The following is a 114,890-nucleotide window of genomic DNA, read 5'->3' on the forward strand; positions in this document are numbered from 1 at the left end:
AGGAAGACGGCCATGCCGACCAGCAGCGGGTCGCTGCCGTCCGGCCCGCCGATGAACACCGGCAGCGCATGCGGGGCAGCCGGATGGATGGTCGTCGACACGATCGCCTCTCCGGTGAATGTCTTCCCAATCACCTCAGAGGGTGCCACCGCGATTGCAGCGGGCGCAACAACCCGGGCCGCACTTGCTGTAAGTTACACCGTCGGAACGGCATTGCCCCTGGGCGAGAGCGCCGAAGCGGACTGGGGCCTTCCCATGCCCGCAGGATGCCGTGAACGGGGGGCAATCGTCTGCCCGGGATGCCGGCATTCGACAGCTCAACGCGTCTCGACGTAGTTCGCGAGCGCCGTCGACGAGACGCGCTGGACGATCGCCTTGATGCGCTCCAGGTCGAGCGGCGGGATGTTGCGGATGCTGGTCTGCGTGTTCAGGTCGTTGATGAAACCGGGGGCTCGCTGCCTGAGGGTGGCGAGCGCTTCGCGGGCGGTGCGCATGTCGCCAGTCTCCGCACTGACCAGCATGCGAACGAACAGGACCGACGGGTGCGGTTCGAGGTTCATCCTCTGAAGATGAGCCGCGGCCTTGTCCGGCCGGCCCTCCATCAGCGTCACGAAGGCCGCGTGACCCCGCAGGAGGCCCGCATTCGGCGGGTTCTGCTCCAGGGCCGCTTCGAGCATCCGCGCACCCCGCGACCAATCGCCGATCTGCGCCAGGCGCGTTCCGTACTCGCTCAGGACCTCGCTGTCCGCGGGGTTGATGTCCAGCGCCCGGTCCCCGGCCGCCCGGCCGCCCTGGATGTCGCCCGCAAAGAACCTCGCCAGCATGGCGGCCTGCAGGGCGCGGATGTTGTCGGGCTCGAGAGCGAGGGCTTCTTCCGCAGCCATGGAAGCCTTCCTGACGATCGTCGCGTAAGGCTCGGACGCGTTGAGGCTGAACCTGATCTTGTCCAGCTGGACCATGGCCAGCATGGCCCGTGCCGTTGCTTCACCCGGTGAGCGGCTGACAACCTCTTCGAGGCACGCGAGAACGGCCCGATGGGCGTCGGGGGAGATCGCCGTGCGATACTGGTAGTAGCGCAACTGGCAGTTGGCTGCCTCCGCAGTCGTTGCGGGACTGCGACCGGCTCTCACCGCTTCCATCTGGTACAGCGTACCGTAGGGCTGCGCGAGAATGCGGGCGACGGCAGTGGCCACCTGCTCCCGTGCCTTGCCGACATCCTGGGGTAACGTCAGCGGGATACGGGCCGACCAGACGACCCGTCTCTGGTCGAACGCGACCAGGCGCACTCCCACCGTCGCACGCGTCTCCGCCGTCGTCACGCTGCCTTCCAGGAGGTAGCGGACGTTCAGGCTTTCGGCGAGGACGCCGGTATCGCGAAGCTGATCGACGAGCTGCGACGTCGACCGGCCGAGCACACGGACGTCTCCGAGCTTCGCCAGCTCGTCGATCAGGTATTCGTCCAGCCCATCGGCGATCTTCTGCCCCAACTCATCCGCGTTGCCCGACCGGAACGCCAGGACGGCCAAGGCGGGTGGTTGCTGGTGCGCCCCGTCGGCCCCGCTGCCCCATCCGCCGCGAAGGATTGCGCCAGCGACCAGCGTCGCCGCAAGCCCCGCGAGGGCGAACAAGGTCGGCATTCCCAGTCGGACGGACCTGAACCACCGCGACGAAACGGCGGACGGAACAACCGGCGACGGCTCGGGCTGCGGCTTCGGCGAGGGGGACGCCTCCTCCGGCTCATCGTGCCTTGATGAGATCTGGGGCACGTAGGCGCCCTTCGGCACCCCAATGACCAACGGGTCCGCGCCACCCTCCGTCAGGTAGTAGTGCTCCAGAGCCCGCCGAAGACGGGTCGCTTCGATGCGCACGAGGGGATCTGTCTGGGGATCGAAGGAGGCGGGCCGGTCGAAGACCGAAAGGGCGATCGTGTAGGCCTTCAGCCGGTCCGCTCGGCCGGCGAGGGCCTCTTCGACGATGAAGCGAAGGAACTTCGACAGCCGCTCGGAGCGCCGGAAATCGGCGCCTCCCAGAATTCGATCGAGCTGCTGGCGGATGGCGATCTCGGTCGCCTTGCCGTTAGCCAACGAAGTCAACAGCCCCTCCCGCCGCTGAACTCACGATTGCAAAACTAAGTTCGGAGGCACTCCGCGTAAATAGGGGCTAACGCCTACGATATGATAAATGTCAAACGAAGGATGGGGATTCCGTATAGCTCAGCTCTCGCCTCCATGTTCTTGCGGCGCGTCAATCCATTCGGCCAATTCAGCCGTCAATTCTTGGAGCAACTGCCCGTACTCGGCTTTGTCTCCGTCCTGGACACGGGTCATCAGGAACTCTCGAACGTCGTTGAGATCGCCGCACAGGGCCCGGAAGACGCAGCTCCGCTCGGCAAGACGGACGATCAGCGTGCTCCGCTCGGGAAACAGACTGATCGCCGCGTGGAGCTTCTGGTCGGGCATCCGGCTCTCCGAGGATCGCTTTCCGGCCCGTGAATGGTGCGGCGGATAGCGCCTCCCAAGAAGCAAGTAACCGTTGCGCGGAGCAGCCGCGGCACGCCCGGAGCCATCCGGACATGAACTCCAACATGCTGATATCTTGAGATTTCTTGCGGCCGGTAACTGTAACTTACCCTTTCGCCATCGCGCAAACGGGACCTGCGCCGATAGCCTTCAACCGACCGTGGAACGACGTCGCAAAGGGCGTCGGCGATGGGAGGCGGGCATGGCTGACACCGACAGACTGGATCGGTTCTTTCTTCTGCAGGCCGGACGCGCCGACCGCTGGCGGAACGCCTCGGATGCCGCCCAGGCGTGGGTCGCGGGCACCAGGACGCGGGCGGACGTCGTCGCCGCGCTGACCGAGATCGGGGTGCTGGAGGAGTTCCATGCCTTCCCGGGGCTCGCGGGCATCCAGGCGTTGCGGCAGTGCATGGAGCGCGACGATGCGGCGGCGACCGCGGCACTGGTCCGCCGGATCGCCGACGCGATCCTGATCGGCCGTCACGACGCCACGCTCGAGGCTGGCGATGATGCCAGCGACACCGCCAACTTCCTGCCGAGCGTGGTCCAGCCCCGCGACGGCGACCGGCCGTACTTCGAGACGCTGTTCGTCACCGCGCAGCCGCCGGCCCGCTGGCCTGCGCTGGTGGCGGACATCCGGCGCCTGCGCCGCCGGGAAGACCAGTTCGTCTATGAGTCCGTCTTCGTCGGCTCCTTCGAGGACGCCGTCGCGGCCGTCATGATGAACCCGCTCATCGCGGCGGTGGTCACCGCCGACGACATGCCGTTCCGCTCGCGCCATGACGCGCCCATCCTGCGGTCGGTGCTCGACCCCATCGTTCCGCGGATCGGGGAACTCGCGTCCGGAATCGACCTCGCCCGCGCCGTGAAGGCGCTGCGGCCGGAACTCGACATCTACCTGCTGTCCGACCGGGACGTGGAGGCGCTCGCCGGCGACGCCAAGGCGGACTGCCTGCGGCGGGTCTTCTACTCGGTCGAGGAGCCGCTCGAACTGCATCTGTCGCTGCTGGAAGGGATCGCCGCGCGGTTCGAGACGCCGTTCTTCGACAACCTGAAGCGCTATGCGCAGCGGCCGATCGGCACCTTCCATGCCCTGCCGATCGCGCGCGGCAAGTCCGTGTTCCGCTCGCCTTGGATCCGCGACATGGGCGAATTCTATGGCATCAACCTCTTCCTCGCCGAAAGCAGCGCGACCACGGGCGGCCTCGACAGCCTTCTGGAGCCGACGGGCAACATCAAGAAGGCACAGGAGGCAGCGGCGCGGGCCTTCGGGGCCAAGCACGTCTTCTTCGTCACCAACGGCACGTCCACCAGCAACAAGATGGTCGTGCAGGCGCTGGTGAAGCCCGGCGACGTCGTCGTCGTCGACCGCAACTGCCACAAGTCCCACCATTACGGCATGGTGCTCGGCGGCGGGCAGCCGCTCTACGTCGAGGCCTTCCCGCTGACGCAGTACTCGATGTATGGCGCCGTCCCTCTGCGGACCATCAAGAGGGCGCTGCTCGACCTCAGGCGCGAGGGACGCCTCGACCGGGTGCGAATGCTTGACCTGACGAACTGCACGTTCGACGGCCACATGTACAACACGCGCCGGGTGATGGAGGAATGCCTCGCCATCAAGCCCGACCTCATCTTCCTGTGGGACGAGGCGTGGTCGGGGTTCGCGCACTGGTCGCCCTTCCTGCGACCGCGCACCGCCATGGGCGCGGCGGCGGCGATCGAGGCCTCGCTGCGCGATCCTGCCGCGCTCGATGCCTACGAGCAGCAGCAGCGTGCGCTCGGCGAGAACCCGTCCGACGATGTCCTGCTCGACACGCGGCTGGTCCCGGATCCGCGCGCGGTGCGGCTGCGGGTGTACCAGACCAACTCGACCCACAAGTCGATGTCGGCCATCCGGCAGGGGTCGATGGTCCTCGTCCACGACGTCGACTTCCCCCACGTGGAGAGCCAGTTCCACGAGGCGGTCTTCACCCACGCGTCGACCAGTCCCAACCAGCAGCTCATCGCCAGCCTCGAGGTCGCGCGGCGCCAGATGGAGCTGGAGGGCTACGGGCTGGTGATGAACGCCATCACCATCGCGATCAAGATCCGCGCGGCGATCAACTCTCATCCGCTGATCTCCCGCTACTTCCGCGTGCTGGGCGCGGACGAGATGATCCCCGCGGAGTTCCGGCAGTCGGGCTTCAAGGACTACCTCGCCGACGACGTGTCGTGGGCGACGGTGCTCCAGGCCGTCCGCGAGGACGAGTTCCTGCTCGACCCCACGCGCATGACCCTCGTGTGCGGGACCGCCGGGTTCGACGGCACGCAGTTCAAGGGGCTGCTCGCCAGCCAGTACGACATCCAGCTCAACAAGACGTCGCGCAACTCCGTCCTGCTCCAGTCCAACATCAACAACACCCGCAGCGACGCCGCCCACCTCATACGCGTGCTGGTCGAGATCTGCCGCCAGATCGAGGCAGACCTCGCCTCCGGCGGCGAGAGCGCCCGCGCCGCCTTCAAGGCGCGGGTGAAGAGCCTGATGGAGGACGTGCCGGACCTGCCGAACTTCAGCGCCTTCCATGACGCGTTCCGAAAGGACGCGGGCGAGTTGACGCAGGAGGGCGACATCCGCACCGCCTTCTACGGCGCCTACAGCGAGGACCGCTGCGAGTACGTGAAGCTGAACGGGCGGGAGATTGACGAGCGTCTCGCCAAGGGACCGGCGCTGGTCTCCGCCAACTTCGTCATCCCGTACCCGCCGGGCTTCCCGATCATGGTGCCGGGACAGGTGCTGACCCCCGAGATCATCGACTTCATGCGCAAGCTCGATGTGAAGGAGATCCACGGCTACGAGGCCGCCAAGGGCCTCAAGCTCCTCAGGCCCGACCGCCTCGAGTCCTGACGGCCGACCGACCTCCCCATCCAGACGAAGGACAGCCAGACCATGTCGGCCTTCTTCCAGTTCCTCAGCGCCAATCCCTTCATCCTGCTGTTCATGACGGTGGGCCTCGCCGTGTGGCTGGGTCGGCAGAGCATCGGCGGGTACGGGCTGGGCATGGTCGCCGCTGCCATCATCGTCGGTTGCGGGCTGTCTGTCTGGGGATCGGCCTACGGCGTCACGCTTCAGCTCGATAACTTCACGAAGTCCATGTTCTACTACCTGTTCATGTACGGGGTCGGCTTGCGTGTAGGACCGTCGTTCGTGAACAGCCTCGGCGGTGATGGGCTGAAGTTCACCGGCCTGGCGTTCGTGAGCTGCCTCGTCGGCCTCTTCCTCGTTGTGGCCGGCGCCAAGCTCTTCGCCCTTCCGCCCGGCGCGGCCGGCGGGATGCTCGCCGGATCGCAGACCATGTCGGCGGCCATCGGGTCGGCCGAGGAAGCCGTCAATGCCGGCGTCGTGGCGCTGCCGGCCGGGACGACCGCGGCGGATGTGTCCTCGATGATCGCCTTGTCGTACGGGCTCACCTACATCTGGGGCACCGTCGGGATCATCCTGATCACCAAGTACCTGCCGCGCTGGTGGGGCATCGACGCGAGGGCGGCTGCCCGTTCCTACGAGGCGGAGAACGGCGTCGCCAGCGGCGACAGCAAGACGCTGACCGGGTGGCTGCCCGCCGGCATGCGCGCCTACCGCCTGAAGAACGCCACCTGGAACGGCAAGACGGTCTCCGCGCTGCTGCGGGAGAACCCTGAGTACCGTGTCATGAACGTGGTTCGCGACGGGCAGCGCCTCGGCACAGCCGACGACCTCCAGCTTCGCCTCGGGGACGTCATTGCCTTGGCCGGCCGGCGCGAGACCATGACGGAGAAGATGGGGCTGATCGGCCCCGAGGTGTCCGACCGGCAGGCGCTCGACATCGAGCTCGACCGCGCCGACATCGTCGTCACCAACGCGGAAGCGCTCAAGCTGACGCAGCAGCAGATGCGGGCGCTGCCCGACGTCAACCAGGTGCAGGTCGTCGGCCTCGAACGTTCCGGCGTGCCGATCCCGCTGGGGCGCGACACGAAGCTGCAGCGCATGGACATCGTCACCATCGTCGGCCTGAAGGATGCCGTCACGAAGGTGGGCTCGTTCTTCGGAAAGGTCGTGCGACCGAGCACCGCGACGGACCTGCTGACCCTATCGGTGGGCATGGTCCTCGGGTTCCTGATCGGCGCGATCCAGTTCCCGGCGTTCGGCGCGTCGGTAGGCCTCGGCAACGCAGGCGGCCTCCTCGTGTCCGGCGTCATCGTCTCGTCGCTCGTCTCGCGCGTCCGCTTCTTCGGCAACACGCCGAACGAGGCGCGCAACATCCTCGAGGACCTCGGTCTCGTGGTCTTCGTCGCCATCGTCGGCATCAACGCCGGCAACTCGCTGCTGACGCAGCTCACGGGCGCGCTGGCGGTGAAGATCCTGCTCGTCGGCTTCGTCGCCTGCTCTGTCCCGCCGGTGATCGTGTGGGCGATCGGCTACCACGTGTTCAAGATGAACCCGGCCGTGCTGATGGGCGGCGTCGCGGGTGCGCGCAGCCACTCGGGGCCGTGCCGCGAGGCAGCGGTGGAGATCCAGAGCAACGTGCCCTGGATCGGCTTCCCCGTCGCCTACGCCGTGTCGGGCGTGCTGCTCACCGTGTTCGGCTACTTCGCCATGGTGCTTGCACAGTGACCGGCGTGCAGGGGATGACGATGAAGGGAGACGAGATGGCGCGGCAATTCGACCAACTGTTCGCGGACTTCCTTGAGGCTGCCAGGGCGCGCGCGGCCCTGGGGCTGCCCCTACCCAAGGGTGCTGGGAAGAACGGTGAAACCGGCACCCTCGCGCCCTGGTTCGCCTCGAAGGAAGGCCGCTCCCGGGTGAAGCAGACCATGGCGGCCATGAAGGCGGAGCGGCGTGCGCTCAAGGCCTTGGCGAAGTTCGGGCGCAAGATGATCGACGCGAAGGCGGAAAAGGTGCCCGAACCGGTGCCGAACCAGCCGACGGTGGAACCGCCTTCGCCCCCCTCCTCCAGGACGGCATCCCCGTCGGTCGCGGCGAAGCCGGCCCGGGGCCGCAGCAAGCGGAACCCGGTTGGTCGGGGCCGCGTGAATGCGTCGTCGTCGGCGCGACAGGGACATTCGCGCGGCACGCGATGAGGATGGTGGCGACTGGATCTGCGCGGATCCGGGCAGTTGCGACCGGTTTGTGTTCTGCAGGCGAACCCGTGGACAGACTTGCGAACAGGATGCGTCGGCTTGGGGGCATTGGAGTGGAGCAGATGAAGAGCGTTCTCCGTGTTTGCGGCTTCCTGGCGGGCGTTGCCTTGGTCGTGCCTGCGCAAGCGGCCGACCTCCCGGTGCGCAAGGCAGCCCCGGTCGAGTACGTCCGGGTCTGCAGCCAGTTCGGCGCGGGGTTCTTCTACATTCCGGGCAGCGACACCTGCCTGAAGATCGCCGGTCGTGTGCGGGCGGACTACTTCTTCAATCAGCCCTTTAGCCGCAACGACAACACCACCTCGATGCGGGGGCGCGGCTACCTCACGCTCGACTCCTACACGGGGACGGACTGGGGGCCGGTGCGGGCGACCACCCGGGTCTACGTCACCAAGAACACCGGCAGCAGCGCGAGCACGACGCTGGACTGGGCCTACATCCAGTTCGCGGGCATCACCGCGGGCCGGCTCGAGTACTCGTTCTTCGACTTCTCGCCGATCGGCGACTTCGGCTTCCTGGACGCGACGGTCGTGGGCCGCGGCGCCTACCACCAGTCGATCAACGCGCTCGCCTACACCGCCAGCTTCGGCGGGGGCTGGTCGGCGACGGTCTCGCTGGAGGACCGGACCGAACGGCAGGTCGGCATCGGCACCTACACGCCCTATACCCCCGGCTTCGCGGGCTTCGCGCCGACGACGCTGGACTACGCCGGGCAGAGCCTTCCCGACGTCGTCGCTCGGCTCGAATGGACCCAGGACTGGGGCACGGCGGTGCTGATCGGCGCGCTGCACCAGGTGCGGCCGGGCGGCCCCTATGCGGGCACCTTCAACGGACTTCCGGCGACCGATGGCTTCGTGGTCGACGCCAGGTACGGCTACGCCGTCAACGCCGGCGTCAAGGTGAAGCTGCCGATGCTGGCGGACGGCGACGTCCTCATGGTCTCCGGCGTCTGGGCTTACGGCGCGAGCAACTATTCCGGGTGGACGACCGCAGGAACCGCGGGGTCGCAGTCCCCCCTCATCGCCGACGCCGTCATGGTGCCGGGCACGCTGGAGATGAAGCTGTCGACGAGCTACAGCCTCTCGGCGGGCCTGCTGCACTACTGGACACCGTCGGTCCGGCAGTCGGTCTTCGCGTCCTACGGCGGGATCGACCAGCAGGGCCCGTTCGACGCGCGGGCCGTGACGGTGGGCAGCAACGTCATCTGGTCGCCCGTCAAGGCGCTGAACATCGGCGCCGAGGTCTACTACAGCCGCTACGTGGACGAGCCGCTCTCGGCCTATCCCTACGTCGCCGCCACCAACAGCTTCGACAAGGCCGGCACGTCGCCGGACAACTGGGGCGGACGCATCCGCTTCCAGCGCGACTTCTGATCCGCGGGGGCGCGACGCCGTCGTCACGGCAGGGCACGAGGGAGGGTATGCATGACGGCGGCAGCGACGTTCCTGCAGGACGTCCTCGTGCGGTATCCCGAACTCGCCCTGTTCCTGGTGATCGGCGTCGGCTACTGGATCGGCGGCTTCAAGGTCGCCGGCTTCGGGCTGGGTCCCGTCACCGGGTCCCTGTTCGCCGGTATCCTCGTGGGGCAATTCGCGCATGTCCCGGTCGCGGGAATGACGAAGTCGTTCCTGTTCCTGCTCTTCCTCTTCGGAATCGGCTACTCGGTCGGCCCGCAGTTCATGCAGGCCCTCAAGCGCGACGGCCTGAAGCCGATGCTGCTCGCCATCGTGTGCGCCGTCACGGGCCTCGCAAGCGTCGTCGTCGTCGCCCGTGTCCTCGGACTGGACCCCGGATTCGCGGCCGGGCTCCTGTCGGGTTCCCTGACCGAGAGCCCGGCGATGGGGACGGCGACGGAGGCGATCAACGCTCTCCCGCTTCCGGAGGCGGAACGCGCCCGGCTGGTCGCTCACGTCGCTGTCGCGGACGCCGTCTGCTACATCTTCGGAACCGTCGGGGTCATCATCTTCTGCAGCATCGTGGCGCCCGCGCTGATGCGGATCGATCTGCGCGCCGAAGCGCTCAACCTCGAACGCGAACTGGGCATCAAGCGCAGCAAGCCGGGTGTATCATCGGGGTGGCGCAAGTTCGAGCTGCGAGCCTATCGGGTCCGCGAGGACATGCCGATCGCCGGCGTGACGGTCGGCGAGGCGGAGGCCCGCGGAAGCAAACACAGGCTCTTCGTCCATCGGATCCGCCGCGGCGCGGACGTGATCGAAGCAGGCCGGGACGAGCGCATCCTTCCCGGTGACGTCGTTGCGGTTTCGGGTCCGCGCGGCATCATCGTGGAGACGATCGATCCCCGCGCTGAGGAGGTCGAGGACCGCGACCTTCTGGACGTTCCGGTCGCGATGACGGACGTCCTCGTGATCAATCCCGAACTCGCCGGAAAGAGCCTTGCCGCGGTCGGCCAGGAGGCCTGGACACGGGGTCTGTACGTGCGCGCCATCCTGCGCGGCGGCGAGGAGGTTCCGCTCGCTCCCGGCATCGCGGCGCAGCGCGGCGACGTCGTGCGGCTCGTCGGACCCGAGAGCCTCATCGGGGTCGCCGCCAAGCGGATCGGCGTGATCGTCGCTCCCACGACGACGACCGACTTCGTCGTGCTCGGGCTGGCCATCTTCCTCGGGGGGCTGGTGGGCGTCCTCGTGACGTTCCCGATCGGCGACATGCGGATCTCGCTGAGCACGAGCGTCGGCACCCTGCTGGCTGGCTTGCTTGTCGGCCATCTGCGCACGCGGTTCCCCCTCTTCGGGCGCATCCCGGACGGCGCGGTGAGCCTCATGACGTCCCTCGGTCTGGCCGCGTTCGTCGGGATGACGGGGCTCCATGCCGGTCCCGTCTTCCTGTCGTCGATCGCCGAAGCCGGCGTGGGCCTCCTGTTCGGCGGAATGGTCGTGACCCTCAGCCCCCTCATCGTGGGGCTGGCCTTCGGCCGTCTCGTGCTGCGGATGAACCCGGTCCTGGTGCTGGGGGCGCTCGCCGGCGCCCAGACCATGACGGCGGCCATGGCGGCGGTGCAGGAACGCTCCGGCAGCCCTGTGGCGGTCCTGGGATACACGCCGGCCGTTCCCATCGGCCACATCCTGCTGACGACCTGGGGATCGGTCATCGTCGGCCTGGTGGCGGGCTAGCGGATGGCCTCTGGCCGGACCGTGCCGTCCTGCATGCCCCGAGGCGAGGCCGACCCATGACGGGGCAGTTCCTCTTCGAGTTTGGAACGCTGTTCGCCATCATCAATCCCTATGGCCTTGCGTTCGTGTTCCTGAACAGGACCCTGGACCTCAACGACGACGACCGCCTCGTCATTGCCCGCTCCGTCGCCGTCTACGCGTTCTGCGTCCTCGTCGTGTCCTTCCTGGCGGGGACGGTCATCCTCGGGTTCTTCGGGGTCTCCGTGGCCGCCCTGCGGATCGCCGGAGGCCTTGTCGTCATCTCGGCGGGATGGACGATGCTGCACGAGGAGCGGCCCAGCGGAGCCAGCGAAGAGCGCTCGACCAAGGGAATGGCGGCGATCCGCCAGGAGACCTTCTTTCCGCTGACGGTGCCGATCACGACCGGCCCAGGCACCATCGCCACGGCCATCACGCTCGCCGCCAGCCACGATACTGCGGACGGCCTCCTCATCAGCCACGGCGTCTCGGTCGCGGTCGCCGCCGTGATCGCCCTCACCATCGTCCACGCCTACGGGCGCGTCTCCAGGATGGCGCGCTTCGTGGGTCGGGAAGGCACGATGGTGATCATGAGGCTGTCGGCCTTCCTGCTTCTCTGCGTGGGCGTCCAGATCATCCTCACCGGTGTCGGCGAAGTGCTGCCGGGGCTTCTCCAGAAGCCTTGAGCCGCGCGCCGCCACTCGGGACGGTTCACGGGCCGAGGGCCTTCGCCATAGCCTCGTCGCCCTCTTGGGCCACGGCGAGGCATGCGCGGCCTGAAAGCCGCGGAGAGCTCCGTCCGAGCCGGACTTAGGGGAACCCTTCAACCAGAATCGCCCGGTCCAGCGGCACGCCACTGCGCAGCCTTTCGGTCCCCACGATCAACGGCGGAATCGGACGCGCGGGGTCCGCGGCGATCCAGACCTCCCCGTCCAACGTCGCAGGGCCCACTCTCCGTGCGTTGGGACCAGCTACGGACGGACGGCGCGTGTCGAACCAAACGCGGAACCCGGAAATCACGGATCCGAGATGGTTGAAAGACGATGGACGAAGCTAGGGGGATGGTGCCCAGGGGCGGAATCGAACCACCGACACTGCGATTTTCAGTCGCATGCTCTACCAACTGAGCTACCTGGGCGTGCCCGGTTCCGCGGGCGGGCCGCGGCGGACGGGGGGCTTATAGAGGGTCGCGCGGGGGCTGTCCAGCCTCACCCTGAGCCTCTTCGCAACAGCCTGCTCCGACCCTTCCCGCGCCGGCACACTCCCGTGGCCCAATCGCCTCGACCAGCCGGTGTCCTTCCCTCGCCTGCCGGCCGGCGGCCCTCCGCGCGGGATCGATTCACGACGACGGCCGGCGATTCCCGACGGACGGTCGCCGGACGGACAGGGCCGCGCCGCCACGACACGTCGCGCTCGCTAATGGGATCGTCCTGCCGCAAGGGCCGGCGTGTCGGCAGCCATCGATTCGGACGGGGGAGCCGGCGGCACGCGACGGTCGACTTGCCGCCTGCGGCCGCGGGTGCGACGGTGGTCGGGCGGCACGGTGGAGGCGGGGGCGTCGATGGCGTGGCTGAAGCGGCTCGGCCAGCGGTTGCTGGTGGCGATGCTCGGCGTCGCCACGGTCTGGCTCATCGCCGTCCTGTTCTTCGACGTGGCCGACCGGCGGCTGCCGCTTATCCTGGCTCTGGCCGTGTCCTACGGGGTCGCGGCGTACCTCATCCTGCCGCGGGTGGTGCGGATCTCCGCGCGCATCCTGCACCGCGGCAAGGTCCCCTCCTATACCCTGACGGGCGACGGCCTGCCCGGCGACCCGGTCAACGTGGCGCTGCTGGGATCGCTCGGCGACCTGAAGCGGGCCTTCGCCGCCATGGGCTGGACGCAGGCCGACCCGCTCGGCATCGGGTCGTCGTGGCGGATGGCCGAGGCCTTCGTGTTCAACCGGCCCTACCCCGCCGCGCCGTTCAGCACGCTCTACCTGTTCGACCGCGGGCAGGACATCGGCTTCCAGCTGCCGGTCGGCGGCAGCCCCAGAAAGCGCCACCACGTGAGGTTCTGGGGAATACCCTCCGCGCGGGTGGAGGAGACGCTCGACACGACGGCCTTCTGGCTCGGCTCGGAGCCGCCGGCGGCGGACGAGCACGCGGTTTGGGTCGGCGCCGTGACGCGCGACACGGGCTTCTCACTCACCCGGTTCAGCTTCCAGATCACCCACGCCACCGATGCCGACACCAATGCCGAGCGGGACTACCTGATGGCCGAACTCGCGAAGTCCGGCGTGATCGGGCCCGCGCGGTCCTACGTGCCCGGCGAGCGGCTGACGATCGGGAAGGTCAATCGCTACATCAGCGACGGCACCATCGCCGTGGCCGACCTTCGGCCCCCTCCCCCGCCTCCGGGCGCCTGACACCCCGCCGGCAGCGCCGGAAGCTTGGCACCCGCGGCCGGCACAACCCATACTGCCGCGAGGGAATCAGGCGGGGGAGCGCGGCCGTGAAGATCCTCTACGTGTCCGGCGGTTCCTACCCCGACTACCAGTGCGACATGCTCTTCCACGGGCTGCGCGGCCTGCTGGGCCCCGACGTGGTCGACGTGCAGCGCGTCGGGTTCATGTACGCCGCGACCTACGCGAACGACCCGGAGGCGAAGGGCCGCCTCTACGGGCGCGGCTTCACCCTGTTCGGCCTGCTGGGTCCCGACGACGACGTCGACCGCGACGACATCGCCGCCAAGATCCGGGCGCATCACTTCGACCTCGTCGTCTATGGCAGCGTGTTCCGCTGCCGCGACCACCTGCCGGAGGTGCTGCGCCACTACGACCCGCGCGACATCGTCTTCGTCGACGGCGAGGACTTCGCCGAGGCGCTGTACTGGCCGCTCGTCGGCCGTGGCCTCTACTTCAAGCGGGAGATGCTGGTCGCCCACGGCCGGCAGGTCGAGCCGATCTTCTTCTCCATCCCGAAGGAGAAGATCTGCGAGAGCGCTGAGAAGACCCGGGTCATGGCCTACATCGACCCGCGCGACCGCGGCACCTACATCTACGACACGGAGGAGGCCTACTACGCCGACTACCGGACGTCGCTGTTCGGCGTGACGATGAAGAAGGCCGGCTGGGACTGCTTGCGACACTACGAGATCATGGCCAACCGGTGCGTGCCCTTCTTCCTCAACCTCGACGCCTGCCCGCTGGGGACGATGGCGCGCTTCCCGCGCTACGAGATCCACGAGCTCAACGCGGCGCTGCAGAACGGCGGCGAGGACTACTTCCGGACCGTGGAAGGCTTCGATCTCTGGAACGAGCACGCCGAGTCGATGGTCGCCTACCTCAAGGCCCACCTGACCACCGAGGCGCTGGCGCGCTACGTGCTCGACACCTGGACGCGCCTGCGCGCCTGACCGTCCTCAGCTGGCGAGCAGCAGCGGCATCCGCGTGCCGGTGATGACCTTGCCGGTCGCACCGCCGAGGCCGAGGAAGCTCAGGAAGCCCTGGTCGCCGTAGGCCCCCATGACGGTCAGGCCCACGCCGAGGCTGTGGGCGTAGTTGACGATGGCGCGGCCGCGCCCGCGGGACGTCACGAGGCCGGGATCGAGGCCGTGGGTCGACGAGCGGATGCCATGGCGCGCCAGGTAGGACGCCACCGGCTCGGTCGACGGGCGCTCCCGCTCCGAGCCCACCGACACCACGGTCACCGTGCGGGCGAGCGAGAGCATCGGCATCGCCGCGGAGAGGGCCCGGGCGGCCTGCGGGCTGTCGTTCCAGACCACCAGCGCGTGTTCGAGCCAGTTGTCCGGGCTCGCGGGCGGCACCACGAGCACCGGGCGGCCCGAGGTAAAGATGAGACCTTTCACGTAGGCCGGGGCCTCGCGCAGCGGGTCGCTGCCCGGCCGGCCGACGATGGAAATGTCGCTGACGCGGGCGGTGGCGACATAGATGTCCGTCTCGTCGCCGTCCGCCTCGGTGTAGGACGCCTGCCCGGCGACCATCGGGGCCGTTCCCCAGGCCCGTGCCGCGGCGGACGACCGCGCGCCGACCTGGACCTGCATGACGCCGCCGGCGTCCACGGGAACATCGCCCCGGGCGAGCGCCGGAAGATCCATCGACGACGGATCGCGGACGTGAACCGCCCGGACGAAGCCTCGCGTGGCGTCGCGGAGCTGGAACGCCGTCTGGACCACGCGGGCCGAAAGCGGGCCGCCGTCGACGGCCGCCAGGATGACATGCTGCATGTGCCCCACCCCCCTGCATTGGCTCGCCGGGGGCCCCGTCCCGGCTCAGCTACTATGGGATGCGGAAACGACAATCTGCAATCTCGGCGCGCAGCCAGACGCAGCGGCCGCAAGCTTCGCTCCTTGGAAGCGACTGGATGACGTCAGCGCGGAACCGTCACGGGCGGGGCGGGAGGCGGAAGGCCCTGCTCGAAACCCTGCAGCGTCCATTCGTAGACGTGGGCGGCGGTGCGGATGTCCCCCAGCCGCGCGGAGGCGAGGTCGAGGATGTCGGTGATGACCAGCGTCCACATACCGGTCAGCAGGATCGAGAGCAGGCGAAGCGGCGTGCCGCGGATGCCGAGCTGGTAGCCGAGCGCCGCCATGCTGATGATGGCCATGCCGATCAGGAGCCAGAACAGGGGTAACGGCAGGCGCTTCTCGAAGGCGAAGCGTTCACCGGTGCTCGCGTCGAACGTGTCGTTGAGCGCGGCGATGAGCAGGGCGGTGACGGGATCGGGCTTTTCCCGCGCCAGGGCGCTGGCGTGGCTCCAGAGCCGCGTCTGGAGCTGTCCGGTGCGGTCGGAGAGGACGTCGAGCGTCGGCCGATGCGCAGGAGCCTGCACGAACTCGGTCCGCAGCTTCGTGTATTCGACGAGCAGGACGGCGATCTCCTTCGCATGGGGAGAGTCGATGGTGCCGGCCCTCAGCCATGCCGTGCCGATGGCGTTCGCCTCCTTCAGGGTCCCCGACTGGCGCTCGTCGTAGCGGCTCGTCGCGAAGGACAGCGTCAGGGCGAGGACGAAGGCCAGGAGGCCCAGCATCGATCCCACGAGGACCCCGACCCCTTCCGGTTCGGCCTTCGTCCGGGACCGGTGGTCCTGGCCGATCCGGTAGCCGATCTCCCGGGCTGCGATCTGGACAAGAAAGAGCATCAGGGCGAAGGCCGGGAAGCTCCACGCCGCGAGCTCGAGGATCCAGTTGATGGGTGACATCGGCACCGCCCCGCCCGCTCCGGGGGGAATCGCCCCGGCGGGATGCCACGACTGTCGCATGGCTGCAGGTACCGGCAAGGCCCCCGCTTCGCAGGCCGTCAGGCCCCCGCGGCGCGGCGCTCCGGCGCGGCAGGCACGGGATCGGTGACGGCCCAGGGCCCTTCCGCTTCGTGGACGAACCGGGCGATCGCGCTTTCCAGGGGCGGCAGGAGGCGCCCGCGCACGGTGTCGAGGGCCGTCTGCCGCGCCGGGCCTGCCCGGGTCCGCAGACCGGCCGCATCGATCCCCGCCAGGCGCGCCGCTTCCCGCACGACGTCTTCCCAGCTGGCGCGGCCCCCATTGGCGAGGTGCCAGAGCCCGGAGGCCCCGTCGATCAGCAGGTTGAGGCTTTCATGGACGAGATCGGGCACATAGGTCGGCGAGACGATCGCCGGCGGAAGCTCCACCGGCTGGCCGGCCGCCAGGTCGCGCAGGGCCATCCCGAGAAGGTTGTAGCGATCCCACGGACCGAAGAAGGCGCTCGTCCGGATCACCAGCGCATCGGGGTGGGCCGCGGCGACGAGGCGCTCGGCGTCCGCCTTGCTGCGGCCGTAGACCGTGGCCGGCGAGACGGCGTCGTCCTCCGTGTAGGGCGTGTCCCGGGTGCCGTCGAAGACGAGATCGGAGGAGAAGGTGAGGAGCGGCAGGCCCTCCCGCGCGCAGGCCTCGGCGACGATCGCGGCGCCATCCGTGTTGGCGCGGCGGCAGGCGGCTTCCTCGTCGGCGGTCGCGTCGGCGCGAACGTAGCCGGTGGCGTTGACGACGGCCCACGGGCGGACGCGCCGCAGGACAAGGTCGACGCTTGCACGGTCGGCGACGTCGACGTCGGGCCGGCCGACCAGGGCGTGGTCCAGTCCCCGCGCGTTGCAAATCCGAGAGAAGGCCTGGCCGAGCGTGCCGCCAGCCCCGACGACGAGGATTTCGCGAGGGGAGCCGACCAGACGGCAGGTGCTGGGCCCCCGGTGCACGTTCCGGTAGAAGCGCTCCTGACGCTTCCACCAACCCGCGCGGTCCAGCACGGGGTGATCGAAGGTCGCCCCGGTGGCGAGGGAGCGGGTCGCGTGCGCCAGCACCGTGGGCCTCGGCGCCGCTCCGCGCACGTCGAACGGTCCCGGTTCATAGAACCCGTCGCGACGCGTGAGCAGGGAGTTCCAGTCCAGCGTGCCGAACAGGGCCCAGACGGTCACCGCCCGGACGTCGGCCCCCTCCGCGGCCACCGTCCGGGCGGCGTTCCAGACCTCCATCAGCCAGCGCAACTGGTCGTCGCGGCTGCAGCCATGGTGCACCTCGGTGACCGCGACGGGCAGCCGGTAGCGCTGCCACGCCTCGCGCAGGCGCGCCGCCGGGCCGAGGTCCGCGTGCGGGATCGGCATCCGCACGGCCTCCGCGTCGGCGTAGGAGTGCCGGCCATTGCCGCCCCTAAGCGCCTCGGGGTAGCGGTGCGCGGCCTCGTCGAGATAGCGCTCGCTCGTGAGGTAGTGGTTGATGCCGAGGACGTCCGGCCGCCCTTCCCCCTCCAGCAGCAGGTCGAGGTCGGCTTCTTCGACGCCATGCCTGACGAGGATGGGCCACCACGGGTGGTCGCGGTCGACCTGTCCGCACAGCAGGTCGAAGGACAGCCACCGGCGCTGGTTCTCGTGGTTCGCCTGGTAGGCGAGCAGCGGGGTCGAGAACGTCTTGCCGAGGTCGTCGGTCTGCACGAGCCGGGCCTCCGGGCGCACGCGCCGGATCTCGCGCATCGCCAGGACCGTGGCCTTGCACTGGTGGACGAGCGCCCGCAGGAACGCCCGGTAGCTCCGCTCGTGCGGATACCAGTGGCCGTAGAGCCCGGAAAAGCGGGCCGTGGTGAGAGGCTCGTTGACCGGCGTATAGGCCTCCACGTGCGGGTATCGTTCCGCCACCCGGCGGGCGTGGGCGGCGAGGAGGTACGGCCATGCGGGATCGAGAAGGTCGGTGCCGGCGGGACCCGAGCCGTGGTGGCACAGGCCGGCGATGACGCCGATCCCGAGGTCGCGCAGCCGCGCCAGCCGCTCGTCGCACCACGTGAAGTCGGCCTCGCGCGGATCGCCGGGCGAGACCGTCTCCCAGAGGACGGGGTAGCGGACCGTGCGGATGCCCAGGGCGGCGATCCGGTGGAGATCATCGAGGCGAACCGCGTGGCCGGTGTCCTCGAGCTGGTTGCGGTAAGCGCCGCCGATGCGCGCGACGGTGCACTCGACGCCGCCCCAGACCTCGATCATGCCGGACTCCGGTGCTCGACCGGACCCGACGTCCGGCGCCCGACAACGGATGCGGAGGCCCCGGTGTTCCATGCGCAGGCCCGCAAGCGTGGGCCGCGGGCGCATGCCGGGGACGCCGCCTGAAGGGAAGCTCAGTTTCCGGCGAGGATCGCCCGGAGCCGGCGTAGCAGCTGGCCGTGATCGTAGGGCTTCGGCACCAGCGACTCGTCGCACAGGTCCGTCGCCACCGCGGCGGCGCGGGCGAGGCCGGACGTCAGCAGGACCCTGATCTGCGGCTTGTTGCGCCGGACCCATCGGGCGAGGCCGAAGCCATCCATGTCGCCCGGCATCTGGACGTCCGTGAAGAGGATGTCGATCGGGATTTCGCTGTCGAGGATGCGAATCGCTTCGCCGGCGTGGGCCGCCTCGAAGACCTGGAACCCGCATTCCCTCAGGAAATCCGCGACGGTCAGCCGGATGAGGACCTCATCCTCGACGACGAGGATGCTTCCGTCGGTCCGGCTCTCGGAGGGCATGGGCCCCAACGACGTCTGTGCCATGCCGCGTCAATGCGGAACCGGAATGCGGGTTCCGGCTTCCCGGCTCGCGGAACGATTATTTTGGTGTTTCAATCGTTAAAGATCGTCTTGATCGCCCCGGCGCGGCGTGCTTCCGCCGATTCCATCGCCGGCAGTTGCATGATGACGACACCTTTCACGAAAACGTGCTCAATTGCCTTGGGCCTCTTTCACGGGAGGTTGACAAACATTCACCACGCTCTGGCTGCGTGAATGATTCTGAGCTAGTCTGACGTTGGCCTTCGTTTCGGCCCAACGTGCGTAAAGAAGTAACCTGGTGGGGGTTGCGCAAACAGGGAGAGCGCGGCCATGCAGACCATTCGGGACCCGGGCCTCGATGACATCCTGTCCGAGCCCATGATCGTGCGCCTCATGGCCAGCGATCGCATCCGTGCGGAGGACGCACGGGCCCTCTACGCGGAAGTATCTGTCAGGATCCGCGAACGCGCCAAAAGCGACACCCCTGCCGACCATCCGGCGGTGCGTCGCGAGAAGGGCATCGTCTACGCCTGACGGCAGAGTTCGCGGCCCCAGCCTGACCGGTTGCGTCGGGGTCGCGCCGTCACCTCGTCCTGCGTGACACTTTCGGGCCGCCTCGCGCGTTGACGCCAACGCGTGAGGGGCCGCCATCCATGACCTTGTCCCAGGGCCTGGCCTTCGCCGTTCTGGGCGGCGTGATGCTGCTCTTCCTGTGGGGGCGGCTGCGCTATGACATCGTCGCCGCCCTCGGCCTCGCCGCGGGCGTCGCGACGGGCGTCGTGCCCGCCAAGGATGCGTTCTCGGGCTTCAGCGACGATATCGTCATCATCGTCGGCAGCGCACTCGTCGTCAGCGCCGCCATCGCCAGGACGGGAGCGCTGGAGGCGGCGTTCCAGGCCGTGTCGCCGTGGCTTCGCAGCCAGCGGCTGCAGGTCTTCGCGCTCGTTGCCTGCGTCACCGCGCTCTCCGGGTTCGTGAAGAATATCGGCGCCCTCGCGATGCTCATGCCGCTCGCGCTGCAGATGGCCCGCAAGGGCGGCTACCCGCCCTCCGTTTCGCTGATGCCGATGGCATTCGGCGCGTTGCTGGGCGGCCTCGTCACGCTGGTCGGCACGTCGCCCAACATCATCGTCTCCCGCCTGCGGGGCGAGATGTCCGGCGAGCCGTTCGGCATGTTCGACTTCGCGCCGGTCGGCGCGCTCCTCTCCGTGATTGGCGTTGCGTTCCTGACGATAGGCTACCGACTCCTGCCCAGGCGAGAGGGCGGGGCAGCCGGTCTGGAGGCCGCGCTCGACATCCAGGACTACACGACGGAGGCGCTGGTCACGGCCGACAGCGCCGTGCTCGGCGAAACCATGGCGGAGGCCAAGCGCCTTGCCGGATCCGACGTCACCGTCACCGCCCTCATCCGCGCCAGCGACCGGCGCACGAGCCCCCTCCCCGACACCGTCCTGCGCGACAACGACGCCCTCGTGCTGGTGGGCGATCCCGCCGCTCTGGAGAGGGCCGTGACGAAGCTGGGCCTGCGCCTCACCCGCGAGGACAAGGTCCCCGACACCGGAGAGACCGAGGAGATCGGGGTGGTGGAGGCCATCGTCGGCCCGGACGCCCCGCTGGCCGGGCAGTCCGCCCAGCGGGCCGCGCTGTTCCGCCACCATGGTGTCAACCTCATCGCGGTGAGCCGCAGCGGGGAACGGTTCACCGAACGCCTGCGCGACATCGTGCTGCGCCCGGGCGACGTGCTGGCGCTGCAGGGCGGGCTCGACGCCATGCCCGAGACGCTGCGGGCATTGCGGCTCATGCCGCTCGCGCCCCGCCCCCTGCGCCTGGGAAGCGTGCGGCGCGGCGTCGTCGCCCTCACGATCCTGGCGACCGCGATGCTGGCCACCGCCGTCGGCGTGGTGCCGGTCACCATCGCCTTCGCCGGGGCGGCGCTGGGGTTGGTGCTCTCCGGCGCCCTTCCCGTTCGCGAGGCCTATGACGGCATCGAGTGGCCGATCCTCGTCATGCTGGCGGCGCTGATCCCGGTGTCGGACGCCATCCGGACGACCGGCGGGACCGACCTCGTGGCGGGCCTGCTGGCACAGACGGCGGCAACCCTGCCTCCGTGGGGGGCGCTGGCACTGGTCATGGTCGCGGCCATGGCGGTGACGCCATTCCTCAACAACGCCGCCACCGTGCTGGTGATGGCGCCGATCGCGGCCCGCTTCGCGCAGGACCTCGGGTTGCGGCCGGACGGGTTCCTCATGGCGGTCGCCGTGGGCGCGGCGTGCGACTTCCTCACGCCCATCGGGCACCAGTGCAACACGCTGGTCATGGGGCCGGGCGGATACCGGTTTGGCGACTACTGGCGTCTCGGCCTTCCCCTGAGCGTGATCGTCGTGGGCGTCGGCGTCCCCGCGATCCTGCTGGTCTGGCCCCTGCGCTGACGTCTGGCCGAGCGCCGAGGAGTTGCATTACGATCCCGCCCGACCCGAGCCAGGGAGGGCCCGCCCATGACGAGAACCATCGACCGCCGCACCTTCATCGCCGCCGCCGGCGCCACGCTCGCCGCCCCCGCCGTGGTGAGGGCGCAGGCCGCCACGCTGAAGGTCGGCGTCATGCTGCCGCGATCGGGCTTCTTCGCGCAGGCCGGCCAGAGCTGCTACCGCGGCGCGCTCGCCGCGCCGAAGGTGCTCGCCGACCTCGGCTACAAGGTGGAGCTCGTCCACATCGACACGGAGAGCTCGGCCGACATCGCCCGCACGCAGGCCGAGCGGGCCGTCAACGAAGGCGTCAACTGCCTCGTCGGAGCGTTCGATTCGGGCCACAGCCTCGCCATCGCGCAGGTCGCCGAGCAGCGGCAGGTGCCCTTCGTCATCAACATCGCGGCGGCGCCCCAGATCACGGAGCAGGGCTACAAGTACCTCGTCCGCAACTTCCAGAGCGGCGGGCAACTCGTCGTCAACGGCCTGCGGCTGATCCGGACGATCTCGGACGCCACCAAGGTCGACTTCAAGACCGCCGTCTTCCTGCACGCCAACGACACCTTCGGCACGGCGCAGCGGCAGGCCATGGACGCGATCTTCCCGAAGCAGGACATGCCCTTCAAGCTGGTGGAGAGCATCGCCTACGACCCCAAGGCGCAGGACCTCTCGGTCGAGGTGACGCGCATGCGCTCGCTCAACCCCGACCTCGTGATGGTGGTGACCCGCGCCGGCGACGCCATCAAGCTGGTGCGCGACATGGTGCGCCAGCGCTTCGAGCCGAAAGCCATCATCTCCCCCGGGTCGCCGGGCCTCTACGACGAGGAGTTCTACCAGGCGCTCGGGCCGCTGGCCGACTTCCTCATGTTCAACCTGCCGTGGGCGAACCCGAAGTCGGAGATGACGCAGGCGCTGGAGGCCTCGTTCAAGGCGGCGAACCCGCAGAACCGCTTTGCGGTCGACTGCTTCAACGCCGGCTTCACCTTCGAGGCGATCCTGATCGCCGCCGACGCCTTCAAGCGGGCCGGCACGACCAACGGGCCGCAGCTGATGGAGGCGGTGCGCCAGACGAAGATCGAGAAGCACGTCATGATCGGCGGGCCGATCGAGTTCGACGCCAAGGGCCAGAACCCGAACATCGGGTCCGCGGCCGTGCAGAACCGCAACCGCACGCCGACCGTGGTGCTGCCGGCAGACGTCGCCGCCGCCGCGCCGGTGCTGCCCATGCCGTCGTGGCAGGGCCGCACCTGACGATGCGCAACCTCATCACCGACGTCGCGGGGCTGAAGGTCGGCAACGCGCACGACGCGGCGCGGGCGACGGGGACCACGGTGGTCGTCTTCGACAGTCCCGCCGCGGCATCCGTCGCGGTGCTCGGCGGCGGGCCGGGGACGCGGGACACCACGCTGCTCGAGCCCGAGATGACGGTCGAGGCGGTCGACGCGCTGGTGCTGTCGGGCGGCTCGGCCTTCGGGCTCGACGCCGCGGGCGGCGCCATGGCCTGGCTCGCGGGACATGGCCGCGGCTTCCGCATCGGCGACGTCACGGTGCCGATCGTGCCGCAGGCGATCCTGTTCGACCTGCTGAACGGCGGTGACAAGGCCTGGGGCCGCAAGCCGCCCTATTTCGACCTCGGCTACGACGCCTGCGAGGCGGCCGGACTCGACTTCGCCCTCGGCACGGCGGGGGCCGGCTACGGCGCCACCACGTCCACGGTCAAGGGCGGGCTGGGCTCTGCCAGCACGGTCACGCCGTCCGGCTACACGGTCGGCGCCCTTGTGGCGGTGAACGCCGTCGGGACGCCTCTGATCGGCGACGGGCCCCACTTCTGGGCGGCCAACTACGAGCAGGACGGCGAGTTCGGCGGGCTCGGCCATGCTCATCCCATGCCCGGCAACGCGCTGGAGCCGCGCCTGAAGGGCCGCGCGCCCGGCCAGAACACCACCATCGCCATCGTCGCGACCGACGCGGCCCTGACGAAGGCCCAGTGCAAGCGCGTGGCGAACGCGTCCCATGGCGGGCTGGCCCGGGCGCTGCGCCCGTCCCACACGCCGCTCGACGGCGACCTCGTCTTCGCTGCCGCCACCGCCGTCCGGCCGCTGCACGACCCGGTCTACGGCGTGGCCGAGATCGCCATGGCGGCCACCGACTGCCTCGCCCGCGCCGTGGCGCGCGGTGTCTACGAGGCGACGGCGCTGCCCTTCCCCGGCGCCCTCCCCGCGTGGCGCGATCGTTTCGGGCGCTGAACCGGGACCTTCGGCCGTTCCCTGCGCATTGGTTCAGCTGTAAACTGAACCTGCTGCGGAGATCGTGCATGGGATCGATGACGGCGGTCTGCCCTTCGGGGCGAGTGGATGGTACGGACGGACGCCCCGCGTCGGCCGGCCGGGTGCCCGATCGTGCCGAGCGCCGGGCCGACGCCGTGGTCCACCGGATCGGGCTCGCCGCGGGCGTCGCCGGCGCCGTCGGCCTCCTCGCGGCGCAGGAGGGCGGACTGGTCGAGACCGGCGCTGTCGCGATCTATGCCGTCGGCCTCCTCGCGATGCTGGGCAGTTCGGCAGCGTACAACATGGCCCGCCCCTCCCGGATCAAGTGGCTGCTGCGCCGGGCGGACCACGCCGCGATCTTCCTGATGATCGCAGCGACCTACACGCCCTTCCTCGCGCGGCTGCGCGACGTCGGCTTTGCCGGCGGCATGGCCGCCTTCGTCTGGGCCGGCGCCATCGGCGGAATGATCCTGAAGCTCGGCTGGCCGGGGCGCTTCGATCGCCTCTCGGTCGCCCTCTACCTAGGCCTCGGCTGGGCCATCGTGGCGGTGGCCGGGCCGCTCGCGGGGTCGCTGGCCACCAGCACGCTCGTGCTGCTCGCGGCCGGCGGCCTGCTCTACACGCTGGGCGTGCCCTTCCACCTGTGGGAGCGCCTGCGCTTCCAGACCGCGATCTGGCACGGCTTCGTCCTGGCCGCGGCGGGGTGCCACTACGCCGCCGTCTTCGATCTCATGGTTCTGTCGGCCTGAGGCCGCTCAGCGGCCGTAGACGTCCTCGATGCGGATGATGTCGTCCTCGCCGGTGTAGCTGCCCACCTGCACCTCGATGATCTCGAGGGGGATGCGGCCGGGATTGGCGAGGCGGTGGACGGAGCCGAGCGGCAGGTAGGCCGCCTCGTTCTCCTGCATCAGCCAGGTGCGCTCGTCGACCGTCACCTCCGCCGTGCCCCGCACCACGACCCAGTGCTCGGCGCGGTGCATGTGCTTCTGCAGCGAGAGCCGCGCGCCGGGCAGCACCTGGATGCGCTTCACCTGGAAGCGCGGGCCGATCTCGATGCGCTGGTACCAGCCCCAGGGCCGGTGCACGCGCAGGTGCGACTCCGCCTCGGGCGCGCCGGCCGCCTTGAGGTCGGCGACCAGCGTCTTGACGTCGCCGGAGCGGGCCCGGTCGGTGACGAGCACCGCGTCGCGGGTCGCCACGACGACGATGTCCTCGAGCCCGACGACCCCGGTCAGCACGTCCTCGCTGTGCACGAGGCTGTTGCGGGTGTCGACCAGCGCCGCCTGGCCGCGCACGACGTTGCCGTCGGCATCCTGGGCGCTCACCTCCCACAGGGCGCCCCACGTGCCGACGTCGGACCAGCCGCAGGAGGCGGGCATCACGCCGGCGCGCTGCGTCTTCTCCATGACCGCGTAGTCGATGGAGGTCTTCGGCGCGCGGGAGAACGCCTCCTCGTCGAGCCGCTGGAAGTCGAGGTCGGTCTTGGCCCTGGCGAGGGCGTCGCGCGCGGCGGCCAGGATATCCGGTGCGAAGGCGTCGAGTTCTTCGCGCATGACACGGGCCTGGAACAGGAAGTTGCCGCTGTTCCACAGGTAGCCGTCGGCGACGTAGCCCTTCGCCGTCTCCTCGTCGGGCTTCTCGACGAAACGGGCGACCTTGAAGCACGGCGTCCCGGGGATCGGGTCGCCCGGCCGGATGTAGCCATAGGCCGAGGACGGCGCGGTCGGCGCGAAGCCCAGCGTCATGATGAAGCCCTGCGCCGCGCCCTCGGCCGCCTTTCGGCAGGCCTCGACGAACGCCGCCGGGTCCTGGATGACGTGGTCGGCCGCCAGGACGAGCGCGACCGCCGACGGCGCCCGGGCCGCCACGATCTCGGTCGCGACCGCGACGGCCGCGGCGGAATCCCGGCGGGCGGGCTCCAGGATGATGTCGGCCTCGACGCCGATCTGCTGCAGCTGCTCGGCGACGATGAAGCGGACGTCGTTGCCGGCGATCACGACGGGACGGGCAAAGACCTTCGGGTCGCGGACCCGCTCGAGGGTCGCCTGGAAGGTGGAGGACTGGCCGAGGAGCTGGATGAACTGCTTCGGCATCGTCTCGCGCGAGGCCGGCCAGAGCCGCGTGCCGGCTCCTCCGCACATCACGACCGGCACGATGAGGGACGGGTCCGATGCCATTTCCGCGTGTCCTTCCGTTGCGCCGGGCCGCCCTTGCGCCCGTGCCAGGTGGCGCGGACGGAGGACGGGTCCAGTCTGTCGGCCGTGTCTAGCCCCGACCACCGCGGAAGGTCATGTGCTTTTTATGGACAGCGTTAGCGTTGACGGGTCCGTCCGCGTCATGCCCTCGCTTCGGGATGCTCGGCCATGAAGTGGCGCAGCGCCGCCATGAGGTCGCCCGCGTGGGCGGTGCGACCGTCCCGGAGGGCCGACCGGATGTCGTCGACGATCATGGCGCGGATGCGCTCTGCCCCGTGCTCCATGTGCAGGAGGTAGTCGGCCAGCGCCGAAGCCGCCACTTCGCCCAAATGCTCGTGCTCCGCGATGGCGTCCACCTCCTCGGCCGTCAGCCCGCAAAAGGCGATGCAATCTTCCTTCGAGATCATGGGATGCCTCCCTCGCGGCCGCTCCACGGCCTTGGCGCACATTGTAACGCCGGGGGGAGCCGGCGCGTTGACCTTCGTCACGCCACAGGACGCGCCCCGCCTATTGTGGCCTCCGGTCCTTCACACTATCAGGGGCGCAACGCCCACGCGGAGGTGCCCCGTTGTCGAATTCCGTCGAAGCTCCGATCCTCGTCACCGGGGCCGCCGGCTTCATCGGCTACCATGTCTGCGAGCGGCTTCTGGCCGCCGGCCATGGCGTCGTCGGGTTCGACAACGTCAACGACTACTACGACCCCGCCCTGAAGCGGGCTCGCCTGGCGCGGCTCGTCCGCCATCCCGGCTTCACGTTCATCGAAGCCTCGCTCCACGACCGCGGCGCTGTCGATGCCGCGTTTGCCGAGCATGGCTTCACGCACGTGGTGAACCTCGCCGCGCAGGCGGGCGTGCGATACTCGACCGTCAATCCCTACGCGTACGGCGAGGCGAACCTCACCGGGTTCCTCAACGTCCTCGAGGCCTGCCGGCGCGCCGGCGTCCGGCACCTGCTCTACGCCTCGTCCTCGTCGGTCTACGGCGCCAACACGCAGATGCCGTTCTCGGTCCACCAGAACGTCGACCATCCGCTGTCGCTCTATGCCGCGACGAAGAAGGCAAACGAGCTCCTCGCCCATTCCTACGCGCACACCTACGGCCTTCCCTGCACCGGCCTGCGCTTCTTCACGGTCTATGGGCCGTGGGGCCGGCCGGACATGGCCATGTGGATCTTCACCAAGGCGATCCTCGCGGGGGAGCCCATCACGCTCTTCAACGACGGGCAGATGCGCCGCGACTTCACCTATGTCGACGACATCGTCGAGGCGGTGGTGCGGCTCGTGCCCCTCGCCGCCACGGGCAACCCGCACTGGTCCGGCGCCGCGCCGGACCCGGCGACGAGCCGGGCGCCCTGGCGGGTGTTCAACATCGGCAACAACGCGCCGGTGGAGCTGATGGACCTGGTCGCCACGCTGGAGAGGGCTCTCGGCCGCGCGGCCGTCAAGCAGTTCGCACCCTTGCAGGTCGGCGACGTGCCCGCGACCTACGCCGACGTGGACGCCCTGACCGAGGCGGTCGGCTTCAGGCCTTCGACCCCGATCGACGTCGGTGTGAAGCGCTTCGTGGACTGGTATCGCGCCTACCACGGCGCGTGAACCGCGCAGCCCTCCGGCGCGTTTTCCTCGACCTTGCGCGTACTTGGCCGATGCTGCACCTTCAGGTTGGCAGCGCACGAGCGCCGGAGAGAGTGGAGACGTCACACATGAAGGCCCTGAGCGCTGGCATCGCGGTCGCGCTGCTCGCCGCCCTGGCGGGTCCCGCCGCCGCCCAGTACTACGACCCGTATGCACGGCCCTACTACCGGCCCCCGCCGCCGCCCCCGCCCTACTACGGCGGCGGTGGCGGCTATTACGGGTATCCGCCGCGCGAGAGCTACTACTACCGTCCGCGCCCGGCCCTGCGGTCGGTGTGCGTGACGTCGCGGGGCAGCTGCTCGACCGGATATCCGATGCCGTCCGGCGCGCCCTGCCGGTGCTTCATCCCCGGCTTCGGCGAGAAGCGCGGCGCCGTCCCGTAGAACGACCCGGCAAATCTGCCGGGCGGGCCGCGTCAGGCGCGGGCGGGAGTTCCAGGGATCGCGAGCCACTCGCGGTCCCTTTTCGTTTTCAGCGATTTTTCAAAGACTTTCGCCCAATCATTAAAATTGGAGCGTTTCCGTTAACCATTTCTTCAGGATCAGCTTTGCCACCGCAATTCGGTCATCCAAGATGATTAACAGATCGTTAGCGGCGGACGGTCAATAGAGGTCATTCATCATGGTTCAGATCAAGAGCGCGTTTCCAGCCCGGATCGCGCGTGTCGGTTTCGTGGCGTCCGGTGGCCACCTCATCTCCACCAGCACGCTCACGCCCGACGACGTGGACGCCCTGTGCGAACTGGCGTCCGACTTCGCGACGGGGCGCGCCAATGCCACCCGCAATGCCGGCCACACCATTGCCCTGTTGTTCTTCCAGGCGAGCACGCGCACGCGGCTCGGGTTCGAGGTCGCGACCTTCTCGCTCGGCTGCCAGGCCATCGGCATGGACGACATGGGCATGTCCCGGTCGAACGACCGGACCGGGGAATCGCTCGAGGATTGCGCGGCCGTGGTCTCGCGGCTTTGTGATGCCATCGTCGTGCGTCATCATGCCTCCGGCTCCGCGGCGCGGATGGCTGCGAAGTCACGCAAGCCGGTGATCAACGCCGGCGACGGCTGGAACGAGCACCCCACCCAGGCGCTGATCGACATCTTCGCGATGCGCAAGGGACTGAGGTCCCTGCGGGGCCGCAGCCTGGCCTTCGGCGGCGACCCGCGCGGCCGCACCGTCCGGTCGCTCGTCCAGCTCCTGCGCCACGAAATGCCGTCCGAGATCGTGTTCTGCCCGCCTGCGCACGTCCCGGTGCCCGAGGACGTCGTCGCGGCGGTGGCGGAGCACCAGATCCGGCTGCGCGTCATCCACGATCTCGACGACGCGCTGCGCAACAGCGACGCGATCATGATGACGCCCTATGACATGTCGGACATCGGCGAGGCGCCGGGGACGGACTACAAGTCCCCGCGGGTCACCCCCGCCTCGCACCGCGTCACGGCGGAGAGGATCGCGCGAACGAATTCGAAAGCTTTCCTGTACCATCCTCTCCCGCGTCAGGACGAGATCGACCCTGACTGCGACGACTTGCCGAACGCCATGTACTTCGAACAGGTGCGCCTCTCGAAGTTCATGCGAATGGCGGTGCTCGATCGCGCCTTGGCCACCGACTGAACGGGTACCAGCGCATGCAACGTCGCAACATGGATACGAGCACGCCCGTGCTTGTCTTCATGTGGATGACGGGAGCGCTGGTGAGCTTCGTGTTCGCGGCCATCGCCATCCGAACGCTGACGGCCCGCTTCAACGTCTTCGAGATCGGCATCGTCCGCACGGCGGGCGGCCTCGCGCTCGTCGCCGCCGCGGCGATGCTGAGGCCGGCGCTGATGCGGGAGATCCTGACGTCGGACCCCACCGTCCACGCAAGCCGCAACATCGTGCATGCGATCGGCGGCATCCTGTGGACGATGGCGATCGGCCTGCTGCCGCTGGCGACGGTGTTCTCGCTGGAGTTCACCGCGCCGGCCTGGGTCGCCATCCTCGCCTATCCCATGCTCGGGGAGCGGATCGGCAAGCGGGCGGTCGTCGGCATCGCCGCCGGCCTCGTCGGCGTGCTCATCATCCTGCGGCCGGCGCCCGGCAGCGTGAACCTCGCTGCGCTGCTGCCGCTCGCGGCCGCCTTCTGCTTCGGGCTGTCGGTGCTCCTGACCCGGCGGCTCACGCTCACCCAGCCTCTCGTGGTCATCATCTTCTGGATGATGGCGCTCCAGCTCGCCTTCTACGGCGCCGGCGCCTTCGCCATCGGCGGGCACCTCCCCTTCGCCGGTGACTGGCCCCCCGGCACGGTCGTCGCCATGGTGGCCCTGGCCTGCGCCGGCCTCGGCTCGCAGGTGTGCCTGTCACGGGCGCTGCAGATCGGCGAGGCCACGATGGTCGTGCCGCTCGACTTCCTGCGGGTGCCGCTCATCGCCCTCATCGGCTGGATGCTCTACGGCGAGCCGCTGAGCGTTTGGATCTTCCTCGGCGCCGCCTGCATCCTCGCGGGCATCACCTACGGCCTGATGCCCGACCGCCAGACGGTCGCCGTTCGCCGCCCCCGCTCAGCGCCCGCCGAATAGGCTCCCGGACCGCTCCGGGCGACCTGCCGGAGCCTCCGGGGCTCACCGGCCTGCGCGTCCTTTTCGTTGCAAAAACTGGAACTTGGCGCCCTTTACGCAACCTCTGCATGCAGCGGCCTGCCGACATTCGTCAAATCCCGGCCGCCATCCCAAGACCCGGTTTACCATGGGCCGAGAATGCCATTCGATGCATGAGCGGGATTCGGAAAATGCCGCTCTTTCTTAGGACTCGGCGGTAGACGCTGCGGACATATGCAACGGCTAGCCAGGCGATGTCCGAACTGCAACTCGAGGCTCCGGCTGTGACGAAGGCTCCGCAAGGCGGACCCGGGATCGACGGCAAGCTCTACGCGGAACTGGTTCGCGCGCTCTACAGCACGCCGAAGTCGGTGTTCTCCGCGTCGCTGGTGGCCATGAGCGTCATGGCCGTCGCCGCCGTCCTCAGCGAGGACTGGCGGGCCTATGGCATCTTCATGGCGCTTTTCGGCGTCATCGGCCTCGCCCGAAGCGTCGTCATCTCCCGCTTCCGCGCCGCCAACGTCGACTTCATGGACATGGCGACGCTGGGTCACTGGGAGCGCCTGTTCCTGGCCGGCGCCTGGATGTTCGCGGGCCTCACCGGCATCGTCGGCGCCTACTCCATGCTCGCCCACCCCAGCGAGGAGGTGGAGATCCTCACGAGTTGCGCCGCCATCGGCTACATGGCCGGCATCTCGTCGCGCAATGCCAGCCGCCCCACCATCACCGTCGGCCAGATCAGCGCCATCTGCCTGCCCTTCCTGGCCGGGCTCGTGCTGCGGGCCGACCTGCTGCACCTGACGCTCGCGGCGTTCATCCTCTCGCTCTACATCTCGACGATCTACATGTCCCGGTCGATCCACGAGAACATCGTGATGCGCCACCGGGCCCATGCCGAGCTCGAGCGGGCGGCGCTCTACGACGCGCTGACCGGGCTGAAGAACCGCACCGCCTTCATCAAGCACATCAACGAGCAGCTTTCGGGCGACGGCAACCGCACCGTGGCGCTCGTCGCGGTCGACCTCGACCGCTTCAAGGACGTCAACGACCGGCTCGGCCACCCGGCCGGCGACGCGGTGCTCAAGGAGACGGCGCGGCGCATCTCGAAGGCGGTCGGCCTTCCCCACGAAATCTCGCGCATCGGCGGCGACGAGTTCCTCATCGCGCTGCGTGGCGCGGGCCCGGACCAGGCGCACGAGACGACGCGCAAGCTCATCCAAGCGCTGTCGGAGACCTACCACGTGGGCCCGACGGAAATCACCTGCGGCGCCAGCATCGGCTTCGCCATCGGGCCGCAGCACGGCACCAACTTCGACGAGCTGATGCGCAACGCCGACCTCGCCCTCTACTCCGCAAAGAGCAGCGGGCGCGGGCAGGCCGTGGCCTATTCCGAGGTGCTGTCGGAGATCTACCACGACCGCGTCGAGCTCGAGTACGACATGCGCTCGGCGATCACGCACTCGGAGCTGGAGCTCGTCTACCAGCCGATCGTCGACCCGCGCTCGGGCCGGACCATCTGCTGCGAGGCATTGCTGCGCTGGAACCATCCCACCCGCGGCCGCATCTCGCCCGGCGACTTCATCCCGATCGCCGAGGCCACCGGCCTGATCGTGCCGATCGGCGCCTGGGCCATGCGCGCGGCCTGCGCCGAGGCGGCGACCTGGCCCTCCGACATCCGCGTCGCGGTCAACCTGTCGCCGCTGCAGTTCAAGAAGGGCCGCGAGATCGTCGACGTGGTGAAGCAGGCGCTGGCCGAGACGGGCCTGCCGCCGCACCGCCTCGACCTCGAGATCACCGAGTCCGTCCTCATCGAGGACACCGAGGTCGTGCTGGCGGTCATCGAGGAGTTCCGCTCCGAAGGCATCGGCGTGTCGCTCGACGACTTCGGCACCGGCTTCTCGTCGCTCGGCTACCTCAGCGACTTCCCCTTCTCGAAGGTGAAGGTGGACCGCAAGTTCTGTCACCGCGTGGTGGACTCCACCCGCACGCGCAGCATCATCAAGGGCATCTCGCAGCTGACGCGGGACCTCGGCATGGAGCTCGTGGCGGAAGGCATCGAGAACCACGCCCAGCTCGACGTCATGCGCGACCTCGGCATCAACGCCGTGCAGGGCTACCTCTTCTCGCGCCCGCTCTCGGTGCCGCAGCTGCGCCTCGCCATCCGCGAGCCGATCGTGCCCGTCGAGGCGCCCAAGGGCGACGACCGCAAGCCCGCCGCCGCCTGAACGTTCGTCCCGGCCTGTCCTGGCCGAACGACTCGTCTAGGCTGGCGGCATGACCACCTTCGGAAACCTCGCCTCCGACGACCTCCCCGCCGTCATCGACCTGTGGGTCGAGAGCTGGACCGGCGTCGTCCCGGGCATCGACTTCCCGGCGCGCCGTGAGTGGTTCCGCGGCCATGTCGGGGGCTGGATGGCCGCAGGAGGCCTTGCCCGGGTCGCCCGCGACGACGAAGGCGCGCTCGCCGGCTTCATCCTGATCGACCCGCGCTCCGGGCTCCTCGACCAGATCTGCGTCGCAGCGGCGCGCAAGGGCGAAGGCACGGCGCTGCTGCTGCTCGGCGAGGCGCGCCGCCTGTCGCCAGGCGGCATCGACCTCCGCGTCAACGTCCACAATGCCCGCGCCGTCCGCTTCTACGAGCGGGAGGGCTTCGTGCGCGAGGGAGAGGGCGTCAGCCCCAACTCCGGCCTTCCGATCTACCACTACCGCTGGCGGCCCTGACGGCGTGCCTGCCAGCGGCCGACGAGCCGGGACAACGCCGGCCGGACCGGCAGCAGCAGGCGGTAGCCGACCTCCAGCACCGCGGTCACGGGCGGCCACCCGGCGACCCGGCCCAGCACCGGCCACGGGCCCGGCAGGTTCCGCCAAAGCGCGGCGAAGGCGGCGGCGCCCGAGAGCAGCCTCCCGTCCGGCGTGCGCACGTGGAACCGCGCCATCGCGGTCTCGCGGTCGAGGTCGGAGGCGGGCCTGGCCTCTCCGGGCGACACGTCCTCGAAGGTGATCGCGCCGTCCCTGTCGGCGCGGCGGTAATGGCCGATCTCGGCCCGGCACAGCGGACACGAGCCATCGTAGTAGACCGTCAGGCCGCCGCCGCAGGCGGGTGCGCGCTCGTCACCGGCACGGCTCACGCCAGCGTCTCCAGCACCGACCCGCCGGCCGCGTGGCCGCTGTCGAAGGCCGCCTCGACGCGTCCGCCGAGACACCAGTCGCCGCAGGCCCACAGTCCGGCGGGGTCATGGAGAAACGGCACGCCCGCCGCCCGCTCGACGAGGGCGTAGCGCCAGCGATGGGCCGCGACGTGGACGGCGCCCGCCACGTCGATGCCGACGGCGGCCAGCGCCGGCGCCAGAAGGGCGGGAATCTCCTCCGGGCGCCGCTCGAGGTGGGCGCGCGACCATGCGGGCGAGGCATGGACCACGACGGCCTCGGCCTCGCCCCGGCCGGGCTTGCTGGCGTTGCGGGCCACCCAGCCGATCGCCTCGTGGGGCGCCTCCAGATGGTCCGCCAACCCCTGGACCCGGGCGAGGAAGCCCAGCATCAGGGCCCAGCACGGCGCGTAAACCGCTGCCGCCATCGCCGGCAGGGCGATCCCCGCGCTCGCGGCCAGCGTCACGCCCTGCGGCGCCGGCACGGCGAGCACGACGGCACCGAAGCGCCCGTTGGCGGGATGGTCCAGCGGGCCCTCGGCCGTGGCGACGCGCCACCCCTCGTCCCCGCGCGAGAGGGCGGAGACGGTGACGCCGGTGCGCACGTCGAGCCCCGCGGCCATGGCCCGGGCTGGTGCCGTCATGCCCGGCAGGCCGACCATGGCGTCGTCGAACCACGGCGCCGCCGCGCCCGTCGCGCTCCACGACGCCAGCGCCGCGCCCATGGCCGGGCCGCGGACCCGGAAGAACTGGGCGCCATGGTCGAAGGCGAAGCCCTCGACACGCCGCGTCGCCATGCGGCCCCCGAGCCCGCGCCCCTTGTCGACGACCACGACGGGCCGACCAGCGTCGGCGAGGCGGCGGGCCGCGGCAAGGCCGGCGATGCCGGCCCCGACCACGGCGACCGGAAGGGAAGAAAGGCTCATGAACGACGCTCCACGCAGTGACCCTGCTCCTACGCACGAGACCGCCCGTCGGACGACCCGGCGGGGCGGAAACCTGCGGTCGCGACGTCGCAGCCGCCTCGCCGCAGGTGGTCCGACGGGCGCGGGGCAGTCCTTCCCTCCTCCCCGCCGTCGGCCTCCTTCCCCTCTCCCCGCATCGCGGGGAGAAGGTGCCCCGAAGGGGCGGATGAGGGGCGGCGCGGGCCGCGTTCCCGATGACGGGGCGAGAGCACTCCCCCCGCACCCTGCGATTGCGAACACAACGCGAACCGTGGTTGCCTGCGGCGATGAACGCCATCGATTCGCGGCTCGCCGGCGCCCGTCCCCATCTCGCCGCGCTCAACCCGCAGCAGCGGCATGCCGCCGAGCGCGCGGCCTCCGGCGGCGGGCCCCTGCTGGTCATCGCCGGCGCCGGCTCGGGCAAGACCAACACGCTCGCCCACATGGTCGCCACCCTCATCGTCGAGGGGGCGGACCCGCGGCGCATGTTGCTCCTCACCTTCTCGCGCCGCGCGGCGGCGGAGATGACGCGGCGGATCGAGCGCATCGCGGGCGAGGCCATGGGCCCGGCCGCCAGGGTGATGACCGACGCCCTCACCTGGGCGGGCACGTTCCACGCCGTCGGGGCCCGGCTGCTGCGCGAGCACGCCGGCAGCATCGGTCTCGATCCCGCCTTCACGATCCACGACCGGGAGGATTCGGCCGACCTGATGAACATGGTCCGGCACGAGCTCGGCCTGTCGGGCACCGAGAGCCGCTTCCCGACCAAGGGCACCTGCCTCGCGATCTATTCCCGCGCCGTCAACGCGGAAATGCCGCTCGGCGAGGTGCTGGGCACCGCGTTCCCGTGGTGCGCCGGCTGGGAGGCGGAGCTGCGGCAGCTCTTCGCCGCCTATGTCGTGGCCAAGCAGCGGCAGGCCGTGCTCGACTACGACGACCTGCTGCTCTACTGGGCCGAGATGATGGCCGAGCCCTCGCTGGCGGCGGAGGTGGGCGCGGCGTTCGACCACGTCCTCGTCGACGAGTACCAGGATACCAACCGCCTGCAGGAGCGCATCCTGCTGGCGCTCAAGCCGGACGGACGCGGGCTGACGGTGGTCGGCGACGACGCGCAGTCGATCTACTCGTTCCGCGCCGCGACCGTCCGCAACATCCTCGACTTCCCGGGCCGCTTCCCGCAGCCCGCCGAAGTTGTGACGCTCGAGCAGAACTACCGCTCGACGCAGCCCATCCTCGCCGCGGCCAACGCCGTCATCGGGCTCGCGCGGGAGCGCTTCACCAAGAACCTGTGGTCGGACCGCGAGGGCACGGACCGCCCGCGGCTCGTCACGGTGGCGGACGAGACGGCGCAGGCGAACTACATCGCCGACATGATCCTGCAGAACCGCGAGGCCGGGCTTGCCCTCAAGCAGCAGGCGGTCCTGTTCCGCACGTCGCACCACAGCGGACCGCTGGAGGTGGAGCTCACGCGCCGCAACATCCCCTTCGTGAAGTTCGGCGGCCTGAAGTTCCTCGACTCAGCGCACGTGAAGGACGTGCTCGCAGTGCTGCGCTTCGCCGAGAACCCGCGTGACCGCGTCGCCGGTTTCCGGCTGCTGCAGCTCGTGCCCGGCATCGGGCCGACGACGGCGGGCAAGGTGGTCGACGCCGTCGACGCGGCCGGCGGCAGCCTCGACGCGCTGGCCGGCTTCAGCCCGCCCGCCCGCGCGGCCGAGGCGTGGCCCGCCACGGTAGAGCTCGTCGCGGCGCTGCGGGCGCAGGCCTCCGACTGGCCGGCCGAGTTCGAGCGCGTGCGCCTGTGGTACGAGCCCCACCTCGAGCGGCTGCACGACGATGCGCGGCTGCGCCTGCCCGACCTCCTGCAACTGGAGCAGATCGCGGCCGGCTACCCGTCGCGGCAACGCTTCCTCACCGAACTCACGCTCGACCCGCCCGACGCCACCAGCGACGAGGCTGGCGTGCCGCTGAAGGACGAGGACTACCTCATCCTCTCCACCATTCACTCCGCCAAGGGGCAGGAGTGGAAGGCCGTGTTCCTCCTCAACGCGGTCGACGGCTGCATGCCCTCCGACCTCGCCACGGGGTCGGACGCCGAGATCGAGGAAGAGCGGCGCCTGCTCTACGTCGCCATGACCCGGGCCCGCGACCAGCTGCATCTGATGACGCCGCAGCGCTTCTACGTGCACGGGCAGGCAGCGCGCGGCGACCGGCACGTCTACGCCTCGCGCACGCGCTTCATCCCGCACGCCCTGCTCGACCGGTTCGAGCCGCAGTCGTGGCCGGCCGCGCGTCCCCGGACCGGCACGCCCTGCCCCGGCCCCGCCCCGGCCGTGCGCGTCGACGTCGCCGCCCGCATGCGCGGGCTGTGGTCGTCGGGGTCCTGAGCCGGCGTTCGGCGGGCCGCGCCGGCCCCTCACCACCGTCATCCCGGCCCGAGCGGCTGAACCACCTCTGCCGGCCGGCTGCGCCGGCCGGCAGAGGTGGCGCGGGGGGCAGGCGCGAGGGTGCGCCCCTCCGAGCGCGCGCCGGCGCCTTGGCGGTCGCCACCGCTCGAACGAGCGTGCACGACAAATCATTCAACTCGCAATTGAATCGACGTCTATCAGGACGATAGTCCTTGACATCGCCTCCCGTGCAGCCAACGCTGCCCGTGCCTCGCATCGACGGGGACGCGTCCGAACTGGCACGTCGGGCGCCTCACCGTGGGGCTCCGGTCCTCGTCAGGCCGGAGGATGCGGGGGCAAGGGCTGGCGGACGACGGATGACACACCGGCGCCGCACGCCGCGACTGCGCGGATCGGCGGCGAGCGAGACGTCGCCGGATTGAATACCCCCTTCAACCCGGCACCGCCGGGGACGCCGACCTCCCGCCGATCCGCGCCACCCCGCGGTCTGCCCAACCCAGAAAAGCCCGAGCATCGACGAACCCGCCCCGCCGCTCCCGCGCCGGGGCCGAAAGCACTTCGCGCCAATCCTTCGGCTAAGGGCTGGATCCCCTTCCCGGCCGGCCCTGCCGGCCGCCGGGGATGACGCTCCTGGAAGACCGCACGCGCCGTCCCGATGGTCCCGTGGAGCCCCTCCCGCATCATCCCCGACCGGCGCGCGGCGGAAGGGAGGGCACCCCCCCACGCGTCATCGCCAACCGAAGCTGCGGAAGGAAAGGCGCCTGCCAATCCCCCGCCGTCATCCCCGGCGGTCCGCGCAGCGGACCGGGAAGGGGATCCAGGTGAGGACAGGACGACGCGAGAAGGCCGGATCCCCCTGCGCTCCGCGGCTTCGCCGCTCCGGTCGGGGATGACGGGAGAGAGCCGGGGCGTCGCACCGCGTCCTCGGGCGACGCCGCCCCCTCCTCATCCTGAGGAGCGGGCGCAGCCCGCGTCTCGACGGACGCACGGTGGTTGGGCAGGCGCAGCACTCACCGCGTCAGACCACCGCCTCGATCAGGAACGGCCCGCGCCGGCCCATCGCGCCGCGCAGGAGATCGGCAAGGTCCTCCGCGGTCGTCGCCCGGGCCGCCTCGACGCCGAGGCCGCGGGCGATGCCGACGAAGTCGAGCACGGGATCGTCGAGGTTGAGCATGCGGCGCGCGTTGACGCCGACCTCGTTGACGCCGACGCCCCGCATCTCGCCGTTGAGAATGGCGTAGGTGCGGTTGGCGACGATCACGGTGACGATGTCGAGGTTCTCGCGCGCCTGCGTCCACAAGCCCTGGATCGTGTACATGGCGCTGCCGTCCGCCTGCACGGCGACGACCTTGCGCTCCGGGCAGGCGACGGCCGCCCCCGCCGCCAACGGGATGCCGATGCCGATCGAACCACCCGTGATCTGCAGGTAGTCGTGCTGCGGGGCGGCGCGCGTCGCGGCGAAGACGTGGCCGCTCGCCGTGATCGACTCGTCGACGAGGATCGCCCCCTCCGGCAGCAGCGCCCCCACCACGGCGGCGAGGCGCTCGGGCGTCAGCGCGCCGCTCGGCACGCCGGGACGTTCGGCCGCCGCGACGGCGGGAAGCGACGCCGCGCCAGCCGGCACGCCGAGCGCCTCGGCCAGCGCGGCCACGGCCGCCGGGGCATCCTGCGTCGGCTCGGCCAGGGTGACGACCTCGCAGTCGTCGCGAACCAGCCGGCCAGGCTTGCCCGGATAGCCGAAGAAGGCCACCGGCACGGGTGCGCCGGCGAGGACGAGGAGGTCGATGTCGGCGAGCTGCGGCAGGGACTGGTCGACCGGGTACGGCACCTTCGCCAGCGCGATGCGGCCGGCGCCCCGCTCGATCCGTGGGCTCGACATGGGGGAGAGCAGCCGCACGCCCGTGGCGGCGGCGATGCGGCCGGCGACGGTCACGGTGGCGGCGCGCAGCGCCTTGCCCGCCAGCAGCAGCGTGACCTTCCGCCCGGCGGCCAGCGCGTCGCGGATGACGCGCGCGGCGGACTCGACCGCGCCGGGCAACACGAGGTCGGGCCCGAGGGCCGCGATCGGCGCGGGCGTCGTGGGGTCGACGGCGCCCCACGCGGCGTCGGCGGGCAGGATCAGGGTGGTGATTCCCGGCGCGTGGAGGGACGCGGCGATGCACTCCTCCGTCGCCCGCTGCACGTCCTGCGACCCCGCGATGCGGCGCACGAAGTGGGACATCGGCCGGGCCAGCCCCTCGATGTCGCTCGTCAGCGGCGCGTCGTTGACGAGGTGCCAGGAGGCGTGGTCGCCGACGACGTTGACCATCGGCGTGCGGGCGCGGCGGGCGTTGTGCAGGTTGGCGAGCCCGTTGGCGAGGCCGGGGCCGGTGTGGAGCAGCGTGGCGGCGGGACGGTCGGTCATGCGGCCGTAGCCGTCGGCGGCGCCGGTGACGACGCCCTCGAAGAGGCCGAGCACGCAGCGCATGCGCGGCTTGCGGTCGAGCGCCGCGACGAAGTGCATCTCGGAGGTTCCGGGGTTGGCGAAGCAGACGTCCACGCCGTTGGCGAGCAGCGTGTCGCAGAGGAGGTCGGCACCGTTCATGAAGAGGAGGTCCACGCAAGGCAGGGGCCGGGATGAGACGGGTTGCGGGCCCCTCTGTCAAACACCGGCGCGACTAGGCGGCGGACGCGGAAAGTGTCAAACTCACTTGACATTCGCCGTGGCGCATCGCCGCGCGGACGGGGAGCGCCATGGGTCTCGATACGCCTCAGGAACCGGCCGGGCCCATCACCCCGCTGCTGCGCGAACCGGCGGAACGGGGCCTATGCACCGACTGCGGCGTGTCGCGGATGCAGGACCCCCGCGCCTGCGGGCGGGCCTGCCAGTTCATCCAGCCGCGCTACGACCGGCTCGAGCGGGAGGTCCATGGCCGCAGCCGCGATCCGGCGCGGCCGGACGAGTTGCACTTCGGCCCCTTCCGGCGCATGGCGCGGGCCAGGCTGCGCCGCCCCAGTCCCGGCGCCCAGTGGACCGGCCTCACCTCCCGCATCGCCGAGCGGCTGCTGGAGACCGGCACGGTGACCGCCGTGCTGACCATGCGGCCGGACGAGACCGACCCGTGGAAGCCGGTGCCCGTCCTGGTGACGCGGGCGGCCGACATGGCGGCCTGCCGCGGCATGCGGATGGGGTTCGCGCCGCTGCTCGCCCTGCTGGAGCCGGCGCGGGCGGCGGGGCACACGCGCATCGCCGTCATCGGCATCCCGTGCCAGGTCCACGCGCTGCGGGTGCTGGAGCGGGACCTCGGCTTCGAGCGCATCCTCGTCATCGGCACGCCGTGCTCCGACAACACGACGACCGAGCGGTTCCACGACTTCCTCGCCCTGCTGGCCCCGGACCCGAAGAGCATCACCTACCTTGAGTTCCGGGCGGACTACCGGGTCGAGCTGCGCTTCGCCGACGGCCGGCACAAGCTCGTGCCCTTCCTGCAGCTGCCGATCTCCAAGCTGCCGGCGGACTTCTTCCCCCTCACCTGCCGCACCTGCGTCGACTACACGAATGTTCTGGCAGACGTGACGGTCGGCTACATGGGCGGCTCCGGCGACCAGTGGATCCTCGTGCGCAACGAGCGCGGCGAGGAGGTGGTGTCTCTGCTGGGCGACGAGCTCGTCGAGGCGCCGCTGCGGAGCGCCGGCAACCGCAACGGGCCCGTGAAGGGCTTCCTCGCCAACACCGAGCGCGCCGCGGGCGGCCTGCCCCTGCGCTCCATGCCGGACTGGCTGCGCCCGCTGGTGGGCTGGCTGATGCCCCGCATCGGGCCGCGGGGCCTCGAGTTCGCCCGCGCCCGCGTCGAGATGAAAGCGGTCGAGACCGTGCTGCACCTGCGCCGCTCGCTGCCGCGCCGCATGAAGACGATGGTCCCGGATCACGTCTGGGCGCTGGTGGCACGCTACGGCGTGGCGCCGCAGGACGGCGAACGGCCGCCGGCCGCTTGAGCCGGCCGCCTCCCCTGCTCACGTTCGGAAGGGGGACCGGTCCGGGTCGGGGTCCGGCATCGCGCCGATGAGCATGCGGGCGTAGTCGGACGCCGGGCGCTCGAACACCTGCTCCGTCGCCCCCTCCTCCACGATCCGCCCGCGATGGATGAGGGCGACCCGGTCGCAGACGGCGCGGATGACGCCGAGGTCGTGCGAGATGAACAGGTAGGTCAGCGAGAGACGCTCCTGCAGGTCGTGCAGGAGGTTCAGCACCTGCGCCTGCACCGAGACGTCGAGCGCGGAGGTCGGCTCGTCGAGGACGAGGAACTCCGGGTTCACGGCGAGCGCGCGGGCGATGCCGATGCGCTGGCGCTGGCCGCCGGAGAACTCGTGCGGGAAGCGGTGGAGGTGCCGCTCGCCGAGGCCGACGAGGTGGAACAGTTCCGCCACCCGCTCGCTCCGCCGCCGCCCGTCGAGCCTGAGGAGGTCGCGGTGGACGATCATCGGCTCGGCGACGATGTCATGCGCCGTCATCCGCGGATTGAGCGAGGCGTAGGGGTCCTGGAAGACGATCTGGATGCGCGCCCGCAGGGCCCGCATCGCCGCCGGCGACAGGGTGGCGATGTCGACGCCGTCGAAGACGATCCGGCCCGCCGTCGGCGCCTCGAGGCCCAGCACGCAGCGCGTCAGCGTGGTCTTTCCCGACCCGCTCTCCCCCACGAGGCCGAAGCTCTCCCGCCGGGCGACGGAGAGGCTGACGTCCTTCAGCGCGTCGACGCCGGGCGTGCCCCGGCGGCCGGGGTAATGCTTGGAGACGTTCCTGATCTCCAGCATCACGGCGCCTCCGCGGGCCGGACGCAGGCGACGCGGTGGCCGGCCCCGAGGTCGAGGGCCGGCGGCGGGGCGAGGCGGCAGTCGTCCCCCGCGGCGGCGCAGCGGGAAGCGAAGCGGCAGCCCTGCGGCGGGCGGATGAGGTCCGGCACGGCGCCTGCGAGGCCGCGCAGCCGGCCGCGCGCCACGGAGGGCGACGGCACGGCCGCGAGCAGCGCGCGGGTGTAGGGGTGGCGCGGCGTTTTCAGCACCGCCCGGGCCGGCCCGGACTCGACGATCGTGCCCGCGTACATCACCGCCACATGGCTGCACAGCTGCGCCACCACGCCGAGGTTGTGGGTGATCATCAGAACCGTGAGCCCGTCCTCGCGCACGAGGTCGAACAGCAGGCGCAGAATCTGCGCCTGCACGGAGACGTCCAGCGCCGTCGTCGGCTCGTCGGCGATGAGCAGGTCCGGCCGGCCGATCAGCGCCATGGCGATGAGCACGCGCTGGCGCATGCCGCCGGAGAACTGGTGCGGGTAGTCGTCGATGCGCCGCGCCGCCTCGGGGATCCCCACCCGCTCCAGCATGGCGACGGCGAGCCGCCGGGCGGCCGCCTTCCGGTCGGAGCGCCCCGCACCAGCGGGCAGGCCGAGGATCGACGGGTCCTCGGTCGCGGCATGCAGGGCGACGTCGACCATCTGGTCGGCGATGCGGAAGACCGGGTTCAGGTTCGTCGTAGGGTCCTGGAAGATCATGCCGATGCGCCGGCCGCGCAGGCGGCGCATCGCGGGCTCGTCCGCCTTCAGCAGGTCCTGCCCGTCGAAGCGGATGGCGCCGGCGAGGTAGCGCCCCGGCGGCGACGGCACGAGGCGGGAGATGGAGAGCCCGGTCAGCGACTTGCCGCAGCCGGTCTCGCCGACGATGCCCCAGATCTGCCCGCGCTCGACGAGGAGGTCGATGCCCGCCAGCACGTGCGCCTCGCCCTCGAAGGAGCGCATGGCGAGGTGCAGGTTCTCGATCTCGAGCAGCGCCACGGTCAGCGCCTCGCCCGGGGATCGAGGACGTCGCGAAGGCCGTCGCCGAGCAGGTTGAAGCCGAACACGGCGAGGAAGATCGCCATTCCCGGGAAGATCGCCGTCCACCAGTAGTCCGGCAGGTAGCCGCGGGCGAGCGACAGCAGCGAGCCCCATTCCGGCGTCGGCGGCTTCACGCCGATGCCGACGAAGCCCAGCGAGGCGACCGTGAGGATGGCGAAGCCCATGTCGAGCGACATCTTCACGATCACCGGCGAGACGATGTTGGGCAGGATGTGGCGCACCACGATGCGGGTCGTGCCGGCGCCGATGGCGCGGGCCGCCTGCACGTAGACCTCCTCCTTGCGGGCCATCACCTCGCCGCGCACGAGGCGCGCGAAGCCCGGCCACCACGACATGGAGATGGCGAACACCATGTTGGGAATGCCCGGCCCCAGCGCCGCCGCGATGGCCATGGCGAGGATCAGCGAGGGCAGCGTCAGCATGAGGTCGGTGAAGCGCATCAGCACCTCGTCGACCCAGCCGCCCCGGTATCCGGCGACCGCGCCGATGGCGGTGCCGATGAGGGCTGCGATCACGACCACGGCGAGGCCGGCGAGCAGCGAGACGCGGCTCCCCGCGACGACGAGCGAGAACACGTCCTGCCCGAGCTCGTTGGTGCCGAACCACCACTGCGCCGACGGCGGCTTGAAGCGCGCCGCCGTGTTGACGCTCCCGGCGACGTGCTCGGGATGGGGCACGATGGACGGGCCGAGCACCGCCGCGACGAGCAGCACGAGGACCATCGCCAGCCCGATGGTGGAGAGCCAGCTCTGGCGGAAGCGGTAGAGGCCGCGCCGCCAGTTGGTCCAGCGCGAGCCGAGCTTGCTCGCGGGCCCCCGCTCCGCCGCCGCGCTCATGCGTAGCGGACCTTCGGGTTGATGAGCCCGTAGAGCAGGTCCACCACGAGGTTGGCGAGGATGAAGATGGTGCCGATGGCGAGCGTCACGCCCATCACGGGCATGAAGTCCTGCGTGACGATGGCCTTGGTGGCGTAGAGGCCGATCCCGGGCCAGTCGAAGATCGTCTCGACCAGCACCGTCCCGCCGAGCAGCCAGCCGACATAGAGGCCGATCACCGTCAGGCTCGCGGAGAGCGCGTTCTTCAGCACGTACTTGAAGACGATGAGGCGCTGCGAAAGGCCGAGCGCCCGCTCGGTCAGCACGTAGTCCTGCTGCAGCACCTCCAGCGTGCTCGCCCGCATCATCCGGGTGATCGTCGCCAGCGGCGACAGGCTCATCGCGAAGGCGGGCAGGAGCAGGTGCTGCAGGGCGATGAGGAAGGCCGTCATGTTGCCGGCGACGAGGGCATCGACGGTGAGGAAGCCGGTCACGGCGGGTGGCGGCTCCTCGATGATGGGGAAGCGCCCGCCGAGCGGCAGCCAGCCGAGCCACATGGCGAAGACGAGCTGCAGGATGAGCCCCAGGAAGAACCGGGGCATCGAGATCGCGCCCAGCGACACAACGCGCGACAGGTAGTCCGGCCAGCGGTTCGCGTAGACGGCCGACAGCAGGCCGGCGGGGATGCCCACGACGACGGCGAAGAGGAGCGCGGCGACGACGAGTTCCAGCGTGGCCGGCAGGTAGACCTTCAGGTCGTCCCACACCGGGCGCCGCGTGAGGACGGATTCGCCCCAGTCGCCCCGCACCAGGCCGGTCACGTAGGACCAGTAGCGGACGGGGAGCGGGCGGTCCATGCCGAGCTCGCGGGCGAGCGCGTCGACCTCCGCCTGCGTCGCCTGCGGCCCGGCGGCGAGCTTCACCGGGTCGCCGGGCAGCACGTTGGAGATGGTGAAGACGAGCAGCGACAGCCCCACCAGCACGGGCAAGAGCAGCAGCAGCCGGCGCAGGGTGTAGCGGAGCATGGGGCGCGGGGGGCAAGGGGAGCGCCGCCGGGCGGCGGCGCTCCCCGAGGCTCACTTCAGCGAGAGCGGGAAGAACTCGATGGCGTTGGACGCCACCGGGGTGAAGACGAGGCCCTGGACGTCGGAGCGCAGGGCGAGCTTGCGCTTCTCCAGCACGCCGAAGATGTCCGGCGCGTCGGCGACGACCTGCTTCTGGAAGTCGATGTAGAGCTGCTTGCGCTTGCCCTCGTCGGTCTCCGCACGGGCCTTCATGATCAGGTCGTCCACCACCGCGCTCTTGTAGACCGGGTTCTGCCAGTTGCCGTTGCGCGACGAGTGGTAGGCGGCGAAGGCGATGTTGTCGGGATCGCCGTAGTTGGCCGTCTGGTAGACGGGGAAGAAGTCCGCCATCTTCTCGGGCGAGGCCGTCGAGGCGACCATGTCCGGCCAGACCATCGGCTTGATGTCGAGCTCGATGTTCAGCTTCTTCAGGCTGTCGAGCAGGACGAGCATGAAGCGGCGCTGCTGCTCGAGCCCGGAGACGTGGACGGCGGTGAGCTTGATGCCGCCGTTCGGCGTCTTCGACTTGGCGAGGAACTCCTTGGCCTTGTCGAGGTTCGTGCGCGGCACGTCGAGGTTCGGGTCATGCCCGAAGATGCCCGTGGGCAGCGGGCCGACCATCAGCTGCTGGTAGCTCGATGATTCCTCCATCGCCTGGTAGTTGAAGGCGTAGGAGATGGCCTTGCGGAGGTTCTCGTCCATCAGCGGGCCGTTGCGCGTGTTCATCTTGATCGAGAACGTGCGGAACTCGGGCTCGATGATCGAGACGACGCCGGGCTTGTCCTTCAGCGCGTCCATGTCCTCGGCGGTCAGGTCGACCGCGATGTGGGCCTCGCCGCGCTGCACCGCGAGGCGCTGGTTCGAGGTCTCGCGGATGATGCGCCAGATGGCGCCCGTCAGGTTGCCGCCGCCCTGCTTCCACGGCGCGGCGACCTTCTCGAACTCGTAGAGGTTGCCCGGCTCGACGCGCTTCAGCCGGAAGGCGCCGGAGCCGGCGACGTTCTTGGCGAGCCACGCCTGCCCGTCGTCGCTGCCCTTGTTGGCCTCGACCTCCTTCGGGTTGACGACCCACAGCCACGGCAGGACCTGCAGGAACGCTTGGAACGGCTTCGCGAGCTTGATCTTCACGGTCTGGGCGTCGACCGCGGTGACGCTGTCGGGCGTGACGATGCCGGCCACCATCCAGGCGTTGCCCTTGGCGAGCCGGGTGAGGCGCTGGAACGAGTAGACCACCGCCTCGGCGTTGACGGGCGAGCCGTCCGTGAACTTGGCGTTCGGGTCGAGCTTGAAGGTGTACTCCATGCCGTCCGGCGACACCGTCCACGACGTGGCGAGGTGGGGCACGACCTTCACCGGGCTGCCCTCCACGCGCACCAGCGAGTCGTAGAGGTTGCGCATGAAGGCGGAGGCCGAGTAGCCGGTCGCCACGTGCGGGTCGAGGTTCGGCACGTCCTGGTTGGAGGCCACGACCAGGATCTTGCGCGCCTGCGCGGCGGCCGTGTCGGCCGTCATCGGCATCGCCAGCGCTCCGCCGACGATGGCGGCGGCCGCGCCGAGCTTGAGAACGTCTCGTCTGTCCATCTCTCCCACCCCTTCCTCGGGTTCGTCGTGTCGTCCGCCGCGGCTGCCCCGCGGTCGGCCTCTGCTACTCCGCCGCCCGGAGGCTGGCAGGTTCCGTGCCATAGTCGCGCCGCGCGGCCTCGGAAGTCACGCGCCCATTGGCGATGTCGTCGTCGAGGCGGGCGCGGTCCCGCTCGCGCGGGTCGCCGTAGCCGGCGCCGCCCGCGAGCACGACCTCCACGACCCGGTCGATCCGGTCGATGGAGACGAGCTCGCCCGTGCCGCAGTCGCGCACCACGGCTCCCACCTCGTCCTGCACCGTGCCGCGCGCGGCGCCGCCCGCGTGGCCGCCGAAGAGGCCCTCGGGGATGTTGTTCACGCCCTCGGGATAGACCGCGACCAGCGTGGCGAGGCCGTCGTCCGCAAGCTTCCTCAGCCGCACCCGCTGGCCGAGGCCGCCGCGGTGGCGGCCCGGGCCGCCGCTGTCGGGCAGGTAGGACTTCTCCAGCACCAGCACCGGGACGCGGGTCTCGAACAGCTCGATCGAGGTGTTGGCGGCGGAGGTCGGCCACAGCAGGCCCGACTTGCCGTCGCCCTGGGCGGAGGCGCCCTGCCCGCCCCCCATGAACAGGAGGTCGGAGTAGATGCGCCCGTCCGCCGTCTGGCCGTAGATGTTGGCGGCCACGGGCAGCCCCGTGAAGGCCTGCACCTGCGCTGGCGCGGCGTCGGCCAGCGCGCGGAAGATGTTGGGCGCGATGTACCAGCCGGTCCGCGTGCGGATGTTCACCGAGGCGGGCTTGCGCGGGTTGAGGATCGAACCCTCGGGCGCCGTGACGCTGAAGGGCCGGTAGCAGCCGGCGTTGCCGCGCACGTTGGGCGTGAGCATGCACTTCAGCGGGTAGGTGGCGTGGGCCGCCGTGTAGTTCAGGGTCGAGTTGAGCCCGCCCTGCGGCAGCTGCGGCGGGGCGCCGTCGAAGTCGACCTCCATCGTGTCGCCGCGGACGGTGAGCTTCACCGGGTATCGCAGCGGCGTGCCGAGCGGGTTGTTCCAGATTTCGGAGGCATAGACGCCGTCCGGGATGGCGGCGATCGCCTCGCGCATCGCCTTCTCGGAGCGGCCCTGCACCACGGCAGCGAGCGCCCTGAGGTCGTGCATGCCGTAGTCGCCCATGAAGGCGAGGAGCCGCTCGGCGCCGAGCGCGTTGGCGGCGACGAAGGAGTGCAGGTCGCCCAGCACCTGCTCGCCGTTGCGGACGTTCTCGTTGAGGAGGCGCAGCAGGCTCTCGTTGGGCCGGCCGGCCTCGTAGAGCTTCATCGGCGGGATCTGGAAGCCTTCCTCGTAGATCTCGCGGGCGCGCAGCGAATCCTTGGTGCCGCCGATGTCCGAGACGTGGCCGACGGTGCCCAGCAGCCCGACCAGCTTTCCGTCGCGGAAGCAGGGCGTCACGACGGCGATGTCGAAGAGATGGCCCGCGCACAGCCACGGGTCGTTGGTGATGAGCACGTCGCCGGGCTTCAGCGTGTCGGCGGGGTAGCGCTCGAGCAGCGCCTTCACCGCGCGCGGCAGCGTGAGGTTGAACACCGGCATGGCGCGCGGCGAGTGCGCGAGCGTCTCGCCCTCTGGGTCGAGCAGCTCGCAGGCGAAATCCTGCGCCTCCGAGATGACGAGCGAGAACGCCGTGCGGCAGACGGTGAGCCACATCTCCTCGACGACGGTGACGAGGCGGCTCCACATGATCTCGAGCGCGATGGGATCGGCCTCGATCAGGCGCACGGCCTCGGCGAGCGGCGTGTCCGGCCCGACGAGGGCCGCCGTGGGCGCAGGCACGCCGATGGCGACGCGGATGTTGAGGCTCGCGTCGATCGACACGGTGTCGCCCGGCAGGACGACGGTCGTCGCCTCCCGCTCCTCGATGATCGCGGGACCGGGGAAGCGGTCCCCGGGGACGAGGGCGTAGCGGTCGTAGACGGGCGTGTCGTGGAAGGCGCCCTCGAACCAGGCCCGGCGGTGGCCCTTCACCTTGGCTGCCGGCTCGCCGCCGCCGGCGGCTCCCTTGAGCGAGAGGCGCGGCGTTGGGCCGACGCAGCGGACGCGGAAGTTGATCGCCTCGATGCGCGACCCCTCGGGCGGCGTCGTGTAGCGGGCAGCGTAGACCTTGTCGAAGGCGCGGCGCAGCGCCGGCAGGTCGGCGGCGGCGATGGAGCCCGACGGCAGCGGCACCGAAATGTCGTGCATCTGGCCGACGAGCCGCATGTCGGCGGAGCGCTCGACCACGATGTCGGAGGCGGCGATGCCGGCCTCGACCAGCGGGCGGCGCCCCTCCGCCTCGAGGTCGCGCAGCAGGGCGTCGACGCCGGCCGCGTCGAAGCCGGGCGAGAACTCGACAGGGCGTGAGCGCACCAGTTCGAAGGAGAGCGGCGCGGCGAGGAAGCCCAGCGCCGAGGCGGCGCCGGAGGCGGGCGGCACGATCAGTTCCTGCACGCCCAGCGCCCGCGCGACCTCCGCCGCGTGCGCCGGCCCGGCGCCGCCGAAGCCGACCATGGCGTAGGAGCGCGGGTCCTTGCCCTTCTCGACGAGGTGGACGCGGGCGGCGCCCGCCATGCCCTCGACGACGACCTTGTGGATGCCGTGGGCGGCCTCCTCGACGGAGAGCCCGAGAGGTTCGGCCACGGTCGCGACAGCGCGGCGCGCGGCCTCGAGGTCGAGGCTCATCCGCCCGCCGAGGAAGAAGCCGGGGTCGTAGTAGCCGAGCACGAGGTTGGCGTCGGTGACGGTCGGCTTCGTGCCGCCCATGCCGTAGCAGGCAGGGCCGGGATCGGAGCCGGCCGAGTGCGGGCCGACGCGCAGAAGGCCCACCTCGTCGATGGCGGCGATGGAGCCGCCCCCCGCGCCGATCTCGATCATGTCGATGACGGGGGCCTTGATCGGCAGGCCGGAGCCCTTCTTGAAGCGGTGGACCCGGCCCGCCTCCATCATCAGGGCGATCTCGGCCCGCCCGTCCTCGATCATGCAGGCCTTGGCGGTGGTGCCGCCCATGTCGAAGGAGATGACGTCCTTCTGGCCGGCGAGGTCACCGAACAGGGCCGTGGCGAGTCCGCCGCCGGCGGGGCCCGATTCGAGCAGGCGGATGGGGAAGGCGCGCGCGGCGGCCGGCGCCACGAGGCCGCCGGCGGAGTGCATCAGCCGCAACTCGCCCGAGAAGCCGCGGGTGGCGAGCTCCTGCTCCAGCCTGGCGACGTAGCGGTCCATCAGCGGCTGCACGTAGGCGTTGGCGCAGGTTGTCACGCAGCGCTGGTACTCCCACAGCTCGGCGACGACGTCGTGCGAGAGCGAGACGTAGAGCTGCGGGAACTCCGCCCGCACGATCTCGCCCACCGCCTTCTCGTGCGCTGGGTTGCGGTAGGAGTGGAGGAAGCACACCGCCACCGCCTGCACGCCGTCGGCGACCAGCTGGCGCAGCGCGCGGCGCACGGCGTCGAGGTCGAGCGGCACGACCACGTTGCCGTCGCGATCCATCCGCTCGGGGACGCCGAGGCGGCGCGAACGGGGAACGAAGGGCTCGGGGAACTGCAGGAACAGGTCGTAGATGTCGTAGCGCTGCTCCGTGCCCATCTCGAGGATGTCGCGGAAGCCCTCCGTCGTGATCAGGCCGAGGCGGGCGCCGTTGCGCTCGATGACCGTGTTGGTCACCAGCGTCGTGCCGTGGACGATGTCGTGCACGTCGGCGAGGCCGATGCCGGCCATGGCGACGAGCTCCTCCAGCCCCTTCAGCGCGGCCTCGGACGGATCGTGCGGCGTCGTCAGGCGCTTGTGCAGCGTCACGCGCCCCTCGACGTCGTCGTAGAGGATGAAGTCGGTGAAGGTGCCGCCGATGTCGAAGCCGATCCGCCAGCGGTTTGTCTGCGTCATGCCACCTTGTCCTGTCGGTCCGGGGCGCGCGGCCCCGCCTGGAGCGCCGCGCAGCGCGCGTCGCCGAGAATCGTCGCGATGGAACGGGCGCCGTCGGTCAGCCCGTCGATGATGAGGTCCCGCTCGGCCGGCGTGACGGTCGACTGCGGGAAGGTGATGCACAGGCTCACCATCTCGCCCGTGGCCGGGTCGCCCACGGCGGAGGCGATGGCGCCGACGCCGGGGTTGGCCTCGCCGTCCGATTCCGCGAATCCGGTCCGGCGCACGCTTTCCACGCGGGCGATGAGCTCGTCGATGGTCTGCGGCGCCCGGGGCGAGGGGCGCGGCAGCGAGCCGGGGAAGAGGCCGCGGATCTCGTCGTCGGAAAGGCGGGCCAGCAGGGTGCGCCCGGTGGCGCTCGCCGGCAGCGGCAGGCGGCGCCCGACCGGCGTGCCCACGCGCAGCACGTTGCGGCCGGCGACGTAGGTGAGGCCCATGACGTCGAGGCCGTCACGCACCGAGACGTAGCCGGTGTGGCCGACGCGGTCGACGATGCCCGACACCACCTCGTGCGCCCGCGCCACCAGCGTCGAGCCTGCGCGGTAGCTCTGGCCGAGTTCGAAGAGGAGGATGCCCGGGCGGTAGCGCTTGCTGTCGCCGACCGTCTCCAGCAGCCCCGCGTCGCGCATGGCCCGCAGCAGCCGCGAGGTCGTGCTCTTCGGCCAGCCGAGGATGCCGACGACGTCGGTCAGCGTCAGCTCGAGCCGCTCGGGGCCGAAGCAGCGCAGCACGGTGGCGGCGGAGGTCAGCGTCGTCACGGTCGTTCCATTTTCCGGAACCGCGGTTGCGTTAATGGAGAATGCTAGAACCGGACAACCGGGGCTTGCAAGGTCCAAAGTGGCGCCAGTCCATGCCCACGGGGGCGGCAGACCCGACGCCTGCGGGACTTGACCGCGACCAGCGGATGGTCGCCGATGACGGCCACCGCATGCGCCCTGCCCGCCCGGAGTTGCCCATGACCACGCCGACCGAAGCCGCCGTCACCCAATGGCTCGCCGAGCAGAAGCCGGCGATGCTCGACCTGCTGGAGCGGCTCGTGAACGCCGACTCGGGCACCTACGACAAGGCCGGCGTCGATGCCTGCGGGGAGATCCTTAAGGGCTTCTTCGAATCGCTCGGACTGGCGCCGACCGTCATCCCGCATGCCGTCTTCGGCGACGCGATCCGCGCCGAACTACCCCACGCCACCGCCAACGACCAGCGGCCGATCGTGCTGCTCGGGCACCGCGACACGGTGTTCCCGAAGGGCGAGCCCTTGCGGCGGCCGTTTCGGATCGAGGGGAACCGGGCCTACGGGCCGGGCGTCGCGGACATGAAGTCCGGCCTCGTCATGAACGCCTTCGTGCTCGCGGCGTTTGCCCGGCTCGGCGGGCACCCCGGCCCGGTCGCCATGCTGGTGACGAGCGACGAGGAGATCGCCTCCCCGTCCTCCCGCCCGGTGATCGAGGCGGAGGCGCGCGGGGCCCGAGTGGTGTTCAACTCGGAGCCGAGCCAGGCCCCGCACCGCATCACCAGCGGGCGCAAGGGCGGCGTCTTCATGGAGATGCAGGTCACGGGCAAGGCCGCCCATTCCGGCGCCTTCTACGAGCGCGGCGTCTCGGCCATCGAGGAGATCGCCCGCAAGATCCAGGCGCTGCACCGGCTGACGGACCTGCCGGCCGGCATCACGGTCAATGTCGGCATCATCAAGGGCGGGCAGACCGTCAACACCATCGCGCCGTGGGCGTCGGGCGAGATCGACCTGCGCTACGTCACGGCGGCGCAGCGCCAGCCGGCCATCGACGCGATCCGCGCCATCGTCGAGACGTGCTCCGTCCCGGGCGCCAGCGGCGCGCTGACGATCAAGGGCGAGTTCCTCCCGCTGGAGGAGACGCCGGAGAGCCGGGCGCTGTTCTCGGTCTACAAGGCCGCCGGCGCCGAACTCGGCATGGACGTGGAGGCCCGGTTCACCGGCGGATGCGCGGATTCAGGGCTGACGGCCGCGCAGGGCTGCCCGACCCTGTGCAGCGTCGGTCCCGTCGGCGACCACGGCCATACGCCCGAGGAATACTGCGACATCGACACGATCGTGCCGTGCGCGCAGGCGCTGGCGCTCTCGGTGATGCGCGTCGGCGACGCGGTCTGAGATGGAGGTGACGCCCGGCGGCGGGGACCGCGAGCGCGATCCCGCAGGGCGGCCCCCGGAGAGCCTCGGCCGGCGGGTGCTGCTCGCGCCGCTGCGGGCCCTCGTGGCCGTGCTCGTCGTCCTCGACGACGTCGTCCGGCCCCTTTGGCAGCCCATCGTCCGTCGTTTCTCCGCGCTGCAGCTGGTGCGGCGGGCGGAGGCGGCGGTCGCGCGCCTGCCGCCCTACGGCGTGCTGACGCTGCTGGCCGTGCCTTACTTCGGCGTCGAGCCACTGAAGATCTTCGCGCTGTGGTGGATGGCGTCTGGCCGCTTCTATCCGGGGTTGATCCTGCTGACGGTGGCGCACGGCGTCAGCTTCCTCGTGGTGGAGCGGATCTACAGCGCGGGCCGGCACCAGCTGATGCGCATCGGCTGGTTCGCGGTGGCCATCGGCTTCGTCGACGGGGTCCGTCGTCGCGTGCTCGAGGCGATCCGCAGCACGGCCGTCTATGCGGCGGCGCACCGCTTCGCACAGGACGTGCGCGCCCTGGCGCGGGACACGCGGGAGCGCATCGCCGCCTTCATCCGCCGGCACCGCTGACGGCGGCGCGCCCGCTCACTCGACGCGCGGCGCGTTGCCCCGGCCGGCGGCGTCGAGATCGGCGCGGACCATCTCGCGCACGAGGTCCTGGAACGAGGACTCCGGCTGCCAGCCGAGAACCCGGCGCGCCTTCGAGGCGTCGCCGAGCAGCAGGTCGACCTCGGTCGGGCGGAAGTAGCGCGGGTCGATGCGCACCAGCACGGCACCGGTGCGGGCGTCGCGGCCCACCTCGTCGACGCCCTGCCCTTCCCAGGCCACCGCGCGGCCGACCTCGCCGAAGGCCGCCTCGACGAACTCGCGGACGGAGCGCGTCTCGCCCGTCGCCAGCACGAAATCGTCGGCCGCGGGCTGCTGGACGATCTGCCACATGCCGCGCACGTAGTCGCGGGCGTGGCCCCAGTCGCGGCGGGCGTCGAGGTTGCCGAGCCACAGCACGTCCTGCTGGCCGGTCTCGATGGCGGCGACCGCGCGGGTGATCTTGCGGGTGACGAAGGTCTCGCCGCGGACCGGGCTCTCGTGGTTGAACAGGATGCCGTTGGAGGCGTGCATCCCGTAGGCCTCGCGGTAGTTCACCGTGATCCAGTACGCATAGACCTTGGCCGCTGCATAGGGCGAGCGCGGCGCGAACGGCGTCGTCTCGCTCTGCGGCGTCTCCACCACCTTGCCGTACAGCTCCGAGGTCGACGCCTGGTAGAACCGCGTCGTCTTCTCCATGCCGAGGATGCGGATCGCCTCCAGCAGGCGCAGCGTGCCGAGCGCGTCGGCGTTGGCCGTGTATTCCGGAGTCTCGAAGCTGACCTGCACGTGCGACTGGGCGGCGAGGTTGTAGATCTCGTCCGGCTGGATCGCCTGCACGAGGCGGATGAGGTTCGTCGCGTCCGTCATGTCGCCGTAGTGCATGAGGAAGCGCGGCTGGCCGACGTGCGGGTCGGTGTAGAGGTGGTCGACCCGCGCCGTGTTGAACGACGACGAGCGCCGCTTCACGCCATGCACGACGTAGCCCTTGGCGAGCAGCAGCTCGGACAGGTAGGCCCCGTCCTGGCCGGTCACGCCGGTGATCAACGCCTTCTTGGTCATGGACGAACCGTTCCTTCAGTGCTGGCGCAGGATGTCCTGGTGGTCGAGGAACCACGCGTAGTAGGCGCGCAGGGCGTCTTCGAGCGTCCTCGTCGGCCTCCAGCCCAGCGCCGAGAGCCGGCTGACGTCGAGCCCCTTGCGCGGCGTGCCGTCGGGCCGGGACGTATCGAACACGATCCGCCCCTCGTAGCCCACGACGGCGGCGATCAGCCGGGCGAACTCGCCGATCGAGACCTCCCGGCCCGAGCCGATGTTGAGCGCCACCTCGCCGGAATAGTGCTCAAGGAGGTGGACGCAGGCGTCGGCGAGGTCGTCGACGAAGAGGAAGTCGCGCAGCGGGCGGCCCGTTCCCCACACCGCGACCTCCGGCATCCGTTCCACCCTGGCGCGGTGGAAGCGGCCGAGCAGCGCGGCGGGGACGTGGGCGTTCTCGGGATGGAAGTTGTCCCCGGGCCCGAAGAGGTTCGTCGGCATGGCCGAGATGAAGTCGTCGCCGAACTGGCGCCGGTAGGCCTGGCAGAGCTTCAATCCGGCGATCTTGGCGATGGCGTACCACTCGTTGGTGGCCTCCAGCGGCCCGGTGAGCAGCGCCTCCTCCCGCATCGGCTGCGCGGCGTCGCGCGGGTAGATGCAGGTGGAGCCGAGGAAGAGGAGCTTCTCGACGCCGACGCGGTGGGCGGCGTGGATCAGGTTCGTCTCGATGACGAGATTCTCGTAGAGGAAGTCGGCGGGATACGTGGCGTTGGCGTGGATGCCGCCGACCTTGGCGGCCGCGACGACCACGGCCTGCGGGCGCTCCGCCTCCATCCAGCGCTCGACGTCCGCCTGCCGGGTGAGGTCGAGCTCGGCGCGGCGCGGCGCGAGGATCGTGCAAGGCTCCTGCCGCAGACGGCGGACGATGGCGCCGCCGACCATGCCGGAGCTGCCCGTCACGAGGATGCGCTTGCCGCGCCAGGAATACGCCACGTCTCCGGTCCCGCCCGCTGCCACCCGGCAGGGACTACCGGAGGTGGCGGTCCTTGTCGACCTCCGCCCCTCGGGACGGTTGACGCGAGGGACGCGCCCGGACGCCGCTCAGAAGGTCTTGAGGATCTGCAGGACCCCGAGGACGCCGTTGCCAGAGCGGGATCCGGCGCCGGCGGCGGCCAGCGGGGTGGCCCAGGTCACGTTGAGATCGACCCACATCGCCTCGGCGGTGATCTTGAGGTTCTTCAGGGGGTTGTAGACGACGTTCCCGCCCAGCCGCGTCTCGCGCAGCCCCGTCGCGGCCGGCAGCAGCGTGCCGGTGCGCGGCAGGTCGACGCCCATGTAGGAGCCGAACAGGTTGGCCGTCCACGTGCCGGAGATCTGGTGCGAATAGGCCGCCGTGAACGCCGCGCCGCGAGTCGGGCGCCCGTCGCCGCCGGGGGTCACGGCTCCGTCGGGCACCGCCACGGCGAGGCTTCCGCTCACGATGTTCGGGCTGAGGCCGAGGTAGGAGTTGGCGCCCGAGGTCGCCACCGCCTGCAGCCAGAGCTGGTCGTTGTCGAGGGGCTTGGGCATGTTCAGCTGGACGCCGGCCAGCGCGGCGAAGCGCGGCATGCTGGCGCCCGGGATCTGGAACCGGACATGGCCGGCGGCGGCGGAGACCTGCGCCTGGCCCCAGTCGGCGTTGTACTGCGCCGTCGCCACGGCGGTCGGCGAGGCGTCGGTGACGGTGGCGAAGGTCGGGGGAACCGGGGTTCCCTGCGCCCGGAAGGCCGGGTCGAGCCGGCTGGCGCGCAGCTGCGTGGGGTCGAGCTCCAGCGCCCCCATGAAGGACCAGCCCTTGTCCTGCTTGCGCGCGTACTTGACCAGGTTGACCGTCAGGTCCGGCCCGCGCAGCGTCAGGACGTTCAGGGAGCTGGCGTAGAAATTCAGGATGGAATCCGTCCGGCCGGCCTCCCCGCCCGCCCAGGAGATGAAGGCGTACTCGACGTCCGGGGTGGCGGTGGTGTCGCCCGTGGCGCGGGTGAACTCCAGGCGCATGAAGGCGCGCAGCGGCCCGTAGTCGGTCGGCGTGACGGCATCGAGCGCGACGTGGGCGATCGACGTCATCGTCGTGACGTCGGTGCTGCGGTTGTGCGGCTGCTTCAGCTGGGTGTCGACCTCGATCTGCGCGCCGTAGGCGACGCAGGTGTCGGTCCCGGGGAGCTTCCAGTAGCCGGGCCCGACGTCGGGGCATGTCGCCAGGAACGCGCCGGGACGCGGCGCAGACTTGCCGGCCGGAAGCTCGGCGGCGTGTGCCGACGCGGCCGCAACGGCCCCCATGATGCTCCCGGCGGCGACCCGCATACCCCATCCCGCCATCGTTTCGCCCCTCCCCGCGCGTGCAGGCCGCACGCCCGGCTGCCACGCCCGAGCTTACACGGGTGGACGATGGCCGGAAGGCGCCGGGTCACCCGGCATGGCGTCCGTTGAATGTTTTCTGGTGGCAGTGTTGCAACCGGAGCGCGTCAGAAGCGGCCGCGCATGAACTGCCCTGCCGATGCGAGAGCGCGACGGCCCGCGTCGAGGGCGGCATTCCACAGCGGGAACGCGTGGATCATGTGCGGCCAGACCTGCAGGGTGACGGCGACGTCGGCGCTACCGGCCGCCTCGGCGAGGCGGGTGGAATCGGAGAGCAGCGTCTCGGCGGAGCCGACCTGGACGAGGAGCGGCGGCAGCCCCCGCAGGTCGCCGTAGAGCGGCGAGACGCGTGGATCGCGCCGGTCGACCGACGCCGGGACGTAAGCCCCCGCGAGTTCCTCGAGGTAGCTGCGGTGGATGAGGGGGTCGACGCCGTCCCTCGTGTCGAGCGTCGCACCGGTCATGGCGAGGTCGGTCCACGGCGACAGCAGCCAGCCGCAGGCCGGGAGATCCTCGCCGGCATCCCGCAGCCGCATCATCAGCGAGAGGGTGAGGCCGCCGCCGGCACTGTCGCCGCCGACGACGATGTCGCGGCCGGAGTACCCCTGCGAGCGGAGGAAGCGCCACGCGGCGAGCGCATCCTCGCAGGCGGCGGGAAACGGGTCTTCGGGCGCCAGCCGGTATTCCAGCGCGAGCGTGCGGATTCCGGCGGCCCGCCCTGCCTCCGTGACGAGGCGGCGGTGGCTGACGATGGAGCCGGAGCAGTAGCCGCCGCCGTGGAAGTAGAGCAGCACCTTCCCCCTGTCGGCGCCGGGCTCCAGCGACCACTCGGCGGGGCATCCGCCGACCGTCGCCGCCTCGCGGACGATGTCCGGCGCCGCGGGGGCGGCGGCGCCCACCTCCTCGATGCGCCGGCGGCGAGCCGCCCAGCCGACGGGGCGCGGCTGCGAGGAGAGCAATGCGCGAACGGCGGCTACGTCGTCGAGGTCGGACATGGCGGTCGGTCTCCGGGCCGCGGCCGGAAGCGGGCCGCTGTTCGGGATCATGCTGCCCGGCGCCCGAAGCGCGGCCTGTGCCGGAGCGCACGCTCCGGCCGGGCGATCAGGCGTCGTCCTTCACCACGGTCAGCTGGTGCCGGTAGACATCGAGCGCCGCGCCTTCGGCGATGCCGAGCGCGGACTGCCCGCGCGGACCGAGCGCGTCGCGCACCAGCGCGAGAAACTCCTCCTCCCCGGCCCAGCCCTCGCAGACCAGCACGTAGGGCGGGACCGCATTGGCGGCGCCGCGGGCGCGCTGCTCGGCGTTGACGTAGCCGCTGGCCTGCCGGTCGGCCTCCAGCAGCATGACGTTCGCCACGCCCGGCGCGGCCGCCAACCGCGGCAGCGTCTGCCCGGTCACCATGCGCACGTGCTCGATTTCGGAGTGCTCCGGCACCTCGTAGCGCAGCGTGGCGACGACACCGCCCTGCGCGGTGCCCGTGCGTGCCGTCACGCGGCACAGGGAGCGGGCCACGTTGCGGAAGTGGCGGACGGCGGAAAGCGTGCGCGGGGTCGGGCTGTCGAGCCGCGCGCGATACTCCGGGCCGGCGACCACATCGGCGGAGGCGGTCTCGTAGAGGTTGAAGAAGCCGAGCGAGGCCTCCAGCGCGACGTAGCGGCGGCCCCGCACGAAGCCTGGGATGCCGACGCGCTCGGGCATGTGCTCCTCGCCGTGCCAGGCGTAGAACTCCGCCAGCCCTTCCGGCACGATGTCGTGCCAGATCGCGACCGCGCCACCGGCCGCCATCACAGCAGCCCCTGACGGCGCATCAGCGCGGCGATGGCGTCGCGCTCCGCGTCGTCGACCCCGAGTTGCGGCTCGCGGACGGCGGCCGACGGGAACAGGCCCTGCAGGCGCAGCACCTCCTTCATCCGCGGCCGGAAGTCACGGATCGGCGGGCGCCAGCAGTAGCGGGCGATGGGGCCGAGCTTCGCCCAGATGGCGCGCGCCGCGGCGAGGTCGCCGCCCTGCACGCCCTCGTTCATGGCCACGAGTTCGCGGGTGAAGGTGCCGGCGAAGCCGATGAGCGCGCCGGTGCAGCCCATGGTCATTGCCTCGAAGATGAAGGTGTCGCTGCCCGTCAGCACGCCGATGGGGCGCGGCAGCGCCGCGGCGACCTCGATGGTGGACAACGTCTGGGCGACGTCGAACGACGCCTCCTTGATGGCCACGAGCTCGGGGATCTCGGCCATCCGCCGCAGGATCTCGGGCGTGTAGTCCGGCCCCCAGCCCTTGGGGAACTGGAAGCAGATGATCGGCTGCTTCGCCGCGTCGGCGATGGCCTTGTGGTAGCGGTAGATCATCTCGCCCGGCACAGGCGCGCCGGAGAACGTGGGGAACGGCGGGAAGATCGCGAAGCCGTCGACCCCGGCGCGGGCGAACCTCGCCGCCTTGTCGGCGGCCGCCCGGGTGGAGCCGGCGACGACGCCGGTGAGGAAGGGCACGCGCCCGGCGATCGCGCCGCGGCAGCGGGCCACGACCTCGTCCTGCTCGGCCTCGGTGAGGGCGATCACCTCCGAGGCGTCCATGTTCATGGCGATGGCGCCGGGCCGCTGGCCGGCGAGCCAGTCCATGTAGCGTTCGAGGGTGGCCCAGTCGATCTCCCCGCCGTCGTGCATGGGCAGGAAGGGAGCGGCGATCACGCCGGTGAAGGGGCGGGCAAGCATGGCGGCACCTCAATACTGGATCACGCCGTGGCGCATGAAGACGTCGGTGATCGCCTCGCAGTAGGACGCGAAGCGCGGGCTGGCGAGCACGGCCTTGTCGCGCGGGCGCGGCAGGTCGATGTCGAGGATGCGGTCGATGCGTCCCGGGCGCGGAGTCATGACCACGACCCGGTCCGCGAGCGCCACGGCCTCGGCGATTCCGTGCGTGATGAAGAGCGTCGTCTGGCGCCGGGCGAGCCAGAGCTTCTCGAGGTCGATGCGCATCTGCTCGCGCGTCAGCGCGTCGAGGGCGCCGAATGGCTCGTCCATCATCAGCAGCGGGGGATCGTGGATGAGGCCGCGCACGATGGCGGCGCGCTGGCGCATGCCGCCGGAGAGTTCGCGCGGCATCCGGTCGGCGAAGCCCTCCAGCCCGACGCTTTTCAGCAGCGCGAGGGCGCGGTCCCGGTAGGCCCCGGGGTTGCCGCCGCGCAGCTCGATCTGGACGAGCACGTTGTCGAGCACGTTGCGCCAGTCGAGCAGCACCGGGCTCTGGAAGACGACGCCGAGGTCCGTGTAGGGCCCCTGCACCGTCCGCTCGCCGATGCGCACGCGCCCCTCCGTGGGCGCGATCAGGCCGGCGACGATCTTCATCAGCGTGCTCTTGCCGCACCCCGACGGACCGAGCACGGCGACGAACTCGCCGGGCCTGACGTCGAGGTCGAGCCGCTCGATGGCACGCGTGACGCGGCCCTCGCGGCGGAAGGTCTGCCCGATCCCCTCGACGGCGACGGGCACTCCCCCGGCGCCCGCGGCGCCGGAGGAGGCCTGCATCCCGGCCGAGGGGTCCATGGGCCGCACGACGGCCGGTCCCGTCACTTCGGCAGGAACTCGTTCGTGTGGAACGCGGTCCAGTCGGCGTTGGTCTCCAGACCGCGGTACTTCTTCAGGAGCTCGATCGTCTGCTTCCAGTCGCGCTCGTCGCCGTAGCCCGTGCGCCCCTTTACGTTGGGCGAGTCCATGAGCTCGAAGTCGACCAGCATCTGGTCCTTGGTGGACTGCCGGTTGAGGTCCGCCTTGGCCTTCATCGCCGCGTCGACCGCAGCGTCGGGGTTCTTCTTCGCCTCGTCCCACGAGCGGATCGACGCCTTGACGAAGCGGCGCACGAGGTCTGGCTTCGACTTGATGGTGTCGTTGGAGGCGACGATCGTCATGCCGACGATGTTGGCGCCGTGGTCGGCGAAGCGCAGCGCGGCCGGCTCCTGCCCCTTGTACTTGATGAGGAAGAACTGGTCGTCGGCGCCGCCGAGCAGCGCGTCGGCGCGCTTCTCCAGCACGGTGACCACCTTCGCGGCGGGGTCCACCTGCACGAAGGAGATCTTGTTCATGTCCACCTTGTTGGCCGCGGCGACGGCCTCGAAGAGCTGGCGCAGCGGATCGCCCGGGGAAACGGCGAGCGACTTGCCCTCCAGGTCCTTGGGCGTCTTGATGCCGCTGGACGCCAGCGAGACGACGGAGAAGCCCGTCGAGCTCAGCACGTTCATCACCGACTTGATCTCGCCGCCCTTGGCGACCAGCGAGATGACGCTGGAGCTGTCGGCCATGCCGAAGGTGTCGGAGCCGGCGGCCACGACCTGGACGGTGTTGGCCGAGCCCCTGCCCTCGTTGATGGTCAGGTTGATGCCCTCGTCCTTGAAGAAGCCCTTCTCGACGCCGTAGTAGTACGGCACGTGCAGGCCGCCGAGGTACCAGTTGAGGCGCAGCGAGACGTTGTCCTGCGCGCTCGCCGCGCCGGCGGCGAACATCGGCAGTGCGGCGGCCAGCGCCAGCAGCATGCGTCTTGTGGTCATCGTTTCCTCCTGATGGGTCGTTGTTCTTGTGGGTGAGCCGGGGCGTCGCCCCTCCGCCGTTGAGCGGCGGCCTTTTTCTTGGAAGCGGTCAGATGCCCGTCACGTCCGCCGGCCGCTGCGAGACGTGCCAGGGGATGACGAGCCGTTCGAGCCATTCGACGGCGTAGTAGATCGCGAGCCCGATGAGGCTCAGCAGCACGATCACGGCGAAGACCATCGGGGTCTCGAGGTTGCCGTTGTACTGCTGCAGAAGGTAGCCGAGGCCGCGGTCGGAGGCGACGAACTCGGCCACGACGGCGGCGGTCGCCGAGAGGGCCGCGCCCACCTTCAGGCCGGTGAAGATCTCGGGCAGCGCCTGCGGCAGCCTGATCTTGACGAACATGCGCCAGCTGCTCGCCCCCGTGGTGCGGGCGAAGTCCATGACGTCAGGGTCGACCGACTTGAAGCCCGCCACGCTCGCCACGACGATGGGGAAGAAGCACAGCAGGAAGACGATCAGCAGCTTGGGGCCGAAGCCGAAGCCGAACCAGATGATGAAGAGCGGCGCGATGGCGATCTTCGGGATGATCTGCAGGAACACGATCACCGGGTAGAGCGCCTCCTCGACGAAACGCCAGCGCACCACCGCCAGCGCCAGCGGGATGCTGACGGCGACGGCGAGCAGGTAGCCGCCGAGGATTTCCTGCGTCGTCACATAGGCGCCGGCCAGCACGGTCGGCCAGCGCTTGAGGAACTCCGCCCAGATGCGGGTGGGCGGCGGCAGCAGGTACTCCTTGATGCCGAAGATCTTGACCGCGTACTCCCACAGCAGGAAGAGCGCCACGAACACCACGATCAGCCCGATGCGCCTGCGCAGCCAGGTGCCGGCGCGCTCGGCGAAGGTCGGTGCGGCGGGCGCCGCGGACGAGGTGGCGGGTGCGCTCATTCCGCCGCGTCCCGCGCGGGAATGTCGAAGGTGCCGAAGGCCGCGGGCAGGTTGATCTCGATGAGTTCGAGGTCGTCCGAGCGCGCGACGACGTTGTGCGGAACGCCGGCCGGCTGCGACAGGCAGCCGCCGGCCTTCACGGTGACGGCGTCCTCGACCCCCTCGTAGCGGAAGGTGATCCAGCCCTTCAGGACGTAGACGACGTGGCCGGTCATGTCGTGCCAGTGCCAGCCGGTTTCCTTCTCGAACGGGCGGATGGCGCGGATGTGCTTGGCGCCGAACCGGCCGCCCGAGGCGGCGGCGAGGCCGAGGTCGCGATACTCCACGTCGGCGCGCGGGCCGTCACGGGTGAAGCCCGCCTCCGAATAGGGCACGAGGGAGAGGCGCGTGTGCGCGCCGTCCAGCGGCAGCGGGCCCTCATAGTGCGGCGCGGCGTGCGTCATGGTCGGTCTCCGGGACGGAAGGACGGGCGGAGGCACCCGCGCCGGGGGCGCGGCGCAGCGGCCAGATGGCGCCAAGATCGCGGGCGGCGACGTCGAGCCGGCGCGCGAGCTGGGCGCGGCGCTCGGCACCGAAGCGATGCAGGGGCCCGGCGAGGCTCAGCGTGGCGACGGCTCCCGGCATCCCGACGGCGGGGGCGTTCATGTCGTTGACGGCGACGGCGACGGCCGCGGTGCCGGGCTCGCCCTCCTCCACCGCCTCGCCGAAGCCGCGCTCGCGCGTTTCCCGGAGGCGCTCCCGGAAGGCCTCCAACGTGCGGGCGACGCGGGGCCCGAAGCGTTCGGGCGTCGCGAGCCGGGTCGCCGCCACGATCCGCAGCGCCTCGGGCTCGGGGAGCGTGGCGAGCCACGCCTTGCCGGTCGCCGTGGCGTGCAGGACGACGTCGTGGCCGGTGTCGTGGTCGAGGTCCGGGTCGTAGCGCAGGCCGGACCGGGCGCCCTGCGCCTTGGCCACCCATACGAGCCGCTCCCCGTCGACGACGGCGAGCCGGGCGAGCTCGCCGGTGTCCATGGCGAGGGACTCCAGAATCGGCTGGACGAGGTCGTCCAGGCCGCTGCGGACGTAGTGACGAAGGCCCAGCATGGTCAGCTTGAGGGTGAGCACATAGCGGCCGGTGGCGGGATCCTGCCGGGCGTAGCCCTCCTCCTGGAGGAGACCGAGGAGCCGGTGGGCCGCACTCTTGGGCAGCGCGAGCGCATCGCAGATCTCGGTCAGCATCACCCCCTCCGGACGCCCGGCGAGATGCTCCAGCACGAGGAAGGCCCGTTTCGCAGCCGACTGGTTCACGGCGCAGGGTCCATTAGCGGAACTCGGTTCCACTAATTGACGGCGCCGGGCGGGCGCTGTCAACGACCGCGGCGGAGGCACGGCGGTCAGACGGCCCGGCCGTGACGGGCTTCAGTCGCAACCGGACGGGTCACTGCCGTCTCGCGCCGTGCGGAACGATGGGGACGCCCTGCAGGGTCGGCCGGACGCGAGGGGCCGGCCGGACGCACCCCAGCCGGCGTGGCCGGTCACAGCTTGCCCTCGTCCACCTTCGACATGATGCCGAGATAGAGGCCGTCCTTGCGGAAGCGGCAGGCGAAGGGCTTCACGCCCTGCGGACCGAGGTCGGCGGTGGCGTCGACCAGCAGGCCCTCCGGGCCGGGCCGGGTGCCCGCCGTGCGGATGCGGTCGGGCTTCGTGCCGAAGTCCACGGCGGCGTAGCGGCGGCAGTTGTCCGCCAGGACCGCATCCGGGGGCGGTCCGCCCTCGGCGCCGCCCTCGCGCAGGTAGCGCCCGGCGACCCACCCCTCGACCGGCGTGCCGTCGGTCGTGGAGACCCTGCACCAGCGCTGGCCGCCGACCATGCGGCAGCCGCCGTTTCGCAGGACGGCCCCCTCGGGGCGGGAGGCCACGACCGGATCGCGTGCGGAGGGCCCCTTGCGAAGGTTGAGCACGTCTCCCGCCCGGACGCCGGTGACGACCCATGTGTCCGGGCCGCCCTGCAGGCCGTCGGCGAAGTCGTTGGTGACGGGGCCGGCGGCGGGCTTCGCGCTGCCCGGGATCGAGACGTCGAGCGTGAACATGGCGCGGGCGCCGCGGCGGGCGGCGGCGCGGTTGAGGAAGACGCTGATCGTGTACGTGCCCGACGCGGGCAGGACCCCCTTGAAGCGGTTGATCGGGTCCAGCATCTCGCCGATGGCCATCGCCTCGTCGCCCGGCCCCTTTCCCGGCGCGTAGACGTTGAAGGAGACGGAGGTGCTCCGCGACTTCAGCGCGACCGCGAGGGTCTGCCCGGCCTCGGCGCCCAGCGTGTAGAGAATGCCGGACCGGCCATCAACGGTACCGCGCACGGTGGCGCCGTCCTTGCCGGGCGCGAAGTGGATGGGCTTCGTCACGTCCTGCGCCTGGGCCACGCCCGCCGCTCCCAGGAGAGCGCACACGAACCCCCATCGCCGCCAGCCGCGCATGCCGTTCCCCCCGGGATTCCCTCTGTGGCGGCTGAGCCTGCCCGAAGCGTGGCGGTTCGGCCAGCCCCTGCGACCGAGGCCCTCAGGCCGGCACGGCCGGAAGGAAATGCCCCGCCTCCCGGCCGATGTAGTCGAGGAGGGCGGCGGCGGGCGGCAGCAGGATCTTGTCCGCCCGCCGTACGGCGAACCACTGGCGCACGACCGGCAGCCCCTCGACGCGAAGGACCGCGAGCCGGCCGTCGGCGATCTCGCGGGCCACCGTGTGGCCAGAGATGAAGGCGATGCCGAGCCCGGCCATCACCGCCTGCTTGATGGTCTCGTTGCTGTCGATCTCCATGCCAACGTGCGGCACGACGCCCGCGCCCTGCAGTACGGCCTCCATGAGGGCCCGCGTGCCGGAGCCCCGCTCCCGGATGATGAAGGTCTCCTGCGCGAGATCGTGCACCGCGCAGCGGGCACGGCCTGCCAGGGGATGGTCGGTCGGCGCGATGATCACGTGCGGGTGGTCGCCGAGGAGCCGGCGCTCGAGGTCGAGGTCGGCCGGCGGGCGCCCTGTGATGGCGATGTCGAGCCGGAACTGGCGCAGGCCGTCCATGATCTGCTCCCGGTTGCCGATCGTCAGGATCAGCTCGATGGCCGGGTGAAGCCGGGCGAAGGCGCCGATGACGAAGGGCGCGAAGTACTTGGCCGTGCTGACCACGCCGATCGACACCCGCCCGCCGCCGAGCCCCTTGAGCAGGTCGAGCGCATGGCCGCAGTCCTCGAGGGCCGCCTCGACCCGGTCGTGCAGGTGCAGAACGGCCTGCCCGGCCTCGGTGAGGTGCATGCCCTGCGGCGTGCGGTGCATCAGCGGCAGGCCGGCGAGATCCTCGAGCGTGCGCAGCTGCAGGGTCACGGCCGGCTGCGTGACGCCGAGCTTCTGCGCCGCCTCGGTGACGTTGCGCGAGCGGGCGACCACGGCGAGCGCCCGCAGCTGGCGGATGGAGGCGGCGCGGATGTCGACCATAGTTTTTCTTTGCCTGCGGCGAAGAATTATAAATTTCTCTCAAGGATCGGGGTGCGTCAATATGTCCTTGCGCCCGACGAATCCCCCAACGACACAGGCCTCCGGGGCCCGGGCGCGAGGAAACGCCGATGCCCGCAATGTCCCTCAGCGACTATTGTGAAGTCGCCGTCGCCGCACGCCCGGAAATCGCGGACACCGCGGCCGTCGTACAGGCCATGGCCCGCGCCATCGCCGCCATCGCCGGCCGCGTCGCGCTGGGCCCGCTGGGCGAGCCCTTCGACGAACCCGGCACGACGAACGCCGACGGCGACGTGCAGAAGGGCATCGACGTCTTCTGCCACGAGGCGATCTTCGAGGCGCTGCTGCGCGCCCCCGTCGCGGAACTCGCCTCCGAGGAATCCGACACCATCGAGGTGCTGACCCCCGGCGCACCCCTCGCCGTCGCGGTCGATCCGCTGGACGGCTCGGCCAACGCCGACATCAACATGCCGACGGGCACGATCTTCTCGGTCGTCCCGGCCCGCCGGGAGGACGATCCTCGCCTCGGCTCGTTCGCGGCGCCCGGCACCGCGCAGACGGCGGCGGGCTTCTCGATCTACGGCCCCTGTACCGCGCTGGTGGTCTCGATGGGCGCGGGCGTCGCGATCTTCACGCTCGACCCGCGCGACCGCGTCTTCCGGCTGACGGCCGACCATGTGCGGATCCCCACGGGGCGGCGCGAGTTCGCGATCAACGCCTCCAACCACCGCCACTGGGACGACGCGGTCCGCACCTACATCGACGACTGCACGTCCGGGGCCGACGGCGTGCGCGGCGCCGACTTCAACATGCGCTGGATCGGGGCGCTGGTCGCCGACACGTTCCGCATCCTGCAGCGCGGCGGAATCTACCTCTATCCGTCCGACCGCCGGCCCGGCTATGAGAACGGCCGCCTGCGGCTCGTCTACGAGTGCCGGCCGGTGGCCTTCCTCGTCGAGCAGGCGGGCGGGCGCTGCACGACCGGGAGCCGGCGGGTGCTGGACCTGCCCGCGACCTCGCTCCACGCCCGCGCGCCGCTGATCTTCGGCGCGACCGACAAGGTGGAGCGCGTCGAGCGGCTGCACGAGACGACGGACGTCGGCGCCGAGCGTGCGCCGCTCTTCGCCCGCCGCGGCCTTTTCAGGGTGTGAGGGGGCGACCATGTCCGTGCGTCACCCCATCATCTCCATCACCGGATCGTCGGGCGCCGGCACGACGTCGGTGAAGAAGACCTTCGAGCAGATCTTCCGTCGCGAGCAGATCAACGCCGCCTACATCGAGGGCGACGCCTTCCATCGCTACGACCGCGCCGAGATGCGCGTGAAGATGGCGGAGGAGGCGGCGCGCGGGAACAAGCACTTCAGCCACTTCAGCCCGGAGACGAACCTCTTCGAGGACCTGGAGGCGACCTTCCGCAGCTATTCGGAGACAGGCACGGGTCGCACGCGCCACTACATCCACGACGCGGCCGAGGCCGAGCTGCACGGCGCCGCGCCGGGCACCTTCACGCCGTGGAGCACGCTGCCCGAGAACACCGACCTGCTGTTCTACGAGGGCCTGCACGGGGCCGTCGTGACCGACAAGGTCAACGTCGCGCGCTACGCCGACATGAAGATCGGCGTGGTGCCGGTGATCAACCTGGAGTGGATCCAGAAGCTGCATCGCGACAAGGCGACCCGGGGCTACTCCACCGAGGCCGTCACCGACACGATCCTGCGGCGGATGCCGGACTACATCCACTACATCTGCCCGCAGTTCACCGAGACGGACATCAACTTCCAGCGCGTGCCGACGGTCGACACCTCGAACCCGTTCATCGCGCGGTGGATCCCCACCCCGGACGAGTCGATGGTGGTGATCCGCTTCCGCAACCCGCGCGGCATCGACTTCGCCTACCTGCTCTCGATGCTGCACAACAGCTTCATGTCGCGGGCGAACTCCATCGTCATCCCGGGCGGCAAGCTCGACCTGGCGATGCAGCTCATCCTGACGCCGATGATCCTCCAGCTGATCGACCGACGACGACGCGCCTGAGGCCGCGCCGCCTGCAAAGCCATGCCCAGCCCTGCCGCACCGATGGCGCCCGCGCCGTCGCGGGATTCTGCTGACCGGAGCCACCCATGAGCGCAGCCCTCTCCCTGACCGCCGGAACGAGCCTGCCGGCCGTCGCGCATCGCGACCTCGCCAACGCCGTCCGCTTCCTCGCCGTCGATGCGGTGGAAGCGGCGAAGTCCGGCCACCCCGGCATGCCGATGGGCATGGCGGACGTGGCGACGGTGCTGTTCACGCGGTTCATGAAGTACGACGCCGCCGATCCCGCCTGGCCGGACCGCGACCGCTTCGTGCTGTCCGCCGGGCACGGCTCGATGCTGCTCTACGCCCTCCTCCACCTGACGGGTACGGGCGGCATGACGCTGCAGGACCTGCGCGCCTTCCGGCAGTGGGGATCGCGCACGCCGGGCCATCCCGAGTACGGGCACACGCCGGGCGTGGAGACCACCACCGGGCCGCTCGGCCAGGGCATCGCCACCGCGGTCGGCATGGCCATCGCCGAGGAGATGGGGCGGGCCCGGCACGGCTCCGGCCTCGTCGACCACCACACCTACGTGATTGCCGGCGACGGCTGCCTGATGGAGGGCATCAGCCACGAGGCGATCTCGCTGGCCGGCCACCTGAAGCTGTCGCGGCTGATCGTGCTCTTCGACGACAACTCGATCTCGATCGACGGCTCGACGGCGCTCGCCTGCTCCGACGACCAGCTGGCGCGCTTCGCGGCGTCGGGCTGGTCCGTCCGCCGCGTCGACGGGCACGATCCGGAGGCCGTCGCCGCCGCCATCGCGGCGGAGCAGGCCACCGACCGGCCCTCGCTCATCGCCTGCCGGACCGTGATCGGCTACGGCGCCCCGCAGCGCCAGGGCACCGAGAAGGCGCACGGCGCGCCGCTGGGCGCCGAGGAGGCGGCCGCCGCACGCCGCACGCTGGGCTGGGACCACGGCCCGTTCGAGATTCCGGATGCCGTGCTCGGCGCCTGGCGCGCCGCCGGCGCCCGCGGCCAGCGCGAGCACGCCGCCTGGAACGCCCGCGTCGCGGCCGCCGCCCCCGAGGCGCGGGCTGCGCTCGCCGGGGCGGACCCGATCGACGGCGCCGCCCTGCACGACGCCCTCGAGCCACTGCTGCGCCGCTTCGCCGAAGACAGGCCGTCGCTCGCGACCCGCCAGGCGTCGCAGAAGGTGATCGACGCGATCGTGCCCGCCCTTCCCGCCCTCGTCGGCGGATCGGCCGACCTGACCCACTCGAACCTGACGAAGGCGGCCGGCCACAAGCCCGTCGCGACCGGCGACTTCTCCGGCGGCTACATCCACTACGGCGTCCGCGAGCACGCCATGGCCGCCGCGATGAACGGCATCGCGCTGCACGGCGGGTTCGTGCCCTATGGCGGCACCTTCCTGTGCTTCGCCGACTACAGCCGCCCGGCGATCCGTCTCGCCGCCCTGATGGGGGTGCGCGCCATCCACGTGATGACGCACGACTCGATCGGGCTGGGCGAGGACGGCCCGACCCACCAGCCGGTGGAGCACCTCGCCTCGCTGCGGGCGATCCCCAACCTCATGGTCTTCCGCCCCGCCGACGGCGTCGAGACGGCGGAGGCCTGGGCCTGCGCGCTGCAGGAGGCGCACCGCCCCTCCGTGCTCTGCCTCACCCGGCAGGCCGTCCCCGCCTTCCGCACGGACATCTCGGAGAACCGCACGGCGCGCGGCGCCTACGTCGTCGTCGAGCCCGAGGGCGGGCGCGACGTGACGCTGATCGCCACGGGCTCTGAGGTGAGCCTGGCGATGGAGGCCTCGTGCCGCCTCGCCGCCGACGGCGTGCGGGCGGCGGTTGTCTCGGCGCCCTGCCTCGACCTCTTCGCCGCCCAGCCGGCCCCGTACCGCGCCGCGGTCCTCGGCGATGCGCCGCGCGTCGCCGTCGAGGCGGCTCTCGACTGCGACTGGCACCGCTGGATCGGGGACGCGGGCGCCTTCGTCGGCATGGCCGGCTTCGGCGCCTCCGCCCCGGCAGACCGCCTCTACGCCGAGTTCGGCATCACCACGGACGCCGTCGTCGCCGCCGCGCGGCGCGTCATGAGCCGCTGAGCCTTCCCGCAGGTCCCCGTTTTCGTCTTTCCAAGGAGTCCGCCATGAACACCAAGGTCGCCGTCGTCGCCGGCAAGGATCGCTACAAGTCCGGCGTCATGGAATACAAGAAGATGGGCTACTGGGAGCCCGACTACGAGCCCAAGGACACGGACGTCATCGCCCTCTTCCGGGTCACGCCGCAGGACGGCGTGGACCCGATCGAGGCCTCGGCGGCGGTGGCCGGCGAGAGTTCCACGGCGACGTGGACGGTGGTGTGGACCGACCGGCTGACGGCCTGCGAGAAGTACCGCGCGAAGTGCTACCGGGTGGACCCGGTGCCGAACGCGCCCGGGCAGTACTTCGCCTACATCGCCTACGACCTCGACCTGTTCGAGCCGGGCTCCATCGCCAACCTGTCGGCCTCGATCATCGGCAACGTCTTCGGCTTCAAGCCGCTGAAGGCGCTGCGGCTCGAGGACATGCGGCTGCCAGTGGCCTACGTGAAGACCTTCCAGGGCCCCGCCACGGGCATCGTCGTGGAGCGCGAGCGCCTCGACAAGTTCGGCCGGCCGCTGCTGGGCGCCACCGTGAAGCCGAAGCTCGGCCTCTCCGGCCGCAACTACGGCCGTGTCGTCTACGAGGCGCTGAAGGGCGGGCTCGACTTCACCAAGGACGACGAGAACATCAACTCGCAGCCCTTCATGCACTGGCGCGACCGGTTCCTGTACTGCATGGAGGCGGTGAACAAGGCGCAGGCCGCCACCGGCGAGATCAAGGGCACCTACCTCAACATCACCGCCGGGACGATGGAGGACATGTACGAGCGCGCCGAGCTCGCCAAGGAACTCGGCTCGTGCATCGTGATGATCGACCTCGTGATCGGCTACACGGCCATCCAGTCGATGGCCAAGTGGGCGCGCAAGAACGACATGATCCTGCACCTCCACCGCGCCGGCCACTCGACCTACACGCGCCAGAAGCAGCACGGCGTGTCGTTCCGCGTCATCGCCAAGTGGATGCGCCTCGCCGGCGTCGACCACATCCATGCCGGCACCGTCGTCGGCAAGCTGGAGGGCGACCCGAACACGACGCGCGGCTACTACGACATCTGCCGCGAGAACGAGAACCCGATGCGTCTCGAGCACGGCATCTTCTTCGACCAGCACTGGGCGAGCCTCAACAAGATGATGCCGGTCGCCTCGGGCGGCATCCATGCCGGGCAGATGCACCAGTTGCTCGACCTCCTCGGCGAGGACACGGTGCTGCAGTTCGGCGGCGGCACCATCGGCCACCCGATGGGCATCGCCGCCGGCGCGACCGCCAACCGCGTGGCGCTGGAGGCCATGGTGATGGCCCGCAACGAGGGCCGAGACTACGTCAACGAAGGCCCGCAGATCCTCGAGGACGCCGCGCGCCACTGCCTGCCGCTGAAGCAGGCGCTGGAGGTGTGGAAGGACGTCACCTTCAACTACGCGTCGACGGACACGCCCGACTTCGTGCCCACCGCCACCGCGGCGGAGTAACCGGACCGGACGCGCCTCTCTCCTGCGTCATCCCCGGCCGGAGCGTCAATCCGCGCAGGGGAAGGGGATCCAGCCCTGACGGGCAACCGCTCTGGATCCCCATCCCGCGCCTGCGGCGCGCCGGGGATGACGGGAGGGTCGGGACGGCCGGCGCGGACGGACAGGCAATCGAAACACGTCACACCAGGAACCACGACCATGCGCCTCACACAGGGCACCTTCTCCTTCCTGCCGGACCTCACGGACGAGCAGATCACGCGGCAGGTGCAGTACTGCCTCGACAAGGGCTGGTCGGTGAACATCGAGTTCACCGACGACCCCCATCCCCGCAACACCTACTGGGAGATGTGGGGCCTGCCGATGTTCGACATCCCGGACGCGGCGGGCGTGATGGCCGAGCTGGCGGCGTGCCGGAAGGTCCACGCCGGCACGAACTACATCCGCCTCTCCGCCTTCGACGCGAGCCACGGCTGGGAGTCGATCCGGCTGTCGTTCATCGTCGACCGGCCGGCCGAGGAGCCGGGCTTCCGGCTGGAGCGGCACGAGGAAGGCGGGCGCAACGTCCGCTACACGACCCGCTCCTACGCCACCGACCGGCCTGCCGGCGCCCGCTACGGCGCCTGACCGCCCTGCCCCCGGCCCCGGCCGGGGGCCTCCCCCGCAGGAGACATGCCGTGAACGCCATCGCCATGCCCGACCCCGCGCCGCAGGCCGTGGACCTGCGCCACGAATATGAAACGTCCGGCGTTCGCGACGTGCTCGACGAACTCGACCGCGACTTCGTGGGCCTGAAGCCCGTGAAGCAGCGCATCCGCGAGATCGCGGCGCTGCTGCTGGTGGAGCGGGCGCGCCGGCAGATGGGCCTCGCCCACCAGGCGCCGAGCCTGCACATGAGCTTCACGGGCAACCCCGGCACGGGCAAGACGACGGTTGCGCTGCGGATGGCGGGGCTCCTCCACAAGCTCGGCTACATCCGCCGCAACACGCTCGTCACCGTGACGCGGGACGACCTCGTCGGGCAGTACATCGGCCACACGGCGCCCAAGACGAAGGAGGTGCTGAAGAAGGCGATGGGCGGGGTGCTCTTCATCGACGAGGCGTATTATCTCTATCGCCCGGAGAACGAGCGCGACTACGGCCAGGAGGCCATCGAGATCCTGCTGCAGGTCATGGAGAACCAGCGCGACGACCTCGTCGTCATCCTCGCCGGATACGCCGACCGGATGGACCGCTTCTTCGAGAGCAACCCCGGCTTCCGGTCCCGGATCGCCCACCACATCGACTTCGTCGACTACGGCGATGACGAGCTGCTGTCGATCGCCGAACTGCAGCTGGAGCGCCAGAACTACCGGCTGTCGCCGGAGGCGCGCGAGGCGCTGACCGCCTACATCGCGCGGCGGCGGACGCAGCCCCACTTCGCCAACGCCCGCTCGATCCGCAACGCGCTCGACCGCGCCCGGCTGCGGCAGGCGAGCCGCCTGTTCGAGACGGCGACGCGGCCGCTCACGGCCGACGATCTCTCGACCATCGGCGCCGAGGACATCCTCGCCAGCCGCGTGTTCCTGCAGCCGGCCGGGACTACGGCATGACAACGCCCCGCTGGCCCGCCGCCGTCGTCTTCGACCTCGACGGGACCCTCGTCGATTCGGCGCCCGACATCGCGGAGGCGCTGAACGAGGTCCTCGCGGAGGACGGTCGCCCGACCCACGCGCTGGCCCAGGTGCGCCGGATGGTGGGGCACGGCGTGCACCGCCTCGTGGAACGCGCCTACGGCGACGGCGCGCCGACGGACGTGGTCGCGGCCCGAACCGCGCGATTCGTGACGCGCTACGAGCCGCGCGCGGCGCGGCTGACAACGCTGACGGCGGGCGCGCCGGAGGCCGTGGCCGCCTGCCTCGCCCGAGGGGCGAAGGTCGCGGTGTGCACGAACAAGCCGGGTCCGGCCGCGGTTGCGCTGCTGCGGGGGCTCGACCTGCACGACCCCTTCCACGCGGTGCTCGGCGGCGACACGGGCCTGCCCCTCAAGCCGCATCCCGCCATGCTTCACGCAGTGCTCGACGGCTTCGGCGTGGGTCCGGAGGACGCGCTGTTCGTGGGAGACAGCAAGGTCGACCACGACTGCGCCCGCGCGGCGGGGGTGGCGGTCGTTCTCGTGCGCGGCGGCTATGGCGAGCACAGCGCCGACGACCTCGCCGCCGACGCCGTGATCGACTCGCTGCACGACCTCGAGGCAGTGCTGGCGCGGTTCGGAGATACCGGACGCGTCGCGACGGCGCGCTGAGCCGCCGGACCTCCCGGAGGAGCGTTGCCGGCGGCCCCACGCAGAGGCCCGCCGGCCCGCCGCTACCCCGTCAGCCAGCCCCGCAGCGCGCTGGTCCGGCACGGCCGCGACATCGCTCGTGTTTCAACAGGCGAAATTCCGGTTTACGTGGCGCAACAAGTGCGCCTACACTTTCGACTGATGGGGGCGACGGACGCCCGGTCCGTTCGCGCCTCCCTGTCATGACTTCAACCTGTCCTTTGAGGGGAGGAGAGGAATGGATCTCCAGCGTCGTCGTTTCCTGCTCACGTCGGTCGCGGCCGTCACGGTAGCCGCGCCGATCCTGTCCGCCACCGTCGCCCACGCCGCGGGCGACCCGATCCGCAAGATCGTGCTGGCCACCGCCTCCCAGGCGGCGGACCCGCAGGAGTTCCAGGCGGCCCAGCTGATCGCGCAGGAGTGGCGCAAGCTCGGTCTGGACGTCGAGGTGCGCGGCTTCCCGCGCCCGCAGCTGTCGGACCTCGTCTGGTACAACCGCCAGAAGTGGGACACGACGATGTGGCGCATGGTCGGCCGCCCCGAGCGCAGCGACCCGGACGAGCTCGTCTACAACCTCTTCCACTCCTCGACCGCCGAGAAGGGCTTCAACTTCGTCGGCTACGTGAACAAGGACTACGACACCGTCGCCGAGAACCAGCGCCGCGAGACCGATCCCGCCAAGCGCAAGCAGATCGTCGCCAAGGCGCAGGAGATGGTCGCGAAGGACGCTCCGTACGTGTTCCTCGTCCATCCGAAGAACACGGTCGGCTACCTGTCGAGCGTCATCAAGCCGGCCTCGGTCGTGGACCAGGGCGGCATCGGCATCCGCAATTTCTGGACGTTCGTGAAGGCCGAGCCGGCGGGCTCGGTGAAGGACATCATCGCGAACTCGACCGAGTCGCTGGTGTCGATCAACCCGCTCTACATCTCCGGCGCGCCGGACAGCTGGGTCACCGAGCTCGTCTGGGACCGCCTGATGCGCATCGGGCCGGACGGCCTCGCCAAGCCCTACGCGGCCAAGGACGTGAAGTGGGTCGACGCGACGACGCTCGACATCACGCTGCGCCCCGGCATGAAGTGGCATGACGGCAAGCCGGTGACGGTCGAGGACGTCATCTTCTCCTACGAGGCGACGATGGGCGACAAGTCGCCCATGTACAAGCCGTTCTCCAGCAACATCGCGGGCATGGAGAAGGTCGGCACCGACGGCGTGCGCTTCAAGCTGAAGGAGCCGAACGCATCGTTCCTGATCTCGACGATCGCCAAGATCAACCTGATCCCCAAGCACGTCTGGGAGCCGGTCCTGGCGGGCATGGCGGGCAAGCCGCAGAACGCCGAGACCTACCAGGAGCAGCAGCCCGTCGGCTCCGGCCCCTACAAGGTGGCGCGCTTCAAGCTCAACGAGGAGATCGTCCTCGAGAAGAACGCCAGCCACTGGGAAGCGCCGAAGTTCGACCGCTTCATCCTGCGCATCGTGCCCAACAACGAGGCGAGCCTCGGCATGCTGCGGCGCGGCGAGTTGAACTTCCTGTCCGACTACCGCGGCGACCCCAAGCTGCTGATGGACCTCGCCCAGCAGCAGAAGGACATCCAGGTCGCCTCGACGGTCGACATGGGCCTGCGCTTCGTCGGCCACAACCTGCGGCGCAAGCCGTTCGACGACCCGGCCTTCCGGCAGGCGCTGTCGGTGGCGGTCAACCGCAACCTGATGGCGCAGGCGGCGTGGAACGGCTTCGCCGTGCCCGCGTCGTCGATGATCTCGCCCGCCCTGCCCTTCTGGCACCAGGGGCAGCCGCCGAAGGCGAGCATCGACGAGGCCAAGGCCATCCTCAAGAAGGCCGGCTACGAACTGGTGGGCAACAAGCTCCACTACCCCAACGGCGTCAAGGAGACGCTCCAGCCGGAGTGATCCGCGTGCGGCGGCCGGCACGACCCGGCCGCCGCGTCCCGCCCTGCCCGCTGTCCGGAGTTCACGATGCGGTCGGTCGCCATCCGCTTCGCGCAGATGCTGCTCGTCCTCTGGGCGGTGGCGACGATCCTGTTCTTCCTCTTCCGGCTGATGCCGGGAGACCCCACGCTCGCCTACATCGACACCACCTTCACGGCCGAGCAGCAGGAAGAGCTGAGGAAGCAGTTCGGCCTCGACCGGTCGATGTTCGAGCAATACGTCATCTACTTCGCCAACGTGCTGCAGGGTGAGTTCGGCACATCGTTCCGCAGCAAGCGGCCGGTGTTCCAGATCATCTTCGAGGTGCTGCCGAACACGCTGGCGCTGACCTTCCTGTCCATCACGATCGCCTACATCTTCGGCGTCCTCGTCGGCGCGTGGCTCGCCTGGCGGCGGGGGTCCGTGGCCGAGGCGGTGGGCATCCCGCTGGTGCTGACCCTTCGCGCCGCGCCGGAGTTCTGGCTCGGCATGGTGCTGCTGGCCATCTTCGCCTTCGGGCTCGGCTGGTTCCCCTCCGGCGGCGCGAACTCGGCGGGCATGCAGTTCCCCTCGACCTTCGCCCGCCTCACCTCGACGGATTTCCTGGCCCACCTCGTGCTGCCGGCTGCGACGCTGGCCCTCTACCTCCAGGGCCTGCCGCTGCTGCTCATGCGCTCCAACATGCTGGACGTCCTGCAGGAGGACTACGTCATGATGGCGCGGATGAAGGGCCTGCCCGAGTGGCGCATCCTGCTGCTCCACGCCGCGCGCAACGCGCTGCTGCCCGTCGTCACGGCCTTCGCGCTGGGCCTCGGCGCCTCGGTCGGCGGCAACGTGGTGGTGGAGACCGTGTTCAGCTGGCCCGGGCTGGGACGTGTGCTGGTGGAAGCGGTCGCCTCGTCCGACTACCCGCTGGCGCAGGGCGCCTTCATGTTCATCGCCTTCATCCTCATCGTGATGAACTTCGTCGCCGACCTCCTCTACTCCGTCCTCGACCCGCGGGTGTCGCATGGCTGACGTCGCCGCCACGACACCGGTCGCCAAGCCCCGCCGGCGCATGCCGAGCCTCATGCGGGCGCTGCGGCTGCCGGAGAACGACCCGCTCGCCATCATCGGCGTGACGATTTACGTCGTCTTCCTGCTCGTCGCGCTGTTCGCCGACGTGCTGGCGAAGGACCCGTTCGAGATCCTTTTCACCGAGGACGGCAACCTCGCCGCCAACCTCGGCCCGAGCCTCTCGTTCCCCCTCGGCACGACCAACCTCGGCCGCGACATCTTCTCCCAGCTCGTCATCGGCACCCGCAGTGCCTTCGTCGTCGGGCTGACGGCGGCGGTGGCGGTGGTGGCGGTGGGCACCATCGTGGGGCTGCTCTCGGGCTATTTCGGCGGACTCGTCGACCAGATCCTGATGCGGCTCGCCGACATCGCGCTGGGCATCCCGTTCCTGCCCTTCGTCATCGTGCTCGCCGCCTTCCTCGGCCCGCAGACGCAGAACGTCGTCCTCGCCATCACCGTCCTGCTCTGGCCGAACACGGCGCGCGTCATCCGCTCGCAGGTGCTGACGCTGCGCGAGCGAGGGTTCGTCGAGGCGGCGCGCGTGGCGGGATCGAGCGACCTGCGCATCATCCGCGTCCACATCGCGCCCAACATCATGCCGCTCTCGCTGCTCTACGGGTCGATCGCCATCGGCTGGGCCATCCTGACCGAGGCGAGCGTCAGCTTCCTCGGCTTCGGGCCGTCCGACTCCATCTCGTGGGGCGCGATGCTGCAGGATGCCTACGCGTCGCAGGCGCTGTCGCGCGGCAGCTACAACTGGTTCGTGCCCCCGGGCCTCTGCATCGTCCTCGTCGTCGTCGCCGGCTTCTTCATCAGCCGCGGCTACGAGGAGGTCCTGTTCCCCAAGCTGAAGGACTGACCGATGTCCCTCCTCAGCGTCCGGGGCCTCGCCATCGACTACGCCACGAAGAACGGCACCCTCCACGCCGTGAGCCGCGGCACGCTCGACGTGAACGCCGGCGAGGTTGTCGGGCTCGTGGGGGAATCGGGCTGCGGCAAGACCACGCTGGCCCGCGCGCTCACCGGCGTGATCCCGAGGAACGCCACGTTCAAGGCCGGCAGCATCGCCTTCGAGGGACGCGACCTCCTCTCCGGCCCCGCCTCGGCGTGGCAGGACCTGCTGTGGCGCAAGATCAGCTTCGTGCCGCAGTCGTCGATGAACGCGCTCGACCCGGTCTACCGCGTCGGCTCGCAGATGACGGAGGTGCTGCGGCTGCGCGGCGGCTTCGACGCCGCCCGGGCGCGGGCGCGCAGCGACGAACTGTTCTCGATGGTGGGCCTCGACCCGCGGCGGGCCGGCGAGTACCCGCACCAGTTCTCCGGCGGCATGCGCCAGCGCGCCGCGATCGCCATGGCGCTGGCGCTGGAGCCGGCGCTCGTCATCGCCGACGAGCCCGTGACGGCGCTCGACGTCATCGTGCAGAGGCAAGTTCTCGACACCCTGCGCGACCTGCAGACCCGCCTCGGCGTCTCCGTGCTGCTGGTCACTCACGACATCAGCGTCGTGGCCTATGTCTGCGACCGGGTGGTCGTGATGTATGCCGGCGAGGTGGTCGAGTCCGGCACGACGCAGGCCGTGCTGGAGCAGCCGCGGCATCCCTACACGATGGGCCTGACCAACGCCTTCCCCGACCTCGAGCGGGCCGGCGGAGACCTCGCGCCCATCGCCGGCGCGCCGCCGGACCTGCGCTCTCCGCCCGCCGGGTGCCGCTTCGCGCCGCGCTGCCCATTCGCTCAGGCGCGCTGCCACGCCGAGCCGCCGCCCCTCACCGTCGACGCCGACGGCCATGCCAGCGCCTGCTGGCGGTCCGACGAGGCCGAGACCCTGGCCGAAACCGCGAAGGATGTGAGCACATGGACGCGTATGTCCGCGTCAGCGGCCTGAGCAAGGCCTTCCCGGTCAAGCGCTCGGTCGCGCAGACGCTGCGGGGCGAGCACCCGGTGGTCCATGCCGTGCGCTCCATCGACTTCGACCTCGCACCCGGAGAGACGGCGGGCCTGCTGGGCGAATCGGGCTGCGGAAAGACGACGACCGGGCGGCTGCTGCTGAAGCTCGTGGAGCCGACGGCCGGCAGCATCCGGATCGGCGAGCGCGACCTCGCGGGGCTCTCGGGCGAGGGATTGCGGGCTTTCCGCCGCGACGCGCAATTCGTCTTCCAGAATCCGTTCGACGCGCTCAACCCGCGCATCAGCATCGGCAACTCGCTGGCCGAGCCGATGATCAACGCGGGCATTCCGAAGGCCGACCACGTGGACCGCATCAAGCTCGTGCTGGAGCGGGTGCGACTGCGCGGAGGGACGGACCTGCTCGAGCGCTACCCGCACGAGATGTCGGGCGGGCAGCTGCAGCGCATCGTGCTCGCCAGGGCGCTGATCCTTGAGCCGCGTTTCATCGTCGCGGACGAGCCCGTCTCGATGCTCGACGTCAGCGTGCGCGCGGGCATCCTCAACCTGATGCGCGAGCTGCAGGACAGCCTGGGGCTCACCGCGATCTACATCTCCCACGACCTCGCGCTGGTGCGCTACGTGGCCCGGCGCACGATGGTCATGTACCTCGGCTCGCTGGTCGAGGACGGGGCGACCGAAGACGTCATCCGCGAGCCGCTGCATCCCTATACGCGTGCGCTCATCGCCGCCGTGCCGCTGCCGCGCGTCGACCAGTCGCGCGCCGCGCTGCCGCTGCGTCCGGGCACGCCGGACGCGCGGAAGGTGGGCCAGGGCTGCCCGTTCTTGAACCGCTGCCCGGCGGCCATGGCCGTGTGCGAGGCCGAGCGGCCGCCCCTCGTCTCCGTCGCCGGCGGCCGTCGCGTCGCCTGCCACCTCGTGCCGGCCGCGGGTCCCGCGCCCGCCGACCGGCTCGCCCCTGCCGCGTAACGCTTGGGAGGATCAAGAAGAATGTCCAGCCTCGACCAGCAGGCCCGCGCCCTCGTCTCCGCCGACGACCTGATGGACACCTGCGCGAAGCTCTGCGCCCTCGGCGAGAAGGTCGCCGGCAGCGCCGAGGAGGAGAAGGCCTGCGCCATCCTCACCGCGGCGCTCGACCAGTACGGCATTCCCTACGAGGTGCACCGCTTCCAGTCGTTCATCTCGGCGCCGGTCTCCGCGAGCCTGGCGCTCGCCACCGCAGGCGGACCCATGGAGATCGAGGCCGTGGGCGTGGCGTTCGGGCTGTCGACGCCGCCGGGCGGCGTGACCGGCCCGCTCGTCGACGTGGGAGACGGCGGCGAGGCCGACTACGCCGGCAAGGACGTGAAGGGCAAGATCGCGCTCGTCGGCAAGCTGCCCTCCCCGCACAACGCGCTGCTGGCGGCGAAGCACGGCGCCATCGGCATGGTGTCGATGTCGGCGGGCAAGCAGCGGCACAAGATGATCATCACGCCGGTGTGGGGCACGCCGGAGTTCGACCAGGCGGCCAGCATCCCGAAGCTGCACGTCGTCTCGATCAGCGGGCACGACGGCGCGCGCATCCGCGAGGCGCTGGCGAAGGGCCCCGTCGAGGCGACGCTGAAGACCGAGGTCGACACGCGCTGGCGCGAGGTTCGGCTCCCCGTGGCGGAGATCCGGGGCCGGGAGCCTGAGTACCTGCTGGTCGGCGCGCACTACTGCTCCTGGTTCGACGGCTCGACGGACAACGTCACGGGTGACGCCTGCATTCTCGAGCTCGCCCGCGTCCTCAAGCAGTTCGAGGGCAAGCTGCGCTACGGCTTCAGGATCGCGTGGTGGCCGGGCCATTCGCATGGCCGCTATTCCGGCTCGACGTGGTTCGCCGACACGTTCCACGAGGACCTGCGGCGCAACGCCATCGTCTACTTCAACATCGACTCGCCGGGCGTCCGCGGCGCCACCGTGTACGTGCCGCGCCACCAGATGGCGGAGGTCGGCGACTTCAACGAGGCGATGACCAAGGAGATCACCGGCTGGTCGACGATGACGAGCAGCAAGGCGCAGCTCGCCATCGGCAAGCGCGGCGACAAGTACGTCAGCGCCACGCGGCCCTCGCGCGCCGCCGACCAGTCGTTCTGGGGCATCGGGCTGAGCTCGATGTCGGTCTACAGCATGCTGACGCCGGACCATCCGGACCGCGACCCGAACGTCGGCGGCTCGGGCGGCGCGTGGTGGTGGCACTCGGAACACGAGACGATCGACAAGGTCGACCCGGCGATCCTCGTGCAGGACACGCAGCTCTACGCCTCGATCCTGCTGCGCATGGCGACGGCGGACGTGCTGCCCTTCCGCATCAGCGCCATCGCGCAGGACTTCTCGGATTCGCTGCGCGAGTACCGGGAGGGGGCCGGCGACCGGTTCGACTTCGGGCCGGTCGAAAAGGCCGTGGCAGCCTACCGCAGCGCTGCCGAGCGGCTGGAGGCGAGCCTCGCGGGGGCGACGGAGGAAGGGCTCACGCGCGCGGCCAACCGGCTGATGCTGCGCGTCACGCGGGTGCTGAACCCGATTCTCTACCAGGACCTGCCCGGGCACCTGCATGACCCGGCGCTCGGCTCCCGCTCGCTGCCGAGCCTGAAGGCTGCCCTGACGCTGGGCCGGCTCGATCCCGCCTCGGACGCCTGCCGCTTCGCCGTGGCCGGCCTGCAGCGGCGGGTCAACGCCGTCATCGCCCAGCTGGGCGAGGCGACGGCGCATGTCGAGGACTTCCTCGCCACGCGGCTGAAGAAGGCGGGGTGACGGGCGAACCGTCCCTCCCCGCCTCCGGCGCGGCCTACCGGACGGCGACGAGCACCTTGCCCGCGTCGCCGCGCTCGGCCGCCTCGTGCGCCTCGACGATCCGGTCGAGCGGGAACGTGGTCATTCGCGGGTGGCGGAGCCATCCCTCCGCGAGGGCGGCGGTGAGGTCGGCGATGGCCTGCGCGCGGGCCTCGTCCGGCAGGCAGTAGCCCTGCACGATGCGGAAGTTCAGCCCCTTCGGCGCGATGGCGTAGTAGGGGAAATTGAACTCCCGCACGCGGGTGGACGAGTAGCTCGCGATGGTGGCATTGAGGCCGGCGACGGCGATGTCGAGCGCCAGGTTCTCGCCCAGGTCGACCTCGACGATCCGGTCGACGCCCTTCCCGCCGTTCGCCGCCAGGATTGCCTCGGCAGCGCGTGGATCGCGGTAGTCGACGGCATGGTGGGCGCCGACGTCGAGCGCCGCGGTGCGCTTTTCCGGCGAGGAACCCGTGGCGATGACATGGGCCCCGGCGTGGCGCGCGAACTGCACCGCGTAGGAGCCGACGGCTCCCGCTCCGCCATGCACCAGCACCGTCTTGCCGGCGACGGGACCGTCGGCGAACACGGCGCGGTGGGCGGTGCAGGCAGGAATGCCGAGGCAGGCGCCGACATCGAAGGACGCGGCGTCCGGCAGCGGGACGACCTGCGCCGCGGGAACGAGGCAATGGTCGGCGGCGGTGCCCTGCCCCTCGGTCTCCGCGTTCCATAGCCAGACGCGCCGGCCCGGCGCCAGACCCGTCACGCCCGGCCCCAGCGCCTCCACCACGCCCGCGCCGTCGGCGTGCAGAACCATGCGGGCGCTGCGCGGCTTGTAGCTCGCCCAGCCGGCCCGGCGCTTGGTGTCGGACGGATTCACCGCGGAGCGGTGGATCGCGACGAGCACCTCGCCGGGACCCGGTCGCGGAACGGGGCGGGTCTCAACCCGGATGACGTCCCGGGCGGGACCCGTGTCCTCGTAGTAGGCGTAGCGCGAGACGGCCAAGTCTGCGGTCATGAGAAGGCATTCCCCTCATCCGGAGCCCGCTCCGGACGTGTTATTGTGTGAAAAGCGATTTCAATGTACGCAACAATCCCATTGCGTCGAGGGCGCGCGGCCACCGGACGGCGCGTTCCCGTCACGGACACCTTGCGCGGCCATGCCCTACACGATCTCAGCGGTGGACAGAGCCCTGGCCCTTCTGGAGGCCCTCGCCGAGCATCCCGGCCTGAGCGTGACCGAACTGGCGAACGTGACGGGCAACACCAAGAGCCTCGTCTTCCGCCTGATGTTCACGCTGGAGCAGCGGGGCTACGTCATCAAGGACGCCGCGTCGCGCACCTATACGCTGGGCTACCGGCCGATCTTCCTCGCCGCGAGCGCGCAGGACAACGTCGCGCTGATCCGGGCCGCGGGCCCCTTCCTCGACGAGCTCGCCCGCCACAGCGGCTACCAGGTGAACCTGCTGGTGCGCGACGGGCTGCACAGCGTCTGCGTGGCGCTGCGCAGCGCCCGCGACAGCGGCCGGCTCTACGCCCAGGTGGGCCGGCGCGGGCCCCTGCACGCGGGCGGCGGGCCGAAGATCCTGCTGGCCTTCGCGCCCGAAGACATCCGCGAGCAGGTGCTGGCGGGGCCGCTGGAGAAGTACACCCCCACCACGACCAGCGACCCTGCGGCGCTTCGCGAGCGTCTCGCCCGCATCCGCGAAACCGGTCGCAACGACAGCCGGGGCGACCTCGACGCCAACGGCTTCTCCTTCGCCTCGGCGATCCACGACCGCAACGGCGAGGTGGTCGCGGCGGTCAGCGTCGCCGGCACGCTGGACAAGCTCGAGGCGGGCCTTGAGCCGCGGCTGCGGCAGATGGTGCACGACGCGGCAGGGCGCATCTCGGAGGCGATCGGCTTCCGTCATCGCCTCCCCAGCGCCGTCTGAACGCCGTCGCTCCGGCCCTTCCGCGCTCGATCACCGGCCCTCGTCCGCGCTGCGTGCATGGCGCCGCCCCATCTACAGCGGCTGCGGCACGGCTTCGCGCTTGCCACCTTCCGGCAGAGTGTTATCGTCGCTCTGCGAAATCGCGTTTCACTTGGTGAAACAATTCAGACGACCGGCGGGAGGGAAAAACATGAGCCAGGCCGACATCGTTTCCGAGGTGTCCCTCGACGTTCCGTGGGCCCTTGTCGAGCGCTTCGCCGGGTTCCCGCGCTGGAAGCCTTCGGACGTCAACGCCGGCGCGGACATGATCATCGACGCGCTGAAGAAGGCCGGGGTGCCGGTGACGGTGCATGAGGCCGAGATCTACCTCTCGGTTCCCTTCGACGCGCGGGTGAAGGCGGGCGGGCGCACCATCCGGGCGAAGCCGCCGGCCTACTCCGTCGACTGCCGCAAGGGCGTCACGGCACCCATCGTCCACGTGCCCGCCACCTACTCCCGGTCGATCGGGTCGCTGTTCCACAAGAACCAGGACCCGGCGCTCTCCGACGAGAACCGGCTGCGCGGCAAGATCGTCATCTCCGAGGGCTTCGCCTTCCCGCAGAAGATTCGCGAGTTCGAGGAGAAGGGCGCCATCGGCGTCATCGCCATGAACCCGGGCGTCGACATCCACTGGGGCATCTGCACCTCGGTGTGGGGCACGCCGGACCTCGACGACCTGCCCCGCAAGCCGAAGATCCCGGTCGTGGCGGTGAACAACCCCGACGGCAAGGCGCTCATCGAACTCGCCGCGAAGGGCGAGAGCGTCACCATCGAGACGGAGATGGAGGAAGGCTGGTACGTCCAGAAGCTTCCCGTCGTCGAGATCAGGGGCAGCGTCGAGCCCGACAAGTTCGTGCTGCTGCACGGCCACTATGACAGCTGGGACGTCGGCGTCGGCGACAACGCCACGGGCGACGCGACGATGGTCGAGATCGCCCGCGTGCTGTGGAAGAACCGCTCCAGCCTGCGCCGCACCGTGCGGATCGCATGGTGGCCGGGCCACTCGACGGGCCGCTACGCGGGATCGACGTGGTTCGCCGACAAGTTCGCCATCGACCTCGACGAGAACTGTGTGGCCCAGGTGAACTGCGACAGCCCCGGCTGCCGCTGGGCGACCGTGTTCAAGGACGTGTCCTGGATGCCGGAGACCGAGCGCTACGTGCAGGGCGTCATCAAGGACGTCTGCGGCCTCGACAGCCACGGCGAGCGTCCGCACCGCGCCGGCGACTACTCGTTCAACAACATCGGCATCTCGAGCTTCTTCATGCTGAGCTCGACCATGCCGGATGACCTGCGGGCCGAGAAGGGCTACTACGCGGTCGGCGGCTGCGGCGGCAACATCGCCTGGCACACCGAGAACGACACGATCGAGATCGCCGACCGGGACATCCTGCTGCGCGACATGAAGGTCTACCTCGCCTCGGTGCTCGGCGTCGCTAACGCGGAGTTCCTGCCCTTCGACTGGCGGGCGACGACGAAGGAGTTCGGCGAGACGCTGGGCCGCTACGCCAAGGCCGCCGGTGACGCCTTCGATTTCTCGACCGCCCGGGAGGCGCTCGCAGCGCTCGAGGCATCGCTGGAGCGCTTCTACGGACGCGTCGCGGCCCGGACGATCGACCCCGCGTCGGCGAACGCCGCGATCATGGGGCTCGCCCGCATCCTCGTGCCGATCAACTTCACGGTGGTGCCGCGCTTCCGGCACGACCCGGCGACGCCGGTGAAGCCTCTGCCGACGCTCGCCGTGGCGGAGGACATCGCCGACATGGCGCCGCCGCACCAGGGCTTCGCCAGGGTGCACCTCGGCCGCGGTGCGAACCGCTTCGTGGCCGCGATGCGCGCCGCGCAGCGCCTCGTCGACGCCGCCTGAGCCCCCACCTTCCAACGCCCCCGAGGACGTCGGCATGACGATAGCCCTTCGCGCGTCGCAGGAGCGGGCCGGCGCCGGCCGCTGCGATCCCGTCACCCTGGAGATCGTGCGCGGCGCCATCCGCGCGGCGCAGGCCGAGATGGAGGCGCTCATCGAGCGCACCGCCATCAGCGCCTTCATCCGCGAGAAGAAGGACTTCTACACGGCGCTGTTCGACGCCGACGGGGTGATGGCGGTGGGCTCCAACGTCCCCGTCTTCGCCGACATGACGAGCCCGGTCTTCGCGCTCTTCCCCAAGGAGACGATGAAGCCGGGCGACCTCTACTGGTACAATGACTGCTACGGCTCGCGCGGCGCCGTCTCCCACTCCAACGACCAGGTGCTGATCGCGCCGGTGTTCCACGAGGGCCGGCGCTGCGCCTTCGTGATGGGCTGGGCCCACTTCGCCGACATCGGCGGCATCCGGCCGGGCTCGATCAGCCCGGACGCGACCGACATCTACCAGGAAGGCATCATCGTCCCGCCGACGAAGCTCGTCGACGCAGGCGTGACGAACGAGGCGGCGCTCGCCATCTTCCACCGCAACTCCCGGTTCCCGGACCAGAGCCGCGGCGACCTGCGCGCACTCGTCGGCAGCGTCGAACTGGGCGTGAAGCGGATCGGCGAGATCGTCGGACGCTTTGGCGCGGACATCGTGGAGGACGCGCTGGCGCAGCTGCTGGAGCGCACGCGCAAGCTGGTGCGCTCGAAGCTCGCCGAGACCTTCCCCTACGGCACGCACCGCTTCACGGACGCCATCGACGGCGACGGGCACGGCAGCGGCCCAGTGAAGATCCGCTTCGCGCTCACCCGCGAGAAGGCGGCCGACGGCGAGGACCGGTTCATCCTCGACGCGACGGCGACCGACGACCAGACGGTCGGGCCGGTGAACTTCCTGATGAATCCCGGCGTGCCCGGCATGGCGCTGGGGCTGTACTACCTCGGCGGCGATCCCGGGCAGGTCTGCAACGCCGGCGGGCCGCAGGCGCTCGACGAGGTGCGGCTGCGCGAGGGCTCGCTGCTGTGGCCGCGCTTCCCGGCCTCGCTCGGCATGCGCGGCCTCACCATGATGCGCGTGCTGGCGACGCTCAACGGCCTCGTCAACGCGGCAGGCGGCGGCGCGCCGGCGGCCCACTCGGCCTACGTCATCTCCATCATGCGCGGCACCTACCGCACCGACGCCGGCACGCTCGACCGCTTCCTCCTCGCCGACGGCCTCGGCGTCGGCTACGGGGCGCGGCCGACGGCCGACGGCATCGACGCCGTCTACTTCGTGGCGCAGGAGAACTACCCCGTCGAGTTTCTCGAGGTCGGCTACCCGGTGCAATTGCGCGCCTACGGCGTCGTGAAGGACAGCGGCGGCGCCGGGCGCCATCGCGGCGGCTGCGGCGTGGTGCGCGAGTACGAGATCCTCGCGGAGGAGGCCGTCATGGCCATCCGCATCGACTGCGTGAAGAACCCGCCCTGGGGCATCGCCGGCGGCATGTCCGGCGGCAGCGGCCGCGCCGTCATCAACCCTGGCACGCCGGAGGAGCGGGTTCTCGCGCCGCTTTCGGACGGCAACAAGCTGAAGCGCGGCGACATCCTGCGCATCGAGACCGGCGGCGGCGGCGGATACGGCCATCCGCATGACCGTCCCCCGGCCGAGGTGCTGGAGGACGTCGAGGGCGGCTTCGTCAGCCGCGAGGCGGCAGAACGGCTCTACGGCGTCGCCATCGATGGCCACCGCGTCGACGAGGCCCGCACCGCCGCGCTGCGCGCGGCCCGATATCCGGCCAAGGCCTTCCACCGGAACGAGTACGTCGATGTCCTCTCCTGAGCCGCGCACCGTCGTCGCCGTCGATATCGGCGGCACCTTCACCGACATCGCCCTCCTCGAACCGTCGAGCGGGCGCGTCTGGCGCGCCAAGACTCCCAGCGTGCCGGAGGATCCCTCGCGCGCCTTCATGACCGGCGTCGGGCTGGCCCTGGACCTCGCCGCCGCGAGCCACGGCGGCGTCGAGCGCGTCCTGCACGGCACCACCGTCGCCACCAACATGATCCTGGAGGGCAAGGGCGCGCTGACCGCCCTCGTCACCACGCGCGGCTTCCGGCATGTGCTGGAGATCGGCCGGCAGGACATCCCGCGCAAGGCCAACCTCTACGCCTGGGTGAAACCGGAGCGGCCGGTTCCCGCGTCGCGCGTGATCGAGGTGGCGGAGCGCGTCGGCCCCGGCGGGGCGGTGCTGGAGCCGCTCGACGAGGCGTCCGTCGCGGCGGCGGCCGAGGAGTGCCGGCGGCTCGGCGTCGCCGCCGTGGCCGTGTGCCTGCTGCACTCCTTCGCCAATCCAGAGCACGAGCTGCGGGTCGCCGCGCTCCTGCGCGAGGCGCTGCCCGGCGTCGCGGTGACGGCGTCGGTCGACATCCTGCCGGTGGTGCGGGAGTTCGAGCGCTCGCTCGCGACAGTGCTCAACGCCTCGGTGATGCCCGGCGTGTCCACCTACGTCACGCGGCTGGAGGAGCGGCTGAAGGCGGCGGGCGTCGCGGCGCCGCTGCTGCTGATGCAGTCGAACGGCGGCGTCGCGGGGTCGCGGACCATCCGCAAGGCCCCGGCGCTGACCGCGCTCTCCGGCCCGGCGGCCGGCGTGGTGGGCGCGCGCGGTGTGGCGGCAGCCTGCGGCATCGGCGACCTGATCACCGTCGACATCGGCGGCACCAGCGCCGACATCTGCCTGATCAAGGACGGCGAGGTGGGCCTCACCCAGCGCGGGCAGGTGGGCGAGTGGCCCCTTCCCCTGCCGATGCTGGACATGGTGACCATCGGCGCCGGCGGCGGGTCCATCGCCCGCATCGTCGACGGAGCCCTGCTCGTCGGGCCGATGAGCGCCGGGGCACGGCCCGGTCCCGCCTGCTACGGGCATGGCGGCACGGAGCCGACGGTGACGGACGCCCACGTCGCGCTCGGCACCCTGCCGGACCGGCTGCTCGGCGGCCGCATGGCGCTCGACGTGGAGGCGTCCCGCCGGGTGATCCGGGAGAAGGTGGCCGACCCGCTCGGCCTCACCATCGAGGAAGCGGCGCGCGGCATCCTCGCCATCGTCGACAGCAACATGATGGGCGCCCTGCGCGTGGTCTCGGTCGAGCGCGGGCACGACCCGCGCGACTTCACGCTGGTGCCCTTCGGCGGCGCCGGGCCGCTGCATGGCTGCTCGCTCGCCGAACTGCTGGGGGCACCGCGGGTCCTGATCCCGCCGGCGCCGGGCGTGCTGTGCGCGGACGGGCTGCTCGCCGCCGACCTGAAGTCCGAGTTCAGCCGGACGCTGCCGAAGGCTGGGCCGGTCGTTCCGCACGAGGTGGAGGCGATCTTCGCCGACCTCGAGGCGCAGGCGATGGCGTGGTTCGACGAGGAGGAGGTCGAGGCCGGCGCCCGGCTCACCGCCCGCGTCGTGATGATGCGCTACAAGGGCCAGGGCGGGGAACTCGCCGTCACGTGGGCCGGCACCCGGGAGGCGGCGGAGGCCGCCTTCGGCCGGGCGCACGAAGAGCTCTACGGCTTCTCGCTTGAGGCGCCTATCGAGGCCGTCACGCTCCGCGTCGAGGCGGCGGGCCGCATGCCGGCACCCGGGCGCGTGCTGCTGCCGGCCGGCACGGGGGCCCGCCCCGTCGACCGGCGCAGCGTCGTGCTGCCCGGCGGACCGGCGGAGGTGCCCGTCTACGATCGCGCCGGGCTGGGCGCCGGAGACCGCTTCGACGGTCCGGCCATCCTCATGCAGCTCGACGCCACGACCTACGTGGCGCCGGGCTGGAGAGGTGAGGTGCATCCCTCCGGCTCGATCATTCTCACTCGCGGCTGAGCCGGAGGCGACCATGACCCACACCCCCTCCCCCGGCGCGACGCCGGCCGGCCTCGACCAGGTGTTCGCCCACATCCGGGCGAACGAGGAGAGCTTCATCCGGCGGGTGATGGACTATGTCCGGCACCCGTCGATCAGCGCCCACGACATCGGCATCCGCGAGGTGGCGGCGATGCTGGTGGAGATGCTGAAGGGGCTCGGCTTCGAGGCCGAGGCCCTGCCGACGGCGCACCATCCGATGGTGCTCGGCCGCTGGGAGAAGAAGCCCGGCGCGCCGACGGTGCTGCTCTATGGCCACTACGACGTGCAGCCTCCGGATCCGCTCGACCTGTGGGTGAGCCCGCCCTTCGAGCCGACCATCCGCGACGGACGCATCTGGGCGCGCGGCATCGGCGACAACAAGGGCCAGCACTTCGCCCAGCTGATGGCGATCGAGTCTCACCTGAAGGTGCACGGGGAGCTGCCGTGCAACGTGATCTTCCTGCTCGAGGGCGAGGAGGAGATCGGCAGCCCGCACATCGCCTCCTTCGTCGAGCAGCACCGCGACCGGCTGAAGGCCGACCTCGTCGTCACCGCCGACGGGCCGCTGCACGAATCCGGCCGGCCTACGATCACCTTCGGCGTGCGCGGGGTCGCCTCGTTCGAGCTGCGCGCGAAGGGCGCGAAGCGTGACCTGCACTCCGGCAACTTCGGCGGCGTCTCGCCGAACCCGATCTGGACGCTCGTCCACCTCCTCGGGACGATGAAGAACGCCGCCGGGGAGATCACCATCGAGGGCTTCCACGACCGCATCGTCCCGCCCTCCGACCTCGCCCGGAAGGCCGCCGCCGCGCTGCCGATGACCCGCGAGGCGGTGATGGAGGAGCTCGCCCTGAAGCGCCTCGACGCGCCGCAGGACCGGCGAGTGGCGGACCGGCTGATGTTCCATCCCACGCTCACCATCAACGGCCTGCATGGCGGCTACGGCGGGCCGGGGTCCAAGACCGTGCTGCCCTGCGAGGCCTTCGCCAAGTGCGACATCCGCCTCGTGGAGGCGATGACGCCCGCCGACGTCTTCGAGAAGGTCGCCGCGCACATCAGGAAGCACGCGCCGGAGGTGGAGTTCATCCCGATGAACGGGATGCTGCCCTCGACCACGCCGCTCGACTCGCCCTTCGCCGGGCCCATCCGGGAAGCCATCGTCGACGCCCAGGGCGTCGAGCCGCTGCTCTATCCGAGCGCGGGCGGCAGCCTTCCCGACTACGTCTTCACCAAGATCCTGGGGACGGACGCCTTCGTGGTGCCCTACGCGAATGCCGACGAGGCGAACCACGCGCCGAACGAGAACCTGAAGCTCGAGTGCTACCTGAACGGCATCAGGACCGGCGCGGCGCTGCTGAGCCGACTGGGGCGGCTTCCGCCGCGCTGACCGGGGAGTACGCGCGGCGCGGCGTCGCGCCACCGTTGCCGGGCACGGATTTTCCGTGAAGTCTGGCCCGGCGCGCCCGGGCCGTCCGCCTGCGGCCCGACGCAGGAGGACCGGCCCGCGTGCCGAACGCCCCACCCCTCGCCGACGGCCGGCGTACCATGCTGACGCTGCGTCAGATCGAGGTCGTGCGCGCGGTGATGATCGCCGGCACGATCGCCGGCGCCGCCCGGCTCCTCGGCGTCTCGGCCCCCGGCATCAGCCGCCTCATCAAGTACACGGAGCGCTCGCTGAAGCTGAAGCTCTTCGAGCGCACCCAGAACCGCTACTTCCCCACCCGGGCGGCCGAGGACATCTTCGAGCAGATCAACGCGGTCTACGCCCGCGTCGACGACCTGCAATACGTGCTGCGGCAGATCGACCGGGGCGCCGGCACGGCCTTCCAGCTGGCATCCGTCCCGTCCATGTCCAACGTCATGGTGCCGCGCGCGCTGGGGCGCCTGCGCGAGCGCTTTCCCGAGCTCGGCATCGACCTCGACGTGATCAAGGTGCAGGAGGCGCAGGACTACCTGCTGCTCAACAAGTGCGAGCTCGCGGTGCTGAGCTACGGCTTCGAGCACCCCGGCATCGATGTCGTGCCGCTGGTCGAGGGGCGGCTGCGGTGCGTCGTGCCGGAGGACCACCCGCTGGCGGCCTTCGACACCGTGAGCGCCCGCGACATCGCGCGCTATCCGCTGGTCGGCGTGACACCGGATGACCCGTACGGGCGCATCACCACCGACGTGTTCCGGCAGCTCGGCATCCCCTTCACCATCTCCATCCACGTGCGCTTCGGCGTCACCAGCATCGGCCTCGTGCGCTCCGGCCTCGGCGTGGCGATCATCGACCCCTTCGCCGTGGCAAGGGGCAACCTCCCGGGCGTGAAGGTGCTGCGCATCCGCGAGCCGACGCGGTTCACGAGCTTCGTCGCCACCCGCGCCGACCGGCCGCTGTCGCGCCACGCCGAGCTCTTCATCGGCCTGCTGCGCGAGGAGATGGAGGCGGAAGTCCGCGAGGCGGCAGTGTGAACATGATGTTATGTCGGGCGCAAGAAAAGGTCATCGCGGTATGGGCCAATCGGTGCATACTGCGCGCTGACGTCCTCCCGAAGCCGTCCGCAACGAGACGGTGCCGGCGGGGACGACCGGAACAAGGCCCGGCCGCCGCATGAGCCGGACCTGCGAGGGAGGACAACGCTGATGTCGAATCGAACCGTGAATCGCCGGATGGCCGTGCTCGGCCTCGCCGCAGGCGCGCTCGCCGCACCGGTGCTGACGACGCCCGTGCTGGCGCAGGATACCGTCTTCATTCCCAACATCGTCGAACTGTCGGGCGCCGGCGCCGTGTCGGGCACCAACTGGCGCGACGGCATCATCCTCGCCGTCGAGGAGATCAACGCCAAGGGCGGCATCCTCGGCAAGAAGCTGAACGTGCCCCACCTCGACACCCAGAGTGACGCCAGCGTGGCGCGCGCGCAGGTGCAGAAGGTGATGGACGACAAGCCCTATGTGATCCTCGGCCCGGTGTTCTCCGGCTCGGTGCTCGTCACGATGAACCTCGCGCAGCAGAACGAGATCCCGGAGATCGTCGGCGGCGAGGCGGCGGCCATCACGCAGAAGGGCAACCCCTACGTGTTCCGCACCTCCTTCGGCCAGCAGTTCTCGATGCCGAAGATCGCCAACTACATCCGCGACGGCCTCAAGGCGAAGAACGTCGCCGTGCTGTGGGTCAACAACGACTTCGGCAAAGGCGGGCGCGACAACTTCATGAAGGAGATGGCGGCGCGCGACATCAAGGTCGTCGCCGACATCTCGACGGAGTCGGGGCAGGTCGACTTCGCCGCCGACGTCGTGAAGCTGAAGGCCGCCAACGCCGACGCGGTGTTCGTCTACACGAACGAGGAGGAGAGCGCCCGCTTCCTCAAGGAGGCGCGCAAGCAGTCGCTGAAGGGCGCGCTGATCGGCGAGACGACGCTGCTCTCGCAAAAGGTGATCGAGCTCGCCGGCGACTCCGCCAACGGCGTGAAGGGCCATGTCGGCCTCTCCGCCGACGCCCCGGTGGCCTCGCTCAAGGAGTTCGGCGAGAAGTTCAAGAAGCGGTTCAACTACGCGAACGACCACAACGGCATCAAGGGCTACGTCGCGGTCTACACGATCAAGCACGTCACCGAGAAGCTCGGGAAGTTCGACAGCAAGGCCTTCGCCGCGGCGATGAAGGACCTGACGATCACGCCCGCCCAGGAGCCCGGCATCCTGATGGAGGCGACCTGGGACAAGAACGGCGACATCGACCGCGCAAGCTTCCTCGGCGAGGTGGTCGGCGGCAGCCAGAAGATCGTCGAGGTGCTGCCGAAGCTGAAGTGACCGGCGCAAGCCGTCATTTCCGAGGCTGACGGCCGGCGAGGCATCGCCGGCCGCCCATCGGGGATTTGCCCATGCCCGTGCTGCAACTGCTCGTGTCAGGACTGGCGACCGGCGCGATCTATGCGCTGATCGCGGTCGGCTTCTCGCTGATCTGGCAGACGTCGCAGACGATCAATTTCGCGCAGGGCGAATTCGTCATGGTGCCGGCGTTCTTCGTCCTCGTGGCGATGAACCTCGGCCTCCCCTTCCCGCTCGCGGCACTCGCCGGCATCGCCGTCTCGATGCTGGTGCTGGGCGTGCTCTTCAAGCGGGTGATCGTCGACCCGATGCTGCGCCACGGGGTGCTGCCGCTGGTGGTGGCGACGATTGCGCTGTCGCTCTTCATGCGGGAGGCGGTGAAGGACTTCTACTCCTCGCAGGCGCAGCCCTTCCCCTCGCTCGTCGCCGACGCCGACATCACCATCCTCGGCACCGTGTTCTCGGCGCAAAGCCTCGCGGTGCTGGTCGCGGCCGTCACGGTCGTCGTCGCGCTGCACCTCTTCCTGCAGCACACGCGTCTCGGCCGGATGATGCAGGCCACGGCGCAGAACCCCTCGGTCGCCCGCATCCTCGGAATCGAGGTGGAGCGGATGATCCTCTACACGTTCCTCATCAACTCCGTTCTCTGCGCGGTGGCCTCGATCCTGATCAGCCCGATCTACCTCGCCAAGTTCACCAACGGCGAGGTGCTGGGCCTCGCCGCCTTCGTCGCCGCCATCATCGGCGGCTTCAACCAGGTGCGCGGCGCCATCCTCGGCGGCGTGCTGCTCGGCGTGCTCGACAACCTCTGCGCGGCCTACGTGTCGGCGCAGTACCGCTCGGCGGTTCCGCTGCTGCTGCTCGTCGTGGTGATCCTGTTCCGGCCGCAGGGCCTCCTCGGGCGCATGGAGGAGCGGACCGTATGAACGGCCTGCGCATCCTCGGCTGGCTCGCGGCCGTCGCAGCCATCGCCTTCCTGCTGACGGCGCCGATGTTCCTGCGCTCCTACGGCGTCTACCTGCTCGCGCTGTGGGCGGTGACGACCATCGCCGCGCTCGGCCTCAACCTGACCCTCGGCTATGCGGGCCAGATCTCGCTGGCGCAGGGTGCCTTCGTCGGGATCGGGGCCTACACCACGGCGCTTATGACCGGGGCCGGCGTGCCCTACTTCGTCGCCTTCGCCTGCGCCGGCGGCCTGTGCTTCGCCGTCGGCTGGTGCCTTGGCTACCCGGCGCTGCGCGTGCAGCACCACTTCCTTGCCTTCGTGACGCTCGCCTTCACGACGCTGGTGTTCCTGCTGCTGCGCAACGAGCAGTGGCTGACGAACGGCATCTACGGCATCAACGACATCCGCCGGCCGACGGTGCTGGGCTTCTCCACCAACCGCAACGCCGACTTCTACTACTTCGCGCTCGCCATGCTGGCCGTGTTCGCCTTCGTGAAGTGGTGGATCGTGCGCTCGCCATGGGGCCGCGCCTTCGTGGCGCTGCGCGAGAACCCGCTGCGGGCCGCCTCGCTCGGGGTCAACGTGCGGCGCTACACGCTCATGGCCTTCGCCATCGGCTCGGCCTTCGGCGGCTTCGCGGGGGCCCTCTACGCGCCGCTCGTGCAGTTCATCGAGCCGAACTCCTTCCAGCTTACCTACTCGCTGAAGTTGCTGCTGATGGTGCTCGTTGGCGGCGCCGGCACCATGCTCGGCCCGTTCTTCGGCGCGCTGGTGGACCTGCTGCTGCCGGAGTGGCTCCGCTTCACGCAGGGCTACTACCTGCTGATCTACTCGGCGCTGGTCGTGCTGCTGATGATCGTGTGCCCGAAGGGCATCACCGGCCTCTTCACCATGCTGCGCGAGCGCCTCTATCGGCCTGCGAAGGCGAAGACGCCGGCCCCCGAGACGACCGCCCGTTCGACGACGTGAGGACATCCATGCGAAAGACGATGACCCTGTGCGACGAGGATGCCCGCGTCGCCATCGACACGATCCGCGCGGCGCTGGCGGCGCGCGGCAAGACGGCGGTGATCGCGGTCGTCGATTCCCATGGCGAGACCATCGCCATCCTGCGCATGGGCAGCGCGCCGCTGAGTTCGGTCGCGGTGGCGACCAACAAGGCCTATTCGTCGGCGCGGCTGCGCCGCCCGTCTGCCGATGTCGGCCGGCGCGTCCGCCATCCGGAGAACGGCATCGACATCGCCTACTATGGCGACCCCCGCTACACCGGCTTCGGCGGCGGCCTTCCCGTCGTCGTCGACGGCGAGGTCGTGGGCGCTGTCGCCGTCAGTGGCCTCTCCGACGCGGAGGACGAGGAGCTCTCCGCCCTCGGCATCGCCGCCATCTTGAACGCCGCGCGTGCGGCACAGGCCGTCTGATCGTCGAGGTTGCCATGGCGTCCCAGGACCGCTTCCTGCTTGCCGGCGTGATGGGCCATCCCGTCATGCACTCCCGGTCCCCGAAGCTGCACAACTACTGGTTCGAGCAGCACGGGCTGCTGGGGACGTATGTGCCGCTCGCCATCAAGCCCGAGGGGCTCGTGGCGGCGCTCAAGGCGCTGCATCCGCTCGGCTTCGCCGGCTGCAACATCACCGTGCCGCACAAGGTCGCGGCGATGTCGGTGATGGACACGATCGACCCGATGGCGAAGCGCATCGGCGCGCTCAACTGTGTCGTAGTCGGCGCGGACGGATCGCTGCACGGCACCAACAACGACGGCTTCGGCTACATCGCCAGCCTGCGCGAGGCGGACCCGACGTGGCGTGCTGACGCCGGGCCGGTCGTCGTGCTCGGGGCCGGCGGCGGCGCGCGGGCCGTGGTGGCTGCGCTGGCCGACGCTGGTGCGCCCGAGATCCGGCTCATCAACCGCACGCGCGACAGGGCGGAAGCCATCGCCAGGGACTACGGCGCCCCGGTGACCGTGCACGACTGGTCCGTGCGGGCCGACGCGGTCGCCGACTGCGCGCTTCTCGTGAACACGACGAGCCTCGGCATGTCCGGGCAGCCGCCGCTCGACATGCCGCTCGGCCGGCTGCCGGCGCGGGCGATGGTGTCGGACATCGTCTACATCCCGAAGGAGACAGCCCTGCTGGCCGCCGCCCGGGCGCGCGGCAACCGCACGGTGAACGGCCTCGGCATGCTGCTCAACCAGGCCCGGCCCGCCTTCCAGGCGTGGTTCGGCATCCTTCCCGAGGTAACGCCCGAACTCAGGGCGATGATCGAGGCGTCGATCCCGTCATGACCCCCTCCAGCCTCTTCGACATAACCGGCCGCGTCGCCCTCGTCACGGGCGGGTCGCGCGGCCTCGGCTTCGCCATGGCCCGCGCGCTCGGCCTCGCCGGCGCGACCGTCGTCATCAACGGCCGCTCCATCGAGACGCTCGCCAGAAGCGCTGCGGCGCTGTCAGCGGAGGGCATCCGTTGCGGCACCGCCGCCTTCGACGCCGCCGATCCCGCCGCCGGCAAGGCCGCCGTGGAGAAGGTCATCGCCGACCACGGGCACCTCGACGTGCTGGTCGCCAATGCCGGGCTCGTCAACCGCGCGCCGCTCGGCGAATGGACGCTCGAGGCGTGGGACGCGGTGATCAACACCAACCTTCGCTCGGCCCTGTTCCTCGCCCAGGCCGCGGCCGTGCCGATGAAGGCGCGCGGCTCGGGCAAGCTGATCTTCACGTCCTCGATCACCGGCATCCTCGGGCGCGCCACCATCCACGCCTATGTCGCCTCCAAGAGCGGGCTCGCCGGCCTGACGCGCTCGCTGGCGGCCGAGCTCGGCCCCTACGGCATCACCTGCAACTCGATCGCGCCGGGCTACTTCGAGACGGACCTCAACCGGCCGCTGCTGTCGGACGAAGCCTTCGTGAAGCGCGTCGTCGACCGCACCGCGCTCAAGCGCTGGGGCCAGCCGGAGGAGATCGGCGGCGTCGCCCTGATGCTGGCGTCGCGCGCCGGCGACTACATCACCGGCCAGCAGCTCGTCGTCGACGGCGGCATCACCGGGACGATGTGAGGGGACGGGAGGAGCGCCGCGTGGGAACCGTCCTCGACGTCCGCGACCTGTCGAAGCGCTTCGGCGGCATCTCCGCCGTCGACGGCGTGTCGTTCTCGGTCGAGGAGGGCGAGATACTCGGCATCATCGGCCCGAACGGCTGCGGCAAGTCCACGCTGTTCAACTGCATCCTCGGGCAGCTCATGCCCACCGCCGGCCGCGTCACGCTCGACGGCCGCGACATCACCGGATTGCCGCCGGCCGAGCTCAACAGGATGGGCGTGGGACGCACGTTCCAATTGCTGCAGGTGTTTCCCGAGCTCAGCGTGCGGGAGAACCTGATCCTCGCGGGGCAGGAGCACCACGGCAGCATGGTATCGCGCCTCTTCGGCGCGCGGGACGCGGGCCTCTCCGGGGCCGCGGAGCGGATGATCGGCTTCTTCCGCCTCTCCCACCTCGCCGACGCGAAGGCCGGCAGCCTCTCCTTCGGCCAGCAGAAGCTGCTCGACGCCGCGATGGCGTTCATGGCCGGGCCGAGGCTGGTGCTGCTCGACGAGCCGGCCGGCGGCGTCAACCTGACGATGCTGGGCGACCTCAAGGAGCGGCTGAAGGCGATGAATGCCGAGACCGACGCCACGTTCGTGGTCATCGAGCACAACATGGAGTTCGTGATGGAGCTGTGCTCGCGCGTCCTCGTGCTGGCGCAGGGGCGCGTGCTCGCGCAGGGCACGCCGGCGGAGGTACGGGCCAACCAGGCCGTCATCGACGCCTATCTGGGGGACTGAGGGCGATGGCGGCCCTGCTCGAACTCGACCGCGTCGTCGGCGGCTACGGCCAGATGACGATCCTCAACGGCACGACGTTCTCGGTCCCGCGCGGGACGATCACCACGGTCATCGGCCCCAACGGGGCCGGCAAGTCGACCGTGTTCAAGGCCATCTTCGGGATGCTGCCGGTGCGCTCGGGGACCATCTCGTTCGAGGGCCGCGAGGTCACCAATGCCCCCCCGCGCCGGCAGCTCGAGGCGGGCATCATCTACGTGCCCCAGGGCCGCAACATCTTCCCGGAGCTCTCGGTGCTCCACAATCTGGAGCTGGGGCTCGTGGCTGCGGGTTCCGGCATCACCGACGCGCCCGCCCGCATCGCCGCCGCGCTCGACCGCTTCCCGGCCCTGAAGCAGAAGGCCCGCCAGCAGGCCTCCACCCTCTCCGGCGGCGAGCAAAAGCAGCTCGAGATCGCCCGCGGCCTCTTGCTGGAGCCCAGGCTCGTGCTCATCGACGAGCCCTCCATCGGTCTCTCGCCCAAGCTCGTCGCCGACACCTTCGACATCCTGAAAGACCTGCGGGCCAAGGGCGTGACCATCCTCATGGTCGAGCAGAACGCCCGCTCCGCCCTGCAGATCTCCGACGAGGCGATCGTCCTCGAGCTCGGCCAGACCCGCATGCACGGCCCCGCGCAGCAGATCCTGCACGACCCGCAGGTCGGGCAGCTCTTCCTCGGCGGGGCGATGACGGCGGGATGAGCGTTCGGCGCACGCGCCGCACAGGTGGATCGGCCAACAACCGGCCGGATAGGCGACGTCCCGACCTCAAGGCGACGCTGCACGACCGTCAGGCCCGCGGGAGGGATCCGGCGATGGCCGTCGCTACTCACTCCCGCGCCGGCACCACCGCGCGGCCCGTTGCCGCGGCCTCCTTCACGGCGAGTGTGGTGGCGAGCGTGCGCAGCCCCTCGCGACCATCGATGATCGGCTTCGCCTCGCGTCGGATCACGTCGGTGAAGTGGCGCATCTGCAGTGTGAGCGGGTCCTGCTCCGGCACCACCATCCGGTCGACGCGGATGGGCGTCCACCAGCCGTCACCCTCATGGCTCCACGTCTCGAGCGTCGGGACGGCAATCGACCCCTGCGTGCCGGCCACGACGATGCAGAACTCGTCCGTACGCGGATAGGCCTTGTTCTCGCCGGACGTGAGCTCCCAGCTCCAGGGCGCCACCGCCGAGTCGGAGATGACGATCGTGCCGAGCGCGCCGTTCGCGAAGTGCAGGAGCACCGCCGCCGTGTCCTCAACCGGGAAGCCGCGCGCGGCGCTGGATTGAAGGGCCTGCACCGAGGCGACGTCGCCGCACAGGTTGCGCAGATCATCGATGAGGTGGATGAGGTTGATGAGCACCACCCCCCCGCCGGGCTCGCGTCGCCATGACCCGGCGCCATCGAAATAGCCGCGGTCGGGCTTCTTGTAGAGGCACATGGCATTGACGGCCGTGAGCCGCCCCAGACGTCCGGACGCAACGACGTCCCGGGCCCGGCTGATCAGCGGGCTGTGCCGGTGGTGGTGGCCGACGAGGATGGGAACGTCGGCGCGCTCGGCAGCTTCCACGATCCGGCGAGCGCCCGCGACATCGTCGGCAGGCGGCTTTTCGAGCAGCATCGGCACGCCCGCGGCAACCGCCGCGAGCGCATGGGGAACGTGGAAGCGATTGGGCGAGGCGATCACGAGGCCGTCGGGCCTTGCGCCCGCAAGGCCCTCCTCCACGTCCACGAAGTGGGGGACGCCGAGGCTCGCAGCCTGCTCACGCGCGTCCGGAGACGGATCGATGATGGCTGCGAGCGTCGCCCCCGGCTCGGCCAGGATGCGTGCGATGTGGGCCTTGCCGATCAGCCCCGCTCCGGCCACGGCGATGCGACACGGCTTGCTCATGCGCATCCTCCCGCGATGCCATGGTTTTGGCGATGGTGGGCTTCGGTTCCGCGCGACGGGACCGCGCTAGACGAAAAGGGGCGCGGGATCGGGCGTATAGCGGGCGATCTTGTCGCGGTCGATCCGCACGCCGAGGCCCGGTTCGTCGGGAATGTCGAGGAAACCGTCGGCGTCGAGCGCGAAGGGATCCGTCAGGATGCCATCGACATAGGGGCTGCCGCCGATGAACTCCACGAGGTCGCAATCGGGAAATGCGGAGGCGAGTTGCAGGTCCGCGGCGACGCCGAGCGCCGTGTTCCAGCCGTGGCCGATGTACTTGACGCCGAAATCGTAGGCGAGCCAGGCGATCTTGCGCTGCTCGGAAATGCCGCCGACCTTGGTCACGTCAGGCTGGATGATGTCGAACGCGCCCCTGGTGATCCAAGGGATGAAGGCCTGCCGCCGGGTCAGCACCTCGCCGCCGGCAATCGGCACCGGGCTGGCGTTCCGCAGCGTGATGAAGTCGTCGATGGCGTCGGGCTTCAGCGCCTCCTCGAACCAGCCGACATCGTAGCCGGCAAGCATCTCCGCGGTGCGCAGCGCCCATTTCAGGCCCTGCGGCCAGTAGGCGTCGCTCGCGCCGGGATCCACGAAGAGCTTGGAGTCCTTGCCCGCCGCGTCGCGCGCGGCGGCGACGATGGCCTCGTCGAGACCGTAGTCCTTGGCACGACCGAAGGGGCCCCAGCCGATCTTGAAGGCGCGGAACCCCTGCGCGCGGTACTGCGCGACCACGCGGTGCATGGCGTCCGGCTCTTCCATCAGCAGCGAGCAGTAGGGCTGCACCTTGCGCCGATAGCTGCCCCCAAGGAGGCGCCCGACCGACAGGCCCGTCGCCTTGCCGAGAATGTCCCAGCAGGCGATGTCGATCCCGCTGATGGTGTGGGTCAGCGTACCGCCACGCCCCATCCAGAACGTGTTCTGATGGAGCTTCTCCGTGACCCGTTCGGGCTCCAGCGCGTTCTCCCCGCGGTAGAGGGGCTCCAGCACCTTCAGCCCGGCCTGAACCAGGCGGCCGTCGGTGAAGACGCTGCCGTACCCTGTGATCCCCGCGTCAGTATGGACGGCGACGATCGCGTGGATGGAATCCTCCGGCCGGATCTCGGCCGACCAGCCCCCTTTCGGACTTTCGCCGAAGAGCGGCGCAGCCTCGATGCGGGTGATCGTGACAGGCCCGAGAGCACGCCGTCCATCGGCCATGGGTCATTCCTCCCTGATCGCGTCTTGCGCGAGAATTCCGCCCTTGTCCGGACCCGTGGACGGGCTGTGCCACTGCTTGACTCACTCAAAAATCGTATACAAACATACGATCCGTGAACAAGCTTGTCGAGGGCTGCCATGGCGACCGAGAGACCGAGAAGCCGGGTCCGCTGCGACCTCGACTTCGACAGGAACGGGCGGCAGGCGGGCTATGCGCGAGCCCCTCTCTCGCGCAACACGTCCGGCTGGGGCGTGGTCGAGATTCCGATCATCGTCCTCAAGAACGGCAGCGGCCCGACGGTGCTGTTCACGGGCGGCGTTCACGGCGACGAGTACGAGGGGCCGATCGCGGTCTCACGCCTCGCCCGTGACCTGCGCCCCGAGCAGGTCCAGGGCCGAGTAATCATGATGCCCGCTGTCAACATCCCGGCCGTCATGAATGACACGCGCCTGTCGCCGGTCGACAACCGCGACATGAACCGCTGCTTCCCGGGCGACCCGCGGGGCACATTCTCCGAGATGCTCGCGCACTTCATGGACAGCGTCATCCTGCCGATGGTCGACGTATCGGTCGACCTTCACACCTGCGGGCACTCGGGGGACAGCGCACCTTCCACCAACATGCATTACGTGCCGGACGCCGGAACGCGCGAGCGCACGATGGCGCTGGCGAAGGCCTTCGGTGCTCCTTTCAATGTCGTGTTCAGCGGCGTCGACGAAGGCGCGACGCTTACATCGGCCGTCGAACGCCGCGGGATCATCTCGCTCGGCACCGAGCTCGGCGGCTGGGGGCGCGTCAGCGTCGAGGGGGTGCGCATCGGCGAGCGCGGCGTGCGCAACGTGATGAAGGAGCTCGGCATCATCGAGGGCAGGCCCGAGACCGTGCAGCGCGACGGGAGCCCTGCCACGCGCCACATGATGGTGCGCAGCGCCGAGTGCTACGCCTTCGCTCCGCGCGCCGGGCTGTTCGAGCCGAAACAGGTCGTCGGCGAACCCATCGAGGCCGGGCAGACCGCCGGCTTCCTGCATTTCGTCGAGGACGTGGACACGCCGCCCATAGAGGTCGTGCATCGCGCGTCCGGGCTCCTGTGGATGTCGGCGGGCCCCGGCCGCGTGCAGCGCGGCGACTGCGTGGCCGTCGTCATGCAGGACTTCGACGAAGCCCAGTTCGCCCACGGCTGACGGCCGGAGCGGCGCCGGTGCGCCCTCCCCTTAATCTTGCCGACCCCTCCTCGAGGACCTCGCCATGACCACGCGCCCGCGCATCCTGATCGTCGAGTGCATGCAGGAAGTCTCGTCGTTCAACCCGTTGGAGTCGGGCTACGACGACTTCCACATCGAGCGCGGCGAGGAGATGCTCTCGCAGGACGGCCTCAACACCGGGCTCGGCGGCGCGCTGCCGGTGCTGCGCGCCGCGGGATACGACATCGTGCTCACCATGAGCGCGCGGGCCGGGTCCGGCGGCCTGCTGGCCGCGGCCAGCTGGAAACGGCTCTCCGGCGAACTGGTCGACGCCATCAAGAAGGGAGCAGCGGGCGGAATCGACGCGATGTACTTCTCGCTGCACGGCGCGATGGGTGCCGAGGGCGAACTCGATCCCGAGGGCTGGCTGCTGCAGGAGACGCGCAGGATCGTCGGCGAGGCGATCCCGATCGTCATCTCGCTCGACCTGCACGGCATCCTGACTGACCGCATGTTGAGGCAGGTGAACGGCCTGGCCATCTACCACACCTACCCACACGTCGACTTCGCCGACACGGGCGAGCGCGCCGCGAAGCTGCTGGTGCGCATCCTCAACGAGAAGCTGAAGACGTCGATCGCGCGCGTCGTCATCCCGGCGCTGGTACGCGGCGACGAGTGCATCACCAAGTCCGGCTGCTACGGCGACTGCATCCGCGAGGCGCAGCGGATCGAGCGCGACGGCACGGCGTTGGCGGCCGGCATCATGATCGGCAATCCCTTCACCGACGTGCCGGAGCTGTGCTGCCAGGTGCTCGTCTGCACCGCGGGCGACGAAGCCACCGCCAAGGCCGAGGCCGTGCGCATCGCCGAGGAGTTCTGGCCGCTGCGCTTCCGCATGCAGGGCAAGTTCATCTCCCTCGAACGCGCGATCGCCCAGGCCGAGACGATCAAGGGGCCGGTCGTCTTCACCGATGCGGCCGATGCGACGTCGTCTGGGGCGACGGGCGACAGCGCCATCATCATCGACGGCCTGCACCGCGCCGACACCAGGAAGCGCGTGCTGGCGCAGATCGTCGACCCGCATGCGGCGGCAGCAGCGCACAAGGCCGGGGTCGGCGCGACCATCGACGTGACGCTGGGGGGGGCCATCGACCCCAAGCGCTTCAAGCCGATGCGCGTGAAGGCCCAGGTGAAGCTTCTGTCGGACGGCAAGGCGCGGCTGGAGACGATGAAAACGGGGCTCGATGCGGGGCCCACCGCGGTGCTCACCTTCGGCACCTTCACGGTCGTGGTCTTCTCGAAGACACTGAGCCTGTTCGACCGGGCGATGTACTACGCCAATGGGCTCGATCCGCGCGACTTCGATATCATCGTCGTGAAGTCACCCCATACCGAGTACCACATGTACGACCAGTGGGTGGCCAAGAACTTCAACATCGACATCCCGGGCGCGACCTCCGCCAACCTGCCGACGCTCGGCCACACGATCTGTGCGCGGCCGATGTACCCGCTCGACCCGAACGTCGAATTCCATCCGCGCCCGGTGCTCTACACCCGGCAGGCCTGAAGCCGCCCGAAGCCAGCCCAAAAGGACCCGATCACCCCATGAAAATCGAGGCCGTCGACTTCTTCTACCTCTCCATGCCCGAGGTCACGACCGAGGCGGACGGCAGCCAGGACGCGCTCGTCGTCCGCGTGGCCGGAGGCGGGCATGTCGGGTGGGGAGAATGCGAGGCGGCCCCGCTGCCCTCGATCGCCGCCTTCGTCTGCCCGATGTCCCACGGGGTCTGCCGGCCGGTGCAGGATTCCGTGCTCGGCCAGACACTCGACGGGCCCGCCGACATCGCCCGCATGGCCGCACTCGTCGAGTACGACAGCATGGACCTGCTCCAGGCGGCGCACACCTTCTCCGGCGTCGAGATGGCGATGTGGGACCTGCTCGGCCAGGCACGCGGCGAGCCGGTTTGGAAGCTCCTCGGCTACAAGGCGTCGCACGGCAAGGTGCCCTACGCCTCCCAACTCTTCGGCAATACGCCCCAGGAGACCCTGGACCTCGGCCGCATGGCCCGCGCCCGCGGGTTCCGCGCGGTGAAGTACGGGTGGGGCCCGATCGGCCGCGGCAGCCCCCGCGAGGACGCCGACCACTTTGCCGCCGCGCGGGAGGGCATCGGCGCCGACGGCATCCTGCTGGTCGATGTCGGGCAGATCTTCGGCGAGGACGTCGAGCGCGCCGCGGCCCGCCTGCCGGCGCTCGAAGCGGCCGGGGCCACATGGCTCGAAGAGCCGTTCCACGCCAGCGCGCTGGAGGCCTACGGCGCCCTGGCGGCCCGCAGTTCCAGGGTGAAGCTCGCCGGCGGCGAAGGCGCGCACAACGTCTTCATGGCACGCCATCTCATCGACTACGGCAAGGTCGGCTACGTCCAGATCGATTGCGGCCGCATCGGCGGCATCGCTCCCGCCAAGGCCATCGCGGACTACGCCGCGGCGCGCGGCGTGACCTACGTGAACCACACCTTCACGTCGCACCTCGCGCTGTCTGCGTCGCTCCAGCCCTATGCAGGGCTCGCGGACGATACGATCTGCGAATACCCGGTTGCGCCGAAGTCGCTGGCGGTGGACCTCACCACCAACCACCTGAAGCCGGACGCCAACGGCGAGGTCCGGGCGCCCGACGCACCGGGACTCGGGATGAGCGTGAGCCGGGACGCACTGCAACGGTATCGCGTGGACGTCGAGATCCGGGTCGGCGGCAAGACCCTCTACGCGACACCTTCAGTGTAGGGACAGTTTCTGGGCGTCAGGAGCGTTTCCGGCTGGCCTCGCCGGGAGCCGACTCTTTCGGGATCGATCCGTCTCGCCGTCAGTCCGCTCGCGCGGACCCGGTGCCCGGCCCGAGAAGGTGGCACGCCGCCGCATGTCCGGATGCCACCTCGGTCAAGGCTGGCCGCACCGTCCTGCACAGGTCCGTGGCGTGCGGACAGCGCGTGTTGAAGCGGCAGCCTTGCGGCGGGTTGCTGGCGCTGGGGACGTCGCCCTTGAGGGGGTGGAAGCTGCGCTTTCCGACGCCGATCTCCGGAATCGAGGCGAGCAGGGCCTGCGTGTACGGGTGCCTGGGCGCCGAGAAAAGTGCGGTACGGTCGGCGATCTCGACGATCTCACCGAGATACATCACTGCGACCCGGTCGCAGATGAAGCGGATGACGCCGAGATCGTGGGAGATGAAGAGGTAGGTCAGCGACAGCTCGGACCGCAGGTCCCGGAGCAGGTTGAGGACCTGTGCCTGGATCGATACGTCGAGGGCGGAGACCGCCTCGTCCAGGACGAGGAAACGCGGCGACAAGGCGAGCGCGCGGGCGATGCCGATGCGCTGGCGCTGTCCTCCGGAAAACTCGTGGGGAAAGCGCGCCGCGTGATGGGGCAGGAGGCCGACGATGTCGAGGAGAGCGGCCAGGCGCTTCGCACGTGCGGCGCCGTCGCCGACACCATGCACGACGAGAGGCTCCACGATCAGTTCCCCGGCCGTCATGCGCGGGTTGAGCGAACTCATCGGGTCCTGGAACACGATCTGCAGGTCGCGCCGGAGCGCGCGAAGCGCTTGGCCGGACAGGGTCGAGATTTCCTGGCCGTCGAAGCGGATCGAGCCGGCGCTGGGCTCGAGCAGGCGCACCACCATGCGCCCCGTCGTGGTCTTGCCGCAGCCGGACTCGCCCACGAGACCCAGCGTTTCGCCGCGCGCGATGTCGAAGCTCACGCCATCGACGGCCCGCGTCTCGGGGCGCGGCATCAGGAAGCCGCGGCTGCGTCCGCGGAACACCTTGCTGAGATCCCGGACACTGAGGAGGGCTTCGGTCAAGCCGGGTCCTCCACAAGCGGCGTGAGGCAGGCGGCGCCATGTCCTGCGCCGACGTCGAGGCGCGGCGGGTCGATCTCCGCGCAGGCCTGCATGGCAAGGGCGCAGCGGGTGCGGAAGCGGCAGCCGCTCGGGAGATCGAAGGCCGGCGGCACCGTGCCCGGGATGGCCTTGAGGCGCGGCGCGTCGAAGAGCGCCGACGGCCGGCTCTCGAGCAGCCCGCGCGTGTACGGATGCGCGGGACGCGCGAAGATCGCCGTGGCCGGCGCATCCTCCACGATCCGGCCAGCATACATCACCGCGACCCGGTCGGCGAACGAGGATACGACGCCGAGATCATGACTGATCAGCACGATGCCCATCCGGTACTCCTGCTGCAGTTCCCGCAGAAGCTCGAGGATCTGAGCCTGGATCGTCACGTCGAGAGCGGTCGTCGGCTCGTCGGCGAACAGCAGGCGCGGGTTGCAGGAGATCGCAATGGCGATCATGACGCGCTGGCGCATGCCGCCGGACAGCTGGTGGGGATAGTCTGAGAGTTTCTCGCGGGGCGACGGGATGCCGACGCGGGCCAGCAACTCGGCCGCGCGCTCCCATGCCTGCGCCCGTGGCACGACGTCGTGGCGGACCAGCGTCTCGGCGATCTGCCGGCCGATGGTGAGGACCGGGTTCAGCGCCGTCATCGGCTCCTGGAAGATCATGCTCATCGCCGCACCGCGCAGGCGCTGCAGGCGTGTCTCGCCGGCACCGAGGAGGCTTTCGCCCATGACGTGCATGCGATCGGCAGTCACGGTCGCGGACGCGGGCAGAAGGCCCATGACGGCCTGCGCCGTAACGCTCTTGCCGGAGCCTGATTCCCCGACGATCCCGAGGACCTCCCCTTCGCCCAGCGAGAGGGAGACGCGGTCGACCACCGTCAGACCCGAAAAGGCCACCGACAGCCCTGCGATATCGAGTAGCGGTGGGTGCGCCCCCGCCGCGCCTGCCTGACCCCGCTGCTCCGTCCCGAGCATCGGATGGGGCCTCAAACGGTGGTGCCGGAGAGCCGCAGCCGCTCGATGAAGCCTTCGTGGTCGAGGGCCCGCGTATAGTCGACGATGTGCTCGCGCATCAGGCTTGCGACGGCCCGTGAGGGCTTCCCGCGCAAGGCATCGATGATGTCGGTGTGCTCGTCCGCGATGGGGCCGAGGTCCTTCTGCATGGCGGACAGGCCGAAAATGATGGTCAGCTGGAGCGACAACGGCTCCCAGGTCCGCAGCAGAACCTCGTTGCCGGTGAGCCCGCAGAGCTGGCGGTGGAAGACCGTGTCGAGACGCGCCAGTTCGAAGCGGTCGCCCCGGCGCGCGGCCTCGACCATCAGGTCGCGCGTCTGGGTGAGAGGAGCGAGGATGGCCGGGTTCTTCTGGGCCGCCACCCTCGCCTCCTCGGCGGCGAGTTGCTCGAGCACGAGGCGGACCTTCAGCACTTTCTCCAGGCGCGCGACGCTGACATCCATCAGGCGCATGCCGCGATAGGGCATGTTCTCGACGATGCCCTGGCTTTCCAGGAGCCGAAGTGCTTCCCGCACCGGTACGCGGCTCACCTGCAGGCGGCGCGCGACCTCGGCCTCCACCACCCGGTCTCCCGGCAGGAACGTGCCGCTGGCGGCAGCCTCGACGATACGGTCCACGACCTGCTCGACGAGCGTCTTGCGGTCGCTCAGGGGCTCGAGGACATCCGACTGGAGAAGGACCGTATTCGGCATTGCCTGCTCATTGCATTGATGGTTCTGTATCGTATACGATTATACGAACGGCGCCGCAACCTGCCCTCGTCGGCGCGGACTGACTGCACAATGGGGCACATCAGGGTGCAAGGAGGAATGCCGTGAGGATTTGCATCAGCTCTGGGCTTGTCCGCCGCCTGGCCGTGGCCGCCGCGCTCGGCGCAGCCACCGCACTGGCCTCTCCCGCATGGGCCCAGAAGGCCGGCGGGACCATCGTGTTCGCACAAGGGTCGAACCCGCCGAGCCTCGACGGGATGGTGACGTCGTCCCAGGCCTCCCGCAACATCACGATGCACATCTACGAGAGCCTGTTCGGCTACGACGAGAACATTCGGCCCATGCCGATCCTGGCGGAGTCTCTCAAGATCTCCGACGACGGGCTGACCTACACGATCCCGATCCGCAAGGGCGTGAAGTTCCATAACGGCAAGGAGATGACTGCGAAGGACGTGAAGGCGTCGCTGGAGCGCTACCGCAAGCACGGTGCGACCGCCGGCCTTCTCAACCCGGTGACCAGCATCGACATCACGGGACCCTACGAAATCACGCTGAAGTTCGCCAAGGCGACTCCGACCTTCATGGAGGCCTTTGCCTCGCCGCGCGCGCCGGCCGTCATCATTCCCGAGGAGGAAACCGGCAAGGATCCCGGGAAGATCGAGTTCATCGGGACGGGTCCCTACAAGTTCGTCGAGTACGTGCCCGACAGCCACGTGAAGCTCGCCAAGTTTGCCGACTATGCTCAGGACACCCGGTACGCGGGGCCGGACGGCTTCGGCGGCAAGAAGACCGCCTATCTCGACACGATCACCTTCCGCATCATGCCGGAAACCGGCGCGCGGACGGCGGCGCTCGAGGCCGGCGAGATCCAGGGCAGCGAGCAAATCCCCGTGCCGACTGCCAAGCGCCTCGCCGGCGACCCGAAGTTCTCGATCTACGAGAACAAGCGCTGGGGCTTCCTCACCTTCATCATGAACCTGAAGCAGCCCCCGGCGGACAATCCCAAGTTCCGTCAGGCCGTTCAGGTTGCCCTGAAGATGGAACCCATCGTCGGCATCGCCACCGAGGGCCTCTTCGGGCTCAACCACGGCTGGCAGTATCCCGGCACCACCTACGACGCCGGCGACATCGGCAAGAACCTCTACAACCTCGGCGATGCGGCCCGGGCAAAGGCCCTGCTGCAGGAGGCCGGCTACAAGGGCGAGCCGTTCTCGATCCTGACCGACAGCAACACGCCCGAGCACGGCAAGTCGGCGGTCGTCATCGCGGAGCAACTCAAGGCCGTCGGCATCAACGCCGTCATCAACCAGGTCGACTGGCCGACGGCGCTGAAGATTCGCCTTCAGGACACCGGCTGGAACGGCTGGACGCTGGTGATGGGCATCGAGCCCTACATGGGCCCGGTCGCGGTCGTCTCGACGCTCGCAGGTCCCACGACCCACTTCCGCCAGCCCGACGCGAAGCTCGACGAGCTCTACCAGGAGTTGATCACGGGCAAGACGGTCGAGGAACGCCAGGCGACGTTCAAGAAGGTCCAGGCCCGCCTCTACGAACTCAACGCCATCATCAAGATCGGCGATGTGGGGCTTGCCCAGGCGACCCGGTCCAACGTGAAGGGCTTCAAGACCTTCCGGTTCCCGCGCCTCTACGACGTGTGGGTCGAGTAACGCCGCCTCGTGCGGACCCACGCATGCTCCGGTTCCTGATCTCCCGGCTGATCAGCGCCGTCCCGGTGCTGATCGTCGTGTCCCTGGTCTGCTTCCTGCTGATGTGGATCGTGCCCGGGGACGTGGCATCGGAGATCGCCGGGGCGGACGCGACCCCGCAGCAGATCGCGCAGATCCGCGCCAACCTCGGCCTCGACCGTCCGCTCCTGCAGCGGGCGGTCGACTGGTACTGGAACCTTCTGCACGGCGACCTCGGCCGCTCGTATCTTCTCAACCGGAGCGTCACCGATGCCGTCATGGAACGGTTGCCGGTGACGCTGTCGCTGGCCGCCATCGCCCTGATACTGGCCATCCTGTTCGGCGTCCTGCTCGGCGTCCTCGCGGCGGTCAACCACAACCGGCCGCTCGACCAGGGCGCGATGACACTCGCGCTGCTGGGCCTCTCCATGCCCGACTTCTGGTTCGGGCTGATGCTCATCGTCGTCTTCGCCGTGCATCTGGGATGGCTGCCCACGGGCGGCTTCGTCCCGCCCTCGGAAAGTCTCTCCGGATGGGCGAAGTCCATGACGCTGCCGGCCCTCACCCTCGCCTTCACGCAGATGGGGGTGATCGCGCGCATGACGCGATCGGGCATGCTCGACGCGCTGGGCCAGGACTACGTGCGCACGGCCAAAGCCAAGGGCCTGAGCAGGACCCAGATCGTCTTCGTGCACGCCTTGCGCAATGCCTTGATTCCGATCGTCACGGTGGCGGGCCTCATGACCGGCGTTCTGATCGGGGGCGCGGTCGTGGTCGAAACCGTGTACTCGCTGCCGGGCAGCGGTCGCCTCATCGTCGGCGCGATCCAGCGGCGCGACTATCCGATCATCCAGGGCGGGCTGCTGATGACGGCCGCGATCTTCGTCTTCGTGAACATCGTCGTGGATGTTCTCTACGGCCTGCTCGATCCGCGGGTGCGCCATGGCCGCTGATGCGACGCCCTCCGGGACGGCAGTCAGGCTTCGCCGGACGTGGCGCTTTGCGGTGCGGCTCCTCGAGCACCGCTCCTTCCTGATCGGCTCGATCCTGTTCCTGACAATCGTCGCCTGCGCGGCGCTCGCGGGCGTGCTGGCCCCCGATGACCCCAACCGGAACGACTATTCGGCGATCCTCACAGGTCCGGGTGCCGACCACCGTTTCGGGACCGACGCGTTCGGACGCGACATCTTCGCGCGTGTCCTGCACGGTGCACGCGTCTCGCTCTTCATCGGGGTCAGCGTTGTCGTGGCGACCGGCCTCGCGGGCGTTGTGATCGGGACGCTTGCGGCCTATGTGGATGCGCTCGACGGCCTCTTCATGCGCGCGATGGACGGCCTGATGGCCTTCCCCGGAGTGCTTCTCGCCATCGCGCTCTCCTCGGCGCTCGGCCCCTCGGAGTTCAACGTCATCCTGGCCCTGACGGTCTCCTTCATGCCGCGCACAGCACGGGTCGTGCGGGCCAGCGTGCTGGTGGTGAAGGAACTCCCGTTCGTCGAGTCGGCTGTCGCGATTGGCGCCGGGCACTGGCGCATCGTCACGCGCTACATTCTCGCCAATTCTCTCTCCCCGCTGATCGTCCAGCTCACCTTCGTTTTCGCCGTGACGGTGCTGGCGGAGGCGATCCTGAGCTATATCGGCGTTGGCCCCCCTCCCCCGGCTCCGTCGCTCGGAAACATCATCGCGGAAGGACGCAACTACATCCGCGAGGCGCCGTGGATCGCCTTCTTCCCCGGCATCGTCATCGCGGCAACGGTGCTCGGCCTGAACCTGATGGGCGACGGCCTTCGCGACGTGATCGATCCTCGCCTGCGCAAGCTGCGAGAGGCGGGTTAACCCGCCGGTTCACGCCGTCGATCACGCTCCCGGGACGTCCTGCGCCCGCGCGAGACGGGCATCGATCCCGCCGACCCCACCCCCCGGTCGCGCGTCACCTCGCTCCAGGCACCGCCTCGCGGACCGCGTCGATGATCCGGTCCTGCGTGGCCTCGTCCAGATAGGGGTGCATCGGCAGGCTGAGGACCCGGCGGCTGAGATCCTCGGACACCGGCAGGCCGTTCCCGGCGACCGGATAGCGGCGGTAGGCGACCTGGCGGTGGAGCGGCATCGGGTAGTAGACGGCGGTCGGCACGCCGGCAGCCTTCAGGGTCGCTGCGACCGCGTCGCGACGGTCGCCGTCGACGAGGATCGTGTACTGGGCCCAGACCGAGACGTTCCCGGCCGGTACATGCGGGACCGTGCAGACGTCGCCCAGGGCCGCGGAGTAGCGGGCGGCGACCCTGTTCCGTGCCTCGATCTCATCGGCGAAGACGGCGAGCTTCTCGATCAGGATGGCGGCCTGGATCGTGTCGAGCCGGGCCGTCATGCCGATGCGCACGTTGTCGTACTTGTCGCTGCCCTGCCCATGTACGCGCAGGCTGCGCAGCACCGCCGCCAGTTCGGCATCATCGGTGAGGATGGCACCGCCGTCGCCGTAGCAGCCGAGCGGCTTCGCGGGGAAGAAGCTCGTGGCCGTCGCGAGGCCGAAGGTGCCCACCTTGCGGTCGCCGACGGAGGCCCCGAACGACTGGGCGGCGTCGGAGAGCACCCAGAGCCCCTCCCGCTCCGCCATGGCGAGGATTGCGTCGTAATCGGCCGGGAGGCCGAAGAGATCGACCGGGATCACGCCGACGGGCCTGAGCCCCAGTCCGCGGGCCGTCGCCAGCGCCTGTCGCAGGTTCTCCGGGCTCATGTTGAAGGTGCGCGGATCGCTGTCGACGAAGACGGGCGTCGCACCGAGCCAGGCGACGACCTCGGCCGTGGCGCAGAAGGTAAAGCTCGGGCAGAAGATCGCGTCGCCGGGCCGGACGCCCCTGGCCATCAGGACAAGGGCGAGCGCATCGGTGCCCGACGCGCACGAGACAACCTCCTTCGCGCCGCATAAGGCACCCAGCTGCGCCTCGAACGCCTTCACCTCCGGGCCCATGATGTACTGGCCATGCTCCAGCACGCGTGCAATGGCGGCCTCGACCCGCGCCCCGATGCGCTGCTTCTGGGCGGCAAGGTCGATGAAGGCGATGGGTTGGGCGTTCGGGGAGGCGTTCATGGGAGCACATCTCTCGCGCCGGGCGCGGCCGGTCCGGGCTATCGTCGATGGGCTACAGGGCGGATGATCCCTTTGGCAAGCGGTTAAGCGCGGGAGACACCCGACAGCGCCGCCTCTACGCTCGCGAGGCGATGCGCATAGGTGTGGGCGCCCATCACAAGGTCATGGGACGCCGATGCGATCCGGACCCGCTCCCGGGCGTCCGCGAAGCGCGCAAGGACGTCGTCGATGTTCGAGAAGTCATCGTGGAGCGCGATGTAGTGCTCGTCGGCGACGAGAATGTCGTTGAACCGGCCGCGGAACATGATCTGGCAGGTCTTCGTCCCGGCGGCATCGAAGTGGCGGGAACTGATGCACTTGCCGTTGATCGCGGGCCGTGCACGACCGGCGAAAAAGCGTTCGTGGATCTCACGGGGATCGACGGCCTCGTTGACGAGGGCTTCATGTCGGACGGGGCCGTGCCTGAGCACCTTTCGCGCCAGCGACCGCGCCCACCACGGCAGCTTGTGGCCGAGTGTGCGCAGGGGCGAATCGTTGCGGATGACGATTCCGCCCCCGGACCGGGACAGAACGTAGTCGCGGATGGCGTTGACCGTCGCGTCGTCCCTTTCGAGGAACCACGTCCCGGCTTCCGTCGCGACGGTGCCCTTGCAGCGATTCAGGAATTCGGCCCACCCGGCACGGTCGAAGCGGCTGTCGGAGATGTCGACCGACAGGCCCCTCCCCGGTCCATGCTCGGAGAACCAGTCGAGGATCCGGTTCCGGTCGTCATCCCCCAGATGGGCCAGGTAGCGGACGGCCCGTGCGCCGATGTCGATCGGGCGGTCGTCGAGGGGCCGCTCCGGCCTGTACGCGTCGGGGTTCAGCGCGTGGGGGATCGCGACGACCCGTCCGGCGACGTCGCCGAAGAGATACTCTCCCGCCTCCTGCAGCAGTTGCGTCGCCACGATGTCAGGCCGGAACTGCGCGAGCACCCGGCGTTTCTCGGCAATCGGCGAGCCAGGCAGGCTCACCTCGTTGCCGACGAAGGTGAGCAACGGGGCCTTGCGTGCGGCGAGGGCGGGGGCGTGCGGCTCGAGATAGTCCGTCGTGTCACCGTTCGTGGAGTGCAGCAGGACGACCGCATCGACCTCCCGCAGCAGGCCCGGCAGCCGCTCACGCGCTTCGGCCGGGACGATGTCGAAGGGGACGGCATCGAACCGGGGCGCCTTGCGGAACGCGTCCAGCCAGTCGTCGTAGTAGGAGAGCCGGTCGGTGTAGTTGGCGTAGCCGACGAGGACACGGATGCGGCTCTCGGAAGTGGCAGGCATCATCAGCCCTTCAGGAGGTCCGCGATGCGGAAGGCCGCGCGTCCGTCCCCGTAGTCCGTGATGTCGCTCCGCGGACCGTGGGACGGCCCCTTCCAGAGCCGGTTCCAGCCGTGGCTCACCGTCTCCGTCCACTCCGTCTCGTCTCGTAGGGTCGTGCAGGGGACGCGATGGAAGTAGGCCTCCTTCTGCAGGCCGCCCGAGTCAGTGAAGACTGCGGCCGCGCCGGCAAGCAGCTGGGCCATGTCGAGATAGCCCACGGGCCCGATGACTGTCAGCCCGTCGAGCGAAACGCCCATCCGCTGGGCCGCCTGACGCGTCCGCGGATGGAGCGGGAGCACGATCCGGTGCGACGCGGCCTGCTCGCGCAGGAACGCGATGACGGCTCCGAGCCGCTGCGGATCGTCCGTATTCTCCGCACGGTGTACCGTCGCCACGGCGTAGGCGCCCGCCTCCAGCCCCAGGTCGCCGCGGATCCTCGAGCGACCCTCCGCCTGCTTCACGGCGAAGAGGGTCGCATCGTACATGACGTCGCCCACGTGATGGACGCCGGAGACGATCCCTTCGGCCGCCAAGTTCTCGACGGCGGTTGCGGTCGGGCAGAATTGCAGCGCGGCCACGTGGTCGGTCAGGACGCGGTTGATCTCCTCGGGCATCCTGCGGTTGAAGCTGCGGAGGCCGGCCTCGACATGGGCGACAGGCACGTGAAGCTTCGCGGCGACGAGAGCGCCGGCGAGCGTCGAATTGGTGTCGCCGTACACCATCACCCAGTCCGGCTTCTCGCTCATGACCACCGGCTCGAGCGCGGCCATCATCCGGCCCGTCATCTCGCCGTGTCCGCCGCCGTGGATATCGAGCCGGTGGACCGGGGCGGGGATGTCAAGTTCCTCGAAGAAGACGTCCGACATGTCGGCGTCGAAGTGCTGGCCGGTATGGACCATCACCTCCTCGAGCCCGTCCGTCTCGCGGATGGCCCGGCTGACGGCGGCCGCCTTGATGAACTGGGGGCGGGCGCCGACGACGGTGAGGATGCGGACGCTCACGCGGCGTAGCCTTTCACCTGGGGCACGTAGCGGGCGTGCTGGTTCATGCAGCGCAGGATCCGCTCGCGATTCTGGCGGGTCCACTCCACGGTGCGGGCGAGGCCGTCGGCATGGGCGACCTGCGCCACGAAGTCGAGCTTCTCCTTCGCCTTGGACGGATCGCCGAAGCGCTGGCCCGAGCGATCCCAGTCGCGCGCCGGCGCCAGGGCGATCGGCGTCGCGTTGCCGGTCAGAGCGTTGATGCGCTCGGCGAGGTCACGGATCGTCGTCTCGACGCCCGAAGCCAGGTTGTAGATCTCGCCCGCCTCGCCCCGAAGTGCGCAGGCCATCAGGCCGCGGGCCATGTCCTCGACGAAGATGAAGTCACGGGAGGCGATGCCGCCGTTCTCGACCGGCAGCGCCTCGCCGTGCAGGGCCTTCCAGATGAAGGTCGGCGTGACGTTGCGCCAGACGGTGTGGACCGTGCCCCGCCAGCGTCCGGCCCCGAGGATCTCGCCAGGGCCGTAGACGTTCTGGAACCGCGCCTTCACGAACGGCAGGCCGTGCCGGGTGAAGTAGTAGTTCCCGTACATCTCCCCGATCAGCTTGGAGATCGAGTAGGGACTGTCGTGGAAGAGCGAGACCGGCGCGTCCTCCTTCGTGGCGGCGGCGCCGTCGAAGGTCTTCTCGGCCACGGCGCATCCGGCGGCAGCGTAGACGACCTTCTTCAGGCTCTTCATGCCCTTGAGGCGCTCGAAGAGCTTCAGGGAGGTGATCGTGTTGTTGTCGTGGTCGGCGATCGGGTCGGCGATCGACGACTGGTTGCCGTGGAAGCAGGCGAGGTGGAACACGTAGTCGAGGTCATCGGGCAGCGCGGCAAGGACCCGGTCGTCGGCAATGGAGCCGAACCGGAAGTCGATGTCCGCCCCCTCGGGTACGTTCGAGACGTCGGCCGAGAGGAGATTGTCGACGATGACGATGCTTCGCGGACCCTGCTCCCGAATGAGACGGACCAGGTTCGATCCGACGAACCCGGCCCCGCCGACGACGGCGACCTTGGCCCCAGAGAATGTCATCTGCGCTTCCTTTGCCGTTCAGGGCCCCGGCAGAAGCCCCCGCTCCAGGAGCGCCTCGCTGATCCGG

The 114,890-nt window shown here is 70.2% G+C and carries 98 protein-coding genes and 1 tRNA gene (1 of these 99 running past the window's edge); 56 read left to right on the forward strand and 43 right to left on the reverse strand.

The features are described 5' to 3' along the window. Positions 1-317: 317 nt before the first annotated feature. Entirely contained in the window at positions 318-2,084 is a 1,767-nt protein-coding gene (locus tag ACX9GQ_RS16205; RefSeq protein ID WP_459630604.1) for a hypothetical protein, read from the reverse strand. Between the two features lie 129 nt (positions 2,085-2,213). Further along, positions 2,214-2,459, reverse strand: coding sequence for a hypothetical protein (locus ACX9GQ_RS16210; protein ID WP_459630605.1), 246 nt, complete (start codon positions 2,457-2,459; stop codon positions 2,214-2,216). Between the two features lie 262 nt (positions 2,460-2,721). On the opposite strand from ACX9GQ_RS16210, the gene ACX9GQ_RS16215 reads away from it, so the two are divergent. The 6 genes from ACX9GQ_RS16215 to ACX9GQ_RS16240 all read left to right on the forward strand — a co-directional run bounded on the left by ACX9GQ_RS16215 (position 2,722) and on the right by ACX9GQ_RS16240 (position 11,502). Continuing rightward, positions 2,722-5,403 (forward strand): decarboxylase, encoded by a 2,682-nt coding sequence (locus ACX9GQ_RS16215; RefSeq protein WP_459630606.1) that lies wholly within the window; start codon positions 2,722-2,724, stop codon positions 5,401-5,403. Between the two features lie 42 nt (positions 5,404-5,445). Then, a complete protein-coding gene (locus ACX9GQ_RS16220; protein WP_459630607.1) occupies positions 5,446-7,146 on the forward strand; it encodes an aspartate:alanine exchanger family transporter in 1,701 nt (566 codons plus the stop codon). Next, positions 7,143-7,613, forward strand: coding sequence for a hypothetical protein (locus ACX9GQ_RS16225; RefSeq protein ID WP_459630608.1), 471 nt, complete (start codon positions 7,143-7,145; stop codon positions 7,611-7,613). Before ACX9GQ_RS16220 ends, ACX9GQ_RS16225 begins: the two co-directional genes overlap by 4 nt. Before the next feature lie 122 nt (positions 7,614-7,735). Further along, positions 7,736-9,043 carry a porin gene (locus tag ACX9GQ_RS16230; protein WP_459630609.1) on the forward strand — a complete coding sequence of 436 codons (1,308 nt, stop codon included), beginning with the start codon at positions 7,736-7,738 and terminating at the stop codon, positions 9,041-9,043. A gap of 51 nt (positions 9,044-9,094) precedes the next feature. After that, on the forward strand, positions 9,095-10,798 hold the full coding sequence (gene aspT, locus ACX9GQ_RS16235) for an aspartate-alanine antiporter (protein ID WP_459630610.1): 1,704 nt from the start codon (positions 9,095-9,097) through the stop codon (positions 10,796-10,798). A gap of 56 nt (positions 10,799-10,854) precedes the next feature. Then, a complete protein-coding gene (locus ACX9GQ_RS16240) occupies positions 10,855-11,502 on the forward strand; it encodes a MarC family protein (protein ID WP_459630611.1) in 648 nt (215 codons plus the stop codon). Between the two features lie 376 nt (positions 11,503-11,878). Here the strand turns inward: ACX9GQ_RS16240 and ACX9GQ_RS16245 are convergent. Continuing rightward, positions 11,879-11,954: transfer RNA gene (locus tag ACX9GQ_RS16245), tRNA-Phe, on the reverse strand. Between the two features lie 309 nt (positions 11,955-12,263). Here ACX9GQ_RS16245 and ACX9GQ_RS16250 point away from each other — a divergent pair. Together ACX9GQ_RS16250 and ACX9GQ_RS16255 are read left to right on the forward strand one after the other, a co-directional pair. Continuing rightward, entirely contained in the window at positions 12,264-13,220 is a 957-nt protein-coding gene (locus tag ACX9GQ_RS16250; protein WP_459630612.1) for an LssY C-terminal domain-containing protein, read from the forward strand. 86 nt (positions 13,221-13,306) lie between these two features. Further along, positions 13,307-14,209 carry a hypothetical protein gene (locus ACX9GQ_RS16255; RefSeq protein ID WP_459630613.1) on the forward strand — a complete coding sequence of 301 codons (903 nt, stop codon included), beginning with the start codon at positions 13,307-13,309 and terminating at the stop codon, positions 14,207-14,209. A 6-nt stretch (positions 14,210-14,215) separates the two neighbouring features. Here the strand turns inward: ACX9GQ_RS16255 and ACX9GQ_RS16260 are convergent, their stop codons facing one another. The 4 genes from ACX9GQ_RS16260 to ACX9GQ_RS16275 all read right to left on the reverse strand — a co-directional run bounded on the left by ACX9GQ_RS16260 (position 14,216) and on the right by ACX9GQ_RS16275 (position 18,808). Continuing rightward, on the reverse strand, positions 14,216-15,040 hold the full coding sequence (locus tag ACX9GQ_RS16260) for a universal stress protein (protein WP_459630614.1): 825 nt from the start codon (positions 15,038-15,040) through the stop codon (positions 14,216-14,218). 143 nt (positions 15,041-15,183) lie between these two features. Further along, positions 15,184-16,014, reverse strand: a complete 831-nt coding sequence (locus tag ACX9GQ_RS16265) for a bestrophin-like domain (RefSeq protein ID WP_459630803.1) — start codon at positions 16,012-16,014, stop codon at positions 15,184-15,186. Positions 16,015-16,112: 98 nt separating this feature from the next. Then, positions 16,113-18,293, reverse strand: a complete 2,181-nt coding sequence (locus tag ACX9GQ_RS16270; RefSeq protein WP_459630615.1) for a family 1 glycosylhydrolase — start codon at positions 18,291-18,293, stop codon at positions 16,113-16,115. 131 nt (positions 18,294-18,424) lie between these two features. Next, a complete protein-coding gene (locus tag ACX9GQ_RS16275; protein ID WP_459630616.1) occupies positions 18,425-18,808 on the reverse strand; it encodes a response regulator in 384 nt (127 codons plus the stop codon). A gap of 351 nt (positions 18,809-19,159) precedes the next feature. Here ACX9GQ_RS16275 and ACX9GQ_RS16280 point away from each other — a divergent pair, with 351 nt between their 5' ends. From ACX9GQ_RS16280 to trhA, 5 genes are all read left to right on the forward strand, one after another. Continuing rightward, on the forward strand, positions 19,160-19,363 hold the full coding sequence (locus tag ACX9GQ_RS16280) for a hypothetical protein (protein WP_459630617.1): 204 nt from the start codon (positions 19,160-19,162) through the stop codon (positions 19,361-19,363). A 119-nt stretch (positions 19,364-19,482) separates the two neighbouring features. After that, positions 19,483-21,258 (forward strand): SLC13 family permease, encoded by a 1,776-nt coding sequence (locus ACX9GQ_RS16285; RefSeq protein WP_459630618.1) that lies wholly within the window; start codon positions 19,483-19,485, stop codon positions 21,256-21,258. A 66-nt stretch (positions 21,259-21,324) separates the two neighbouring features. Next, complete coding sequence (locus tag ACX9GQ_RS16290) at positions 21,325-22,545, forward strand: ABC transporter substrate-binding protein (RefSeq protein ID WP_459630619.1); 1,221 nt, start codon at positions 21,325-21,327, stop codon at positions 22,543-22,545. A 2-nt stretch (positions 22,546-22,547) separates the two neighbouring features. Beyond that, positions 22,548-23,540 carry a P1 family peptidase gene (locus ACX9GQ_RS16295; RefSeq protein ID WP_459630620.1) on the forward strand — a complete coding sequence of 331 codons (993 nt, stop codon included), beginning with the start codon at positions 22,548-22,550 and terminating at the stop codon, positions 23,538-23,540. Between the two features lie 68 nt (positions 23,541-23,608). After that, on the forward strand, positions 23,609-24,310 hold the full coding sequence (gene trhA / locus ACX9GQ_RS16300; RefSeq protein WP_459630621.1) for a PAQR family membrane homeostasis protein TrhA: 702 nt from the start codon (positions 23,609-23,611) through the stop codon (positions 24,308-24,310). Between the two features lie 6 nt (positions 24,311-24,316). Here trhA and ACX9GQ_RS16305 read toward each other — a convergent pair whose 3' ends face one another. Together ACX9GQ_RS16305 and ACX9GQ_RS16310 are read right to left on the reverse strand one after the other, a co-directional pair. Further along, entirely contained in the window at positions 24,317-25,738 is a 1,422-nt protein-coding gene (locus ACX9GQ_RS16305; RefSeq protein ID WP_459630622.1) for a mannose-1-phosphate guanylyltransferase/mannose-6-phosphate isomerase, read from the reverse strand. Between the two features lie 158 nt (positions 25,739-25,896). Further along, the gene (locus tag ACX9GQ_RS16310; RefSeq protein ID WP_459630623.1) at positions 25,897-26,163 is read right to left on the reverse strand and encodes a hypothetical protein; all 267 of its coding nucleotides are present in this window, start codon (positions 26,161-26,163) and stop codon (positions 25,897-25,899) included. Between the two features lie 161 nt (positions 26,164-26,324). On the opposite strand from ACX9GQ_RS16310, the gene ACX9GQ_RS16315 reads away from it, so the two are divergent. From ACX9GQ_RS16315 to ACX9GQ_RS16340, 6 genes are all read left to right on the forward strand, one after another. Continuing rightward, positions 26,325-27,350 carry an NAD-dependent epimerase gene (locus ACX9GQ_RS16315; protein WP_459630624.1) on the forward strand — a complete coding sequence of 342 codons (1,026 nt, stop codon included), beginning with the start codon at positions 26,325-26,327 and terminating at the stop codon, positions 27,348-27,350. A gap of 107 nt (positions 27,351-27,457) precedes the next feature. Then, entirely contained in the window at positions 27,458-27,772 is a 315-nt protein-coding gene (locus ACX9GQ_RS16320; RefSeq protein ID WP_459630625.1) for a hypothetical protein, read from the forward strand. A 238-nt stretch (positions 27,773-28,010) separates the two neighbouring features. Next, on the forward strand, positions 28,011-28,997 hold the full coding sequence (locus ACX9GQ_RS16325; RefSeq protein WP_459630626.1) for an aspartate/ornithine carbamoyltransferase family protein: 987 nt from the start codon (positions 28,011-28,013) through the stop codon (positions 28,995-28,997). Between the two features lie 14 nt (positions 28,998-29,011). Beyond that, positions 29,012-29,941: a DMT family transporter gene (locus ACX9GQ_RS16330; protein WP_459630627.1), complete on the forward strand. Its 930-nt coding sequence runs from the start codon at positions 29,012-29,014 to the stop codon at positions 29,939-29,941. Between the two features lie 272 nt (positions 29,942-30,213). Further along, complete coding sequence (locus tag ACX9GQ_RS16335) at positions 30,214-32,184, forward strand: putative bifunctional diguanylate cyclase/phosphodiesterase (protein ID WP_459630628.1); 1,971 nt, start codon at positions 30,214-30,216, stop codon at positions 32,182-32,184. 49 nt (positions 32,185-32,233) lie between these two features. Further along, positions 32,234-32,680 (forward strand): GNAT family N-acetyltransferase, encoded by a 447-nt coding sequence (locus tag ACX9GQ_RS16340; RefSeq protein ID WP_459630629.1) that lies wholly within the window; start codon positions 32,234-32,236, stop codon positions 32,678-32,680. Here the strand turns inward: ACX9GQ_RS16340 and ACX9GQ_RS16345 are convergent. Next, positions 32,662-33,087 (reverse strand): thiol-disulfide oxidoreductase DCC family protein, encoded by a 426-nt coding sequence (locus ACX9GQ_RS16345; protein ID WP_459630630.1) that lies wholly within the window; start codon positions 33,085-33,087, stop codon positions 32,662-32,664. The genes ACX9GQ_RS16340 and ACX9GQ_RS16345 overlap by 19 nt on opposite strands. After that, positions 33,084-34,031, reverse strand: a complete 948-nt coding sequence (locus ACX9GQ_RS16350; RefSeq protein ID WP_459630631.1) for an NAD(P)/FAD-dependent oxidoreductase — start codon at positions 34,029-34,031, stop codon at positions 33,084-33,086. The genes ACX9GQ_RS16345 and ACX9GQ_RS16350 overlap by 4 nt, the downstream gene beginning before the upstream one ends. Before the next feature lie 305 nt (positions 34,032-34,336). Between ACX9GQ_RS16350 and ACX9GQ_RS16355 the strand changes: the two genes are divergently transcribed. Continuing rightward, positions 34,337-36,433, forward strand: coding sequence for an ATP-dependent helicase (locus ACX9GQ_RS16355; RefSeq protein ID WP_459630632.1), 2,097 nt, complete (start codon positions 34,337-34,339; stop codon positions 36,431-36,433). 1,039 nt (positions 36,434-37,472) lie between these two features. Here the strand turns inward: ACX9GQ_RS16355 and ACX9GQ_RS16360 are convergent. Then, positions 37,473-39,038 carry an acetolactate synthase large subunit gene (locus ACX9GQ_RS16360; RefSeq protein WP_459630633.1) on the reverse strand — a complete coding sequence of 522 codons (1,566 nt, stop codon included), beginning with the start codon at positions 39,036-39,038 and terminating at the stop codon, positions 37,473-37,475. A 149-nt stretch (positions 39,039-39,187) separates the two neighbouring features. On the opposite strand from ACX9GQ_RS16360, the gene ACX9GQ_RS16365 reads away from it, so the two are divergent. Further along, positions 39,188-40,429, forward strand: coding sequence for a Coenzyme F420 hydrogenase/dehydrogenase, beta subunit C-terminal domain (locus ACX9GQ_RS16365; protein WP_459630634.1), 1,242 nt, complete (start codon positions 39,188-39,190; stop codon positions 40,427-40,429). Between the two features lie 18 nt (positions 40,430-40,447). On the opposite strand, the gene ACX9GQ_RS16370 is transcribed toward ACX9GQ_RS16365, so the two are convergent. The 7 genes from ACX9GQ_RS16370 to ACX9GQ_RS16400 all read right to left on the reverse strand — a co-directional run bounded on the left by ACX9GQ_RS16370 (position 40,448) and on the right by ACX9GQ_RS16400 (position 50,470). Further along, on the reverse strand, positions 40,448-41,245 hold the full coding sequence (locus ACX9GQ_RS16370) for an ATP-binding cassette domain-containing protein (RefSeq protein WP_459630635.1): 798 nt from the start codon (positions 41,243-41,245) through the stop codon (positions 40,448-40,450). Next, positions 41,245-42,261: an ABC transporter ATP-binding protein gene (locus ACX9GQ_RS16375; RefSeq protein ID WP_459630636.1), complete on the reverse strand. Its 1,017-nt coding sequence runs from the start codon at positions 42,259-42,261 to the stop codon at positions 41,245-41,247. Before ACX9GQ_RS16375 ends, ACX9GQ_RS16370 begins: the two co-directional genes overlap by 1 nt. Before the next feature lie 2 nt (positions 42,262-42,263). Beyond that, positions 42,264-43,160: an ABC transporter permease gene (locus ACX9GQ_RS16380; RefSeq protein ID WP_459630637.1), complete on the reverse strand. Its 897-nt coding sequence runs from the start codon at positions 43,158-43,160 to the stop codon at positions 42,264-42,266. Then, on the reverse strand, positions 43,157-44,164 hold the full coding sequence (locus ACX9GQ_RS16385; protein ID WP_459630638.1) for an ABC transporter permease: 1,008 nt from the start codon (positions 44,162-44,164) through the stop codon (positions 43,157-43,159). The genes ACX9GQ_RS16380 and ACX9GQ_RS16385 overlap by 4 nt, the downstream gene beginning before the upstream one ends. A 51-nt stretch (positions 44,165-44,215) precedes the next feature. Beyond that, the gene (locus ACX9GQ_RS16390; RefSeq protein ID WP_459630639.1) at positions 44,216-45,784 is read right to left on the reverse strand and encodes an ABC transporter substrate-binding protein; all 1,569 of its coding nucleotides are present in this window, start codon (positions 45,782-45,784) and stop codon (positions 44,216-44,218) included. Between the two features lie 64 nt (positions 45,785-45,848). Beyond that, positions 45,849-49,673 carry a hydantoinase B/oxoprolinase family protein gene (locus ACX9GQ_RS16395; protein WP_459630640.1) on the reverse strand — a complete coding sequence of 1,275 codons (3,825 nt, stop codon included), beginning with the start codon at positions 49,671-49,673 and terminating at the stop codon, positions 45,849-45,851. Further along, positions 49,670-50,470: an IclR family transcriptional regulator gene (locus tag ACX9GQ_RS16400; RefSeq protein ID WP_459630641.1), complete on the reverse strand. Its 801-nt coding sequence runs from the start codon at positions 50,468-50,470 to the stop codon at positions 49,670-49,672. The genes ACX9GQ_RS16395 and ACX9GQ_RS16400 overlap by 4 nt, the downstream gene beginning before the upstream one ends. A 197-nt stretch (positions 50,471-50,667) precedes the next feature. Between ACX9GQ_RS16400 and ACX9GQ_RS16405 the strand changes: the two genes are divergently transcribed. Together ACX9GQ_RS16405 and ACX9GQ_RS16410 are read left to right on the forward strand one after the other, a co-directional pair. Then, on the forward strand, positions 50,668-51,837 hold the full coding sequence (locus ACX9GQ_RS16405; protein WP_459630642.1) for a M20 family metallopeptidase: 1,170 nt from the start codon (positions 50,668-50,670) through the stop codon (positions 51,835-51,837). 1 nt (position 51,838) lies between these two features. Continuing rightward, positions 51,839-52,417: a hypothetical protein gene (locus tag ACX9GQ_RS16410; protein ID WP_459630643.1), complete on the forward strand. Its 579-nt coding sequence runs from the start codon at positions 51,839-51,841 to the stop codon at positions 52,415-52,417. Positions 52,418-52,432: 15 nt separating this feature from the next. On the opposite strand, the gene gmd is transcribed toward ACX9GQ_RS16410, so the two are convergent. The 13 genes from gmd to ACX9GQ_RS16475 form a co-directional block, all read right to left on the reverse strand. Next, on the reverse strand, positions 52,433-53,494 hold the full coding sequence (gene gmd / locus ACX9GQ_RS16415) for a GDP-mannose 4,6-dehydratase (RefSeq protein ID WP_459630644.1): 1,062 nt from the start codon (positions 53,492-53,494) through the stop codon (positions 52,433-52,435). Between the two features lie 15 nt (positions 53,495-53,509). Then, the gene (locus ACX9GQ_RS16420; RefSeq protein ID WP_459630645.1) at positions 53,510-54,460 is read right to left on the reverse strand and encodes a GDP-L-fucose synthase family protein; all 951 of its coding nucleotides are present in this window, start codon (positions 54,458-54,460) and stop codon (positions 53,510-53,512) included. A gap of 108 nt (positions 54,461-54,568) precedes the next feature. Continuing rightward, a complete protein-coding gene (locus ACX9GQ_RS16425) occupies positions 54,569-55,822 on the reverse strand; it encodes a porin (RefSeq protein WP_459630646.1) in 1,254 nt (417 codons plus the stop codon). 146 nt (positions 55,823-55,968) lie between these two features. After that, positions 55,969-56,856 carry an alpha/beta hydrolase gene (locus tag ACX9GQ_RS16430; RefSeq protein WP_459630647.1) on the reverse strand — a complete coding sequence of 296 codons (888 nt, stop codon included), beginning with the start codon at positions 56,854-56,856 and terminating at the stop codon, positions 55,969-55,971. A gap of 106 nt (positions 56,857-56,962) precedes the next feature. Next, entirely contained in the window at positions 56,963-57,646 is a 684-nt protein-coding gene (locus ACX9GQ_RS16435) for a hypothetical protein (protein WP_459630648.1), read from the reverse strand. Next, the gene (locus ACX9GQ_RS16440) at positions 57,646-58,566 is read right to left on the reverse strand and encodes a dihydrodipicolinate synthase family protein (protein WP_459630649.1); all 921 of its coding nucleotides are present in this window, start codon (positions 58,564-58,566) and stop codon (positions 57,646-57,648) included. The genes ACX9GQ_RS16435 and ACX9GQ_RS16440 overlap by 1 nt, the downstream gene beginning before the upstream one ends. Before the next feature lie 9 nt (positions 58,567-58,575). Beyond that, positions 58,576-59,424, reverse strand: a complete 849-nt coding sequence (locus tag ACX9GQ_RS16445) for an ABC transporter ATP-binding protein (protein WP_459630650.1) — start codon at positions 59,422-59,424, stop codon at positions 58,576-58,578. Continuing rightward, on the reverse strand, positions 59,421-60,395 hold the full coding sequence (locus tag ACX9GQ_RS16450) for an ABC transporter substrate-binding protein (protein WP_459630651.1): 975 nt from the start codon (positions 60,393-60,395) through the stop codon (positions 59,421-59,423). Before ACX9GQ_RS16450 ends, ACX9GQ_RS16445 begins: the two co-directional genes overlap by 4 nt. 88 nt (positions 60,396-60,483) lie before the next feature. Continuing rightward, entirely contained in the window at positions 60,484-61,320 is an 837-nt protein-coding gene (locus ACX9GQ_RS16455; protein ID WP_459630652.1) for an ABC transporter permease, read from the reverse strand. Beyond that, positions 61,317-61,763, reverse strand: a complete 447-nt coding sequence (locus ACX9GQ_RS16460) for a cupin domain-containing protein (RefSeq protein ID WP_459630653.1) — start codon at positions 61,761-61,763, stop codon at positions 61,317-61,319. The genes ACX9GQ_RS16455 and ACX9GQ_RS16460 overlap by 4 nt, the downstream gene beginning before the upstream one ends. Next, positions 61,738-62,607 carry an IclR family transcriptional regulator gene (locus ACX9GQ_RS16465; protein ID WP_459630654.1) on the reverse strand — a complete coding sequence of 290 codons (870 nt, stop codon included), beginning with the start codon at positions 62,605-62,607 and terminating at the stop codon, positions 61,738-61,740. Before ACX9GQ_RS16465 ends, ACX9GQ_RS16460 begins: the two co-directional genes overlap by 26 nt. A 227-nt stretch (positions 62,608-62,834) precedes the next feature. Next, entirely contained in the window at positions 62,835-63,719 is an 885-nt protein-coding gene (locus ACX9GQ_RS16470) for an SH3 domain-containing protein (RefSeq protein ID WP_459630655.1), read from the reverse strand. A gap of 136 nt (positions 63,720-63,855) precedes the next feature. Continuing rightward, entirely contained in the window at positions 63,856-64,779 is a 924-nt protein-coding gene (locus tag ACX9GQ_RS16475; RefSeq protein WP_459630656.1) for a LysR family transcriptional regulator, read from the reverse strand. Between the two features lie 128 nt (positions 64,780-64,907). Here ACX9GQ_RS16475 and ACX9GQ_RS16480 point away from each other — a divergent pair, with 128 nt between their 5' ends. The 13 genes from ACX9GQ_RS16480 to ACX9GQ_RS16540 all read left to right on the forward strand — a co-directional run bounded on the left by ACX9GQ_RS16480 (position 64,908) and on the right by ACX9GQ_RS16540 (position 80,397). Further along, a complete protein-coding gene (locus ACX9GQ_RS16480; protein ID WP_459630657.1) occupies positions 64,908-65,948 on the forward strand; it encodes a class 1 fructose-bisphosphatase in 1,041 nt (346 codons plus the stop codon). Positions 65,949-65,958: 10 nt separating this feature from the next. After that, complete coding sequence (locus ACX9GQ_RS16485; RefSeq protein WP_459630658.1) at positions 65,959-66,831, forward strand: phosphoribulokinase; 873 nt, start codon at positions 65,959-65,961, stop codon at positions 66,829-66,831. An 86-nt stretch (positions 66,832-66,917) separates the two neighbouring features. Next, positions 66,918-68,930, forward strand: a complete 2,013-nt coding sequence (tkt, locus tag ACX9GQ_RS16490; RefSeq protein ID WP_459630659.1) for a transketolase — start codon at positions 66,918-66,920, stop codon at positions 68,928-68,930. A gap of 44 nt (positions 68,931-68,974) precedes the next feature. Then, positions 68,975-70,435, forward strand: coding sequence for a form I ribulose bisphosphate carboxylase large subunit (locus ACX9GQ_RS16495; protein WP_459630660.1), 1,461 nt, complete (start codon positions 68,975-68,977; stop codon positions 70,433-70,435). Between the two features lie 198 nt (positions 70,436-70,633). After that, entirely contained in the window at positions 70,634-71,059 is a 426-nt protein-coding gene (locus ACX9GQ_RS16500; protein WP_459630661.1) for a ribulose bisphosphate carboxylase small subunit, read from the forward strand. A gap of 59 nt (positions 71,060-71,118) precedes the next feature. Then, positions 71,119-72,024 (forward strand): CbbX protein, encoded by a 906-nt coding sequence (cbbX, locus tag ACX9GQ_RS16505; protein ID WP_459630804.1) that lies wholly within the window; start codon positions 71,119-71,121, stop codon positions 72,022-72,024. After that, a complete protein-coding gene (locus tag ACX9GQ_RS16510; RefSeq protein ID WP_459630662.1) occupies positions 72,021-72,716 on the forward strand; it encodes an HAD family hydrolase in 696 nt (231 codons plus the stop codon). The genes cbbX and ACX9GQ_RS16510 overlap by 4 nt, the downstream gene beginning before the upstream one ends. 256 nt (positions 72,717-72,972) lie before the next feature. Further along, the gene (locus tag ACX9GQ_RS16515; RefSeq protein ID WP_459630663.1) at positions 72,973-74,643 is read left to right on the forward strand and encodes an ABC transporter substrate-binding protein; all 1,671 of its coding nucleotides are present in this window, start codon (positions 72,973-72,975) and stop codon (positions 74,641-74,643) included. A gap of 66 nt (positions 74,644-74,709) precedes the next feature. Further along, positions 74,710-75,678, forward strand: a complete 969-nt coding sequence (locus ACX9GQ_RS16520; RefSeq protein ID WP_459630664.1) for an ABC transporter permease — start codon at positions 74,710-74,712, stop codon at positions 75,676-75,678. Continuing rightward, complete coding sequence (locus tag ACX9GQ_RS16525) at positions 75,671-76,576, forward strand: ABC transporter permease (RefSeq protein WP_459630665.1); 906 nt, start codon at positions 75,671-75,673, stop codon at positions 76,574-76,576. The genes ACX9GQ_RS16520 and ACX9GQ_RS16525 overlap by 8 nt, the downstream gene beginning before the upstream one ends. Positions 76,577-76,579: 3 nt before the next feature. Beyond that, a complete protein-coding gene (locus ACX9GQ_RS16530) occupies positions 76,580-77,602 on the forward strand; it encodes an ABC transporter ATP-binding protein (protein WP_459630666.1) in 1,023 nt (340 codons plus the stop codon). After that, complete coding sequence (locus ACX9GQ_RS16535) at positions 77,572-78,591, forward strand: oligopeptide/dipeptide ABC transporter ATP-binding protein (protein ID WP_459630667.1); 1,020 nt, start codon at positions 77,572-77,574, stop codon at positions 78,589-78,591. The genes ACX9GQ_RS16530 and ACX9GQ_RS16535 overlap by 31 nt, the downstream gene beginning before the upstream one ends. A 21-nt stretch (positions 78,592-78,612) precedes the next feature. Continuing rightward, positions 78,613-80,397 carry a M28 family peptidase gene (locus ACX9GQ_RS16540; protein WP_459630668.1) on the forward strand — a complete coding sequence of 595 codons (1,785 nt, stop codon included), beginning with the start codon at positions 78,613-78,615 and terminating at the stop codon, positions 80,395-80,397. Positions 80,398-80,431: 34 nt separating this feature from the next. Here ACX9GQ_RS16540 and ACX9GQ_RS16545 read toward each other — a convergent pair whose 3' ends face one another. Continuing rightward, positions 80,432-81,433: an NADPH:quinone reductase gene (locus ACX9GQ_RS16545; protein ID WP_459630669.1), complete on the reverse strand. Its 1,002-nt coding sequence runs from the start codon at positions 81,431-81,433 to the stop codon at positions 80,432-80,434. Between the two features lie 163 nt (positions 81,434-81,596). On the opposite strand from ACX9GQ_RS16545, the gene ACX9GQ_RS16550 reads away from it, so the two are divergent. From ACX9GQ_RS16550 to ACX9GQ_RS16615, 14 genes are all read left to right on the forward strand, one after another. Beyond that, complete coding sequence (locus tag ACX9GQ_RS16550; protein WP_459630670.1) at positions 81,597-82,349, forward strand: IclR family transcriptional regulator; 753 nt, start codon at positions 81,597-81,599, stop codon at positions 82,347-82,349. A gap of 190 nt (positions 82,350-82,539) precedes the next feature. Then, complete coding sequence (locus ACX9GQ_RS16555) at positions 82,540-84,255, forward strand: M28 family metallopeptidase (RefSeq protein WP_459630671.1); 1,716 nt, start codon at positions 82,540-82,542, stop codon at positions 84,253-84,255. Positions 84,256-84,289: 34 nt separating this feature from the next. Continuing rightward, entirely contained in the window at positions 84,290-86,113 is a 1,824-nt protein-coding gene (locus ACX9GQ_RS16560; protein ID WP_459630672.1) for a hydantoinase B/oxoprolinase family protein, read from the forward strand. Then, on the forward strand, positions 86,100-88,127 hold the full coding sequence (locus tag ACX9GQ_RS16565; protein ID WP_459630673.1) for a hydantoinase/oxoprolinase family protein: 2,028 nt from the start codon (positions 86,100-86,102) through the stop codon (positions 88,125-88,127). The genes ACX9GQ_RS16560 and ACX9GQ_RS16565 overlap by 14 nt, the downstream gene beginning before the upstream one ends. Positions 88,128-88,140: 13 nt before the next feature. Next, a complete protein-coding gene (locus ACX9GQ_RS16570) occupies positions 88,141-89,535 on the forward strand; it encodes a M20/M25/M40 family metallo-hydrolase (protein WP_459630674.1) in 1,395 nt (464 codons plus the stop codon). A gap of 119 nt (positions 89,536-89,654) precedes the next feature. Then, positions 89,655-90,599 (forward strand): LysR family transcriptional regulator, encoded by a 945-nt coding sequence (locus tag ACX9GQ_RS16575; RefSeq protein WP_459630675.1) that lies wholly within the window; start codon positions 89,655-89,657, stop codon positions 90,597-90,599. 171 nt (positions 90,600-90,770) lie between these two features. Continuing rightward, positions 90,771-91,934 carry an ABC transporter substrate-binding protein gene (locus ACX9GQ_RS16580; RefSeq protein ID WP_459630676.1) on the forward strand — a complete coding sequence of 388 codons (1,164 nt, stop codon included), beginning with the start codon at positions 90,771-90,773 and terminating at the stop codon, positions 91,932-91,934. 71 nt (positions 91,935-92,005) lie between these two features. Further along, positions 92,006-92,878 carry a branched-chain amino acid ABC transporter permease gene (locus ACX9GQ_RS16585; protein ID WP_459630677.1) on the forward strand — a complete coding sequence of 291 codons (873 nt, stop codon included), beginning with the start codon at positions 92,006-92,008 and terminating at the stop codon, positions 92,876-92,878. Next, the gene (locus ACX9GQ_RS16590; RefSeq protein WP_459630678.1) at positions 92,875-93,867 is read left to right on the forward strand and encodes a branched-chain amino acid ABC transporter permease; all 993 of its coding nucleotides are present in this window, start codon (positions 92,875-92,877) and stop codon (positions 93,865-93,867) included. Before ACX9GQ_RS16585 ends, ACX9GQ_RS16590 begins: the two co-directional genes overlap by 4 nt. An 8-nt stretch (positions 93,868-93,875) precedes the next feature. Next, a complete protein-coding gene (locus ACX9GQ_RS16595) occupies positions 93,876-94,316 on the forward strand; it encodes a GlcG/HbpS family heme-binding protein (protein WP_459630679.1) in 441 nt (146 codons plus the stop codon). 14 nt (positions 94,317-94,330) lie between these two features. Continuing rightward, positions 94,331-95,179: a shikimate dehydrogenase gene (locus tag ACX9GQ_RS16600; protein ID WP_459630680.1), complete on the forward strand. Its 849-nt coding sequence runs from the start codon at positions 94,331-94,333 to the stop codon at positions 95,177-95,179. Next, positions 95,176-95,946, forward strand: a complete 771-nt coding sequence (locus tag ACX9GQ_RS16605) for an SDR family NAD(P)-dependent oxidoreductase (RefSeq protein WP_459630681.1) — start codon at positions 95,176-95,178, stop codon at positions 95,944-95,946. Before ACX9GQ_RS16600 ends, ACX9GQ_RS16605 begins: the two co-directional genes overlap by 4 nt. A 20-nt stretch (positions 95,947-95,966) precedes the next feature. After that, a complete protein-coding gene (locus tag ACX9GQ_RS16610; protein WP_459630682.1) occupies positions 95,967-96,710 on the forward strand; it encodes an ABC transporter ATP-binding protein in 744 nt (247 codons plus the stop codon). 5 nt (positions 96,711-96,715) lie between these two features. Then, a complete protein-coding gene (locus ACX9GQ_RS16615) occupies positions 96,716-97,447 on the forward strand; it encodes an ABC transporter ATP-binding protein (protein ID WP_459630683.1) in 732 nt (243 codons plus the stop codon). A gap of 127 nt (positions 97,448-97,574) precedes the next feature. Here ACX9GQ_RS16615 and ACX9GQ_RS16620 read toward each other — a convergent pair whose 3' ends face one another. Then, positions 97,575-98,624, reverse strand: coding sequence for a Gfo/Idh/MocA family protein (locus ACX9GQ_RS16620; protein WP_459630684.1), 1,050 nt, complete (start codon positions 98,622-98,624; stop codon positions 97,575-97,577). Positions 98,625-98,690: 66 nt separating this feature from the next. Then, entirely contained in the window at positions 98,691-99,860 is a 1,170-nt protein-coding gene (locus ACX9GQ_RS16625) for a mandelate racemase/muconate lactonizing enzyme family protein (protein WP_459630685.1), read from the reverse strand. Between the two features lie 138 nt (positions 99,861-99,998). On the opposite strand from ACX9GQ_RS16625, the gene ACX9GQ_RS16630 reads away from it, so the two are divergent. The 3 genes from ACX9GQ_RS16630 (at position 99,999) to ACX9GQ_RS16640 (ending at position 103,823) form a co-directional block, all read left to right on the forward strand. Further along, positions 99,999-101,042, forward strand: a complete 1,044-nt coding sequence (locus ACX9GQ_RS16630) for a succinylglutamate desuccinylase/aspartoacylase family protein (protein ID WP_459630686.1) — start codon at positions 99,999-100,001, stop codon at positions 101,040-101,042. A gap of 64 nt (positions 101,043-101,106) precedes the next feature. Continuing rightward, on the forward strand, positions 101,107-102,609 hold the full coding sequence (locus ACX9GQ_RS16635) for a M81 family metallopeptidase (RefSeq protein WP_459630687.1): 1,503 nt from the start codon (positions 101,107-101,109) through the stop codon (positions 102,607-102,609). Between the two features lie 38 nt (positions 102,610-102,647). Beyond that, the gene (locus tag ACX9GQ_RS16640; RefSeq protein WP_459630688.1) at positions 102,648-103,823 is read left to right on the forward strand and encodes a mandelate racemase/muconate lactonizing enzyme family protein; all 1,176 of its coding nucleotides are present in this window, start codon (positions 102,648-102,650) and stop codon (positions 103,821-103,823) included. Between the two features lie 79 nt (positions 103,824-103,902). On the opposite strand, the gene ACX9GQ_RS16645 is transcribed toward ACX9GQ_RS16640, so the two are convergent. From ACX9GQ_RS16645 to ACX9GQ_RS16655, 3 genes are all read right to left on the reverse strand, one after another. Further along, positions 103,903-104,895: an ABC transporter ATP-binding protein gene (locus tag ACX9GQ_RS16645; RefSeq protein WP_459630689.1), complete on the reverse strand. Its 993-nt coding sequence runs from the start codon at positions 104,893-104,895 to the stop codon at positions 103,903-103,905. Further along, on the reverse strand, positions 104,892-105,824 hold the full coding sequence (locus ACX9GQ_RS16650) for an ABC transporter ATP-binding protein (RefSeq protein ID WP_459630690.1): 933 nt from the start codon (positions 105,822-105,824) through the stop codon (positions 104,892-104,894). Before ACX9GQ_RS16650 ends, ACX9GQ_RS16645 begins: the two co-directional genes overlap by 4 nt. Before the next feature lie 89 nt (positions 105,825-105,913). Next, positions 105,914-106,633: a GntR family transcriptional regulator gene (locus ACX9GQ_RS16655; protein WP_459630691.1), complete on the reverse strand. Its 720-nt coding sequence runs from the start codon at positions 106,631-106,633 to the stop codon at positions 105,914-105,916. A gap of 122 nt (positions 106,634-106,755) precedes the next feature. Here ACX9GQ_RS16655 and ACX9GQ_RS16660 point away from each other — a divergent pair, with 122 nt between their 5' ends. The 3 genes from ACX9GQ_RS16660 to ACX9GQ_RS16670 are packed head-to-tail and all read left to right on the forward strand — an operon-like array spanning position 106,756 to position 110,169. Then, a complete protein-coding gene (locus ACX9GQ_RS16660) occupies positions 106,756-108,318 on the forward strand; it encodes an ABC transporter substrate-binding protein (RefSeq protein ID WP_459630692.1) in 1,563 nt (520 codons plus the stop codon). A gap of 23 nt (positions 108,319-108,341) precedes the next feature. Beyond that, positions 108,342-109,289 (forward strand): ABC transporter permease, encoded by a 948-nt coding sequence (locus ACX9GQ_RS16665; RefSeq protein ID WP_459630693.1) that lies wholly within the window; start codon positions 108,342-108,344, stop codon positions 109,287-109,289. Further along, a complete protein-coding gene (locus ACX9GQ_RS16670) occupies positions 109,279-110,169 on the forward strand; it encodes an ABC transporter permease (RefSeq protein WP_459630694.1) in 891 nt (296 codons plus the stop codon). The genes ACX9GQ_RS16665 and ACX9GQ_RS16670 overlap by 11 nt, the downstream gene beginning before the upstream one ends. A 94-nt stretch (positions 110,170-110,263) precedes the next feature. On the opposite strand, the gene ACX9GQ_RS16675 is transcribed toward ACX9GQ_RS16670, so the two are convergent. From ACX9GQ_RS16675 to ACX9GQ_RS16695, 5 genes are all read right to left on the reverse strand, one after another. Further along, positions 110,264-111,418: a DegT/DnrJ/EryC1/StrS family aminotransferase gene (locus ACX9GQ_RS16675; RefSeq protein WP_459630695.1), complete on the reverse strand. Its 1,155-nt coding sequence runs from the start codon at positions 111,416-111,418 to the stop codon at positions 110,264-110,266. Positions 111,419-111,501: 83 nt separating this feature from the next. Beyond that, positions 111,502-112,728: a glycosyltransferase family protein gene (locus ACX9GQ_RS16680; RefSeq protein WP_459630696.1), complete on the reverse strand. Its 1,227-nt coding sequence runs from the start codon at positions 112,726-112,728 to the stop codon at positions 111,502-111,504. Positions 112,729-112,730: 2 nt separating this feature from the next. Next, complete coding sequence (gene wecB / locus ACX9GQ_RS16685) at positions 112,731-113,768, reverse strand: non-hydrolyzing UDP-N-acetylglucosamine 2-epimerase (protein ID WP_459630697.1); 1,038 nt, start codon at positions 113,766-113,768, stop codon at positions 112,731-112,733. Then, positions 113,765-114,823: an NAD-dependent epimerase/dehydratase family protein gene (locus ACX9GQ_RS16690; RefSeq protein WP_459630698.1), complete on the reverse strand. Its 1,059-nt coding sequence runs from the start codon at positions 114,821-114,823 to the stop codon at positions 113,765-113,767. The genes wecB and ACX9GQ_RS16690 overlap by 4 nt, the downstream gene beginning before the upstream one ends. Positions 114,824-114,841: 18 nt before the next feature. Further along, positions 114,842-114,890, reverse strand: the 3' end of a protein-coding gene (locus ACX9GQ_RS16695; protein WP_459630699.1) for a hypothetical protein. It continues 995 nt past the right edge of the window; the window shows 49 of its 1,044 coding nt (coding positions 996-1,044); its start codon lies beyond the right edge, outside the window; the stop codon is at positions 114,842-114,844.

The organism is Alsobacter sp. R-9, from assembly GCF_054612375.1.

Bases quoted from the DNA above. Each gene is read 5' to 3' on its own strand.
- ACX9GQ_RS16210 (WP_459630605.1), bottom strand. From the start codon at position 2,459: ATGCCCGACCAGAAGCTCCACGCGGCGATCAGTCTGTTTCCCGAGCGG.
- ACX9GQ_RS16215 (WP_459630606.1), top strand. From the start codon at position 2,722: ATGGCTGACACCGACAGACTGGATCGGTTCTTTCTTCTGCAGGCCGGA.
- ACX9GQ_RS16220 (WP_459630607.1), top strand. From the start codon at position 5,446: ATGTCGGCCTTCTTCCAGTTCCTCAGCGCCAATCCCTTCATCCTGCTG.
- ACX9GQ_RS16230 (WP_459630609.1), top strand. From the start codon at position 7,736: ATGAAGAGCGTTCTCCGTGTTTGCGGCTTCCTGGCGGGCGTTGCCTTG.
- aspT (WP_459630610.1), top strand. From the start codon at position 9,095: ATGACGGCGGCAGCGACGTTCCTGCAGGACGTCCTCGTGCGGTATCCC.
- ACX9GQ_RS16240 (WP_459630611.1), top strand. From the start codon at position 10,855: ATGACGGGGCAGTTCCTCTTCGAGTTTGGAACGCTGTTCGCCATCATC.
- ACX9GQ_RS16260 (WP_459630614.1), bottom strand. From the start codon at position 15,040: ATGCAGCATGTCATCCTGGCGGCCGTCGACGGCGGCCCGCTTTCGGCC.
- ACX9GQ_RS16265 (WP_459630803.1), bottom strand. From the start codon at position 16,014: ATGTCACCCATCAACTGGATCCTCGAGCTCGCGGCGTGGAGCTTCCCG.
- ACX9GQ_RS16270 (WP_459630615.1), bottom strand. From the start codon at position 18,293: ATGATCGAGGTCTGGGGCGGCGTCGAGTGCACCGTCGCGCGCATCGGC.
- ACX9GQ_RS16275 (WP_459630616.1), bottom strand. From the start codon at position 18,808: ATGCCCTCCGAGAGCCGGACCGACGGAAGCATCCTCGTCGTCGAGGAT.
- ACX9GQ_RS16280 (WP_459630617.1), top strand. From the start codon at position 19,160: ATGCAGACCATTCGGGACCCGGGCCTCGATGACATCCTGTCCGAGCCC.
- ACX9GQ_RS16285 (WP_459630618.1), top strand. From the start codon at position 19,483: ATGACCTTGTCCCAGGGCCTGGCCTTCGCCGTTCTGGGCGGCGTGATG.
- ACX9GQ_RS16290 (WP_459630619.1), top strand. From the start codon at position 21,325: ATGACGAGAACCATCGACCGCCGCACCTTCATCGCCGCCGCCGGCGCC.
- ACX9GQ_RS16295 (WP_459630620.1), top strand. From the start codon at position 22,548: ATGCGCAACCTCATCACCGACGTCGCGGGGCTGAAGGTCGGCAACGCG.
- trhA (WP_459630621.1), top strand. From the start codon at position 23,609: ATGGGATCGATGACGGCGGTCTGCCCTTCGGGGCGAGTGGATGGTACG.
- ACX9GQ_RS16305 (WP_459630622.1), bottom strand. From the start codon at position 25,738: ATGGCATCGGACCCGTCCCTCATCGTGCCGGTCGTGATGTGCGGAGGA.
- ACX9GQ_RS16310 (WP_459630623.1), bottom strand. From the start codon at position 26,163: ATGATCTCGAAGGAAGATTGCATCGCCTTTTGCGGGCTGACGGCCGAG.
- ACX9GQ_RS16320 (WP_459630625.1), top strand. From the start codon at position 27,458: ATGAAGGCCCTGAGCGCTGGCATCGCGGTCGCGCTGCTCGCCGCCCTG.
- ACX9GQ_RS16325 (WP_459630626.1), top strand. From the start codon at position 28,011: ATGGTTCAGATCAAGAGCGCGTTTCCAGCCCGGATCGCGCGTGTCGGT.
- ACX9GQ_RS16330 (WP_459630627.1), top strand. From the start codon at position 29,012: ATGCAACGTCGCAACATGGATACGAGCACGCCCGTGCTTGTCTTCATG.
- ACX9GQ_RS16335 (WP_459630628.1), top strand. From the start codon at position 30,214: ATGTCCGAACTGCAACTCGAGGCTCCGGCTGTGACGAAGGCTCCGCAA.
- ACX9GQ_RS16340 (WP_459630629.1), top strand. From the start codon at position 32,234: ATGACCACCTTCGGAAACCTCGCCTCCGACGACCTCCCCGCCGTCATC.
- ACX9GQ_RS16350 (WP_459630631.1), bottom strand. From the start codon at position 34,031: ATGAGCCTTTCTTCCCTTCCGGTCGCCGTGGTCGGGGCCGGCATCGCC.
- ACX9GQ_RS16355 (WP_459630632.1), top strand. From the start codon at position 34,337: ATGAACGCCATCGATTCGCGGCTCGCCGGCGCCCGTCCCCATCTCGCC.
- ACX9GQ_RS16360 (WP_459630633.1), bottom strand. From the start codon at position 39,038: ATGAACGGTGCCGACCTCCTCTGCGACACGCTGCTCGCCAACGGCGTG.
- ACX9GQ_RS16365 (WP_459630634.1), top strand. From the start codon at position 39,188: ATGGGTCTCGATACGCCTCAGGAACCGGCCGGGCCCATCACCCCGCTG.
- ACX9GQ_RS16370 (WP_459630635.1), bottom strand. From the start codon at position 41,245: ATGCTGGAGATCAGGAACGTCTCCAAGCATTACCCCGGCCGCCGGGGC.
- ACX9GQ_RS16380 (WP_459630637.1), bottom strand. From the start codon at position 43,160: ATGAGCGCGGCGGCGGAGCGGGGGCCCGCGAGCAAGCTCGGCTCGCGC.
- ACX9GQ_RS16385 (WP_459630638.1), bottom strand. From the start codon at position 44,164: ATGCTCCGCTACACCCTGCGCCGGCTGCTGCTGCTCTTGCCCGTGCTG.
- ACX9GQ_RS16390 (WP_459630639.1), bottom strand. From the start codon at position 45,784: ATGGACAGACGAGACGTTCTCAAGCTCGGCGCGGCCGCCGCCATCGTC.
- ACX9GQ_RS16395 (WP_459630640.1), bottom strand. From the start codon at position 49,673: ATGACGCAGACAAACCGCTGGCGGATCGGCTTCGACATCGGCGGCACC.
- ACX9GQ_RS16405 (WP_459630642.1), top strand. From the start codon at position 50,668: ATGACCACGCCGACCGAAGCCGCCGTCACCCAATGGCTCGCCGAGCAG.
- ACX9GQ_RS16410 (WP_459630643.1), top strand. From the start codon at position 51,839: ATGGAGGTGACGCCCGGCGGCGGGGACCGCGAGCGCGATCCCGCAGGG.
- gmd (WP_459630644.1), bottom strand. From the start codon at position 53,494: ATGACCAAGAAGGCGTTGATCACCGGCGTGACCGGCCAGGACGGGGCC.
- ACX9GQ_RS16425 (WP_459630646.1), bottom strand. From the start codon at position 55,822: ATGGCGGGATGGGGTATGCGGGTCGCCGCCGGGAGCATCATGGGGGCC.
- ACX9GQ_RS16430 (WP_459630647.1), bottom strand. From the start codon at position 56,856: ATGTCCGACCTCGACGACGTAGCCGCCGTTCGCGCATTGCTCTCCTCG.
- ACX9GQ_RS16435 (WP_459630648.1), bottom strand. From the start codon at position 57,646: ATGGCGGCCGGTGGCGCGGTCGCGATCTGGCACGACATCGTGCCGGAA.
- ACX9GQ_RS16440 (WP_459630649.1), bottom strand. From the start codon at position 58,566: ATGCTTGCCCGCCCCTTCACCGGCGTGATCGCCGCTCCCTTCCTGCCC.
- ACX9GQ_RS16450 (WP_459630651.1), bottom strand. From the start codon at position 60,395: ATGACCACAAGACGCATGCTGCTGGCGCTGGCCGCCGCACTGCCGATG.
- ACX9GQ_RS16455 (WP_459630652.1), bottom strand. From the start codon at position 61,320: ATGAGCGCACCCGCCACCTCGTCCGCGGCGCCCGCCGCACCGACCTTC.
- ACX9GQ_RS16460 (WP_459630653.1), bottom strand. From the start codon at position 61,763: ATGACGCACGCCGCGCCGCACTATGAGGGCCCGCTGCCGCTGGACGGC.
- ACX9GQ_RS16475 (WP_459630656.1), bottom strand. From the start codon at position 64,779: ATGGTCGACATCCGCGCCGCCTCCATCCGCCAGCTGCGGGCGCTCGCC.
- ACX9GQ_RS16480 (WP_459630657.1), top strand. From the start codon at position 64,908: ATGCCCGCAATGTCCCTCAGCGACTATTGTGAAGTCGCCGTCGCCGCA.
- ACX9GQ_RS16485 (WP_459630658.1), top strand. From the start codon at position 65,959: ATGTCCGTGCGTCACCCCATCATCTCCATCACCGGATCGTCGGGCGCC.
- tkt (WP_459630659.1), top strand. From the start codon at position 66,918: ATGAGCGCAGCCCTCTCCCTGACCGCCGGAACGAGCCTGCCGGCCGTC.
- ACX9GQ_RS16495 (WP_459630660.1), top strand. From the start codon at position 68,975: ATGAACACCAAGGTCGCCGTCGTCGCCGGCAAGGATCGCTACAAGTCC.
- ACX9GQ_RS16500 (WP_459630661.1), top strand. From the start codon at position 70,634: ATGCGCCTCACACAGGGCACCTTCTCCTTCCTGCCGGACCTCACGGAC.
- ACX9GQ_RS16510 (WP_459630662.1), top strand. From the start codon at position 72,021: ATGACAACGCCCCGCTGGCCCGCCGCCGTCGTCTTCGACCTCGACGGG.
- ACX9GQ_RS16515 (WP_459630663.1), top strand. From the start codon at position 72,973: ATGGATCTCCAGCGTCGTCGTTTCCTGCTCACGTCGGTCGCGGCCGTC.
- ACX9GQ_RS16520 (WP_459630664.1), top strand. From the start codon at position 74,710: ATGCGGTCGGTCGCCATCCGCTTCGCGCAGATGCTGCTCGTCCTCTGG.
- ACX9GQ_RS16525 (WP_459630665.1), top strand. From the start codon at position 75,671: ATGGCTGACGTCGCCGCCACGACACCGGTCGCCAAGCCCCGCCGGCGC.
- ACX9GQ_RS16530 (WP_459630666.1), top strand. From the start codon at position 76,580: ATGTCCCTCCTCAGCGTCCGGGGCCTCGCCATCGACTACGCCACGAAG.
- ACX9GQ_RS16535 (WP_459630667.1), top strand. From the start codon at position 77,572: ATGGACGCGTATGTCCGCGTCAGCGGCCTGAGCAAGGCCTTCCCGGTC.
- ACX9GQ_RS16540 (WP_459630668.1), top strand. From the start codon at position 78,613: ATGTCCAGCCTCGACCAGCAGGCCCGCGCCCTCGTCTCCGCCGACGAC.
- ACX9GQ_RS16545 (WP_459630669.1), bottom strand. From the start codon at position 81,433: ATGACCGCAGACTTGGCCGTCTCGCGCTACGCCTACTACGAGGACACG.
- ACX9GQ_RS16555 (WP_459630671.1), top strand. From the start codon at position 82,540: ATGAGCCAGGCCGACATCGTTTCCGAGGTGTCCCTCGACGTTCCGTGG.
- ACX9GQ_RS16560 (WP_459630672.1), top strand. From the start codon at position 84,290: ATGACGATAGCCCTTCGCGCGTCGCAGGAGCGGGCCGGCGCCGGCCGC.
- ACX9GQ_RS16565 (WP_459630673.1), top strand. From the start codon at position 86,100: ATGTCCTCTCCTGAGCCGCGCACCGTCGTCGCCGTCGATATCGGCGGC.
- ACX9GQ_RS16570 (WP_459630674.1), top strand. From the start codon at position 88,141: ATGACCCACACCCCCTCCCCCGGCGCGACGCCGGCCGGCCTCGACCAG.
- ACX9GQ_RS16580 (WP_459630676.1), top strand. From the start codon at position 90,771: ATGTCGAATCGAACCGTGAATCGCCGGATGGCCGTGCTCGGCCTCGCC.
- ACX9GQ_RS16585 (WP_459630677.1), top strand. From the start codon at position 92,006: ATGCCCGTGCTGCAACTGCTCGTGTCAGGACTGGCGACCGGCGCGATC.
- ACX9GQ_RS16590 (WP_459630678.1), top strand. From the start codon at position 92,875: ATGAACGGCCTGCGCATCCTCGGCTGGCTCGCGGCCGTCGCAGCCATC.
- ACX9GQ_RS16595 (WP_459630679.1), top strand. From the start codon at position 93,876: ATGCGAAAGACGATGACCCTGTGCGACGAGGATGCCCGCGTCGCCATC.
- ACX9GQ_RS16600 (WP_459630680.1), top strand. From the start codon at position 94,331: ATGGCGTCCCAGGACCGCTTCCTGCTTGCCGGCGTGATGGGCCATCCC.
- ACX9GQ_RS16605 (WP_459630681.1), top strand. From the start codon at position 95,176: ATGACCCCCTCCAGCCTCTTCGACATAACCGGCCGCGTCGCCCTCGTC.
- ACX9GQ_RS16615 (WP_459630683.1), top strand. From the start codon at position 96,716: ATGGCGGCCCTGCTCGAACTCGACCGCGTCGTCGGCGGCTACGGCCAG.
- ACX9GQ_RS16620 (WP_459630684.1), bottom strand. From the start codon at position 98,624: ATGAGCAAGCCGTGTCGCATCGCCGTGGCCGGAGCGGGGCTGATCGGC.
- ACX9GQ_RS16625 (WP_459630685.1), bottom strand. From the start codon at position 99,860: ATGGCCGATGGACGGCGTGCTCTCGGGCCTGTCACGATCACCCGCATC.
- ACX9GQ_RS16630 (WP_459630686.1), top strand. From the start codon at position 99,999: ATGGCGACCGAGAGACCGAGAAGCCGGGTCCGCTGCGACCTCGACTTC.
- ACX9GQ_RS16635 (WP_459630687.1), top strand. From the start codon at position 101,107: ATGACCACGCGCCCGCGCATCCTGATCGTCGAGTGCATGCAGGAAGTC.
- ACX9GQ_RS16640 (WP_459630688.1), top strand. From the start codon at position 102,648: ATGAAAATCGAGGCCGTCGACTTCTTCTACCTCTCCATGCCCGAGGTC.
- ACX9GQ_RS16655 (WP_459630691.1), bottom strand. From the start codon at position 106,633: ATGCCGAATACGGTCCTTCTCCAGTCGGATGTCCTCGAGCCCCTGAGC.
- ACX9GQ_RS16665 (WP_459630693.1), top strand. From the start codon at position 108,342: ATGCTCCGGTTCCTGATCTCCCGGCTGATCAGCGCCGTCCCGGTGCTG.
- ACX9GQ_RS16670 (WP_459630694.1), top strand. From the start codon at position 109,279: ATGGCCGCTGATGCGACGCCCTCCGGGACGGCAGTCAGGCTTCGCCGG.
- ACX9GQ_RS16675 (WP_459630695.1), bottom strand. From the start codon at position 111,418: ATGAACGCCTCCCCGAACGCCCAACCCATCGCCTTCATCGACCTTGCC.
- ACX9GQ_RS16680 (WP_459630696.1), bottom strand. From the start codon at position 112,728: ATGCCTGCCACTTCCGAGAGCCGCATCCGTGTCCTCGTCGGCTACGCC.
- ACX9GQ_RS16690 (WP_459630698.1), bottom strand. From the start codon at position 114,823: ATGACATTCTCTGGGGCCAAGGTCGCCGTCGTCGGCGGGGCCGGGTTC.